We start from the raw sequence: 115,343 nt of genomic DNA on the forward strand, positions 1-115,343 counted from the left end.
CGGAAGGCGGCCTCGTGCTCCTCGTGGCTGGTCTTCTCGTGGAAGACGTACTCGCGCAGGGTCGGCCCGCCCGGGCGGGCCGACGGCAGGCCCACCAACACGTACGGACCTCGACGCGGGTCGGACGTCGAGCGACACCTGCGCGCAGCCGTCCGGCACTCCACAGACCCGACTCTCGGCTCCGAGCCGCCCGGATGGGCGTACGTGGAGCCAAAGACTTTTGTACGGTTCCTACAAACGGCGCCGCTTCCGGTTCGGCGGTTACAACATGGCGCCGCGGGCCGGGGGGCGGAAGGGTGATCACTGCCGGGGGTTTTCGTCCCGCGGCACGTAAACGTGGGGTCTGCCGGGGGGTCATCGGGTGTTCAGCCGTGTTGCCATCGTCAACCGGGGTGAGGCTGCTATGCGGCTCATCCACGCGGTCCGTGAGCTGGCCGCGGAGACCGGGACCCGGATCGAGACGGTGGCCTTGTTCACCGATGTCGACCGCACCGCCACCTTCGTCCGCGAGGCGGACATCGCCTACGACCTCGGTCCGGCATCCGCGCGCCCGTACCTCGACCTGAAGGTGCTGGAGCGCGCGTTGGTCGAGACCGGGGCCGACGCCGCCTGGGTGGGCTGGGGCTTCGTCGCCGAGGACCCGGCGTTCGCGGAGTTGTGCGAGAAGGTCGGGGTCACCTTCGTCGGCCCGAGCCCGGACGCGATGCGCAAGCTCGGTGACAAAATCGGCGCGAAGCTGATCGCCGAGGAGGTCGGGGTGCCGGTCGCCCCGTGGAGCCGCGGCGCGGTCGAGACCCTGGACGCGGCCGTCGCGGCCGCGGACGAGATCGGCTACCCGCTGATGCTGAAGGCGACCGCGGGCGGCGGGGGCCGCGGGATCCGGGTGATCACCAGTGCGGCGGAGCTCGCCGACGCGTACGAGCGCACCAGCCAGGAGGCGGCGCGGGCGTTCGGCAGCGGCATCGTCTTCCTGGAGCGCCTGGTCACCGGTGCCCGCCACGTCGAGGTCCAGGTGATCGCCGACGGTCAGGGCACGGCGTGGGCGCTCGGTGTCCGCGACTGCTCGGTGCAGCGGCGCAACCAGAAGGTCATCGAGGAGTCGGCGTCGCCGGTGCTCAGCCCGGCGCAGGCGGCCGAACTCAAGGCGTCGGCCGAACGGCTCGCGGTCGCGGTCGGCTACCGGGGCGCGGCCACCGTCGAGTTCCTCTACCACCCCGGCGACCAGCTGTTCGCGTTCCTCGAGGTCAACACCCGGCTGCAGGTCGAGCACCCGATCACCGAGTCCACGACCGGGTTCGACCTGGTCAAGGCGCAGCTGCACGTCGCGTCGGGCGGGCGGCTCGAGGGCGAACCACCGGTGGAGCGGGGGCACGCCATCGAGGCCCGGCTGAACGCCGAGGACCCGGACCGCGACTTCGCGCCCTCCCCCGGCCGCATCGTGCGGCTGGACCTGCCCGCCGGGCCGGGCATCCGGGTGGACACCGGCGTCAGCGAGGGCGACACCATCCCCGCCGACTTCGACTCGATGATCGCGAAGATCATCGCCTACGGTCGCGACCGCGACGAGGCGCTCGGCCGACTGCGCCGGGCGATGGCGAACACCACTGTCGTCATCGAGGGCGGCGCCACCAACAAGAGCTTCGTGCTGGACCTGCTCGACCAGCCCGAGGTGATCGACGCCAGCGCCGACACCGGCTGGATCGACCGGGTCCGCGGCGAGGGCAGGCTGGTCGCGCACCGGCACTCCGCCGTCGCGCTGGCGGCCGCGGCCATCGAGGCGTACGAGGAGGAGGAGCGCGTCGAGCGCCAGCGGCTGCTGTCGACGGCGGCCGGCGGACGCCCGCAGGTGCAGCACAAGAGCGGCCGGCCGCTCGACCTGAAGCTACGCGGCGTCGGCTACCGCACGCGGGTGGCGCGGATCGGGGCGCACCGGTTCCGCGTGGGCATCGAGACGGGCGGTGGCGTCCGCACCGCCGACGTCGAGCTCGACCGCTTCGACGGACACACCGGGCAGATCGCCGTCAACGGCACCCGGTACCGCCTGCTCACCGGGACGCACGGGCCGATCCACCTCGTCGAGGTGGACGGCGTGACGCACCGGGTCAGCCGCGACGAGGGCGGCGTCGTCCGCTCGCCGATGCCGGCGCTGGTCGTCGCCACGCCGGTGGAGATCGGCGCTGAGGTCGAGGCGGGCGCTCCGGTGCTGGTGCTGGAGGCCATGAAGATGGAGACGGTGCTGCGGGCGCCGTTCAAGGCGCGGTTGAAGGAGTGCGCCGTCTCCGTCGGCAGCCAGGTGGAGGCCGGCGCGCCGCTGCTGCGGCTGGAGCCGCTCACCGACGAGGCCGGGGAGGACACGGACGGCCCGGCCGGCGCGGCCGTCGAGCTGGACCTGCCCACCGCGCCGCAGGAGATCCCGGCTCGGGAGCGCGCCGCCCGCGGCCAGGAGGACCTGCGTGGGCTGCTGCTCGGCTTCGACGTCGACCCCCACGACGACCGCCGGGCCCTCGACGACTACCTGACCGCGCGGCAGGCCGCCACCGAGGACGGCCACCGGCCACTCGCCGAAGAGCTCGACCTCGTCAACCTCTTCGCCGACCTCGCCGAGCTGACCCGCAACCGGCCGACGGGCGAGGACAGCGTCGGCGGCCACATCCACAGCGCTCGCGAGCACTTCTACACCTACCTGCAGAGCCTCGACGTCGAGCGGGCCGGCCTGCCGAACGCGTTCCAGGTCAAGCTCGCCAAGGCGCTCGGACACTACGGTGTCACCGACCTGGAGCGCTCCCCCGAGCTCGAAGCCGCGGTGTTCCGGATCTTCCTCGCCCAGCAGCGAGCATCCGCCGACGCCACGGTCGTCGCGACGCTGCTGCGTGCGTGGCTGCGGGAGCTGCCGCCGGACGAGACGTTGCGTGAGCCCGCCGGCCTCGCCCTGGAGCGGCTGGTGGCCGCGACACAGGTCCGTTTCCCGGTGGTCGCCGACCTCGCGCGCGGCGTGGTGTTCGCCTGGTTCGCCCAGCCGCTGCTGCGCCGCAACCGTGCGCGCGTCTACGCCCAGGTCCGCAAGCACCTGCGCCACCTGGACGCGCACCCGGACGCGCCGGATCGCGGCGAGCGCATCGCCGAGATGGTACGCAGCACCGAACCGCTGGTCCGGCTGCTCGGCCAGCGGCTCGTCCACGACCACCTCGACAACGCGGTGATGCTGGAGGTGCTGACCCGGCGCTACTACGGCAACAAGGCGCTCACCAGCGTCACCACCCACCAGGTCGGCGGCTGCACCCTCGTGGTCGCCGAACGCGCGAGTTCGAGCGTGGTCTCCGCCGCGGTGCGCTTCGACGCGCTGGGCGGCGCGCTGCGCGGGCTCGCCGAGCTGGCCGGCGGCGGGGACGCCATCGACGCCGACATCTACCTCGCCTGGGAGAACCAGCCGGAGGACTTCGACGCGATGGCGGCCGCGCTGCTCGAAGCCATCAACGCGCAGCCACTGCCGCAGCAGGTCAGCCGGCTCACCGCCACCGTCGCGGGTCGCGGCGGTGCCGTCATGCACCACCACTTCACCTTCCGCCCGTCGGGCAGCGGGATGGCCGAGGAGCGGCTGATCCGCGGTCTGCACCCGTACATCGCGCAGCGGATGCAGCTGGAGCGGTTGCACAAGTTCGACCTCACCCGGCTGCCGTCCTCGGACGAGGAGGTCTACCTCTTCCAGTCCGTGGCCCGGGAGAATCCGTCCGACCAGCGCCTCGTCGCGTTCGCGCAGGTGCGCGACCTGACCGAGCTGCGTGAGCAGGACGGCCGGTTGGTCGCGCTGCCGACCACGGAGGACGCGGTCGCCGCCTGCCTCGACTCGATCCGCCGCGCGCAGTCGCGCCGCCCCTCGAACGTGCGCTTCAACACCAACCGGATCGTGATCTACGTCTGGCCGCCGAGCGAGCTGACCCGCGAGGAGATGGAGACGATCGCCAACCGGGTCCGGCCGACGACGGCGGGCGCCGGACTGGAGGAGATCCTGTTCATCGCGCGCCAGCGCGACCGTACGACCGGCGAGTTGACCAAGATCGGGGTGCGGATCACCTTCGACGCCACGGGCGGCGCCGAGCTGACCGTGGGTGAGCCGCCGGTCGAGCCGGTGGAGCCGCTCGACGACTACCGGCTGAAGGTGCTGCGCGCGAGCAGCCGCAACACCGTGTACCCGTACGAGCTGACCCGGCTGCTCGGCGACTTCGTCGAGCACGACCTGGACGACGAGCACGCGCTCGCGCCGGTCGAGCGGCCCAAGGGACGCAACACCGCCGCGATCGTCGCCGGCGTGGTCACCACGCCGACCCCGCGCCACCCGCAGGGCATCACCCGGGTCGTGCTGCTCGGTGACCCGACGAAGTCGCTCGGCGCGTTGTCGGAGCCGGAGTGCCGCCGCGTGATCGCCGCGCTGGACCTGGCCGAGCAGATGCGGGTGCCGCTGGAGTGGTACTCGTTGTCCGCCGGCGCCCGGATCTCCATGACGTCGGGCACGGAGAACATGGACTGGGTGGCCGCGGCACTCAAGCGGATCGTCGAGTTCACCCAGGCCGGCGGCGAGATCAACATCGTCGTGGCGGGCATCAACGTCGGCGCCCAGCCGTACTGGAACGCCGAGGCGACGATGCTCATGCACACCAAGGGTGTCCTGGTGATGACGCCGGATTCGGCGATGGTGCTCACCGGCAAGCAGTCGCTCGACTTCTCCGGTGGGGTGTCCGCCGAGGACAACTTCGGCATCGGCGGCTACGACCGGGTGATGGGGCCCAACGGTCAGGCGCAGTACTGGGCGCCGAACATCCCGGCCGCGCGTGACGTGCTGATGGCGCACTACGAGCACACGTACGTGGCGCCGGGCGAGCAGACGCCGCGGCGGGCGAGCACCACCGACCCGGTCGACCGGGACATCTCCGACTTCCCGCACACCGTGGCCGGCAGCGACTTCACCACGGTCGGCGAGATCTTCTCCGCGGCCGCCAACCCCGACCGCAAGAAGCCGTTCGACATCCGGACCGTGATGCGGGCGCTCGCCGACCAGGACCACGCGGTGCTGGAGCGCTGGGCGGGCATGGCCGACGCGGAGACGGCGGTGGTGCAGGACGTACACCTCGGCGGCATCCCGGTGTGCCTGCTCGGCATCGAGTCGCGTTCGGTGCCGCGGCGCGGCTTCCCGCCCACCGACGGACCGGACACCTACACCGCGGGCACGCTGTTCCCCCGGTCGTCGAAGAAGGCCGCGCGGGCGATCAACGCGGCCAGCGGCAACCGGCCGCTGGTGGTGCTGGCGAACCTGTCGGGCTTCGACGGCTCGCCCGAGTCGATGCGGAAGCTGCAACTGGAGTACGGCGCCGAGATCGGCCGCGCGATCGTGAACTTCCGTGGGCCCATCGTGTTCTGCGTGATCTCGCGATACCACGGCGGGGCGTTCGTGGTGTTCTCGAAGGCGCTGAACCCCGACATGACCGTGCTGGCGCTGGAAGGGTCGTTCGCCTCGGTGCTCGGCGGTGCTCCCGCCGCCGCTGTGGTGTTCTCCGGCGACGTCGACCGTCGTACCGCTGCCGATCCGCGCGTGCAGGAGCTGGAGGCCCGAGTCGCCGTCGCCTCCGGCACCGAGCGCGCCGCGCTGACCGCCGAACTCGGCGAGCTGCGCTCGTCGGTGCGCGCGGAGAAGCTCGGCGAGGTGGCCACGGAGTTCGACCGGGTGCACAGCATCCAGCGTGCGGTCGAGGTGGGCTCGGTCGACGCGGTGATCCGCGCCGCCGACCTGCGCCCGCGGGTCATCGAGGCCATCGAGTCGTACCTGCGTCGATCGGTCCCGCAGTCACCGCGCCAGGCGCCGTCCGGCCACATCGCGATGACCTGACGGATTCGAATCCGGCTGGCCGGGACCGCGCCGCATCGCGGCAGAGGCGCGGCCAGCCGGGTGGTCCGTTCGTCGGACCGTCAACCTTGGCGTGGGACCACCAGGCCGGATTCGTAGGCGAGGACCACGAGTTGGGCGCGGTCACGGGCGTGGAGCTTCATCATGGCCCGGTTGACATGGGTCTTGGCGGTCAGTGGGCTGATCACCATGCGTTCGGCGATCTGGTCGTTGGACAGGCCCTGCGCGAGGAGGGCAACTGTCTCACGTTCGCGGTTGGTCAGCTCTTTCAACCTCGTGCCGACGCCGGTGTGGAGCGGCTCGGTGACGTACCGGTCGATCAGCTTGCGGGTGATCGATGGTGCGAGCAGGGCGTCGCCGCGCGCGGCGACACGGATGGCGTGCAGAAAGTCTTCCGGCTGGATGTCCTTGACGAGGAATCCGGCGGCGCCGGCGCGCAGCGCATGGAAGACGTGTTCGTCGAGGCCGTAGTTGGTCAGGATGACGACGTGCACCCCCGCCAGGGTCGGATCCGCGGCGATGCGCCGGGTCGCCTCGATGCCGTCCATGACCGGCATCTGGATGTCGATGAGCGCGATGTCGGGCAGGTGTTCCTTCGCCAGCGCCAGGCCCTCCTCGCCGTCGGCGGCCTCGGCCACCACCTCGATGTCGTCCTCGACGTCGAGGAGCGCACGGAAACCGCTGCGCAGGAGCGGCTGGTCGTCGACGAGCAGGACCCGGATCATGATGCCGGGCCGAAGGGCAGTTCGGCGTGGACGGTGAAGCCGCCCTCGTTGCGTGGCTCCGCGCGTAGGCGACCGCCGAGAGCGGTGACTCGTTCGCGCATCCCGAGCAGCCCGACGCCGGGCATCGGGGCGGTGTCCGGCATGGCCTTCCCGTCGTCGTCGACGCGGATCGCGAGGGCGTCCGGACGGTAGTCGATCCGGACCGACGCGGTAGCGGCGGCGGCGTGACGCGCGATGTTGGTGAGGGACTCCTGGACGATCCGGTAGGCGGTGCGGTCCACCGCTGCCGGTACGTCGTGTCGTCGTCCTTCGATCGTCAACGTCGCCTCCAGGCCGGTGGTACGGGCGCGCTCCACCAGTTCCGGGAGATGGTCGAGCCCATGCGACGGCGTCTCGCCGTCGTCGCGCAGCGCCTCCAGCGTCGCTCGCAGCTCCCGGGTCGCCTCGCGACCGGCGTCCCGGATCGCCAGGAGGGCCTCCGGCACCGGTTCACCCCGCTTGCGGGCGAGGTGGACGGCCACTTCGGCCTGCACCTTGATGATCGAGATCTGGTGGGTGAGCGAATCGTGCAACTCCCGCGCGATGTGCAGCCGTTCCTCGTCGGCGCGGCGCCGCGCGGTCTCCTCCCTCGTACGCTCGGCTTCGTCCGCCCGCCGCTCGGCCTGCCGCAACGCCTCACCCGCCGCACCGGCGGCGACCAACCAGGCCAGTTCGAGGACGCCCCGGGCCCGGGCGAGCGCCTCGCCGACCGGCATGTCCGGTGGCAGGGCGAGCGCCGCGAGCGGGAGTGCGGCCAGCATCATCACAGCCGCCACGACCGTGACGACACGATGGCCCGCACGCACGGCGGCGTACACGGCGAACAGGAACGCGACGGCGGGCACCTCGAAGCCGACCGCCTGGTAGCCGACCGCGCACACGCCGGTGGCGGCCAGGACGGGAACCGGAGCGCGGCGGCGCGCGGCCAGCGCCAGGCCGCCGGCCACCAGCAGCACGTAGCCCAGTGGATCGGCATCGGTGGCGGAACGGTTCTCGGACAGCCCGGCGACCAACAGCACCGCCGCCACGCAGACGGCGATCGCCCAATCTCTGACACCGGCCCGAACCTCGGGCCGTCCTGTGCTCATGCGCGCACCTTAGCCGGATGGGGCGACGGGCGACTCCTGCTGGCGGATGAGCGGCCGGCTACCGCGAACGCAGTACCGGCGCGGCAGCTACGGCATCCGCAGCAGCCGGATGTGCCACCGGCGGCAGCGCGAACTGCATCCGCCTGCCGGACGACCGGGGGCCCCGGCCGGCGACACGATCAGGCAACACCCGCACCTCGAGATCGAGACGACGAAAGAGGAGAAGGAGTCATGAGCTCATCAGGAATCCTGAGGTCGGTTCGACTGGTGCCCACCGCCGTCGCGGCCGCGCTGCTCGGCGGCTTCGGGCTCGCCGCACCGGCAGCCGCGCACGTCGCGGGGCAACCCGCCGCCGCCAGCGTCTACACCATGAGCGCTGGGCGACTCGGCGCAAGTGTCGCCGCCCTGCTGGGGCTGACCGGGGTGATCGTCGGCGGGCTGGCTCTGGTCCGTCCCACCAGCCGTATCGGCACCGACAGCGGCCGGCTCGGAGCATCCGTGGCCCTGGCGGCGGGGCTGGTCGGCGTGACCCTCGGCGGTCTGGTCGTCGCCACCTCCGACAGCGGCATCGGCACCGGGAACGGGCGAGGTGGCGCCTACGTGGCCCTGGTGGTGGGGCTGTTCGCCATGGTTGTCGGTGGGCTGGCGCTGGCCCGTTCCCGCCGTTACCGGATGGGCAACTGACCGGCCTGGCGCGGTCAGTGCCCGTGTTGCGGCTCGTGCCGGCCTCGGGTGGACCGACGCGCGGTGCGGCGAGCCCGGCGAACGCCGCCCGCGTGACCCGGAGGGAGTGGGCGACGCAGGGCCGGATGCTGCCCGTGGCGAATTGCCACGGGCAGCAACACCGCCGCGACGGCCGGCCGCGCCGGCAGGGCTGGGCCATGTTGCCGGCCATGGCTGGCGGTAGGCGACGTGGTCGGTCGGCGTCCACATCGGCCGCCGGGCAGGATGCCCGAGCCCGGCGGGTACGGAAGCGGAGGAGATGGCCGCTCTGCGCACTCTTGTTGGCGGTCCCGTGCTCGGCCGGGCCGACGATGGTGTTCATCGGCGCCACGGGTACGCCACGAGCCGACGTGATGGTGCCGCTGGTGGCCGGCACGGTGCTGGTCGCGTGGGGCATCTTCTACCTGACCCGCGTGCTGCCGATCTCGAAGCAGGAGCTGATCGACGCCAGACGACGCTGGTGGATAGTCCGCAACGACTAGCCGCCCGCGACCGGGTCGGGAACGCCGCGGGGGACCCCGGACCAGCGTCCCCGGTCAGCTCACGGTCACGCCCGCTTCAGCAGGGTGAGGATCTCGGCTCCGTCGTCGGTGATGGCGATGGTGTGCTCACTGTGTGCCGTCCGGCAGCCCGTCGCGCTTCGGAGTGTCCAGCCGTCGGCATCGGTGACGAGCTCGGCGGTGTCCGCCATGATCCAGGGCTCCAGTGCCAGCAGCAGCCCGGGACGCAGCTTGTATCCGCGGCCGGGCCGCCCCTTGTTCGGGACGTGCGGGTCCTGGTGCATCGTCGATCCGACGCCGTGACCGCCGAACTCGGTGTTGATCAGATATCCCGCCTCGCTGAGGACCGAGCCGATGGCGTGGGAGATGTCACCGAGGTGAGCTCCGGGGCCCGCCGCGGCTATCCCCGCGCTCAGTGCGCGCTCGGTAGCGTCGATCAGCGCGACGCTCTCCGGGGACGTCACGTCGCCCACGACGAAGCTGATCGCGGAGTCAGCGACCACTCCCCCGAGGGAGACAGCGAGGTCGAGCGTCAACAGGTCGCCGTCGGCGAGTGGGTAGTCGTACGGCCGCCCGTGGAGCACGGCGTCGTTGACTGACGTGCAGATGTAGTGACCGAACGGTCCGCGGCCGAAGGGCGGCTCGTAGTCGACGTAGCAGGACTGCGCGCCGGCCTCGATGATCATGGCTTGGGCCCAGCGGTCGATGTCCAAGAGGTTGGTGCCGACCGTGCTGCGGCTCTTCAGGTTCTGCAGGATGCCGGCGACCAGGGCGCCGGTGTCCCGCGCGCGCGCCAGGTCTGTGGGGTCAAAGATCTCGATCATGCGGCACCCTTACTCGTACAGCCAATAAGTATCCCGGTCATATTATCCCGGTACTAGAATCGGAACCATGGTCAGGTTGCCGCTCAGTCCTGAAGAGGTCGAGCGCGGACAGCGCCTCGGCGCTCTCCTGCGTCGAGCCAGGGGCGAGCGTTCGATGCTCGTCACCGCGCTGGAGGCAGGTGTCTCGCCGGAGACGCTTCGGAAGATCGAGTCCGGTCGCGTAGCCACCCCTGCCTTCCCGACCATCGCCGCCATCGCCGACGTCCTCGGTCTCTCCCTCGACGCGGTCTGGTCGGAGATCAACCGACCGGACGGCGGGGTCGTGATCGCGAGATCAGGTCGCACCGCGGGCGCGCGGTTGGCCTCGTAGGTCTCGGCCCCGCGGCTGCCTTCAGAGCCAGCCGTTCGCCCTGGCGCTGAGCGCCGCCTCGATCCGGTTACGGGTACCGGTCTTGCCGATCGCCGCCGAGAGGTAGTTGCGTACGGTGCTCTCGGACAGGTGCAGGCGGGCGGCGATGTCCGCGATCGTGGCGCCGTCCGCGGCCGCCGCCAGAACGTGCCGCTCCCGGTCGGTGAGCGGGTTCGGGCCGGCTGACAGCGCCGCCGCCGCGAGCGCCGGGTCGATCACCCGCTCGCCGGCCAGCACTCGCCGGACGGCCACCGCGAGGTCCTCGACCGGACCGTCCTTGACCAGGAAACCGGCCGCGCCGGCCTCCATCGCCCGGCGGAGATAGCCCGGCCGGCCGAACGTGGTGAGGATCAGCACCCGGCACCGGGGCAGCTTCTCCCGCAGCGTCGCCGCGGTGTCCAGGCCACTGCCGTCGGGCATCTCGATGTCCAACAACGCCACGTCGGGTCGGAGTCTCAGGGCGGCCGCCACCGCCTCGGCGGTGGTTCCGACCTCGGCCACCACCTCGATGTCCGGTTCGAGGTTCAACAGCAGGGCCAACGCGCCACGCATCATGCCCTGGTCCTCGGCGAGCAACAGGCGGATCATCCGGCCACCCCCTCGGCCTGTCGCGCGGGGACCCGGGCGGTGAGCAGCAGGCCGCCGTCGCGTGCCGGTCCGACGTGCAGGGTCCCGCCCGCCTGCTCGAGCCGCTCGGTGAGGCCACGCAGGCCGTTGCCCGGCTCCGGCCGACCGCCCACCCCGTCGTCGCGGACGGTCAGCACCGACCCGTGGGCGTCGCTGCTGACCTCGATGTCGCACCGCGAAGCCCGGCTGTGCCGCAGCACGTTCGTGACCCCCTCGCGAAGCACCCAGCGGAACGCGTCGTCGGCCTCGACGTCGAGCGGGTGCCCGGTCGCTCGTACCGTGACCGCGATGCCGACGTCGGACAGGGCGTTGCGGGCGTTGTCCAGTTCCCGGTCGAAGCCGTGCTCGCGGTAGCCGGTGACCGCCTCGCGGACCTCGGCGAGCGCGGTGCGTCCGATCCGCTCGATGTCGGCCGCCTCGGCCGCGGCCCGGGCGGGGTCGGCAGGGGCGAGCCGGCGCACCACCTCCGCCTTCACCACCACCAGCGACAGCGTGTGGCCGAGCAGGTCGTGCAGGTCCTTGGCGAACCGGAGCCGTTCCCGCTCCACCACCGTGCGGGCCAGCTCCCGCTGGGTACGGCGAAGCTCGTCCACGAGACGGGCCACCCGGGCGAAGGCCAGTGTCATGGCACCCGCGAGCAGCGTGATCAGCGCTATCTGCGCGATGTCGTCCGTCGCCAGCCGGCGCGCCGCCCCGATCACCAGCACCGCCGCGACGCTGCCGCCGACCCAACCGAACCCCCAGCTCGTCCGGATCAGCCCCACCGCGCCTGCGGAACACACGTACATCAGCAGGGCCAGCCAGCCCGCCGGGTCACCGGCGTACGCGGCGGCGAGCCCGATCCCCAGCAGCGCGAGCAGGACCAACCCGGTGTGGTGCAGGGCCGGCCGGACGGGCAGGTCCGCCACGGGCACCGCCACCAGCGCGAGATAGAGCAGCGCGAAGGCGGCCAACCCGACAGCTGCCACGGGCGCGTGGTGGATCTGTCCACGGGTGATCGCGGAGGCCGGTGGCAGGAGCAGCCACAGCCACAACGTGTGGGCTGCCACGAGCACGAGCCCGCGACGCCGCCGGCTGCGGTCGACGGAGCTCGTGGCATGCGTGGCACGGCGCATCACGGCCACCCTAGCGACAGTCAACGATGTGCGGTCGAGCGCCGGTAGGCCCACGCCGCGAGGGTGGCGAAGAGGACGGTCCACACCGTGAGCACGCCGAGTCCGGACGGGGTGGGCGCGAGGCCGGCGACCGACCGCCAGCCGAGTTCGGCGTACCGGTAGGTCGGCAGGGCGTGCCCCAGGTGCCGCAGCGCGTCCGGGAAGTACGTCACCGGCACCAGCAGTCCACCGAGCACCGACAGGCCGAGGAAGGCCAGGAAGTTGACCGGTTGGGCGAGCTGCGGGGCGAGGCCGTACCCGATGGCGAGGCCGAGCAGGGCGAACGGCACCGTGCCGGCCCACATCAGCAGCAGCAGCGCGATCCACCGGCCGGCGCTGAGCTCGACGTGGTGCTGGATCCGCCCGGTGATGCCTACCGCGATCACGGAAGGCACTCCGCTGAGCGTACTGACCAGGGCCTTCGCGGCGACCGCCTGCCACGGTGGCAGCGGGGTGACGCGGAGTTGGGACAGCCAACCCACCGCGCGTTCCTGGGAGACCAGGGAGCCCACCGAGAGCACGCCGGCCACGGCGCCGTACCCGGCCAGCCCGACCATGAGGGCGACCGTGGCGTCCACGCCCTCCAGCTGGTCGCTGCCACCGGCCAGCTCGGAGAAGATCAGGTACGTGACCACCGGGCCCAGGACACTGAACAACGTGAGGCGGGGGTCGCGGGCCAGCCGGCGCAGCTCGAACCACAGGTAGGCGCGCATCTCAATGCTCCGATCCGATGGCCGTGAGGGTGAGGAAGGCGGCCTCCAGCGCGGCGGAGACCTCGAGGTTGCGGAAGCCGCGACCGGCGGCCAGCGCGAGGACTGTGGCGTCGGCGTCGTCGGTGGTGAGCACCACCCGGTCGCCGCGGACCTGCACCGATCGGACACCGGGCAACAGCTCCAGTCCCTCCGGTGCCGCACCGGCGGCGTCGAAGGCGACGGTACGGCCACCGGCCAGGGCACGGATCTGCGCGGGCGGCCCGTCGGCGACCACCCGACCTGCGGCGAGCACCACGACCCGGTCGGCGAACTCGTCCGCCTCATGCAGCTGATGGGTGGTGAACACGACGGTGCGACCCTCGGCCGCGTACCGGTGGATGGCGGACCAGAACGCCTGCCGGGCGGCGACGTCCATGGCTGCCGTCGGTTCGTCGAGGACCAGCAGGTCCGGGGCACCGGCCAGCGCGAACGCGAACCGGGCGCGTTGTGCCTCGCCGCCGGAGAGCTTGTCCAGCCGGCGGCCGGCCCGGTCGGCCAACCCGGCCATGGCGAGGATCCGGTCGGTGGCCAACGGGCGCGGGTATAGCGCCCGGGCCAGCTCGACGACCTCCCGGACGGTGGCGGTGGGCACGACCCCGGAGTCCTGGAGCATCGCGCCGACCCGGCCGGCCCGGACCGCCTCGGTGGGGGTCCGGCCGAACAGGGCCACGGTGCCCGCGTCGGGCTGGGTGAGGCCGAGCATCATCGAGATCGCGGTCGTCTTGCCCGCGCCGTTGGGCCCGAGCAGGGCGAGGGTGGTGCCCCGCGCGACGGCCAGGTCGAGGCCGTCGACGGCTCGCACGGGTCCGAACCGGCGGGTGAGTCCGGTGAGACGTACGACGATGTCATCCATGCCCGCCACGCTACGAACGCACGGCGGACGCCGGCAGAGCCGCCGGTACGCGGCTGGCCGGGACAAATGTCCTGGGCCGCCTCGTCAGACCGCCGACGTGGCACCCGGTCGTTGTATCCCTTGGCGTTAGCCGGAGTTCTGCAACTGCTGGGCTCGTCGATGATCGGGGCTTCGGAATGCGGGTCCGCTGCCCGATGATCGGTGCATGAACGCGGCAACGTGGCGGTTGGCGGGTCGAGCGTTTCCCGGTCCGGTGGTTCTGGCGGTGTGGGTGCTGGTGACGGTGCCGGCCCCGCTGATCTTCTTCGAGGGGACTCACCGGTGGGAAGAGGACCAGAAGGTTTCGACGGCTCTGTGGTGGACCGTGGTCGCAGTGCCAGGGCTCGCTGCGGTGGTGGCAGCGAAGTGGACCTGGTGCACCGGTCGGCGTCGCACCGCCTCGGCCATGCTGGCGTCTGTGGTCGCGGCCACGCTGATCAGCGCGGTGTTCGTGGGCGCAACGATGGCTGTCTACCGGTGGGTTATTCCGCTCGATGGTGCGGCTCAGTGGCGGAGCGTTCTGTTCGGCAGCGTTCCGTCGGCGATCTGCGGTGCTGCGGTAGGCCACATGTTCGGACTAGGCCGCGTGCGCCGCAGCCAAGTGCCGACTCGACGGGGCTACGTCATTGGCGGAGTCGCCGCCATGGTGGGTGCCCTGCTCGCGCAGACGACGGTGCAGCTTGGCGCGGAGGGCAGCAGCGTGTGGTCCGGCTTCCCGCAGTACGGCACGGTGGCGCCGCATGCGGCCACGGTCGGTGAGCTGGGAGAGTTGAGGCTGCCGGAGGCAGGCCAGTATGCGATCTTCGCGGTCGGCTTCTCACCAAGCAACCCTGACTGCCAGGTCACCGGCGCCGACCGGGCCGTCGTGCCGGCGAAGTTGGTCACCATCGCACCTGGCGACTACGGCGGCGACGCGGCCAGCTATACCTGGGTCGCTTCCTTCGACGTTCCCGTGCCCGGTACCTATTCGCTGTCGTGTCAGACCTCTGACCAGGAGGCGACGTACACCGTCGGAGAGGTCCCGCAGATCCGCGGGGCGGTGGGTTCGCTGATCCACTGGCCGCTGGTCGCGATCTGGTTCTTCGGCGCCATTCCTGGTCTGCTGATCATCGCGGAAACCGTCCGAAGACGTATCAGGCGCCACTCACCGCCGGTTGCGTGGCTGGAGCGATGACCGTTCGTGATCGGCGAACGATCTGGCCGCGTAGCCGATCGCGGCTGGGGCCTGGGCGGGGCGCCGAGGACCGATGCCCGGTGCGGGAGAGCCACCCGCCGGGATCGCTCCGGTGTCTCCCGAGCCTGCCCCGGGCGGCCTCCGGTCGAGGGCCTCAGCGGCAAGGAGCGTCGCCTTCGTTCCGGCCGCACGTCGCCAGGCTGCACCACCGGCGCATTCCGCTCTCGTCGAGGAACAGCCACCCGCACCTCTCGTCGGGACAGACCCGGATGGTCGAGCGGCGGGGGTCACTGAGCAGCTCGGCGGCGCTCCAGGCGACGGCGTGCACCGGCAGCCGGAGACCGGCGGCCAGGTCGGCCCTCCAGCGTCCCCGGCCGTCGGCGTCGCGCCGAAACACCAGTGTTCTCGCGGCGGCCTCCGCGTGGCGGGCCACCGCGTCGAACGCTGATCGGTCGTCGGGATTGGTGAGGCAGGCGTAGAGCCGGGTGCGCAGAGCGCGGGCGTTCTCGAGCTCCGCGGCGGCGGTGCCGGGCTCGCGCAGAGCGAGTTCGGTCAGCCGGCTGACCGTGGCGTGATCGGCCAGCCCCAGGTGCCCCGTCCAGACCGCCAGTGTGCGGTACGCGCGGAGCCACTCCGAGCCGGGCAGCGGCGGATGGTGTCCCCAGCCGGCGAAGGTGTTGCAGAACTCCAGCGCCGGGTGGCCACCGACGCTCCACGGGAGGCTCTCCTCATGGACTCGGACCTCGTACACCGGTCGGTTCGGCCGGTCGAGGCGATGGTCGTCGCGCAGGATCCGCCGGTGTACCTCCCGCAGACGCATGCCGGGCTCGACGCCCAACTCCTCGATCAGCTTCTGCCGGGTCACCCGGTACAGCCCCAACGCCTCCGCCTGCCGCCCGCCCCGGTACAGCGCGGTCATCAAGGTGCCGACCAGTTCTTCGCGGGTCGGGTGTCGGGCGACGAGTGGCGTCAACTCGTTGATCACCTCACGGTGGCGATCGAGAACCAGTTGTGCCTCGGCCCGCAGTTCGAGGCTGGTGAGCCGGAGCTCCTCGATCGGGCCGTACAGCCGGTCGCGCAGCTCCCCGTCGGCCGTGTCGGCGAGCAGGGGACCCCGCCAGAGCGCCAACGCCCGGTCGAGCAGGCCCACCCGCTCCGCCGGATCGGCGCTGCCGCTCGCCTTGTGTGCGAGCAGGCTGAACTCCTCGACGTCGACGTGGTGCCCACGCTCGATCAGGTAGCCGTCCCCACCGGTGCGGATCTGGACCCCATACGGCGCCAGCGACGCGCGGAGCCGTCCGATGTAGGTGTGGACTGCGCCGCGTGCCGACGCGGGCGGGCGCCCGTGCCACAGCAGGTCGATGAGGCGGTCGGTGGTGACCAGATGCCCCAGGTCGAGCAGGAGGACGGCGAGAATGCAACGCTCCTGCCGCCGGCTGCCGAGCTCGACACGCTGACCGTCCTGGCACGCCTCGAACGGTCCGAGTAGTCGGAACTCCATGGTGGCCGCACCTCCTCCGCGCTCACGTCGGGCGGTCGAGCCCGGTAAGCCGTTGGTGAGTGATCGTACGGAGACAGCCGCGAGCGGACGGCTCGGCCGGCAGGGCACGGTCAGGATGTGGTCAGCGAAGCCGATGACGCTGATCAGGCCCAATCGCCGAACAGCGTGGAGTAAGCATGATCAGGAAGTTGATCCTCGGATTGGTCTCGGCCACGGCCGTGGTCGGCGTGAGCCTGTCCGCCTCCGTCCCCGCCGTCGCCGGCGGCGCCGGACACGGAGGCTGGGTGCCGGCGCCGCAAGAGGCGTTCGAGCAGCCGGCCGGAGCGCGATGCGACTTCGCCGTCCGCGTCCAGCCCGTCGAGGACGAGGTCCGCAAGCTGGTGCTGGCGGAGTACCCGGACGGTTCACCTCGGCGGGAGTTGTACACCGGCACGCTCGTGGACGAGGTGACCAACCTCGACACCGGGGCCGTCACGAGGGTGGACGCGAGCGGCACGTCGCTCGTCGAATACGCCCCGGACGGCTCGATGACCTGGTACGTGACCGGGCCCGTACTGCTCGGCTTCCGCGAGAACGCCGGCTCCCTGCCGCGTGGCATCTGGATCGTCGACGGCGTGTACGTCGTCGAATTCGACCCGACCTACGTTTACAAGACCATCACGCTGGTGCACGGCAGCACCCACAACGTCTGCACCGACGTGGACTAGAAGTCCCGGTCGCGGCGAGCCGAGAGCCAGGAGATCAGCCACCCGGTGGCAGGCCTGGTCGGGCCAGCGCATACCGCACCGGATGCGCTGGCCCGACCAGGCCAGGACGCCTATCGCGAGAGCAGCAGCGGGGCCAGGGTGCGCAGCTGCGGCAGCAGCTCCTCCGGCCCGTCCACGAGGGGCTGGACGCAGACGTGGTCCGCGCCGGCGGCGTGGTGCGCCCGGACCCGCTCCGCCACCGTCTCCGGGTCGCCCCACGGCACGAGCGCGTCGACCAGGGCATCGCTGCCGGCACCGGCCAGGTCCTCCTCGGCCCAGCCGAGCTCCCTCAGGTTGTTCACATAGTTAGGCAGGGTCAGATACCACGACGTGTACCGCCGAGCCTTCTCCCGGGCCGATTCGGGATCGGTGTCCAGCACGACGGCCTGCTCAGGGGCCAGCACCGGCTCCGGCCCGAGGATCTCTCGGGCGCGCGCGGTGTGCTCCGGCGTCACGAAGTAGGGGTGCGCGCCCGCGCTACGCCGTGCCGCCAGCTCCAGCATCCCGGGGCGCAGTGCGGCCAGCACCCGCGGGGCCCGCTGCGGCAGCGGCGCCGCGTACTCGGTCTCGTCCATCGCGTCGAGGTAGGAGCGCATGGCCGCGAGCGGCCGCCCGTAGTCGTGGCCACGCGACGAAACCAGCGGCGCGTGACTCACCCCGAGGCCGAGCAGGAACCGTCCGTCGTACGCCTCGGCCAGCGCGTTGGCGCCGTTCGCGGCGGCGGTGGCATCACGGACCCAGATGTTGGCGATGCCGGTGGCCACCACGAGGCGCCGGGTGGCACCGAGCAGGATCGCCGAGTGGACGAGCGCCTCCTTGTACCTCGCCGTCTCCCCCACCCAGAGCGCGCCGTAGCCCAACTCCTCCACCTCGGCCGCCACGGTGCGGCCGAACTCGGCTGACTGCCCGCCGAGGACCCCCGTCCACACCCCGATCGGACCGATCCGCCGCTTCACCTCGGCCGGGTCGACGTCGCCGGACCGCTGTACCTGAGCCATGGCATCTCCTCGCGCAACACAGATGATCGCCACCCCGACGCTATCTCCCCGGACGGCTGCATCGAGGCGTGATCGTCAGCACGACGTCACCGGATCACGGGTCACGCCCAGGGCAACCGACCCTGCGGCGGGGGTCACCGGCACGCTCAGGCGGTCGAAGGTGCCAGCCCGGGGCGGACGACAAAAACAAAAGGCAAGGAGATCTGACTCCCTGCCACTTCTAACGTATACCGCACAGGGGGGCTTGCGGCAAGACCCTGGTGTTGCCGCAGAATCGGCGGCCGGACCAGCGCCGACGAGGAAATGCGGGGGCACGACGTGGGTGTGTTGTCGACGTACGGGAGACGCGACGACCTCGAACCGTTGACGAGTTCGGCGCTGCGGTTGCGGGCGCTCGACGCGGAGGTGCCGCAATGAGCGTGCGGTACGTGTTGGATCTTCAAGAGGTCGACGAGACACAGATTTCGGCGGTCGGCGGCAAGGCCGCGCACCTGGGCGGGCTGTCGCGGATCGAAGGCATCCGCGTGCCGGCTGGCTTCTGCGTGACGACGGCCGCCTTCCAGCGGATCATGGCGGCAGTACCGTCGATCGACGATCGGCTCGATCAGCTGTCGCGCCTGGACCCGGACGACCGGGACGCGATCCGTACGTTCAGCGCGGAGATCCGCCGGACCATCGAAGAGGTGGCCATACCGGACGGTCTGGCGGCGGCGATCACCCGCGCGCTCGCCCAGCTCGGCGAGGAAGCCGGCTACGCCGTGCGGTCCAGCGCGACGGCAGAGGACCTGCCGGCGGCCTCCTTCGCCGGCCAGCAGGACACGTACCTGAACGTTGTGGGCCCGGCGGCGGTCCTCCGGCACGTCAGCCGGTGCTGGGCGTCGCTGTTCACCGAGCGGGCCGTGACCTACCGGCTGCGCAACGGCATCGACCACCGGACGGTCGACATGGCCGTGGTCGTGCAGCAGATGGTCTTCCCGGCCGCGGCCGGCATCCTGTTCACCGCCGACCCCGTCACCGGCAACCGGAAGGTCGCCACCGTGGACGCCAGCTTCGGCCTCGGCGAAGCCCTGGTCTCCGGCCTGGTGAACCCGGACGTCATCCGGGTGCGCGACGGCGAGATCGTCGCCAGGACCGTCGCCGCCAAACAACGTGCCGTCCACGCCCTGCCCGGCGGCGGGACGCGCGAAGTGACGATCGACCTCGAGCGGCGGGAACAACCGGCGTTGACGGATGCGCAGGCCATTCGGCTCGTGCAGCTCGGGCGGCGGATCGAGGCGCATTTCGGCCGCCCGCAGGACATCGAATGGTGCCTGGTCGACGACGACTTCCAGATCGTGCAGAGCCGGCCGATCACCACACTGTTCCCCGTCCCCGCGGTCGATGACCGGGAGAACCACGTCTATCTCTCCGTCGGTCATCAGCAGATGATGACCGACGCCATGAAACCACTGGGCGTCTCCGTGTGGCAGCTGACGGCCATGGCGCCGATGCTCGAGGCCGGCGGGAGGCTGTTCGTCGACGCCACCCGGCACCTGGCCTCGCCCGCGAGCCGCGCCGCTTTCCTGGAGATGGTGGGCAGGGGCGATCCGCTGACCGGGAACGCGCTGGAGACCGTCCTCGACCGGCACGACTTCGTCCCGACGCTCCCGGCAACCGCTCCGGGCCGACCGCCGGTTGGCGCGACGGCCGCTCCGATCGAGACCGATCCGGCCATCGTCACCGACCTGATCGAGCGCAGTCAGGCCTCCATCGCCGCGCTGCGGCGCGACATCCGGACGAAGACCGGACCGGCGCTGTTCGACTTCCTGCTGGAGGCCTTCCAGGAGCACAAGCGGGTCCTCAGCGATCCGTTGAGCATGCAGGCGATCATGGCGGGGATGGAGGCCACCTGGTGGCTCAACGACCGGCTGCAGGAATGCCTGGGCGAGCGGAACGCCGCCGACACCCTCACGCTGTCCGCCCCCGGTAACGTCACGTCGGAGATGGGACTGGCGCTGCTCGACGTCGCGGACGTGATCCGCCCCCACCCAGAGGTGGTGGCATTCCTGCGGGACGTGGCGGACGAGGGGTTCCTGGACGAGTTGCCGAAGCTCGCGGGCGGGACCGAGGCGCGCGACGCCATCGAGGCCTACCTCGACCGGTACGGCATGCGCTGCGTCGGCGAGATCGACATCACGAGGCCGCGCTGGAGCGAGCGACCCAGCACGCTCGTCCCCCTGATCCTCGACAACATCAAGCTCTTCGAGCCGGGTGCAGCCGCGCGGCGCTTCGAGCAAGGACGGCGGCAGGCGCAGGAGAAGGAACAGGACGTACTCGCACGCTTGCGGGTGCTGCCGGACGGGCAGCAGAAGGCCGACGAGACCAAGCGGATGATCGACCGGGTCCGGACCTTCATCGGCTACCGCGAGTACCCGAAGTACGGCATCGTCAGCCGCTACTTCGTCTACAAGCAGGCCCTGCTGGAAGAGGCCGAGCGCCTGGTGCGGACCGGCGTGCTCGCTGAGAAGGAGGACATCTTCTACCTCACGTTCCAGGAGCTCCACGACGTCGTGCGCTCGAACAGGGCGGACGACAGGCTCATCCAGCAGCGCAAGGACGCGTTCCGGACGTACCAGGCGCTCACGCCGCCGCGGGTGCTGACATCGGAGGGCGAGGCCATCACCGGGGCGTACCGGCGCGACGACGTGCCGACCGGCGCCCTGATCGGCATACCGGTCTCCGCCGGGACCGTCGAAGGACGCGCCCGCGTCATCCTGGACATGGCTCAGGCCGACCTCGAACCGGGCGACATCCTCGTCACGGCCCACACGGACCCGAGCTGGACGCCCCTCTTCGTCGGCATCGCAGGCCTGGTGACCGAGGTCGGCGGATCGATGACCCACGGCGCGGTGATCGCCCGGGAGTACGGCCTGCCGGCTGTCGTCGGCGTGCTGGATGCCACCCGGCTGATTCCCGATGGGCAGCGGATCCGCGTACACGGAAGCGACGGGTACGTCGAGCTCCTGCCTTGACCGTCCACTCTCCGAGGAGGCCGGCCGACTCGACGGCAGGCCGCCGCGTGCCGGTGATCCTCGGTGAGGAGGAGGGCCACCACGGCGAGAAGTGGCCCGGCGGACCGGCGGGATCGACGTGCTCCCGGTAGCGTCGGTCGCATCTGGGTGGTGATCGGCGAGCAGCGTGGCCTGTCGCGGATGCCGTAGAGCGGCCGGCCCAGTTCGAGCACATGGCGGAGGTGACCCGCCAGAGCCCGGGCTTCGTCCGGGGCTGGTGGGGAGCGGACGACGCCGGGGCTGATCCACACACGGGCCGAGCCTCGCGCGCCCGGTCTCGGCCCGTTACCGCTCGCGTTCGATCCGCCGGCTCGGCCCCCGGCCCACGACGGCAGCGTCGGTCAGCGTGATCTCCCGCCCCGGCCACCGGGACCGCAGCCGCCGATCGTGGCTGGCGAGGACGATCGCGCCCGGCCCCGAACCCAGCGCGTCCTCCAACTCGTCGCAAAGCCGCGGCGAGAGGTGGTTCGTCGGCTCGTCCAGCAGCAGCAGCTCCGGCGGGTCGGCGACGAGCATCGCCAGCGCGAGCCGGCGACGCTGACCGACGGAGAGCGCCGCCACCGGCCGGTCGAGGTCAGCGGACGCCAGCAGGCCGAGCGAGGAGAGCGGCACCGCCTCGGCGCGTTCCGGCCCGACTGTTGCTGCGAACATCTCGCGCGCGGACCGGTGGGAGTCCTCGAAGAGGGTGTCCTGAGTCAGCAGGCCGACGCGAAGCCCCGGCCGCCGTCGGACGGCCCCGTCGACGACCAGACCCCCGGCCAGGACCGCGAGGAGGGTGGACTTGCCCGCGCCGTTCGGCCCGCTGACCAGTAGGCGGTCGGTCGCCGTGACGTCGAGCCGGTCGAGCCGGAGCCGGCCGGGCACGACTACCCGCCGTACCGCGACCACGATCTCGTCGTCACCGTCACCGTCACCGTCACCGCCACCGGCGGCCAGGACGGGCGCGTGGAAACGCAGCGGTTCAGGTGGCGCCGTGACCTGGTGGCGTTCGAGCGTCTCGAGCCGGCGAGTGGCATCCCGGACCCGGCGGGAGATCTGGTTCTGCACGCGGCCCGCGGTGTGCCCGTACCCCATCTTCTCGTTGTCGCGAGGAGCGCGGCCGTGGGCGACCTCGTGCCCGGTCACCGCGGCGGCCAGGCGAAGCTCGGTGAGTTGCTGCTGTTCCTCGTCGTAGCGGCGGCGCCAGCGTTCGGCCTCGGCGTGCTTCGTCGCCAGGTACGCCGTGTAGTTGCCGCCGAAGCGGACCGGCCCCTCCACCGCCGGATCCAGGTCGAGCAGGTCGGTACAGACCGCGTCGAGGAACGCCCGGTCGTGCGTGGCCACCACCAGCACACCGGGCATCGCGCGCAGATGTTCCTCGCAGAAGGCCGCCGCCGCGTCGTCGAGGTGATTGGTGGGCTCGTCGAGCAGCAGCGCCGCCGGACGGCGGATCAGCAGCGCGGCCAGCGCCAGCCGGCCCCGTTGACCGCCGGAGAGGGTGGCCAGTGTCCGGTCGTGCGGGATCCCGTCGACTCCGAGCCCGGCGAGCACCGTGAGGGCACGCCGGTCGGCGTCCCAGGCGTCGCGGTCCTGCGCCCGCTCCAGCGTCTCGCCGTACCGCGCCAGCAGCTGGGCGTGTTCCTCGGTGTCCTCGGGCGCGGACGCCAACGCGTCGCCGAGCCGGTCCAGGGCGGCGAGGTCCTCGCGGGCTTCACGCGTCGCGTCCGCGAGGACCGTGGCGACGGTCGCGGTAGGCGTGAAGGGTAGTTCCTGGTGCAGGAAGCCGAGATCCGGCGGGCGGGTGACGGTGCCGCCGTCCGGCTCGTCCAGGCCGGCCAGGATCCGCAGCAGGGTGGTCTTGCCGGTGCCGTTCTCGCCGATGAGCCCGATCCGATGCCCGGGCGCGGCGGTCAGGGAGATCCCGTCGAGCACGCGGCGGGTGCCCCGGATGCGGATGAGGTCATGGGCGATCAGCGCGGGTCGCTGCCCGTGAGACATGGAGATCCTCGGAGAAGGTGAGATCCGGGCGCGCGTACGCACCCGTTCGGAGCAGGGCATGACGACGGTGGCCGCGTCGACGGCGCGATCACGCGCGCGTCGGCGGCCGATCCGGGCTCTCACCCGGAGATGTCGTCGTCACCTGCCACGTCTGCTCCCATCTCCGGCGACTGGCGAAAGGATAGCCCAGCGGCCGGCACCTGGCTCCCGCGAAGCGGATCAGGTACGACATCCGGGCCGGTCACGCGCACGAGGTGTACGTGGTCGATCACCTTCGCCGATTCCGCGAAACCTGGCCCACGCGACCGGCTACCCCGCCAGGATCACACCGTGGGCGCGCGCTGAGATCACCGGCGTGGGCGGCTGGATCGACCGCGGCTTCCTCACCGCACCCCTCGACGCTCGACGGCTCCCACCGCAGACGGCGGACCGCAACGCGGGCATCGAGGTCAGAGAGGCCACGCAATGACGTACGTGATCGGCCGGAACGAGATCACCCAGCTCGCCGCGGAGGTCTCGGGTCCGGTGCTGACCCCCGCCGACAAGGGTTACGCCGCGGCGACCGCCACCTGGAACACGGCGCTGGTCCAACGCCCGGCCGTCGTGGTCGGTGCCACGTCCGTCGCCGACGTGCAGGCCGCCGTCCGCTTCGCCGGTGCGAACGATCTGCCGGTCGCCACCGTCGCCACCGGGCACGGTGCGGTCGTCGCCGCGGACGGCGCGGTCCTCATCAACCTGCGCCGGATCAACGGCATCAGCATCGACGCGCGCTCGCGTACGGCGACGATCGGCGCGGCCGTCCCGGCCCAGCAACTGATCGAGGCGGGCACCGGGGTCGGCCTGGTGCCAATGGCCGGCTCGTCACCGAACGTCGGCGTGGTCGGCTACGCCCTCGGCGGCGGGATCAGTCCGACCCTCGGCCGCAAGCACGGCTTCGCCGCCGATCATGTGCAGGCCGCCGAGATCGTTCCCTCGGACGGCGTGCTTCGACAGGTCGACGCGGACCACGAACCAGACCTGTTCTGGGCGATCCGGGGCGGCATGGGCAACTTCGGGGTGGTCACCTCGCTCACCATCGGCCTGGTGCCGGTGACGCATCTGTACGGCGGTGGGCTGTACTTCGCCAGCGAGCACGTCGAGCAGGTGGTCGACGCGTATCGCCGGCTGGCCGAGGTCGCGTCGGAGGAACTCTCCGTCTCGCTCGCGTTCCTGCGGATGAAGTCGGAACCGTCCGTGCCGGAACCGTTGCGCGACCGGTTCACCGTTCACGTGCGGATCGCCTACCTGGGGACGGCCGCCGACGGCGAACAGCTCATCGCGGACCTGCGCGCCACCGCGCCGGCGCTGATGGACACGGTGGCCGAGATGCCGTACACGGCGATGGCCTCGATCCACGCGGACCCGCTCGAGCCGACGCCGACGTACGAGATGTCGGCTCTGCTCCACGATTTTCCCGCGGAGGCCGCCGAGGCGCTGATCGTCGCCGCCGGCCCCGGCGTCGACACCCCCGCCGGGGTGATCGAGATCCGCCAGCTCGGCGGCGCGCTCGCCCGTGCACCGCGGGTGCCGAACGCCGTCGGCAACCGGGACGCCGGCTTCCAGCTCTCCGGCGCGGCGTTCGGCGCACCGGGCCGGGCGGAGGAGTTCCGTACGCCGTTGGCCGAGCTGGCCGAGGCGATGGCCCGCTGGACGACCGGCGGTAAGCAGGCCAACTTCCTGACCGGCTACGACACCACGGCCGAGGCGGTGGCCCGGGCCTACGGACCGGACACGTACCGCCGTCTCGGGGACGTGAAGGCCGCCTTCGACCCGCGCAACATGTTCCGCGTCAACCACAACATCCCTCCGGCACCGTCGAACGCGGTGTAAGCGTGGTGACGCTCCGGGTGGTCACCCGTGCTCGGTGACCACCCGGAGCCTGCCGGCGTCCTACCCTCAGCGCTTGAGGAGCGCGCCGTCGGGGCTGAACTGCGGCCGCAGTTGCTGGACCGCGGTCGCGTCCACCTCGGCGGCCGGGCCGTGGTAGATCGCGTTGTAGAGCAGGTTGTACTGCGAGCGGGGCAGCGTACGGAAGGTGATCTCGCTGCCGTACGTCACGACCTGCCCCTTGCCGACGTCGAAGGACGCGACGTTGGTGGCGCCCCGGATGTGGTCGGCGCCACGCAGGTAGCCGCTTGCCAGGACCTCACCCTCGGTGGGGTACTTCGAAACCACCTCGCCGGAGTCGTCGGTGAGATCCCAGGCCTGGGTGTCGTAGAGCCAGACCGGCCAGGACTCGGGCATGCCCCAGGCGACCGGGTTGTTCGGGTCGAACTCCTGGTTGAGCAGGCTGCCGCCGGTGACGAACTCGTCGTCGTCCTCGGGCAGCGCCGGCTTCATCGGCAGGTCGAGCAACTGCTGGGCGGTCTGCACCGAGTCGCCGATCGCCAGCAGTGTGCCGCCCTTGCGGACGAACTGCTGGAGCATGCGCCAGCCCTTCTCCCCCACCCCGTAGGCCCAGGAGTACGACTCGTCGTACTGCGCCGGGTCCAGGCCCTCGACGATGTCGTCCCGGGACACCCCGGACGAGACGACGATCGTGTCGTACAGCTCGTTCAACGACTTGCGCTGGAAGTCCTGAGCGGAGACCACGTCGTAGTTGATGCCGTACTGGTCGAACTGCCACATGTCCCAGCCGCCGGGCATGTTCCCGACGCCGCGCAGCAAACCGACCCTGGTCTTCGGCTTGAGCTGCACCCCGGCGACCTTGGGGGTCCGGTCCACGGCGGTGACCTGGAGGCCAACCTTGGCCGACGCGGTCGCCAGCACGTTACGGGCCTGCGGGGTGGCCGGGACGATGTAGGTGCCGGCGGGGTAGTCGGCACCCTTCGCGCTGAACCCCTTCGCGCCACGGAAGGTCGGGATGTTGGCGTCCTGCAGGGCCGAGACGATCTGGATGGTTCCGTACGACTCGGGGCGGACCAGGTAGGCCCCCTTGGCACTCGGCGCGGGCGGCATCGTCACCTGCGGCGGTTGCACCGAGGTCACCCGCTCCAGCTGCGCGTCGAACGGGGCGCTGACCTCGGCGACGTCGACGCCGAGCTGCAGCGGCAGGCTGGTCGTCGCCTCCGCGTACGGCAGCAGCACCGGGCAGGACCCGCAGTCGCGGACCTCGGGGTACCGGTCGGTGCCGAGGACCTGGTGTGCCCAGTTGCCGCGCGGCTGATGCATCTTGATGACGTACGAGCCGGCGTCGTAACGCTTTCCGTCGGCGACGAACGGCGAGGTCGCCCGGTCGATCTCGACCTCCGTCCACTCGAGACGCTGGAGCATCTCGAAGGTCGCGTACGGGTCACGCTGCTCGGCGTCGACGACGAACGCGAAGGTGCCCGACGGTACGCCCTTGGTCAGGTACTCCTGCGGCACGGCGTACAGGTTGTCGTAGAGCAGCTTCTCGCCGTTGTTCGCGGTGTACTCCATGCCGGCGTAGGTGGCGATCTTCGCGTAGTCGACGATGTCGGCCAGGGTCCAGGTGTCGGAGCGGTACGGCTCGATCAGGTTCATCCGGGCCTGCTGCGGGCCGAGCGGACGGCCGTCCTGCGACTTCTGCGGGTACGCGTAGTCGGTCACCGAAGCGATCTCGGTGAGGTAGACCCCGGCGCCGGTGAACGGGAAGTACCCGACGGGCTGCTCCAGGGTCCAGAAGATGTGGTAGTCGAGGCTGCCCACTCCGGTCTTGCCGGCGGCGGCGAACGCCCGGGCGGCGTGCTGCCCGATCGCGGAGACCGAGGCGCTCATGTTCGCCGGGACGTTCTCGCTGGTGATGCCGCCGTAGGGTGGGACGAAGATGCGGCTGCCCGAATTGCCCTTCTGGTGCATGATGTGCACGATCGCCGGGCGGTACTTCTTCATCAACCCGAGCCGGTACTGCGCCTCGACCTGGGTGAACATCGTCCAGTCCCGGTTGTCGTCGTGGCCGGTGTACTTGTGGTAGAGGTCCGGGTAGGTCCGCCGGTAGTCCGTGCCGGCGGTCCGGTTGAAGTGGTCGATGGTGAGCCGCTGCCCGTCGGGGTTCTGCGACGGCACCAGGACGACGACCGAGTTGTTCAGGACGTTGCGGGTGAAGTCCGAGTCCTCGGTGGCGAGGCGGTACACGATGTCGTTGATCGCCTGTCCGTTACCCACCTCGCTGGAGTGGACGGTCGCCTCCAGGTGGTAGAACGGCACCCCCTCCGCGGCCAGCCGGCGGGCTTCCTCCGGGGTGGTGCCGCGCGGATCAGCGAGTTTCTGGTTGATTTCCACCAGGCGATCCAGGCGGCGCAGATTCTTCGGCGCACTGATGATGACGGTCCCGTATTCGTTGCCCATCGTCGTGGGTCCGACGGTCTCGTAGTCGACGCGGTCGGACCGTTCTGCAATCAGTTTCATGTACTTGAGCACATCGGGGTATGTGGCGAGTTTGCCCTCCGCGCCCATCTTGAAGCCGAAGTGCTCTTCAGGTGTCGGGACCGCGGCGCGGGCGGCCGCCGCGGCGCGCGTCAGGTCGGGGCCGGCGCTGGCAACCGGGGCGGTCACGGTGGCTCCGACCAGCGCCAACAGAGCCACACAGGCGCCATACAACAGGGGTGGACGGGTTTTGAGCATCAGCGAACCCTCCGCGTCGACATTAGCGACAGTCGATCGACTTTGGCTGAACCGTAGCGGGGCACGGGAGCATCCACAGCGGCTCAGGTGTTCGCGTTTGTTCGCATTCTCAACGGGCGGAAAGCTCAAGAATGCCTCAACACACTTGCCCCCGGTTCGGCGCACGCGGTATCAAAAGCCATGATCACCGAGGTGTCGAAACTGAGGTTGTCCGACACGCTCGACAGAGTCACCGGGGAGGTTCCCACGCGGCGACCACAACGTCTGCACGCCAGCACACTCGCATTGATGTTCACCGACAGATCCGCCCGCGGGATCGCCGACCGCCTCGGCGACCTCATCCACTCCGGGGAGATCGCCCAGGGTCTGCGCCTGCCCACCGTGCGCGCGCTGGCCGCCGCCCTGCACGTCGGCCCCACGACGATCGCCTCCGCCTGGGCCCAGCTGCGTCAGCGCGGGCTGATCCACTCCGACCGGCGGCGCGGCAGCTTCGTACGCGGGCCGGGGACGCTGGCGGGGCGACGTTTCGCCAGCCTGCCGCCCTCACCACCGGTCCGGCTCGACCTCTCGACGGCCTATCCCGACCCGGTCCTGCTGCCCGATCTGTCCGGCCCGATGGCCGTGGCCGTCGCCGGTGCGCACTGGCGGACGTACCCGGACGACACGGTGGACGTCCACCTGGCGGCCGTGCTGCACGGGACGTGGCCCTTCGAGGCCGAGGACTTCACCGTCACCAGCGGCGCCCAGGACGCCGTCCACCGGGTCGCCGGCGTCGTCCTGCGACCGCACGACCGGGTGCTCGTCGAGGAGTTCGCCGCCGCCTCCCTGCTTGACATCGTCGAGGACCACCGGGCCCAGGCGGTACCGGTGCGCTGCGACGACGAGGGGCCGCTGCCGGAGGCGCTCAAAGCGGCCCTGGCCACCCGCCCCGGGATGCTGCTGTTGCAGACCCGGATGGCCAGCCCGTACGGCCACGCGCTGTCGCGCCGCCGAGCCCGCGCCCTGACGCCGATGCTCGCCGGTCAGGACATCGTCATCCTGGAACAGGACACCGCGCACGAGCTCGCCCTGACACCCGACGTGTCGCTCGGCGAGTTCCTGCCCGAGCAGACCCTTCTCGTCCGTAGCTGGAACAAGTCGCACGGCCCCCACCTCCGAGTCGGGGCGCTGGCCGGGATCGGGCGGGTCGTCTCGCGGGTACGGGCACGGCAGAAGGCCACCGGAGGTTGGCCGTCAGTGCTGACCCAGCGTGCTCTGGCACAGATGCTCACCGACCCGCGGACCCGGGAGACGATCCGCCGGGCGGGAGCCACCTACCGCCACCGCCGCCAGCAGATGGTCCAGGCCCTGCGGGAGCAGGGTCTGACGCCCACCGGCGTCGCCGGGCTCTCGGTATGGGTGCCTGTGCGCAACGCGGCGAGCGCGATCCGGTCGCTGGCCGCCGACGGCATCGGCATCGCTCCGGGCGCCCCGTTCAGCGTTCACGGCGAAGGCCGGTCGCACGTCCGGATCGCCACCACGCTGCGGCACGACGAGCACCGGCGGATCGCCCGCATCCTCGGCGAGGCCCACCACCGGTGAGTTCCTCGCCGATTCGCGGCCTCTGGTTCTCCGGAATTGGTCCGACGTCTGCACAGCTCAGCGCAGCGGAGTAGCCGACAATCAGTCACTAACGCGGCCAATCGGACGCCCCAACTGTAGCCACCGCTCGGATTGGTCTACCGAGTCCACTCTTTGGTCCATGCCGATGCTACCGTTTCGACGAATTGTCCCAGTTGACTCGCCGTGACAGCTGACCTTCGGCCAGCCTCCTCCGGGCAGCTTTTCTGGACTTTTCAGTCCATGGAAGACTGGAGTTGCGGGAAGACAACCGGCCCGCGGGGGCCGGGTACTGAACCCCGGCACCACCTGACCACACACGTGTTCCGGCCGGCACCGCCCACCGCGGTGCGGGTGACGCACGTCCTCAACCATTGATGAAGAGAGAAACCGATGAGTACGCAGAAGGTTGCCGTGGTCACTGGGGCGTCCCAGGGCATCGGCGCGGCGCTGGTGACCGCCTACCGCAAGCTCGGCTACGCCGTCGTCGCGACCTCGCGTTCGATCGCCCCGTCCGATGACCCCCTGGTCCTTGCGGTTGCCGGCGACATCGCCGACCCGGCCGTCGGCGCCCGTGTCATCGACCAGGCCCTCGGGACGTTCGGGCGCGTCGACACGCTGATCAACAACGCCGGCGTCTTCGTGGCCAAGCCGTTCACCGACTACACCGACACGGACTACGACCTGGTGACCGGGATCAACCTGCGCGGGTTCTTCGAGGTGTCGAAGCGGGCCATCGCCGCGATGCTGGCACAGGGCGGCGGCGGGCACGTCGTCAACATCACCGCCAGCGTGGTCGACCACGCCAACTCCACCCTGCCGTCGGCGCTGGCGTCGCTGACCAAGGGCGGCCTCAACGCGGTCACCAAATCGCTGGCGATCGAGTACGCCACTCGCGGCATCAGGGTCAACGCGGTTTCGCCGGGCACCATCCGCACCCCGATGCACTCCGCCGAGATCCACGACTTCCTCGCCGGTCTGCAGCCGGTCGGCCGGATGGGCGAGATCAGCGACATCGTCGACGCCGTCACCTACCTCGAGACCGCCGGGTTCGTCACCGGTGAGATCCTGCACGTGGACGGCGGCCAGAGCGCCGGGCACTGAGACCGTTCGGAGCCGCGGCGGGCAGCGGTTCTCGGCGCTGCCCGCCGCCTCCAACAGCAGAGGAGACCATCATGACCAGCACCAATGCCGAGATCCTTCGAAGCGTCATGGACCAGTGGCGATCCGCCGTCGACGCCCACGACCCCGAGCGCGTCGCGTCGAACTTCACCGACGATGCGATCTTCCAGGGCGTGCGCCCGTACAGCGTCGGCCGCGAAGGCATCGCCGCGTACTACGAGGCCGCGACGGTCGGCATGACCGCCGCGTACGAGATCCGCGAGACCCGGCGGCTCGCCGACGACGTCGTCCTCGGTTACCTGGGTGTGGACTTCGCCTTCCCCGAGCGGCCGACGCTCTCGGTCAGCCTCGGCGTGATCGTGCGCCGGGTCGGCGATCGCTGGCTCATCGCCCACTACCAGGTATCGCAGCTCGGGTGATCGGGACGACCGCCTGACTGCCGCAGGCGCACAGGTCGTCGCACCTTCGTCGTCGTGCTCACCGACGGGCACAGGCCCTGGCTGGCGACGCCACCGGAGTCGGCGCGCCTGATCGCCCGACCAGGCGGTATCGCCGGGTAGACACCGCATCCCGGCCCGAACATGTGAACGCAAACATGGCGTCGTGTCAATACCTTGGGCGCTCTTTACCCTCCATGGATGTCACCGCAGGCAGCAATGTTGACATGATCGAAACATGTGAGTACGTTGACGCTCACCCACGAGCATGTTAACGCTCGCCGCGCGGGCCGAAGGCCCACTCCGTCGGAGCGCGACGCTCCGGGCACCAACCCGGCTGCGTCACCGTCTTGACGCCCGGACCCGGTCGAGTCACCAGGAGGAAGCCCGGCAATGTTCCCGTCGCCACTCCCGCTTCGCCCGGCACGCCACCCCGCCCGTCGTCGAAGTCGCCGACTGCTCGCCGGCCTCACCACGCTGGTCACCGGCCTGGTCGGCATCGTGGCCCTGGCGCCGTCCAGCACGGCGGACACCATCGATGACGGCCTGGTCCTGCGCTACGACCTCACGCAGAGCAGTGGCACGACCGTGCCGGACAGCTCCGGCCACGGCCGCCACGGCGCGCTCAGTGGCGACGCGACCTGGCAGGGCCGGGACGGCCTGCGCCTCGGCGGTGTCGACGGCCACGTGCGGCTGCCCGACGACGTACTGCGTGGACTCACCGGAGTCACCGTGTCGGTGCAGGTCAACGTGGCCACCGACCAGGCCACACCTTACTTCGTGTGGGGGCTCGGTAACACCGGCGCCGACGGCGTCGGCAACGGCTACCTCTTCGCCACCGGCAACGCCTTCCGCGCCTCGATCGCGAGCGGCAACTGGACGACCGAGCAGACCGTCACCACGGGACGCAATCTCACCCGCGGCAGCTGGCGCACCATCACCTACACCCTCGGCGGTGGCACGGCGGTGCTGTACGAGGACGGCGTCGAGGTGGCCCGTACGTCCGGCGTCACCCTGACGCCCGCGACGATCGGTGGCGGCAGCACCACGGCCAACTACCTCGGCCGCTCCGTCTACGCGGCCGACCGGTACCTCAAGGGTCAGGTCCGCGACTTCCGCATCTACGACCGGGCGGTGACCGCCGAAGAGGCCCACGCCCTCGGCGAGCAGACCGCCACCGGGCGTGCCGCCGACGACGCGGCGGCCCTCGACCTGGGCGACACCACCGCGGTCACCGAGAACCTCAGCCTTCCCACCCAGGGAGCCGGCGGTTCCACTGTCACCTGGGTGTCCAGCGATCCGGCGGTGGTGTCGAACGCCGGCGTGGTGACCAGGCCCGCGCCCGGCTCCGGAGCTGCCACCGTCACGCTGACCGCCACCGTCACCTACGCCGGTCACCGCGTCACCCGTGACTTCGCCGTCACCGTCGTGGCGGACCTCAGCGACCGCAAGAAGGTCGACGACGCCCTCGCGGCCATCGTCATCCACGACCAGGACGCCGTCCGGGGCAACATCACCCTGCCCACCAAGGGGGAGCGGGACGTCACCTTCTCCTGGACCGCGAAGGACCCCCGCGTGGTCACGAAGACCGGCGAGGTCACCCGCCCCAAGCACGGATCGAAGGCGGCCAAGGCCCGCCTGACCGTACGCGCGACGAAGGGCCGGGCGAGCGCCCTACGCCACTTCACGCTGACCGTCCTCCCGCTGCCGAAGAAGGAGCAGCTCGACGGGTATGCGTTCGCCTACTTCACCGGTGAGGGGACCGCCGACGGGGAGCAGATCTACTTCGCGGCCAGCCGAGGCAACGACCCGCTCAAGTACGACGAGCTCAACGGCGGCCGTCCCGTCCTCACCTCCAACGAGGGCGACGGGGGTGTACGCGACCCGTTCATCATCCGCAGCCCGGAGGGCGACAAGTTCTACCTCATCGCCACCGACCTGAAGATCTACGGCAACGGAGACTGGGACGCCGCCCAGCGCACCGGCAGCAAGTACATCGAGGTGTGGGAGTCGACCGACCTGGTGAACTGGTCGCAGCAGCGGCACGTACGCGTCTCCCCCGACACCGCCGGGAACACCTGGGCCCCCGAGGCCTACTACGACGACACCATCGGCGCGTACGTCGTCTTCTGGGCCTCCAAGCTGTACGCACCGGAGGACACCGCCCACACCGGCGACACCTACAACCGCATGATGTACGCGACCACCCGCGACTTCCGTACCTTCAGCGAGCCGCAGGTGTGGGTCGACCCGGGGTACTCGGTCATCGACTCGACAGTGGTCGAGCACGACGGCACCTACTACCGCTTCACCAAGGACGAGCGGAACAACACCTCCAGCACCCCGTGCAGCAAGTTCATCCTGGAGGAGAAGTCGACCCAGCTGCGCGACCCGAGCTGGGACTTCGTCCAGGACTGCATCGGCAAGGCGACGGAGGACAGCGAGGGGATCTCCCGTGGTGAGGGCCCCACGATCTTCAAGAGCAACACCGAGGACAAGTGGTACCTCTTCGTCGACGAGTTCGGCGGGCGCGGCTACGTGCCGTTCGAGACCACCGACCTCGACGGCGGCCGGTTCACCCTGTCGGCCGGCTACGACCTGCCGGCGCACCCCCGGCACGGCACCGTCCTGCCGGTCACCCGGGCCGAGCTCGAGCGCCTCCGGGAAGGCCCCCCACCGGCACCGGCCACGAAGCAGGGCGTCATCGTGGACTACCGCCTCGCGGGAGGCGACGGCACGACCGTGGCCGACATCTCCGGCAACGGCCGCGACGCCGTCATCCGCGGCGGAGTCACCCGGGGCAGCGAGGCATTCACGTTCGACGGCGACGACGGGTATGTCGACCTGCCCGACAACCTGCTGACCGGTCTGTCCGACGTCAGCGTCTCCGCCCAGGTCTGGGTCGACCCCGGGCAGGCCACCCCGTACTTCATCTGGGGGCTGGGCAACACCACGAACGGCGCCGGCAACGGCTACCTGTTCACCACGGGCAACGCGTACCGCACTGCCATCGCGGACGGCACCTATTCGACCGAGCAGAACACCGGCGCCGGCCGCGACCTCGGTCGCGGCGGTTGGCACACGATCACCTACACGCTGGCCGGCGGGGTGGCCCGCCTCTACGACAACGGGGTCGAGGTGGCCCGGAACAGCGGGGTCACCACGAGGCCCGGCGACCTCGGTGGCGGCATCACCACCGCCAACTACCTGGGCCGCTCCCTCTTCGCGGCCGACCGCTACTTCCAGGGCCGGATGCGCAGCTTCACGCTGTGGAACCGCGGCCTGTCGGCCGAACAGGTGCTCGCCCTTCCCGGGAACGAAACCGCCATCGGTTCGGTCGAGCTGGACGCCCTCAAGGTGCCGGCCATCATCGACGGCGACACGAGCACCATCACCCTGCCCGTCGAGCCGGGCACCGACGTGACCGCGTTGGCGCCCGAGTTCGGGATCGCCGAACGTGCCCACCTCACCCCGCGCAACGGCGTGAAGCGGGACTTCACCGAGCCGGTCACCTACACCGTCAAGGGCCAGCACGGCAGCCGCCGTACCTGGACCGTCAAGGCGGTCACCATGAACAGCCCGGTCCTGCCCGGCTACAACGCCGACCCCAACATCGTGCGCTTCGGTGACACCTACTACATCTACGCCACCACCGACGGCTACCCGGGATGGTCCGGCACCACCTTCAAGACCTGGTCCAGCAAGGACCTCGTCCACTGGGCCGAGCACCCGACCATCCTCGACCTCGGCCCGTACGTGTCCTGGGCCGACGGGCGGGCCTGGGCACCGGCGGCCATCGAGAAGAACGGCAAGTACTACCTGTACTTCTGCGCGGATGCCAAGATCGGTGTGGCGGTCGCCGACTCCCCCACCGGCCCGTTCGTCGACGCGATCGGCGAACCGCTCGTCGCCGCCAACCCCGACGGGGGCCAGGCCATCGATCCCGCGGTCTTCACCGACGACGACGGCCGCAGCTACCTCTACTGGGGCAACGGCAACGCCTACGTGGTCCCGCTCAATCCCGACATGACCTCGTACGACGCCACGAAGGTCAAGCGGATCACCGGCCTGACCGGCTTCCGGGAGGGCCTGTTCATGGCCAGGCGTGGCGACACCTATCACCTCAGCTGGTCGATCGACGACACCCGCAGCGAGAACTACCGCGTCGGTTACGCCACCGCGACCAGCCCGATGGCCGACGGCCTGGTCAACCACGGCGAGATCCTCAGCAAGGACCCCGGCCTCGGCATCCTCGGCACCGGCCACCACAGCATCGTCCAGGTACCCGGCACCGACGACTGGTACATCGCCTACCATCGCTTCGCCATCCCCGGCGGCGACGGCACCCACCGGGAGGTGACCATCGACCGCCTGCGCTTCAACGCCGACGGCACCATCGCGCGAGTCGTCCCGACACTCGAGAGCGTCCCTCCGCTGGCGCCCTGACCCCGCGGGCGGGCGTCGGCATCCTCTGACGCCCGCCTCCGCCCATCCGCCGTCGCACCCCACCGCTCACCTGGAGGCCGATCACCCATGCGTATGCACCGGATCGTCGCGGGCGTGGTAACCGGAATCGTGGTAGTCGCGCTGAGCGCGAACGCCCCCGCCCTCGGCGCCGACGAGGCCGCCGCCCTCGACTACATGATCAACGTCGACGCCGAGGGCACCGGCCCGGCCATCGACCCGGACATGTACGGCGTCTTCTTCGAGGACATCAACCGGGCCGCCGACGGCGGTCTCTACGCCGAGCTCGTGCAGAACCGGTCCTTCGAATACCTCCCGGTCGACAACGGCTCCTACACCGGCCTCACCGCCTGGAGCGCCGTCTCCTCCGCCGGGGGCAGCGGCGCCGCCGCCACGGTCGACGACGACGCCCGGCTCAACGAGCGCAACCGCACCTACCTGAAGCTGACACTCACCAACAACGGCGCCGGCACCTACGGCGTGCAGAACGCCGGCTACAACACCGGCATCGCGCTCGAGAAGGGCAAGAGGTACGACTTCTCGGTCTGGGCCCGCACCGACGCCGCCGGCGGCACCCCGTTGACGGTGAGCCTGCGCGACCAGGCCGGGACGACGACGTACGCCACGGCGGCGCGGGTGAGCGTGCGCGGCGACAGCTGGCGCCGGTACACCGGCACCTTCACGGCCACCGGCACCACCGACGCGGCTCGCCTCGCGGTGCAGGCCGCGGGCACCGGCACGCTGCGCCTCGACATGGTGTCGCTCTTCCCCCGCGACACCTTCAAGGGCCGCCCGAACGGCCTGCGCAAGGACCTCGCCGAGAAGATCGCCGCGCTGCGCCCGGGCTTCGTGCGCTTCCCCGGCGGCTGCATCGTGAACACCGGGAGCATGTACGGCTACGACGCCGCCAGCGGATACCAACGGGCCCGCGCCTACCAGTGGAAGGACACGGTCGGGCCGGTCGAGGAGCGGGCCACCAACGCGAACTTCTGGGGTTACAACCAGTCCTACGGCCTCGGCTACTACGAGTACTTCCAGTTCGCCGAGGACATCGGCGCGAAGGCGGTGCCGGTGGTGCCGGCGCTCGTCACCGGCTGCGGCCAGAACCGGGCCGTCGACGACGAGGCGCTGCTGCAACGACACATCCAGGACACCCTCGACCTCATCGAGTTCGCCACCGGCCCGGCCAGCTCGACGTGGGGCGCGAAGCGCGCGGCGATGGGCCATCCCGAACCGTTCGGCCTCGACCGCCTCGAGGTCGGCAACGAGGAGAACCTGCCCGACGCCTTCATGGCCCGCTTCGTGAAGTTCCGCGACGCGATCAAGGCGCGGTACCCGAACATCACGGTCATCAGCAACTCCGGGCCCGACGACATGGGCGCCACCTTCGACCGGGCGTGGGAACTCAACCGTGCCAACGGGGTGGAGATGGTCGACGAGCACTACTACAACAGCCCCGACTGGTTCCTGCAGAACAACAAGCGCTACGACAGCTACGATCGCTCGGGCGCCAAGGTGTGGCTGGGCGAGTACGCGTCCCAGGACAACAAGCTCTACAACGCGCTGGCCGAGGGCGCGTACCTGACCGGCCTGGAGCGCAACGCCGACGTGGTGACGATGGCCTCCTACGCTCCCCTGCTGGCCAACATCGACTACGTCCAGTGGCGGCCGGACATGATCTGGTTCGACAACGACCAGTCGTGGGGCTCGGCCAGTTACGAGGTCCAGAAGCTGTTCATGAACAACGTCGGTGACCGGGTGGTGCCGAGCACCTCCACCGGCTCGGTGCGGACACCAGAGCCGGTCACCGGGGCGGTCGGGCTCTCCACCTGGCGGACCGCAGCGCGGTACGACGACGTGGCGGTCACCGCGGCCGACGGCACTGAACTGTTCCACGACGACTTCTCCGCCGGTGCCGGGCAGTGGACCCCGATCGCGGGCCGCGGCACCTGGTCGGTCGTCGACGGCGGCTACGTCCAGTCCGACACGGCCGCCGAGAACACCATGGTCGAGGCGGGCGACGAGAACTGGCGCGACTACGACCTCGACGTCAAGGCGACCAAGCTCTCCGGTGCCGAAGGGTTCCTCGTCGGGTTCGGGGTGAAGGACACCGGCAACTACTACTGGTGGAACCTGGGCGGCTGGAACAACACCCAGGGCGCGGTGGAGAAGGCAGTGAACGGCGGCAAAACCACGCTGATCGCCAAGCCCAACACCATCGAGACCGGCCGCACCTACGACATCACCGTCCAGATCCGCGGCACGAAGGTCACCCTGCTGCTCGACGGGCAGGTGTGGGGCAGCTTCGACGACAACGCCGTGACCGAGCCGTTCGCCCAGGTCGTCACCCGCGACGTCGCCGCCCGCCAACTCATCGTCAAGGTCGTCAACGCGCAGGCCGCCCCGGCCCGCACCACGATCAACCTGGGTTCCGGTGTGCACGTCGCCGGCAAGGCGCAGATGACCGTCATCAGCGGTGACCCGGAGGAGCTCAACACCCGTACGGCCCAGCTCATCAAGCCGGTGACCAGCACCATCAAGGGCGTCGCGCCCACCTTCACCCGAACCTTCGAGCCGTACTCGGTGACCTTCATCCGCGTTCAGACGAAGTAGGTGCAGCAGCGATGAATCCCCCTCTCAACCGACGTACCCTCCTGCGCGGTGGCCTCGGCGTGGCCGCGACCGGGCTGGTCCTCCCCACCGGAGGCAGAAACGCCTGGGCGGCGCCGCCCACCGACGCCGAGGTCTACGGCGCTCCGACCACCAATCCCCTCGTGTGGCAGCGGGCCGACCCGTTCGTGACACCCCGCACCGACGGCCGCTACTACTTCACCGCGTCCGTGCCGGAGTACGACCGGCTCATAGTGCGGGCCGCACCGACCATCGAGGGGCTGGGCGACGCCGCCGAGGCGGTGGTGTGGCGCCGTCCCGCCAGCGGGAAGATGGGCGGCCACATCTGGGCCCCCGAGCTGCACCGGATCGACGAGCGTTGGTACCTCTACTTCGCCGCCGGCGACTCCGACAACGTCTTCCGGATCCGCATGTACGTCATGGAGTCCACCGCCGCCGACCCCCGCGAGGTCAGCGGCTGGTCGGCGCCGCGGCAGATCGTCACGCCCTGGGACAGCTTCGCGCTCGACGCCACCACCTTCGAGCACCGTGGGGAGCGCTACCTGATCTGGGCGCAGAGCGAGCCGGAGATCAGCAGCAACAGCAACCTCTACATCGCCCGGATGACCTCGCCGTTCACCATCACCGGGAATCCGGCGCGCATCGCCACGCCCACCAAGTCGTGGGAGGTGCAGGGCTTCCGGGTCAACGAGGGCCCGGCCGTCATCAAACGCAATGGCCGGATCTTCGTCAGCTTCTCGGCCAGCGCCACCGACGCCCGCTACTGCATGGGGCTGCTCACCGCGGACGCCCGCGCCAACCTGCTCGACCCGGCCACCTGGAGCAAGAACCCCGACCCCGTGTTCACCACCACCGAGCAGACGCGGCAGTACGGCCCGGGGCACAACAGCTTCACCGTCGCCGAGGACGGTGAGACCGACGTGCTCGTCTACCACGCGCGGGATTACCGGGACATCGTCGGTGATCCGCTCTACGACCCGAACCGGCACGCCCGTGCGCAGCGCCTCTACTGGCACGCGGACGGCACTCCCCTGTTCGGGGTGCCGGTGGGCAGAGGCGGCCCGATCGTACGGCTGTCGCCCGCTAACGCCACGTCGTCGTTCGTACGTCACTACGCGTACGAGCTGCGGGTCGATCCGCACGTACGGGAGCTCGCCGACTCCCAGTTCCGGTTCGTACCCGGGTTCGCCGGTGACGGCACCGTCTCGATCCAGTCGGTGAACTTCCCGGACCGCTACTGGCGGGTCGACGGGACGAGCCTGCGCATCGAGCCGGTGCAGGACGGCGACGCGTTCGGCGCGCAGGCCAGCTTCCGCAGAGTGCCTGGCCTGGCGAACAGCAATGCCGTCTCGCTGGAGCTGTCGGGCAGTCCGGGCAGCTACGTCAACCACGACAAGGGTGCCCTGACGGTGGGGAGAGCGTCCCGCGCGAAGTCGACCTTCTGGCTCAGCTGAGACGCGAGAAGCCAGACATTGCGGTCGTGGCCCGCGCGGATACGCTCGTTGCCATGTCTCCGAATGTTCGCCGAGGTCTATACGACCTCGCGCTGTTCGCCGGAATCCTCGCGCTCTGCTACCTGGCACTTCACCTGCTCGGGGCTCGGCCGAGCGGGTGGTGGATCGTCGCGCCCGCGTCGGTAGCGATCGGGATGGGGCTGCGGACCGTGCACCGCGAACGCCGGTACCGCGGAAACAGTTAGTGGCCTCGCGGGTGGCTCCGCGTCAGCATGACGATCCCGGTCACGGTGGTGGCCAGCACCGCCACCCCCTCGAACGGCACCGCCAGCAGGAACGGCATCCGCCAGGTGAGCCCCCGCGTCAAGAGCATCCCGGACGCAGCCCCGAAACCCAATGCCAGCACCGCCATGCCACCGATGAGAGGCGCCAGCCAGACGCGACGTGCCCCCATCTGCGCGACCAACGCTGCCGTGACGCCCCAGGCGAGACCGGCCCCGATCCCGGTCAGCACGCGGGCGAACAGCAGGGAGCCGCTGCCCGGGGCCAGTGTCGTCAGGAGCGTTCCGAGGATCAGCAGGACGGCCGCGGGCAGCGCCATCGTGGTCGGCCATCGCCGGCCGAGCAGGTAACCGACCGGAACCGCGAGGAGCGCCGGGAGCAGGTAGGCGACGAAGCTCCAGGGGATCACCGAGGCCGGCAGATCCATGTCCATCCGCATCGCGGTCCCGCCTGACCCGAAGGTGATGGCGAGCAGGTAGACACCCAGCAGTGCGGTGAGCGCCGGCCCGATCAGCAACCAGGCCGGGCGGCCAGGGGACGGTCCTTCACCACCGATCACGACGATCATGCTGGAGCGTGGGCCGTTCGGGGAAGCCTGGTTGGCGGTGCCGGGGGATGGCGCGGTCACCCCCGAGAGCATACGGATGTGAGGCTTCGCGGCAAGTAACGGACGTCGATCGCGCGACCTGCGCCGGGATGACGAGGAATTGACTGTCGCTCCGATGCCGCGTGCCGGTCAGCGGTCGCCGAGCCGCTGCTCGGCTTCGATCACGTCGGCGAGCGCGGATCGCTCGGCCTGATGCCGGCCGAGAATCTCGGCGCTGTAGGCGCTCCACGCCGCCTCTTGGGCCGCCGTCATCTGCGCTCCGTCGACTTCGGACTCGACATCCGGGTGAGCGTCGAGGAATGTCGAGAAGAGCCGCCCCATCTCCCGGCTGTGCCGCCGGTTGAGCTCTATGCGCCGCGGATCCATCGTCCTCACCCCTCCTGGGCATCATCATGGAGCGCCAGCTGATCGAAGACCACCAACGCTACGCGGGTGGGATCGCCGGGCGGGTGCACCCGCAGAGAGTGATGCGGGTTGGGCTCGTCGTCGAGGATGACGACCGTCTCGATCCCGGCCGGCAGGTCCGCCGGCCAGTCGATCTCGTCGGTCGGCTCCGCGACGAGGACTCGGGCGAGCCGTCCGCGCAGACCCGTCTGGTCGTAGCGCAGCGGTGTCGGCTCCGGGTTGTTGTCCCCCACCTGCCGGCCTCCCCTCGCCGCCAAACCTGGCAGTCGCCGACCCCCATGGCATCGACGTGGGTGACCTTACGCCGGCGCCTGGGTTGGGACGTGGTCCGGCCGACGCCACTGGCGGGCAGGGCGGCCTCCCGCCCGGCCGGATCGAACGATCCTGCCGGGCGGGAACCGCACGCCGCTCAGTTCGACCAGTTGGCGAACGCACCGGGCTCGTAGGAGCCGCCCTGCTGGTGCACGATCACGGCGAGCCGGTTCGCCGCGTTGATCAGGGCGACCAGGCACACCAGCGCGGCGACCTGGTCGTCGTCGTAGTGCTTGCGTACCTGGGCCCAGGTCTCGTCGGACACGCCTTGGTGGGCGTCGGCGAGCCGGGTGCCCTCTTCGGCGAGCGCCAGCGCGGCCTGTTCGGCCTCGGTGAACACGGTCGACTCGCGCCACGCAGCGACCAGGTTGAGCCGGACAGCGGTCTCACCGGCGGCGGCGGCCTCCTTGGTGTGCATGTCGATGCACCAACCGCAGCCGTTGATCTGGCTGGCGCGCAGCGAGACCAGCTCCTGAGTGGACTTCGGCAGCGGCGACTGGTGGATGGCGGTGCCTGCGTTGGCGAACCGCTTGGCGAACCTGATGCCGATCTCGTTGTCGAACATGTTGAATCGGGTGTTCATCGCGTCGTCCTTACTCGTGGTGTTGGGCTGGACGAACACGAGATGCCGACGAACGGATCCCTGTGACAGCAGGTGACGCGCGCCACAGCCGGACGGTTGGCTACCGTCCGGGTGTCACAGAACGACGGGTCTCGGCATCTGGTGGGTGACCCCGTCGAGAGCGAACAGGAGCCACCCATGGCCGGCACGTCGCAGACCGCATCCGACGATCGTGGCAGCAGCGCCGACGACCGCCCGGACGCCGCCACCGAGGCGTTCCTCGCCCACCGCAACCTGCTGTTCACCGTGGCCTACGAGATGCTCGGCTCGGCCGCCGACGCGGAGGACGTACTGCAGGAGACCTGGCTGCGGTGGGTGGAGGTGGACCTCGACGCCGTACGGGACCAGCGCGCGTACCTGGTCCGGATCACCACCCGCCAGGCACTCGTTCGGCTGCGTACGCTCCGTCGCCGGAGGGAGTCCTACGTCGGCTCCTGGTTGCCCGAGCCGCTGCTGACCGCGCCCGACGTGGCGGAGGACATCGAGTTGGCCGAGAGCGTGTCGATGGCGATGTTGCTGGTGTTGGAGACGCTCACGCCGACCGAGCGCGCGGTGTTCGTGCTGCGTGAGGTCTTCGATCTGGAGTACGACGAGATCGCGGGAGCCGTCGACAAGAGCCCGGCGGCGGTCCGCCAGATCGCGCACCGGGCGCGGGCACACGTCGCGGCCCGTCGGCCGCGCGGCGTGGTCTCCGTGGCCGAGACCCGGGACGCGCTCGATGCGTTCCAACGGGCGGTCGAAACGGGCGATCTGCAGAGCCTGGTCGACATCCTCGCGCCGGACGTCGTTCTCCTGGGCGACGGTGGCGGCATCAAGCAGGCCGTACTGCGGCCGATCCTGGGGGCCGACAAGGTGGCTCGCGTGCTGACCGCCGGGCTGGGCAGGATCGCCGGGCTCGCGGAGCTGCGGCCGGCACAGGTCAACGGCCACCCTGCGCTGATCCTCCGCCTCGATGGCGAGATCGACACCGTCGTGGCGCTACGCGTGGACGACGGCCTGATCACCGGGCTCTACGCCGTACGCAACCCCGAGAAGCTGTCGCACATGGATCGGGAGGCGCCGCTTCGCCGCTGAGGCCGACCGGCCGACACCGATGGCAGGATGTCTAGGCATGGACAGCGCTCTGCCGCGTGAGGCCGGTGAGCTCCTCGGCGACGCCCGCCGCGTGGTCGTCTTCACTGGCGCCGGGATCTCCGCCGAGAGCGGCGTGCCCACCTTCCGCGACGATCTCACTGGCCTGTGGGCGCGGTTCGATCCTCAGCGGCTCGCCACCGCCGAGGCGTTCCACGCCGACCCGGATCTGGTCTGGGGTTGGTACGAGTGGCGGCGGGCGCGGGTGTCCCGGGCCGAGCCGAATGCCGGGCATCGGGCGATCAGCATCATCCAGAACCGGGCCCCCGAGTGCAGCGTCGTCACGCAGAACGTCGACGATCTGCACGAACGGGCCGGCAGCCACGGGGTGATCCACCTGCACGGCAGCCTCTTCGCGCCCCGGTGCGTCGCGGCCGCTCACCCGGCCACCTTCGCACCGGTGAGCGAGATCGCGACGCCGGACGAAGGCCGCCGGGTCCCGCCGCCGCGGTGCCCCAGCTGCGCGGCGCTCGTTCGCCCGGGCGTGGTGTGGTTCGGTGAGGCGCTACCCGAGGCGGCGTTGACCGCGGCGGTCGAAGCCGCGGCGGCGTGCGACGTGCTGCTGACGGTCGGCACCTCCGGTGTCGTGTACCCGGCCGCCGAGATCCCCGGGGTCGCCGCACGCGTCGGTGCCACCGTGATCCAGGTCAATCCGGAGCCGACCCCACTCGATCGGGTCGCCACCATCAACCTTCGCGGCACCGCGGCACACGTCCTCCCTGCTCTGGTCGCGAGCGCGTGGCAGGAGACCGTCGAGACCTGACGGGAGCGGAGCACTGACGAGGTGTGCGGGTGCGGCCGGCGGGTGCTCGGGCGAGGTCCGGCGCGCCGACCTCGGCCCGCACGCTGGGGGACGCGCTCGCGAGTCTGCTGCGTCACTGCGGACGGCCGGTCGACCGGGTCGCGGGTACGGAGCAAACGCGACCTCTCGTGCTGATCGGGCACGGAACTCCCCGCCTCGGTCAATGACGATCGGGATTAACTCCGCGTTCCGCCCTCATCCGGGCACCGGATCGCGCCGGGCAGTGGCTGCCACGGCGCCTGTCCGACAGCACGCCAACTCAGCCGTGGTTGCCCGCCGACGCGGCGGTGTAGCCTTTCATCGGACACCCTGTCTCGACACTATGTCCGACGATGCTGGCCCGGATCGGTGAGCGGTTGCCCACCAGCTCGCCGGGCTCGACGATCAACGAGGAGCAGACGATGAAATACCGCCTACTTGGGCGTACCGGAGTGTGGGTCTCCGAGATTTCACTGGGCACGATGACGTTCGGAGGCGCGACGCATCCGGTCTGGGGCAGTCTGGGCGCCCTGGGGCAGGAGGATGTCGATCGCCTGGTCGGCACGGCACTCGACGCGGGCATCAACTTCATCGACACTGCCGACTTCTACAGCGACGGGGAATCCGAGGATCTGCTCGGCCAGTCCCTCAAGCAACGCCGGCAGGATGTCGTACTGGCGACGAAGCTGTACTCGCCGACCGGGGCGGGGCCCAACCACAACGGGCTGTCCCGGCTGCACGTGATGCGGGCTCTGGAGAACAGCCTGCGCCGACTGCGTACGGACCACATCGATCTCTACCAGATCCACCAGTTCGACCACCTGACCCCGATCGAGGAGACGCTGAGCGCGCTCGACGACGCGGTCCGTCAGGGCAAGGTCCGCTACATCGGCTGCGCCAACCTCGCCGCCTGGCAGATCAGCCAGGCCCTGGGCATCTCCGCGCAGCACAACCAGGCCGGGTTCGTCTCGGCGCAGGTCTACTACTCCCTGCTCGGGCGGGACATCGAGCGGGAGCTGGTGCCGATGGCCGAGGCGCAGGGCGTCGGCCTGACCGTGTGGAGCCCGCTGGCCGGCGGTTTCCTCTCCGGCAAGGTCACCCGTGACGGCGTCACCGACGCCGGCTCGCGCCACGCCGCGGGCTACGAGTTCCCGCCGATCGACCGGGAGCGTGGTCACGACGTGCTCGACGTCGTCCGGGCGGTCGCCGCCCGGCACGGGGTGAGCCCGGCCCGGGTGTCGCTCGCCTGGCTGCTGGCCCAGCGGGCCGTCACCAGTGTCATCGTCGGTGCCCGCAAGGCGGAGCAGCTCGTGGACAACGTGGCCGCCACCGAGCTGACCCTGACCGAGCAGGATCTGGCCGAGCTCGACGCCGTCAGCGCGTTGCCCACGGCGTACCCGAACTGGATCCAGGAGATGTTCGCCCCGACCCGGGTTCCGCAGCAGGGCGGCCTCGCCACGCCGAACGTGGCGTAGCACCGCGCGCGGCGACACCTGTCGTCAGGACCTGCGCCGGCCCCGGTCAGCCGCACCGGGGCCGGCCAACTCCGCCACCGCCACCCGGGCACATCGTCGGCAGCCCGGCTCAGCACGGCTGCCAGTCACGCCACGCGGACGAGTTCGTGCCCGCTGCTGTCGATTTATCAATTTTTAACGTACTACGGGGGATTATCCGTGTCTGCAGAAGTCGCAGCTAATCCAAAACGCTGGACAGCGCTGCTCTTCATCTCGCTCGCCCAACTCATGGTGGTGCTCGACTCCACCATCGTGAACATCGCGCTGCCCGCCGCACAGCATGATCTCGGCTTCACCGACGGCACCCGGCAGTGGGTGATCACCGCCTACACACTGGCCTTCGGGGGCCTGCTGTTGTTCGGCGGCCGGATCGCCGACATCGCCGGCCGCAAGCGCACCTTCCTGGTCGGCCTGGTCGGTTTCGCTGTCGCCTCCGCGATCGGTGGCTTCTCGGTCAACACCGGCATGCTGCTCGGCGCCCGGGCACTTCAGGGCTTCTTCGCCGCCCTGCTCGCCCCGGCCGCGCTCTCCCTGGTGACCGTGACCTTCACCGAGGTACGTGAGCGCGCCAAGGCGTTCGGCGTCTTCAGCGCCGTCGCCGGTGGTGGCGGCGCGCTCGGCCTCATCCTCGGCGGGGTGCTCACCCAGTACCTGGACTGGCGCTGGTGCCTGTACGTGAACGTGCCGATCACGCTGGTCGCCGGAGTGGGCGCCGTACTGGTGATCCGGGACGCCGCGCACTCGCGCAACACCAACCGGCTCGACATCCCGGGCGCGCTGCTGGCCAGCCTGGGCCTGGTCAGCCTGGTCTACGGGTTCACCCGGGCCGAGTCCGACGGCTGGACGGCCGCCTGGACGCTGGGCTCGTTCGCCGCCGCGGTGGTGCTGCTGGCCGCGTTCGCGGTCGTGGAGTCCGTCGTCAAGGCGCCACTGCTGCCCTTGCGCGTACTTACCGAGCGCAACCGGGGCGGGGCCTTCCTCGGGCTGGGTATCGCCGTGATCGGCATGTTCGGTCTGCTCCTGTTCATCACCTACTACCTGCAGGTGGTCAAGGGCTGGTCGCCGGTTCTCACCGGAGTGGCGTTCCTGCCCATGGTGATCGGCCTGGTCATCGGTTCCGCACAGATCGGACCGCGCCTGCTGCACCGGGTCGCGCCGCGCGTGCTGATGGCACCGGGTTTCCTGGCCGGGGCGCTCGGCATGCTGCTGCTGACCCAGCTCAAGATCGACAGCTCGTACCCGCTGCTGATCCTGCCCGGCATGGCCCTGCTCGGCCTGGGACTGGGCGTAGGCTTCATCACCGCCATGCACCTGGCCGCACACGGGGTGCAGCCGCGCGACGCGGGTATCGCATCCGCGATGGTCAACACCTCGCAACAGATCGGTGGCTCCATCGGTACCGCGCTGCTGAACACCGTCGCCGCCAGCTCGACCGCCGCCTGGCTGGCCACGCACCTCAACGGCCAACCGACGGCGCAACTGGCGAACCAGGCGGCGGTGCACGGCTACGTCACCGCGATGTGGTGGACCGTCGGCGTGATGCTGGCCGCGGCCGCGATCGTCGTCGTGTTCGTCAACGCCAGGCGTGAGGGCGGTTCGACGGCCCCGGCCGGCGACGAAGGCGGGGACCACGAGGTCCCGGCGGCAGCACTCGCACACTGACGCCATCAGCCGGATCGGCCGGAGGTCCTGCTCGTACCCGGGTGCGAGCAGGACCTCCGGCCATTCCCCTGGTCCAGTGGCCGCAGGCTTCGATACGGATCGGCCGGTTACCGTTTCCCGTGTGCGGGCGGAGTCGGACGAGACGATCGGCTTCTCGGTGCTCGGCTCGATCAGAGTCGTCCGCGCCGACACCGAACTGCGTCTGGGTGCCCGCCAGCAGCGCCTCGTGCTCGCGTTGCTGCTGGCCAGAGCCGGTTCACCGGTCTCCCTGACGGAGCTGGTCGACCTGCTCTGGGACGACGACGCACCGGCCAGCGCCGCGAACGTCGTACACCGGCACGTCGGGGTGCTCCGTCGCCTGCTCGAGCCGGACCTGCCCACCCGGTCGGCGGGACGGTACATCCCCCGGGAACTCTCCGGCTATCGGTTACGCGTCGACGAGGAGTCCCTGGACCTGCTCAAATTCCGATCGCTGAGCAGGCTCGCCAGCCGGCGTCTGCAGGACGGCGATCCGGAGTCGGCGCTGCGGCACTCCCTCGACGGGCTGCAGTTGTGGCGCGGCCGGTGCGCCGCGGGCCTGGAGCCGGCCTCCCGCCTGCATCCCGCGTTCCTCGCCTTGGAAGCCGAACGCGCCCAGGCCGTGCGCGAGGCCGCGGACGCCGCCGAGCGCTGCGGCCGGATGAGCGCCGTACTGGGGCCGTTGCGGCAGGCCGCGGAACTGCACCCGCTCGACGAGTCGCTACAGAGCCGGTTGCTGCTGGCCCTGGCCGCCGACGGCCGCCAGGCGGAGGCCGTCGAGACGTACCGGGTGGTGCGCCGCCGGCTCGCCGACGAGCTGGGCATCGATCCGGGCGAGGAACTGCGGGAGGCGTACGACCGGCTGCTGCACCAACGCACCCCGTCGGCGCGTCCCGTGTCGCCGGCGCCGCTCCCCCGGCCCGCGCAGCTGCCGCCGGACCTGCCCTTCTTCACCGGCCGCGACGACCTCGTCGCCGAGGCACGCGCGTTGGTGACCCGTCCGGGCGGACCGACGGTGCTCGCGATCGACGGGATGCCCGGGATCGGCAAGACCGCCCTCGCCGTTCACCTCGCGCACGAGTTCGCCGCCGCCTATCCGGACGGGCAGCTCTACGTCGACCTGCGCGGATACGACGGGCGAGAGCCGGCGATGAGCCCGACCGAGGCGCTGCGCGGCTTCCTCGGCTCGCTCGGAGTACCGCAGGACGGGATTCCCGCCGAGCTGCACGCGCAGGCCGGGCTGTACCGCAGCAGCCTTGTCGGCCGGCGCCTGCTCATCGTGCTCGACAACTGCCGGGACGCCGAACAGATCCGGCACCTGCTGCCGGGCAGCCCCGGCTGTCTGGTGATCGTCACGAGCCGCAGCCGGCTCAGCACGCTGCTGACCACGGCCGGCGCGCATCCGCTGCCGGTCGGTCTGCCGAGCCTCGACGAGGCCCGCGAGGCGCTCCTGCGCCCGCTCGGCGACGTCCACGTCGCCGCTGACCCGGCCGCGATCGACGCCATCATCGCCCGCTGCGGGCGGCTACCGCTCGCGCTGGCCGTGGTGGCCGCCCGCGCAGCGGCCCGGCCGCGAACAGCACCGGCGCAGATCGCCGCCGAGCTGGCCGAAGCGCCTGCAAGTCTGGACGGTTTCGACGGCGACGACCCGCAGACCGGGCTGCGGGCCGTCTTCTCGTGGTCCTACCAGGCACTCTCCATTCCGGCCGCGCGCCTGTTCCGGCTACTGCCGATCCATCCCGGGCCCGACATCTCGGTCGCCGGGGCGGCGGGTCTGGCCGGCGTCTCGCTGCGCACCGGTCGGGCGCTGGTCGGCGAGCTGAGTCGCGCGCACCTGATCAGCGAGGAACGGCCGGGCCGCTACCGCACGCACGACCTGCTGCTGGCCTACGCCACGGAACTCGGCGAGGAGCACGACAGTCCGGCCGAGCGCGCCGCCGCGGAGCTGCGCTGCCTGCAGTTCTATCGCGCCACCAGCTACCAGGCACACCGGCGGCTGCTGACCTCCGAGTACCACCCGATGATCGAGCCGGGGCCGGGCGAGACCCCGCTGCGCTTCGCCGACCAGAGCGACGCCATGCGCTGGTTCGCCGCCGAGCGGCAGGTCCTGACCGCGCTGGTCGGCCGGGCCGCCCGGCAGGGCCGGCACACCGAGGCGTGGCAGCTCGCCCTGGGCATGCAGCAGTTCTTCGACCTCAGCGGCCGCTGGGTCGACTGGACGACGACCGGAGAGGTGGCCCTCGATGCCGCCCGGGCCGGCGGCGACCTGGTCGGGCAGGCCCGGATGCACCGAAGCCTGGCCGGGGCGGCCTACTTCCGGCACGAACACGACATTGCGCTCGGGCATCTCGACCAGGCGGTCGAACTGCTCAGCCGGCTCGGTCTGCTCGGCGAGCTGATCCGGGCCAACATCAACCGGGCGATGATCCTGGGCGCGCAGGGACGGCACGAAGAGGTCGTCCGGGCGGTCTCCGCGGCGCTGGGACCGGCCCGGACGGTCGGAGACGACAGGCTGCTCGCCGACTCACTGGCGGTCATGGGCGCGAGCAACGCCGAGCTGGGCCGGGCGGAAGAGGCCATGCGTTGCGCGGAGCAGGCGATGGCGCTGTCGCGCGGAGCGCAGTACAGGCTGGGCATCGCCGAGGCGTGGGAGGTGCTCGGCCGGGCGCACCACGCCCGGCACGAGCTCGACACCGCGGTCGACTGCTGGCGCGAGGCGGCGCTCGCCTACCAGGAGGCCTCGGCGCCGGCGCCGGCCGCCGAGGTGCTGGCGCTGCTCGGCGACGCCCTCGCCGCCGCCGGTCGGCAGGACGCCGCGGTACGGGCGTGGCGGGAGGCGCTGGCCCTGATCCCGTACGCCCAGACCCGCACCGGTCGACGGTTGACCGGCCTGCTCGCGGCGGTCACGTCACGTCCGTGACCGACTGCGATCGGCGACGGCACTCGATTCGCACTCACACGTCAGTCCAACCTCATCCCACGTCCCTAGGCTCGGGCCTCGACTCGCCGTTGTTCCTGCCTGTGGGGGTAGACCGTGCTCCGGGCATCCGATGAACCGCCGGCCGGCCGGGCCGAGCGCATGACCGCACTGCACGCGGAGCATGCCCGTGCCGTGCTGCGTCTCCTGCTCCTGTTGACGCACGGTCAACAACAGGCCGCCGAGGATCTGCTCCAGGAGACGATGCTGCGGGCCTGGCGGCACCTCGACTCCGTACCGGCCGAGCCCGAGGCCGCCCGCCGGTGGCTGCTCACCGTCGCCCGGCGACTCGTCATCGACGGCGTCCGGCTGCGGCGGGGCCGCCCGGCCGAGGTCCACCTCGTCGACATGAGCTGGATTCCCGCTGGTGACGACACAACCGGCAGCGCGCTGGCGTCGTACGCCATGCGGCACGCGCTCGGGCGACTGAGCCCGGCGCAGCGCAGCCTGCTCTCCGAGGTCTACCTGGTGGGTCGGTCGCCGGAGGAGGTGGCGGGCCGGTTGGGGTTGCCTATCGGCACGGTGAAGTCCCGGACCCACTATGCGCTGCGCGCGCTGCGCAGCGGTCTCAACGCGGCCTGAACAGGGATGACTCTGCCGGTCGGCAGAGTCCCAGCTCACATCGCCGCGACGCGGACCCCATCCGGGGTGCGGGTCCTGCCACGCTGTGGCGATCCTGGCAACCGGCCCCACCTGGATCGCATCACGATGACCAGCCCGCTGTCCTTCACAGTTCTCGGCCCGATCCGGGCCTGGCGTGGCCGGTCCGAGATCGACCTGGGCACCCGGCAGCAGCGGCTGATCCTGGCGTTGCTGCTCGTCCGGGGCGGCGGGACGGTCAGCGTCGCCGAACTCGTCGACCTGCTCTGGGAGTCCGATCCCCCGCCCAGCGCGGTCAACGTGGTGCACCGGCACGTCGGGGTGCTGCGGCGGCGCTTCGAGCCGGACCTGCCGACGAGGGCGGCAGGCTCGGTGCTGATCCGCGACGGCGCCGGGTACCGGCTGCGGATCGACGGGGAGTCGTCCGACCTGAGACGTTTCCGGCGGTTGGTGGCCGAGGCGGCGGACAGCTCCGGTGAGCCGGCCGTCGAGCTCTACCGGGAGGCGCTGGCACTGTGGCGTGACCGGTGCGCCTCGGGCCTGCAGTCCGGTGGCCGGACTCATCCGGAGTTCGTCGCGGTCGACGGCGAGCGGTCGGCGGCCGCCCGGGCGGCGACCGATGCCGCCCTGCGGGCCGGGTACGTCCATTCGGTGCTGCCCGCGATCCGGTCGGCCGCCGAGTGCGAGCCACTGGACGAGGCGCTGCAGGCACGGCTGCTGCTCGCGCTCGCCGCGGACGGCCGGCGGGCCGAGGCCCTGGCGGCGTATGCCGACATCGAGCACCGGCTCGCCGACGAACTCGGCATCCAGCCGGGCGCCGATCTGCGCGCGGCGCGGGACAGCCTGCTCCGCCACCACACTCCGGCCGCCGGCCCCGGGTCACCGCACGCCGCCGCACCCACCCTCGTACGGCCCGGTGCGCCACCTGCCCGCGCGCAGGCCGCCATCACCCGCCCGACCCGGCGCGGCGCGCCGCCGGGCCGCGTGGAGGCCGAATCATGGGCACCCGCCGAACTGGCGTTTTCGCGGCCGGCCAGGGCCGAGCGGCTGGCCCAGTTGCCCGCCGATCATCCCTACTTCACCGGCCGCCGGGCCGCGCTGGCCGCCGCCGAGGAGCTACTGGTTGCGGACCCGCCGACCAGCGCGTTGGTCATCGACGGGATGCCCGGCGTCGGGAAGACCACGTTCGCGGTGCACTTGGCTCACCGGTCGGCCGCCCGCTACCCCGACGGGCAGTTGCACGCGGACCTGCGCGGTTTCGATTCCGGTGACTCGGTGATGACGCCGGCGGAGGCGCTGCGCGGCTTCCTGTGGTCGCTCGGCGTCGCACCGAGCGCCATCCCGGCCGAGCTGCACGCCCAGGCCGGTCTCTACCGCAGCATTTTGGCCGAGCGCCGGATGCTGATCCTGCTCGACAACTGCCGCGACTGGGAACAGATCCGCCACCTGCTGCCCGGTACCGGCGGCAGCCTCGTCATCGCCACCAGCCGTCGCTGGATGACCGGCGTGCCCGGCCCGGGCGGCGCTCACTCGTTGCATCTCGATCTGCCGAGCGGCGCCGAGGCCCACGAGCTGCTCGTCCGCCGCCTGGGCGACGCGGCGACCGCCGACCCGGCCACCGTCGACGAGATCGTCACACGGTGCGGGCGGCTGCCGCTGGCCCTGGCGCTGGTCGCCACCCGCGGTGTCGGCCGGCGCGGGCTCAGCCTGCCCGCGGTCGCCGCTGAACTGGCCGAGGCCGATGGTCGGCTGACCGGCTTCGGGGATGCGCACGCCGATCTGGCGGCGGTCTTCTCCTGGTCGTACCGGGCCCTGTCTCCCGAGGCAGCTCGACTCTTCCGGCTGTTGCCCCTGCACCCGAGCGGTGAGCTCGGCGTGGAAGCGGCGGCCGCGCTGGGCGGCCTGTCCCTGCGTTCCGCCCGTACCCTGCTCGCCGAACTCGGCGCGCAGCTGCTGGTCGAGCCCGACGACGGCCGGTGGCGGATGCATGACCTGCTGCGCGCCTACGCCGTGGAGCTCGGGGAGGAGCACGACGACGCCGCCGAGCGCGATGCCGCGGTCGAGCGGGTCCGCGACCGGCCGCGCCGGAACCGGTGACCCGGACGCGACGCCGATGGGCGCCGCGTCCGGGGCCCATCGTCAGTACCGGTAGGCGCGGATGATGGTCTGCTTGACCGTGTTACCGCTGGTGTCCGTCGCGGCGCCGCGCAGGGAGACGAAGCCGTGGTCGGTCGGGTTCTGCACCAGGGCGACCGCCTTCTCGCCGCGGCGCTGCACGGTCAGCTTCCGCCAGGTCTTGCCGTCGTCGAAGGACGCGTCGACGGTCAAGGTCTTGGTCCGGCCCGGCGCCGCCCCGACCTGACGGTCGAGCGAGATCGGGATCGCGAAGAGCTGCCCGGCCGGGGCGCGGTTGTCCAGGTCGAGCTCCGGGGTGTAGCGGATCGCCGTCATCGGCAGCTTCACCAGGTCGCCGTCGCTCACGTGCCCGGACTTGAAGGTCCACTCGGCGTCGACGACCGTCGACAGGGTGAACGCCGGGTCGCTCTGGAACTTCGCGGTCAGCCGGTAGTCGCCCTCCTCGGCGGGCACGTCCCACGTCCAGGGCGCCTGGTTCGCGTCACCGATCTTGACTCCGTTGCGGTAGACGTCCACCTGCACGCTGCCACCGACGACGTGCCGGAAGCCCATGTGCCCGGCGCCGTCGCCGTGCAGCGGCCCCGGCCCGCCGATCGTGTCGCCCCAGTAGCGGGTGGCGTACTGCTGGCCGAAGTTCGGCTCCGGGAACACCGGCCCGACCACCCCGTTGGCCCACTTCACCGTGTACGTACGCCCGGGCTTGAAGCTGGTCCACGGCGACTCGTAGTACGTGTACCCCTGCTGTCCCGCGACCGACTGCCACACCGCCTTCTTGTCCTGGTTGTAGTACTCGGTGATGGTGCTCGGCACGTCGTACGTGAAGCTCAGCGGGCCCTGGCGCCCGTCGGCCGACCGGTGGATCGCCGAGTTCCCGGGTGCGTGCGCGAACGCGAGCCGCGACACCGGTACGCCGGCGACGTCCGCACTGACCTGAGAGCGGACCGTGGCGAAGTCACCCGCGCGCAGCTTGCGGGTCAGCCCGGTCATCATCTTCTCCGGCTCGTAGAGGTAGACCCGGTAGACGTACGGGCTGTTGTGCAGGCTGCCGTCCTGGGCCACCTGGCCCCACATGCCGTTGACGTAGGAGACGAAGCCGGGCGTCTTGCCGGCCCCGATCTGCGCGGTCCGCAGGTGGTCGAAGGGGAGGTTCATCAGCACGCCGAACGGGTCGTTGCTGCCCCAGATCTGCGGCTGCTCGGTCCGGATCGTCCAGCCGGCCTCGGGGAAGACCATGGTGGCCTTCGGGTTCGGCACCGACACCGCGATCGGCTTCGCCAGGCGGGTGTCCATGGTCAGCGACTGGTCCCGGGTCAGGTCCAGGCTCGGACGCACCAGGGAGGTGATCTGCGGGAAGCGTGCGTCGCTGGTCTGCAGGTAGGTCTGGACCAGGTAGCGGCCCGCCCGGATCCGGTACGTGGTGATCTCGGGGTCGGTGAGCTGCAGCGTGGTCTGCCGGTCCAGGTCGGTCAGGAGGGTCACCCAGCCCTGCTCGGCCGTGGGCGCTCCCCCGTCCGGCCCCACCAGCTTGAGGGTCAGCTGGCTGCGGGCGATGTCGAGCGCGACCGGGGTCTGCACCTGTACGCCGCCACCGCTGGCGGTCACCTCGCCGCCGAAGTAGCGATCGGGCAGGTCGGCGCCGGGCTGAACGGTGACGGTGACGGTGGCCGTGCCGCCGGCCGGGACCGTCACCGAGGAGGCGCTGAGCTCGAACAGACCGGCCGGCGCTGGGGCGCCGTCGGCGTCCTTGGCGTCGACGGAGACGGCCAGGGTGAGGGCGGCGGAGCCGCTGTTCGCGTACGTGATCGTGCGCTGCTGTGCGGTGCTGGTCCGCTCGAAGGCGACGCTGACCGGGCTCGCCGTGACGGTCTGCCGGGTCGCCCGCGCCACGTCGAGGAAGCCCGCGCCCTGCTCGTAGACACCGATGGCGGGGTTCGGCTTCGCGGCCGCCATCAGCGTGGACTTGATCCGTTCGGGCGTCCAGTCCGGGTGCTGCTGGGCCAGCAGCGCCGCCGCGCCGGCCACGTGCGGCGTCGCCATCGAGGTGCCGTTCATGCTGGTGTACTGCGGGTTCTCCTCGTACGGCCACAGGTCGGACGTCGCGCTGCGGGCGGCGACGATGCCGACGCCGGGCGCGGTGATGTCCGGCTTGATACCGGCGTCGCCCGCGCGCGGACCGCGGCTGGAGAACTCGGCCAGTTCGCCCGTCTTGGTCACGGCTCCCACCGTCAGCGCCTCAGCAGCGCTGCCGGGCGAATCCACCGTGGACTCACCGTCCATGCCGTCGTTGCCGGCGGCGACGACGAAGAGCACGCCGTAGCGGTCGGTGAGGTCGGCCAGGGCCGCCTCGATCGGGTCCGTCTCCGGGCTGTCCGGGCCACCGAGGCTCATGTTGACGACCTTGACGCCCTGCTGCGCCACCCAGGTCATGCCGGCCAACATCGCCGACTCCGGGCAACCCTCCTCGACGCAGACCTTGGCGCTGTAGAGCGTCGCGCCGGGTGCCATGCCCTTGAAGCGGCCCTGCGACGCCTCGCCGCCGCCGGCGATGGTGGAGGCGACGTGGGTGCCGTGGCCGACCCGGTCCAGGGCATCCGGGTCGGAGGTGAAGTTCTCCGCGGCGGCGACGCGGCCGGCCAGGTCGGGGTGGGTCTGGTCGACGCCGGTGTCGACCACGCCGACCTTCACCCCGGCTCCCGTGAAGCCCGCCTGCCAGGCCTCCGGCGCCCCGGTCAGCGGGACGCTGACGTCGAGGGTGGGCTGGCGCAGCCCGTCGAGCCAGATCTTGTCGAACCCGGCCCGCAGGCGCCGCTCGGTGCCCGTGGTGGACGTGATGCCGTTCCAGAAGGAGACCGCCTCCGTGCGGCTCTCCGCGACGGCGCTCAGCCCGGCGAGTTCCCGGGTGGTCCGGGCGCCGGCCAGGCCGGTCGGGGCGGCGCTGCCGTGCTGGACGATGAGCGGCAGGGTGGCCCGGGTGTCGTCGTAGCCGAATTCGACGAGCGTCGAGATGTCGAAGAGGCGCTCGTCGAGCTTGCCCCGGTTGAGCAGGCTGACGGCGTCGGCGGGGATGACCCTGACGTCCTCGCCCGCGCTGTGGGTGATGAACGGGATCCGTTCCCGTCCCTTGCCCGGCACGACGTCGACGGCCGTCTGGCCGTTCACGGCGCTGACGTGGACCGTGTCGCCGGTGACCAACGTGATCGTCCGGGGCTTGGCAGCGACCGCGGGTACGGTCGCCGGCTTCGCCACCGCCGGGGTGGCCGTCGGCTTCGCGGCCCGGGGCTGTGCGGACGCAGGTGTGCCGCCCGGCACCACCGCCGAGACGCCCAGCACCACCAGTGCCAGCGCCGATATGTTGCGAACTGATCGCATCGTTCTCCTAGAGGAATGCGGGGGTATCCGGAGGCTCCAGACGTGAACGGCGGGTGAAAGTTCAAGCCAAGTGACGCGGGTCACAACCGCCGGACCGTCGGGCGCGACCGGGACGGGCGACAAAGGCCGAGGAAGCCGCTCGTCACAGGTCCACCGCGGGCTGGGTGAGGCGATCGATCGCCGCGGCGTAGGTTGGGGACGTGCCGCTGATCGACATCACCACCGTCGTCCCGGCGCCGCTGGAACAGGTCTTCGACCTGTCGCTGGACGTCGATGCACATACCGCCTCGATGTCGTCGGGCGGAGAGCGAGCGGTGGCCGGCGGCGTCACGTCCGGTCGGATGTCGCTGGGTGACTCGGTCACCTGGGTCGCCCGGCACTTCGGCGTCCGCTGGCGGATGACGTCCCGGATCAGCGCGTACGACCGCCCGCACCGCTTCGTCGACGAGCAGGTCGCCGGCCCCTTCCGCCGCTGGCGCCACGAGCACACCTTCGTCCCGGGTGCGGCGAGCGGAACCACGATCATGCGTGACGTCATCGACTTCGCCGCCCCGTACGGCGTGCTCGGGTGGCTGATCACCGAGGCGCTGCTGCACCGGTACCTGCATCGGCTGATCGAGTCGCGCAACGCCTACCTGGTGAGCGCCCTCGCCGGCGGATCAGACCCACACTGACACCGGCAGCACGGACACTCGCCCAGCTTCTGACCAGTCGCGGTACAGAGCCAGCGCACCGTCAGCCTCGCCGAGCCCGCCGGCAACCAGTGGGCGACGGCCTCCACGGCGACCAGCAGCCGCAGGTCAGGGGCGGAGAGCGGCGAGAATGAGGCTCGCGTAGCGGCGCCAGACGGCCGGATCGCGTTCGTCCAGCACGATGAGTTGGCGGACCACGCCACACAGCACGACGCGAACGTCGACGACGCCGGCGTCCGCGCGGACCGCACCCGATGTCTTCGCCGCCTCGACCAGCTGGCCGATCATCTCGACGAGTTTCGCGGCGGGCAGCAGCCGGCCTTCGAAGAACACCGCCGCGAGGCCGCGGTCGCGGGCGAGCTGTTCGAGCAGGTCCGGCACGTAGTCGGACAACGCGCGGTAGGCGTCGTCGGCGGCAAGGGCGGCCTGCGTACGCGCCTGAAGTGAGCGGAAGCCGTCCCGCGCGACTGCCAGCACCAGTTCTTCCTTGGTCGGGTAGCTGCGGTAGACCGTGGCCCGCCCGACTCCGGCACGCGCTGCCACCTCGGGCACCGTGACGTCCAGGCCGCGCTCGGCGAACAGTTCACGGGCCGCCGCGACAACCCGCTCGTGGTTACGCAGCGCGTCCGCACGCCTGAGCACGTTGCCTGTCGGGCCGGGTTCGGGGAGAGGCGGCTCGGATCCCCGTTCAGTCAACGTCGAAGCCGGTTTCGTGGACGTGCTGGAAACGACCGTCCTCGGCCAGTGTCGCGAAGTAGTACATCTCCCGGTGGACCACCGTTCCATCGGTCAAGGTCATCCGTTGACATCCTCTCCGCCCTATGGGACGGAGATTCCCTCCACGCTGCGCGTGGACTGCGCGGCGTGCGGGTGGGTTACCGCTTCTCTGCGCGCTGCCGGCACGGATGCCGGTCTTACGTGCGCTCCACGGTCGTTTGAGTTGTCCGCCTGTCCGGCGGCCAACACGTTGATGGCGGCGTTGACGTCCCGGTCGTGGGCTGCTCCGCACCGGCAGTCCCACGCTCGGACGTTGAGCGTCATCTTCCCGCTGATGCGGCCACATGCCGAGCACATCCGGGTGGACGGGAAGAACCGGTCCACCCGGCCGAACCTACGCCCGTAACGTGCCGCCTTGTACTCCAGCATCGCGGTGAAGCTGGCCCATCCGGCGTCGTGCACCGATTTGGCGAGTCGGGTCCGGCTGAGACCGGCAACGCACAGGTCCTCGACGTAGATCGTCTGGTTCTCGCGAACGATCGTCGTGGACAGCTTGTGCTGCCAGTCCCGCCGGGTGTCGGCCACCCGGGCGTGGGCGCGGGCGACCTTGACGACGGCCTTCTTGCGTCTGTTCGAGCCTTTCTGCTTGCGGGAGAGGGCCTGCTGCAACCGATTGAGCTTGCGGGCCGCGCGGCGCAGGAACTTCGGCGCCGTGATCTTCGTGCCGTCCGAGAGCACCGCGAAGTGCGTCAGCCCCAGATCGATGCCGACCTGCGAGTCCGACTCGGGCAGCGCCTGGTCGGTGGTCTGGACGACGAACGAGGCGAAGTACCTGCCGGCCGCGTCCTTGATGATCGCCACGGATGACGGGTCCGAGGGCAACTGGCGCGGCCATCGCACGTCCAGGTCGCCGACCTTCGGCAGGCGCAGACGGCCGTTGTCGAGGACCGTGAACCGGGAGTTCTTGGTGAAGCGGATGGCCTGCCGGTTGTCCTTGCGCGACCGGAACCGGGGCGGGGCGATCTTTCGGCCCTTGCGCTTGCCGGTGACCGAGGCGAAGAAGTTGCGGTACGCGGTGTTCAGATCCGCGAGGGCCTGCTGCAACACGACTGAGGACACCTCGCCCAGCCACGCCCGTTCCGGGGTCGTCTTGGCCAGGGTGATGACCCGCTTGGACAGCTCGGCGTCCGAGACGTACTTCTCACCCGCTTCGCGTGCCTGCTGGCGCAGGCGCAGTCCGTCGTTGAACACCACCCGCGCGCACCCGAACGCCTGCGCCAGCGCGGTGCGCTGGGCGGCGTCCGGGTAGACCCGGTAGTTGTAACGGAGCTGCACGACCGCCACGTTATCATGTTGGTCTATGGCTGAACTTCAAAGGATACGCACGGGCAGACACTGCGTTTTCGCGATGCACGTCCACTTGGTCTTCGTCACGAAGTTCCGGCACAACGTGTTCGCCGACCGGCACCTGACCCGAATGGAGGCGATCATGCGGGACGTGTGCGCCGACTTCGAAGCCGAGCTGGTCGAGTTCAACGGCGAGGCCAACCACGTGCACCTGTTGGTCAACTTCCCGCCCAAAGTCGCCGTGGCCCGGCTGGTCAACAGCCTCAAAGGCGTCTCCTCGCGCCGCCTACGGCAGGAGTTCCCCGACCTCGCACACCATTACTACCAGACCAACAAACTGTGGTCAGGCTCGTACTACGCAGGCTCCGTCGGCGGTCCACCGCTGAACGCCGTAAAGCAGTACATCGAGCAACAGAACCATCCCGGTTAAAGCACTGCCCGGGCCTCACGGCCCTCCCAGCGCGGGCCTTCACCCCCGGCCTGAAGGCCGGAGCACCGGCCCGCATTCCGGTAGCGGTGCCGCTCGGCGTAGTTCGAACCGTCGTACAGCTCGTCGAGCACGGTCACCGTGCCCTCGGCGACCCGGCTACGGATGCCGGCGACCATCTCCGCGAACCCGGCGCGGTCGAGCGTCCGACCGTCGCTGTTGTGGGTGAAGCCTGAGTCCGGATAGCGACGGTACCGGACAGGCGAGTCCGGTACCAGGTGCCGGCCATGACACCAACGACCACGCTCGGCGACCTGGCCGACACTCCCGCGCATGTCACAGGCGGGATTCTGTCCGACCTCGGCCCTAATCTCACCTTCATGACTACGAGGCAGACCCACACGCTCGCCGCGCCCGGTGTCGATCTGGTCTACGACGTGCGCGGACCGCTCCCGTCGGCCGGTGGCCAACCGGCGTTGCTCGTGATCGGCCAGCCGATGACGGCGGAGGGCTTCGACGCGCTCGCCGCGAACTTCCCGGACCGCACCGTCGTCACCTACGACCCGCGTGGCCTGGGCCGCAGCAAGCGCACGGACGGCCGGTCCGACCACACGCCGCAACAACAGGCGGCCGACCTGCACCTGCTGATCGAGGCGCTCGGCGCCGGTCCGGTCGACCTGTTCGCGAGCAGCGGCGGCGCCGTGACCGCGCTCGAACTGGTCGCGACCCATCCCGGCGACGTCGTCACGCTGGTCGCGCACGAGCCGCCGATCAACGCCGTGCTTCCCGACGCCGCCAACGCCGAGCGTGCCCGCGCCGCCTTTTACGAGGCGTACCAGTCCAAGGGATTCGGCGCCGGCATGGCCGCGTTCATGGCCATGACCTCCTGGCAGGGCGAGTTCACCGACGCCTACTTCGCCCAGCCCGCGCCCGACCCGGCGATGCTCGGCATGCCGGCGCACGACGACGGCACTCGCGACGACCCGCTGTTGTCGAAGAACTCGTGGGCGATCACGGACTACCGCCCCGATCCGGGCCTGCTCACCGCGGCATCGGCGCGAATAGTGATCGCTGTCGGCGAGGAGTCGGCGCAGACGTACACGGCGCGTACGGCCTTCGGCACCGCGGCCCTGCTCGGCCAGGAGGTCACGGTCTTCCCGAGCCATCACGGCGGTTTCCTCGGTGGTGAGTTCGGTTACGCGGGCAAGCCCGAGGAGTTCGCGAAGCGACTCCGCGAGGTCCTCACCCGCGGCTGACGAACACCGCCGCCGCGGCCGGGCTGGTGGCCGGCCGCAACGGCTTTCGATCCCGAACCTGTGCGGCGCGCAGCGGACGCTCATGGCTGCCGCGCGCGGAGTACCGTGTCGACGGTTGGGCAACAGGCCCCGGCCGCCCGCTGGAGGTGTACCACCGTGCAGTACGTAAGGCTAGGTTCGACCGGCCTGGAGATCTCGAGGATCTGCCTGGGAGCGATGAGCTACGGCGATCCGGGACGCGGCAACCATGCGTGGTCGCTACCCGAGGATCAGTCCCGTCCGTTCATCCGGCAGGCCCTCGACGCCGGCATCAACTTCTTCGACACCGCGAACGTGTACTCGGACGGCAGCAGCGAGGAGATCCTCGGCCGAGCGCTGAAGGACTTCGCCCGCCGCGAGGATGTCGTCATCGCCACCAAGGTGCACGGTCGGATGCGTCCCGGCCCGAACGGTGCCGGCCTGTCCCGCAAGGCGATCAACACCGAGATCGACAACAGCCTGCGGCGGCTGGGCACCGACTATGTCGACCTCTACCAGATCCACCGCTTCGACTACGCGACGCCGCTCGAGGAGACGCTCGAGGCCTTGCACGATCTGGTCAAGGCGGGCAAGGTGCGCTACATCGGCGCGTCCTCGATGCACGCGTGGCAGTTCGCCAAGGCCCTGTACCTGGCTGATCTGAACGGCTGGACGAGGTTCGTGTCGATGCAGAACCACTACAACCTGCTCTACCGCGAGGAAGAGCGGGAGATGCTGCCATTCTGTGCCGACCAGGGGATTGCGACGATCCCGTGGAGTCCCCTCGCCCGCGGCAAACTGACCCGCGACTGGGATGCGACCACCGCCCGCACCGAGTCGGACGAGTTCGGCCGCACGTTGTACAGCGGCTACGAGGACGCCGACCGCGCGATCGTGGAGGCCGTCGCGGCGATCGCCACGAACCGGGGTGTTTCCCGGGCTCAGATCGCGCTGGCCTGGGTGGCCGGTAACGTCACCGCGCCGATCGTCGGCGCGACCAAGCCGCACCACCTCGACGACGCCATCGCCGCACTCGACATCGCGCTGACCGACGAGGAGATCAAGGCACTCGAAGCCCCCTACCGGCCGCGCCCGGTGGCGGGCTTCAACTGAGCGCCCGACGCTGGTGGCCCCGCCATCAACCGCTACCTGATCGGCGGGGCACGCCCTAACCCGCGGCGCTCACGTCCCCGATGCGGGCATTGAATTCGGGACACTCGATGAGCGGCCTGTGGGTACAGGTAGAGGCGTGCCTGAGGCTGTCGCGCATGCGTGTCAGACGGGCAATGTCAAGCGCTCGGGCCTTGTCCGCCATCCGGTCGCTCGGCGTCGACCCGGCGCGGCTCGCCGTTACGGGCGACAGCACCGGCGGCAACCTCGCTGCGGTGGTCACGCTGAAGGCACGTGCCGCGAGGCAGCCGCAGATCGGATTCCAGTTGCTCGTGTATCCAGACCTCGACTTCCGGCGCACGAACTACTCGATCACCGAGTTCGCCGGAAAGTACGGCAACCTCACCCGTGAGGCGCAGGAGTGGTTCATGGACCACTACATCACCACCGAGGACGACAAGCTCGACCCGCTGGTGTCTCCGCTCGTGGAGCCGGACCTGAGCGGACTCCCACCGGCCTTCATCATCACCGCCGAGTACGACACCCTGCGAGACGAGAGGGAGGAATACGGTCAGCGCCTAGCCGCCGCGGGCGTTCCCGTCACCGTGCGGCGCTACGACGGGACGATTAACGAGATCCTTCGCCATCCCTTCGGCGACGCCAAGGTCGCCACCGGCGACGCAACCCCCGGATCTCAAAAGCTTCTTCGACTCTGGTGCCGCCGACGACTGAAAAAGTGTCGTGTGGGTTGGGCTATCTGAGGTCGCGCCGAGTCGTGTGCGTTCTCAAAGACGATCGGCGTCGGCCGCGAGATCGGCGTGCAGGGTGACGCCGGCTGGACCGATGGTTGATCACCTGCGGTCTGGTTGCCGCAGGATGTGACAGACCTGGCGCGCCATGCTGGACCGGCTGACCTTGGTGCGGAGCCCGAAGGTGAAGAACATCGCCGAGCACTCAGCGGGACGTGGTTCGTCAACACCGGCGGGTCCTTCCGGTGCTGCTGCCGTGCACGGGGAACGCCTGACCCCTTGTGGCGGTCAGGCGTTCCGCTGTCGTGAGGCCACGGGCTCACTTGTCGCGGTCGTGGCCCTTGTCCTTGTCGTCCTTGTCGTCGTGGCCCTTGTCCTTGTCGTCCTTGTCGTCGTGGCCCTTGTCCTTGTCGTCCTTGTCGTCGTGGCCCTTGTCCTCGTGGCTCTTGTCCTCGTGGCCCTTGTCCTCGTGGCCCTTGTCCTCGTGGCCCTTGTCCCGGTCCCGGTCCTCGTGGTCGTCCCACGCCTTCTTGAACTCGTTCCAGTCCCGGTCCTCGTCGCCGCTCCACGAGGTGCGCCCGTGGTCGTCGTCCTTGTCGCGGGCCCGGTCCTCGTCGTCCTTGTTCTTGTCGTCGGTCTTGATCTGGCCGCGGATCTCGCCGTCCGGGAACTGCTTGGTGTGCACGTTGACATACGTGACACCCGCTTCGATCGCGTCGACGAGCTCGTCAAACTCGCCGGGCTGGATGCCCTGGTCGGCGGGGCCCACCACGTCGTCGGGCTTGATGGTGCCCTCGATCTTGGCCGGGGCCTGTGGGCAGGACTGGACATCCGCCGAATGGCCGCCCTTCGCGTCCTTCAGGTTCGAACACAGGAAGACAGCGATGCCGCCGCTCTGGTGTCTTCCTCCGAAGTGGATGTGCGCCTGCTGGACATCCTTCAGGTCCTCGTAGCTCAGCTTGAACCTGATCTCCTTGTCCCGTTCGTCGATCTTGGCCTCGAACCGGCCGGAGCCGGGCGTCGAGATCGGTTTCGGGTCCTCCTCGAAGCCGCTGAGCTTGGCGCGGACGTTCACCTCCTTGTCGTCCCGCGAGTCACCCCAGTCCCGCGAGTCGTGCGAGTCGCGTTTGTCGCCCGAGTCGTCCCGGCCGTCAGCCAGGGCGGTGGTGCCGATGGCGCTTGCCGCCACCGCCGCGCTGGCCGCCATCGCCACCGTCCAGAGTCTGGTCCGTCCCATAAGTACTGGTCCCTTCCTTGGTGGGGGCTGAGTCCGGAATCAGTGGCGGACGAACCACCCATGGTCGGACTCAGGCAACGCAAAGGTGCCGCGCGCCGGTGGACAGGATCGTCGCGACCGTCCAGCACTCGGTTCGATTGGCACCCTTTGTGAAATTGTTCCACCTTCGCGGCAAAGGTGGGTTCCGTTCACTGATCTGCCTGTCAGGGATCTTCGAGCGCGGTGCACCGCACTGGGCGCTCTGCGGCGACCCGCGCGGTTCGGCGAGGCCGCCTCCCATCAGACCGCGCGGCCCCTTCACCGGGTTACCAATCGGTACCCTCACCGCCTGCTCGGAAGGACTGGGAAGTCTTCGTCGTAGACGAGCGCACAACGCCCTCGAGTAGCGAGACCCCGTCTCGCGTCGAACCGTTCTCGGCCACCGCCCCCAGCACTGGGCGTACCTCAGCGGCCGGCACGCATCATTGCCCGGTGCATGGATGCTCGCCTGTTCGAGCTGCCCTACGCCGCCGCCGAGGACAGAGACCGTTATCGGGCGACACTGCAGCACTTGGCGGCTGATCCTGAGCCGGCGGTTCGGGCCGGAGCGCTGGACCTGTTGGAACGACTTGGCCGAGCACTACCGGACTGATGGCGGGCTGTGGGATCACGTGTGGTCGAGAGCCTCGGCCGTGTCTACCCCGTCGAGCTGCGCGAGCACCATGGCCTGGAAGTGCAGGCACGACTGGTAATCCGGGTGTCGGCAGTGCAGCGCGTGCTCCAGCAGCGTCTGCGACGGCGTGAGCCGGGCGATGCGCTCCCGCACCTGGGCCAACTGGCCGTGCAAGAGGTCGCGACGCTGTTTCCGGTCCGGAGCCACGAACAGCTCGCGCAGCTGCTCCAGGCTGAAACCCGCCTCCTTGCCCAGCAGGATCTCCGCCACCCGGGTCACCTGCGCCGCGCCGTACATCCGCCGGCCGCTCACCCGCCGCGCCGGCGACAGCAATCCCACGTCCTCCCAGTGCCGCAACACGTGCGTGGCCAGACCGAAGCGGGCCGCCAGTTCCCCGATCGAGTACTCCATCGACCAACTCACCGACTTCAGGTTCGCCTGGACTGGACCAGTGTTGACTTCAGGTCCACCTGCAGTCGCACCGTGGGGCACATGCCCGACACGCACACCGCCCGCACGGACGCCGAAAGGCTCATCCAGGTACTCGACGCCGCCGAGACCACGCCCGACGCCGCCACGCTACGTGCACGCAGCTACCAACTGCTACGGCTGCAGCGCGGCGCGACGGTGGTCGACGCCGGCTTCCACGATGTCGAGATCGAGGTTCACGCCGCGATATTCGCCGACGCCGCATCGCAGCCGCTGCTCGCCAGACACGCTGACGCCGTCGTCGCAGTGGCCCCATCGGCGTGGAGCAGGCCGAGGCGTGGTTGAGCGAGCAGAGCCGGCGTGCCGCCACCGACCGGCTGATGCTCGCCGTCCCTATGTTCTCCTGGCCGCCGCTACCCGCTGACCTCGCATCGACCGGCACAACGCCAGCGACCGGGTTCGTCGACCGGCCTGGCTCTGTGCGATCACGGCTTCACCGGCGGCCGATCGCCACGTACGGGCCGACCGCTGCACGGCGTGTTCACGCTCTGCTCATCCGGTGGGGTTGTCTCCCGCGCCCGAGCGCTCGTCGACCACGGGACCGCGGTCCTCGAACTCGTACGTGGTGGTGAGCGCCTCCGGCAGGTCGGGCACCAGAGCGTTCGTGCCGTCGACCACCTGGACGTACCGGCGCCCCTGGAAGATCGAGTAGCTGCCGTCGGCCAACTGCTCGATCTTGAACAGCTGGGTCTGCGCACTCGGATCGCACACCCGGTCCCGGACACTGCCCGGTGCGGCGTCGTGCACGACCGTCATGCAGACCTGGCCGGCGCCCCCCGGACCGGCCAGCATGATCCGGAATCGGTCGCCCTCGGGCCGCAGGACCCACAGCGCCCGATCGTCGATGCCGTGCTCGGCGCTGGCCCGCACCTGGTCGCCGTCCCGGTCGACCGCCAACACCGCCCCGTTCATACCGGGGACCACGATCGCGACCTGCCGCCGGCCGGCGAGGACCTCCTGCGGGCCCGCCGGCGCGGTCGCGGACGGGGCGACCGACGGCGGCACCTCGCCCGCCGGGGCCACGACACCACGGTCCGGCAGCCCGAGGTGGCTCCGCGCCTGCAGCACCGTTGCCCCGGCGAGCAGGGCCAACACGGCGAGCCCGGCGCCGGTGACTGCCGTCCGACGACGGCGGCGCTGGTCACTGCGGCGGCGCACCGTCTGCGCCGAGGGCAGCGTCGTGACCCGACGGATCCCGTCGGCGATGGCCGTGAGGTCGTCGCGCGGGTCAGCCATGGGACGCCCCCTCCTGGTGCTCCTCGGTCAGCATCCCGGCCATCGCTCTCCGGCCGCGAGCAAGGTACGACTTGACGGTGCCGGTGGGCCGCTGCATCTCGGCTGCCACCTCGGCGACACTGAGATCGTTCAGGTGGTACAGCACGACGGCTCGGCGTTCGTCGGCGCTCAGCCGCCGCAGCGCCTGCAACAGGGCGACGTGATCCTCGCTGAGGCCGGGGACGCTCTGTTCGACGACGGCCCGGTGGTGTGCGCGCATCCGGTTGAGCGCCTTGCGCCAGCTGCTCACCGCGATTCGGGAGGCGACCCGGCGCACCCACGCCTCCGGGCTGTCCGCCTCCCGCACCGTCTGCCAGCGCTGCCAGGCCCGCATGAAGGCCTCGGCGGCAGCGTCCTCCGCCTCGTTGAGGTTGCCGGTCAGCAGGTAGACGTGGCCCACGATCCGACCCGCACAGGCCGCGTAGAGGGCGTCGAACTCCTCGGCGTCGCGCATCCGACCGTTGCCCCCTCGAAGCCTCGTCCGCTGGTCACCGCCGCATGCAACTCGCATGGAACGACCGGTCCCACCGGCGCGGTCCGATATTGTGGCGCCCGTCACATCCCGCATGATCAACCCGGCGAGCGGATCAGGCGTCATCGTGCCGACCCCGGGAGAGGCCCGTGGCGGAGAGGACGATGTGCGACGACGGCAACGACGCGCTCTGACAGCCGCAGTGCTCGCGACCGTGCTGGCCGCGGCCGGCCTGTCGGCTTCCCCAGCGAGCGCGCAGGAGGAGCCGGCGACGCCGGTCTCCGGACCAGGCGGCACCTTCACGTTGATCACGGGAGACCGCGTGTCGCTGGACGCGGACGGCAACCCGGAGATCCAGCGTGGACCAGGGCGGACCGGAATGCGGTTCGTGAGCAGCCGGGAGGGGGGCCACCAGTACGTCATCCCGGTCGACGCGGTACCTCTGCTGCACGACGGGCGGCTCGACCCGCGACTGTTCGACCTCACCGTGCTCGGGCAGTTCGGCTACGACGACCGCACGCCCGAACTGCCGTTGCTGGTCGCGTACCCGGAGAACCTGGCCGCGCAGGCGCGGTCCGCGGCCGTCGGCGGTTCGGCACGGGTGCGGGCCGACCTGCCCGCCGCCCGGGCGCTGGCCGTGCGGGCGGGCCTGGCCGACCGGGTGGAGCTCTGGTCGTCACTCACCCGCGGTACGCCGTCCGCACGTACGCTCGCCGCCGGGGTCAGCCATGTCTGGCTCGACGGCAAGCGCAAGGTCACGCTGGACCGCAGCGTGCCGCAGATCGGCGCCCCGGCGGCCTGGCAGGCCGGCTTCGACGGCAGCGGCGTCACCGTCGGTGTGCTGGACACCGGGATCGATGCCGACCACCCCGACTTCGCCGGGCGCCTCGCCGCTGTCCGGGACTTCACCGGTGGCGACGACCCCGCGGACGCGGTCGGTCACGGCACCCACGTGGCGTCGACCATCGTCGGCAGCGGCGCCGCCTCCGACGGCCGGTACCGCGGTGTGGCGCCGGGCGCGAAGCTGCTCGTCGGCAAGGTCTGCGCCACCAACGAGTGCCAGGACTCGGACATCATCGCCGGCATGCAGTGGGCCGCACCGCAGGCCCGGGTGATCAGCCTGAGCCTCGGCGACACCGACACCCCGGCGCTCGACCCACTCGAGACCGCGGTCCAGGAGCTGAGCCACCGGTACGGCACGCTCTTCGTGGTCGCCGCCGGCAACGAAGGCAAGCCGAAGTCGGTCTCGACGCCGGCCTCCGCCGACGACGCCCTCGCCGTCGCCGCGGTCGACGCCGACGACCAGCGGGCCTACTTCTCCGCCAAGGGTCCCCGCGTCGGCGACAACCACATCAAGCCGGAGATCAGCGCACCCGGTGTCGACATCGTGGCGGCGGCTCCCGGTGGCGGCTACGTCCCGATGTCGGGCACCTCGATGGCCACCCCCCACGTGGCCGGCGCGGCGGCGATCCTCGCCGGGCAGCACCCGGACTGGTCCGGGCAGCAGCTGAAGGCCGCGCTGATGGACTCGGCCAAGCCCGCCGGTGAGAACAGCCTCTACGAACAGGGCGCGGGCCGGGTGGACATCGGCCGCGCCGTCGCCCAGCCGATCGCCGCCGACCTCGGCGCGATCGACTTCCCGGTCCAGCGCTGGCCGCACGCCGACGACACGCTGATCACCCAGGTCGTCGGTTACCGCAACACGAGCACCGCGCCGATCACCCTGTCGCTGACCGTCGGCCCGACCCCGACCGGCATGGTCACGGTCAGCCCGACCACCCTCGTGGTTCCGGCCGGCGGCCGGGCAGAGGCGACGATCACCGTGGACACCCGGGTGGAGGCCGCCGACGGCGTCTACCAGGGTGCGCTGACCGCGACCGGCGCCGGGGACCTGCGGGTACGCACGCCCTTCGCGCTCAACCGGGAGGTCGAGAGCTACGACGTGCGGCTCGACCACACCGGCCGCGACGGCCGACCGGCCACCGAGTACCGGACCGTGGCGGCGAGCCTGACGACCGGCGAGTTCACCACCCTCGACGGGCAACCGGGCGGGGGCACCATGCGGCTGCCCAAGGGCCGCTACGCGCTCTACAGCACCATCCACGAGGGGGACGTGTCGACCCTGCTCGTTCAGCCGGTCCTGGACGTACGCGGCCCGATCACCGAGGCCGTCGACGCCCGCACGGCACGGCCGGTCTCGCTGACCGTGCCCCAGCGGGACGCCGCGCCGCTCGCCATCCACGTGAGCGCCAACTGGAACGACGGCTTGCGCTACCCGGGCGTCCAACTCGACGGTGCGTCGTTCGCGGAGGTGTTCTTCGGCCGGATCGGACCGGCCGCCGCGGCCCCCGAGTTCGCCGTGACGTTGGGCGTCGGGCTCGCCCGGCCCGGCGAGGACGGCACCTTCCGGAACAGCCCCTACACGTACGACCTCGCGTACGTGCTCAAGGGAGACATGTTCACCGGGCTGACCCGGAAGCTGTCGCCGAAGAACCTGGCCACCGTCAAGGCGACCTACCGCAGCCAGTCCGCCACGGCGACCGCGGTACGTCAGCGCCGCGCGGCGTCCCCCGGCGGCCCCGGCCCGGTCGGTTCGAGCACGTCGATCGACCTGCCGTTCCACGGCACCGAGTACTACAACACCGACGGTGGGATCGTGTGGACGTCCACCCTCGTGGAGGGCGACAACCTCACCACGCAGGAGTCCACCTTCCAGGCGGGCCGGACGTACACCCAGACCTGGAACGCCGCACCGTTCGGCCCCACGGTGGCCGGGGCCCCGACCTGGTCACCACTGGGGTACGCGGGCCGCGACGGCGACACCATCTCGGTGGCCGCGCCGCCGCTCTTCGGTGACGCGGACGGCCGTCCGGCCAGCCGCGACGACCTGCCGGTCCACCTGCGGTTGCTGCGCAACGGTAAGGAGATCGCCACCGCCGAGGGTCCGTGGGCGGACTTCGCGGTACCCGCCGAGAAGGCCACCTACCGGCTGGAGGCCACTGTCACGCGCGGCGCACCGGACAGGCTGTCGACGTCGGTCTCGGTGGCGTGGACCTTCGCCTCGGCCCACACGTCGAAGCCCGAGCGACTGCCCCTGACGACGGCACGGCCGACGCCCAAGCTCGACGACACCAACACGGCACGGGCGGGCAGGGCGATGAGCATTCCGGTGGCGTTGGACCGGCAGACCGATTCGGCCGCCGCGCCGAACCGGTCGCTCGGCGTCTCCGCCTCGTTCGACGACGGGAAGACGTGGGTCCCGTTGCCGGTCGTCCGGGACGTCGCCCTCATCGTCCACCCGCGGCGGCCCGGCTTCGTGTCGCTGCGCCTGACGGCCACCGACACCGCCGGCAACACGGTGACGCAGACGATCCAGCGGGCCTACCGGATCGCCTGAACCACGACCCGGTCCGGGGCGGCAGCGACCCGCTGCCGCCCCGGCTCGGGGCCGCCACTCACGCGTACCCGCGCGTTCAGGGCAACGGTCAGAGCGTTGCCGTGTCGCCGGGCTCGCTCAGGTTGTGCCAGGTGATCCCGAGCTGCTCGACGTACGGGCGATAGGTGTCGTAGCGCTGGGTGATGAAGAAGTCCCTGGCGTAGCCGTCGTGCAGCGGTAGGACGCCTTTGGGCTGGAGCTGGGCGATGAAACCGGCGACGAGCCGTTCGGTGAGGTACGGGCCCATGACGGGCACGGCGAGCAGGTCGACGCCCCGGTGGTTGAACAGGACCGGGTGCAGGGAGTCGCCGCAGTGCAGGAGAATCCCGTCAACGAGGTACGCCGTGTTGGCGGGCGTCTCGTCGGCCAGCACGGGCTCGTGGTCGGCGGAGATCACCTCGATGCTCATGGCACCGATCCGGTGCTGCCCCGGTTCGAGCACGGTGACGGTGAGACCGTGCTCCCGAAGGTGGTCGGCGCTCTGCTGGTTGCCGAGCAGCGGTGCGCCGGTGCGTCGCGTGAGCGCGGTCAGGGCTTCGGGGTCGGCGTGGTCGGGATGGTGGTGGGTCACCGCGATGGCGTCCAGGTCACCGAAGTCGTCGGGCGTGACGCGACCTTCGACGAAGGTGAAGCGACCCGGATCGACGAGAAGCCTGGTGGTGCCGGTGTCGACGAGCAGACACGAGTGCAGGTACTTGGCGACGCGCATGCCCGGGGGCTACCCGACCGGCTCGCGCTCATGCCATCGCGGCCGGCGCACCGCCCGCCCGGCCTCCACGATCCGGAGCAAGACCTGTTGCCCGAGGCACACCCAGGCGCCTGACCGCCGCCTGCTCTGTTTAGATCGCTCTGACGAACGAGGAAGGGAGCCGTACACCGTGATGCGAGAGCTTCAGGAGCAGGAGGAACGCCTCCAGTTCGACCGTTTCGACAACGACGACGCGTGGGCCCTGGGGACGCGCCTGGTCGAGATGGCCAGGGAACGGGGTCACGGCGTCACGGTCGACATCCGCCTCGGCGACCACCAGCTCTTCCATTGTGCGCTGCCCGGCACCTCCGCCGACAACGATGACTGGATCGAGCGCAAGATCCGCGTGGTGCGCCGGTTCGGCCACAGCTCCTACTTCGTGGGCCAGAGCTACCGTGACCGCGGCACCACCTTCGAGGAGCAGGCCCACCTCGAGCCGGCCCGCTACGCCGCGCACGGCGGCTGCTTCCCGATCATCCTGCGGGGCACTGGCCCGGTCGGCACCGTCACCGTCTCGGGCCTACCTCAACTCGACGACCACCGCCTGGTCGTGGAGGCCCTCGAACTGTTCCTCGACGCCGAGCGCGCCGGGAAGGAGACCGCCGTCTGAACGCTTTCCGTGCGGCCGCCGTCGCAGCGGTGGCGTCACCTGCTAGCCACGCTCGGCCGATGGTTGCTCTTTCGTCAGGTGGAGCAGCCATCCCTCGCCGGTGCGGATGAGCGCGTATCGCCGGGGGCCGGTGCGGCCGTGCAGGGTGAACAGCATCCGACGCTCGGTACGGTCGTGCTCCTCCCACGTGCCGATGTCGGCTATCGACTTGTCGGCGTCCTCGTAGGTGAGGTGATCAAGGTGGTGGTCGGGCACGGCGATCGCGAGCCGGTTGTCGCTGGGATCGTCCGGCAGCCCCCGAGGTACCGCCCAGGAGCGCAGCACACCATTCTCCTCGAGCCGCAGGTCGAAGTGCGGTCGTGGTTTGCGGTGGTGGTGCAGGACGAAGGCGAGCGTCACTCTCGCCATTATCGACGCCCGTCCGCTCTACCGCCCGTCGATGCGCACGCCGGGTGACGGGCCGCTAAGCGCGGCACCGCCGCAGGTAGTCGCCCTGATCCCGGCTCCGTGGCGGTGTCACTCGCAGAACACCTGCACCTTGGCGCCGGGGTCGTCGAGGTCGACGGTGAGGTCGTCGAGATGTTCGATGAGGTCCTCGATGTGCTCCGGCTTGAGCTGGGTGAGGTCGATCGGCACTCCCGACTCGTGCAGCTTCACGTTCACCCGGGCGAGTGCATGCGGAGGGACGAGGCTGGTGAGCCGGACCCCGGCGCGCAGCAGTTGCAGTGGCACCCGGACGTTGACCCGGCTCGGCCCGTCGCCGCCGGTGTGGTCCTCCGCGTTCATCACCACGCGCAGGTACCTGGGGCGGGGTTTCGGGCGGGGCGTGGTTCCCGGCGGCGACGCGGGCTGTTCCCGTTCGAGGGCGTCGATCAGCCGCTCGGCCTCGCCTGCGGTGATCTTGCCCTCGGCCAGCATCTCCAGGACCTGGCGGCGCTGCTCATTCATCGTCGCTTCTCCCCTCCGACTCACGCTCACCAGCACGGCCGTCCGGCCGTCCTCGATCTCGAACCGGGCGCCGGGTAGCGCCCACAACAGATGCCCGGCGCCACGCAGCGCGCCCACCAGGCTGACCCGGAAGACCAGGCAGGCGACCAGTCCGCCCAGCACGACGAGCAGCAGCAGCGGCGAGAGCACCAGCACTACCGGCAGGACGGGGACGTACAGCCGCCGCCAGCGGCCGTCGGGACGGCGATGGCGTACCGTCACCAACTGCGGGATCACCGGGACTTCTCCAGCTCGGCCAGCGCATCCTCGACGCTGATCTCCCCCCGTCGCAGGCGGTCGACGACGTCGGCGCCGGTGGGTGCCGGATCGGTGTCGACGAAATCGAGGTGCTCGGCGATGCGGTTCAACCGGGACTTGATCGTCGGGTAGCTCACCCCGAAGATCCGTTCCATCTCCTTGATCGAACCGTGCGACCGTACGAACGCGGCAACGAACACCTGGTCGTCGACGCCGAGCTGGGCCAGCTGCGGCGGCTCGAACTGACCCTCGACCACGACGCCGCTGCCGGCGAGGCGGACCCGCTCGACCACGAACCGCTGCCCGCGCGTCAGGTCCGTCAGCTCCTGCCAGTCCACTCTCGGCTCCCTCAACCTCGGTGACGCCTACGCGTCAGTTGTACTTTGACTTTCTTAAGGAGTCAACGTCGGCATCTTGATTTTCTTAATTTGATCTTGGAATATCCGAAGATCCGGCCAGCGCTGGTCGCTACCGGACGTGGCGGTGACGGCCCCGGCCCATGCGCGATCCCAGCGCTGGGCGGTACGCCGACAAGCGCCCCCGCGGGAAACGCCGACCGAGGCCGCATCCCGGCCGTCACGGCCGGTTCCGCGACCGCCATCGGGGTACTGGTCCCGGTTCCGCCGACCTGTCGATGATGTCGGTGTAACGATGGAGGGCGTGGTACCTGCGAAAACCGCCATGCCTGCGATGTCGCCGCTTGCCGGGGAACCGATCAAACGCGCCGATGCCGAACGCCTCGCCGGAGTGCTCAAGGCATTCGCCGATCCGGCCCGACTGCGGCTGCTCAGCCTCATCCAGTCCAATCCGGAGGGTGAAGCCTCGGTGAGTGACCTCACCGCGCCGCTCGGACTCTCCCAGCCGACGGTGAGTCACCACCTCCGGATCCTCACCGAGGCCGGCCTGCTCGAGCGCGAGAAGCGTGGCGTCTGGGCGTACTACCGCCTGGTTCCGTCCGCGATCGCGCAGATTGCCGACCTGCTGACGCCGCCCCGCAAACGGGCGACGAAGCGGGCCCGCTGAGCGGCACCGCCGAAATCGCCCCGCCGCGGCGGCGGGAGCCGCGAACGGCACGCCGACGATCGACCCGCACCTGATGCGCGTCCGGGTTAGTACATCGCGCAATGTACTATCAGGCGGTGGAGACGTTGACGCACGGGCAGGTGCTCGCCCGGTTCGGCCATGCCCTGTCCGACCCGATCCGCGCACGCCTGCTCCTCGCCCTCAGGGAAGCGCCCGGCTATCCGGCGGAACTCGCCGACCTGCTCGGCACCACACGACAGAACCTGTCCAACCATCTCGCCTGCCTACGCGGCTGCGGACTCGTCGTGGCCGCCCCGGAAGGCCGGCGCACCCGATACGAGCTCGCCGATCCTCGCCTCACCCACGCCCTGGGCGACCTTCTGGGTCTCGTGCTGGCCGTCGATCCGGCAGCTTGCCCCGACACCGGCAGCAAGGGCTGCTGCTGATGGCCTCCCCGTCACGCCAGCTACCCGTGCTCGGCTCGCCCCCCGCCCGGCAGGCCGTGCTGGCACGGCGAATCCGACTGCTCGTGGCCGCAACCATCACCTACAACGTGATCGAGGCCGCCGTCGCGATCACCGCCGGTACCCTCGCCTCCTCCACGGCGCTCGTCGGGTTCGGGCTCGACTCCGTGATCGAGGTGTCGTCGGCCGCCGCGGTGGCATGGCAGTTCGCCAGCCGCGACCCGGAGGCACGCGAGAAGACCGCGCTACGCGTCATCGCGGTGTCGTTCTTCGCCCTCGCCGCCTACGTGAGCGTCGAATCGGTACGGGCACTGGTCGGAGACGCCGACCCGCGACACTCCAGCGTCGGCCTCGTCCTCGCGGCGCTCTCGCTGCTGATCATGCCCGCACTGTCCTACGCCCAACGGCGGGCCGGCCGCGAGCTCGGCTCCCGCTCCGCGGTCGCCGACTCGAAACAGACGCTGCTGTGCACCTACCTGTCCGCGGTGCTGCTCGTGGGTCTGGGCTTGAACAGCCTGTTCGGCTGGTCCTGGGCCGACCCGGTGGCGGCGCTGGTGATCGCGGCCGCAGCCGTCAAGGAAGGCCGGGAAGCCTGGCGCGGCGACGCCTGCTGCGCCCCGGCCCGCACCGGCAGCACCACCGGGACCGACTCCTGCGGATGTCAGGCCGGCTGCTCCTGCCGCAGCGCCGGCTAGCGCAGCGAAGGGCGGCTCGGCGGATACCCAGGATCGGTCGGCGGACGGGCCCTCCCCGGTCGAGCCCGCTCGCCGGCGTGCTCATGGATCCACTCGGTCAGTGATCTGGCTCACCGATGTCACAAACAGCGGTACGCCCGGTGTCTTAAGGCCACACCTTGAAAAAGGAGAGGCCATGGTCGAGAACACGAATGTCATCGTGGTCGGCGGCGGGTACGCGGGCGTGATGGCGGCCAACCGCCTGACCCGGCGCGACGACGTGGCGGTGACCCTGATCAACCCGCGCCCGGCCTTCGTCGAGCGGATCCGCCTGCACCAATTCGTCGGCGGGTCGGACGACGCGGTCGTGGACTACCAGGAGATTCTGGCCTCCGGCGTCGGGCTGGTGGTCGACACCGCGACGCGGATCGACGCGACCGGGCGTCGCGTCACCCTGGCGAGCGGCGGCACCCTCGACTACGACTACCTGATCTACGCAGTGGGCAGCGGCAGCGCCGACCCGAGCGTGCCCGGCGCGGCGGAGCACGCCTACCCGATCGCCACCCTGGAGGACGCGGCGCGGCTGCGGCCGGTCGTCGGCGCCGCGCCGGCATCGGCCGCGGTGACGGTGGTGGGAGCCGGGCCGACCGGCCTGGAAACCGCTTCCGAGCTGGCGGAGCTGGGCCGGAAGGTGACCCTCGTGTGCGGGGAGGTGCTCGGGCCGTACCTGCATCCGCGTGCCCGGCGCTCGGTGGCCGGGCGGCTCGCCAAGCTCGGCGTGACCGTGATCGAGGGGTCAGGCGCGGTGGTGACCGGCGTGACAGGTGATGCGGTCCAGCTCGCCGACGGCCGCGAGTTGCCCAGCAACGTGACCATCTGGACCGCCGGATTCGGCGTGCCGGACCTGGCCGCCCGCAGCGGACTGAGCACCGATGCCTTGGGGCGTCTGCTCACCGACGAGACGCTCATGAGCGTGGACGACCACCGTGTCGTCGCGGCCGGGGACTCGGCGGCACCGTCGAACCTGCCGGTGCGGATGAGCTGCCAGTCCGCGGTGCAGCTGGGCCCGCAGGCCGCCGAGACGGTGCTGAGCCAGCTCGCCGGCGAGCCGCCCGCCGCCTTCGACGTCGGCTTCTTCGGCGAGTGCATAAGCCTGGGGCGGCACGCCGGGATCATCCAGTACGCCAGGAAGAACGACACCGCGACCGGGGTGTACTTCCAGGGCGGCCGGCCCATCGCGATGATGAAGGAGGCCGTGTGCAAGAGCACCGTCTGGCAGCTGAGGCAGGAGGCGCGTAGACCCGGCTCGTTCAATCTGTGGTTCAAGGACCGCCAGCGCCAGGAGTTGCGGCGCGCCAAGGCCGGCGAGGCGCCGACGGCCACCAGCCGGCCGGCCTGAAGAGAGGTCCCGAGATGAGCGACCACGCCGGTGACCCGGCGACGGAAACCTTCGTAGCCCACCGAAACCTGCTCTTCACCGTCGCCTACGAGATCCTCGGATCGGCGGCCGACACGGAGGACGTGCTCCAGGAGACCTGGCTGCGGTGGGTGAAGGTCGATCCGGATCAGGTACGCGATCCACGTGCCTACCTGATCCGGATCACCACCCGCCAGTCGCTCAACCGCCTGCGCGCGATGCAGCGGCGCAAGGAGGCGTACGTCGGCCCGTGGCTGCCCGAGCCACTGCTCACGGCACCGGACACGGCCGAGAATGTCGAACTGGCCGAGAGCCTGTCGATGGCCATGATGCTCGTCCTCGAGACGCTCTCGCCGACCGAGCGCGCCGTCTTCGTGCTGCGCGAGGCGTTCGAGGTCAGCTACGACGAGATCGCGGCGGCCGTCGACAAGAGCCCGGCGGCCGTACGCCAGATTGCGCACCGCGCCCGGCGGCACGTCGAGGCCCGCCGCCCCGCAAGGTGGTCTCCCCGAGCGAGAGCCGGGCGGCACTGCAGGCGTTCCAGCACGCGGTCGAGACCAGCGACCTGCGGGGCCTGCTCGACGTGCTCGCGCCCGACGTGGTCGTGCTCAGCGACGGCGGCGGCGTCAAACAGGCCGCGCTGCTGCCGGTCGTCGGTCCCGAGAAGGCGATCCGCTTGTTCCTCGGTAGCATGCGGAAGGTCGGCGGCACGCTCACCACCGAACCGATCGTGATCAACGGCAGCCCGGCACTACTGTTCCGTGTCGACGGGGAGATCGACGGCGTCGCGGCACTGCGGATCGAGGACGCCCTGGTCACCGGCGTCTACTACGTCCGTAACCCGGAGAAGCTGTCCCGCCTCGAGTCCGAGACCCCGCTCACCCTGCAATGAGCGCCGCAACGACCGGGTCATGGTCCGTCGGGAGGGTTCGCCGGCTGTTGTCCCGGCCAGAACGGCCACTCCTCGAACGATCGGCAACGTCCATCCTCGGCGAATCGCATGATCCACAGGTCCCGGTACTCCTGGTCGACCGGGTCGCCGTAGCGGACCTCGAGGCGTGCCACCGCGGTGTCGCCCTCGACCGCGACGATCTCGCTGGTCATCTGGAACACCTCGTCGGGGCCTTTTCGCTGCTCTTCCCACATCCGGGCGATGGCCGGCAGGCCGACGACGGGCGTCCAGTACGGCCCTTGCCGGTAGCTCGCATCTTCGGTGAAGAGGGTGACCAGCGGGTCGGTGCCCGGCGTTCGCCACGCCTGCTCGTAGGCGGCGATCCAACCGTCGACGCGCTTCCTGTCCACGGATCCACCCTGCCATCCGGCCGGCGGCACGCGGCGGGAATCCGAGATCCGCGTCAGGCGACGCCGCGGGACACAAGGGAGGCCGGACGCACTAGCATTGCCGCGGTCCGGCATGGTTCTGCTGAAACGAGGCGAAATGCGTTGGCTCCGGCGGTTGCTGGGCGGCGGGCGGGTCCAACTCGATCCGGAGCGGCAGCAGGCGCTGCTACGCGACGTCCAGTACCGGTACGGTGCCCGCGCGCAGGTCCGGTTTCCGGAGCAGGTCGAGGCGGTCACCGGAATGCTGGACGGCGACGACGGGTTGGTGGTGGCCGTCCGGATCGTCAGCCAGGTCGCCGATGAAGCCCACGCGGATCTACAGGCCCAGGCCCACGAGATTCACCGACGGACGGGCCGCCGGCTCCTGGTGCACCGCCGGAACTACCGGCCGCTGTGGAAGGAGGCCGGCCAGGCACTCCGGTGGCCGCTGTTCGCGCTGCCGTCTGGCTTCCACCCGTACGCCCAGGTCGCGGCCGCCGTCACGGTGGTCGGCGGCCGGGCGTCCCGGCTCGACCGGCTGACCGACCCGAACCCGCTCGTCACCCGCGTGTTCGAGGTGCTCGACCTGACCACCGCCGGCTGGGAGTACGGCCGGGTGCGGGTGGACACCGACGCGACCACCCTGGTCGATCGGCTGATCACGAGCGCCGGCCAGGTTCTCGCGGCGATGGACGACCCACCCCGGCTGCCGCCCGCGGTTCGTGAGCTCATGCGCCGCAACAACACCCTCGACGTGCACGATCCGACCGGCCCGCGGACGGTGGGCCGGTTCAACCTGGGCGCGACGTTGCGGGAGCGTCTGCTCGTCTGAGGACACCACGACGGACGAGGCGTTGGGGCGGCGCCGGCCGCGACGACTGCGGCCCGATCGGCCCTAGACCCGGGTGTTCGCCTGCAGGAAGGTGAGCAGCAGGGACGTCACCTCGTCGGGGTACTGGGCGTGCGGGTAGTGACCCGCGCCCTCGATCATTTCCAGCCGGCCCAGTCCGGCCGGCAGCGCCGCCACGATCGCCTCACCCTCGGCTCGCGGGTCGGCCCAGTCCGGGTCGAGCGAGCCCTCGACGATCAGCACCGGGCAGCGTACGTTGCCCAGTTGCGCCCCGGCGTCGGCGGGCGTCGACTGGCCCATCTTCTGCATCGCCTTCATCCGACCGGGCTCCCGCATCATGGCGTCGATCCGCGCCGTCCGGTCGGTCCAGTCGACCGGCTTCTTCCCGGGGTAGGCGATGTCGAGGTAGCTGCGCCAGAGCGACGCGCTGCCCAGTAGGCCGGCGCCGAGCAGCCGGAGCATGCCGTTGCGGTAGCGGCCGACCCGCAGGTCACTCAGCTTGATCGACTGCTTGCGGGTGAACGGACCCAGTTCGACGATGCCGGTGATCAGGTCGGGTGCCTGGGCGGCCGCGATGGTGGCGGCTCCGCCGGAGATGGAGTGGCCGACCAGCACGGCCGGGCCACCGAGGTGCCGGATCACCGCGAGCAGGTCGCCGGCGATGTCGGTGCGGCTGTACGAGGGCCACTGGGCGCTCGACTCGCCGCAGCCGCGCAGGTCGACTGCGACGACCCGGTAGCCGGCGGCCACCAGGCGTGGCGTGACGAACCGGTACGCCTCGCGGCTGTCGCCCATGCCGTGGGCGAGTACGACGAGCGGCCCGGAGGCGCCGGTCACCTCGTAGGCGAGGGTGCCGGAGTCGACGGTCAGGTACTCGGTCATGGGACCCTCCAGAGGGCTGGCTAACTCGGTTAGCTAAAAGCTAATACGATTAGCCAGCCTTGTCAACGTGAATCCGGTCGGGTCAGCCGTCCCCGGATCGGTGGCCGGAGCGTCACGGGCGGTACGCCTCCGCCTGAGCAGCGCGTCCGTAGCCCCGATTCTTAACTCCGATGTCACCGACCGATCTCATGAGTGACGCGTCGGTGTTTGTACACGCGAGTTGGCTGCAACGCGTCGCACTTGTCTCGACCAGGAGTTGATCTACGTGCCTTCCTCCCGTCGTAGTTTCCTCGCCGGCGGCGCGGCCGCCGGCGTAGGCATCGCCGTCGCCGGCGCCTTCCCCTCCCTGGCCCAGGCCCACCCGGGCGGGACCCGCCCGCCGGTCGGATCCGGCCGGGTGCCCTTCCCGCCGCTCGTGGACGACCCCGAGGGCATCCTGGCCCTGCCGGAGGGCTTCAGCTACACGATCGTGACCCGGACCGGTGTCACCCGCCTCGACCACGGCCAGGGCCCGACCCCGTCCTCCCACGACGGCATGGCCGTCTACGACGCCGGCCACGGCCGCTACACCCTGATCCAGAACCACGAGATCGACCCGGGCGCCGAGTTCGGCGTACCGCACGTCAAGGGCACCGTCTACGACGCGGGCGCCGTCGACGCCGGTGGCTGCACCGTGATCAAGACCGACCGCGCCGGCCGGAACCTCGGTGAGTTCGTCGCCCTCTCCGGCACCGTCGCCAACTGCGCCGGCGGACCGACCCCCTGGGGCACCTGGCTGACCTGCGAGGAGACCGAGGACCGGGCCGGCGACAAGTGGGCGGAGGGCGGCCGGTCCGGCGTCTTCCAGAAGGACCACGGCTACGTCTTCGAGGTCCGGGCCGACGGCGGCGCCGACCCGCGGCCGATCAAGTGCCTGGGCCGCTACTCCCACGAGGCCCTGGCGGTCGACAAGGACCGCACCAAGATCTACCTCTCCGAGGACGCCGACGGGCCCAACGGCCTCTTCTACCGCTGGACCGCGCCGCACGGGGTCAAGGTCGGTCCCGGCGTGCTCACCGAGCTCGCGCCGAACGCCGGCGTCCTCGCCGCGATGCAGATCATCATGGACGACGGATCGGTGCTGCCCGACGTCGCCTACCTGACCTCCGCCCAGCTGGGCCGCCCGTTCCCGGTGCGGTGGATCGAGGTGCCGGACCGCGACGCGCGGACCAAGTCGGTACGCGAGCAGTTCACCGACGGCCAGGTCACTCGCGGCCGCAAGTTCGAGGGCGTGTGGGGCACCGACGAGGGCGTCTACGTGGTCAACTCCTACGCCTGGGACGAGGGTGACCTCCCGGCGGACGCCGCCCCGCACGACGGCATGGTTTGGTTCTACGACTACAAGGCCCAGACCATCCAGCTGGTGACGTACTTCCCGCACCAGACCCAGTCCGAGGAGGGTACGCCGGTCAAGTACAACGACCTCACCTTCGACGGCCCGGACAACGTGACCGTCACCCCGTGGGGAAGCCTCGTACTCGCCGAGGACGGCTCGGGCGCCTCCCACGTGCTCAGCGCGATCCCCGGCGGCCCGACGTACGCGATCGCCCGCAACCAGCTCAACGACTCGGAGTTCTGCGGGCCGGCCTTCAGCGCCGACGGCAAGGTGCTCTTCGTCAACATGCAGGACCCCGGCCTCACCCTGGCCATCACCGGCCCGTGGGAGAAGTACCTGGGCTGACCGAGCCGCACCGACCGGTGGGGGTCAGGCGATCCGCCCGACCCCCACCGCATCGCGTAGGCCGTCACAAACAGCGCGCCCATCCGGTCCCTGTTCATGAACAGTCGCCCGATGGAGGAATACATGAGCGCTGAGCACGCACACCTGCCCCCAGGCGTCGAGGTGATCGCGACCCTGCCGGAGGCGGCGGCGAGGATCCCGGCCGGCGTCGAGGCCAGAACCATCCGGGTCACCCTGCCGCCCGGCGATCCCGGCGCGCCGCCGCACCGGCACCCCGGGCCGCTCTTCGGTTACGTCACGCAGGGCGAGATCCTCTTCGAGCTGGAGGGGCAGCCGCCCCGGGTACTCAAGGCCGGTGACGCCCTCTTCGAGCCCGGCGGCGACGTGATCCACTACCAGGGCGCCAACAACCTTCCGGACGCGCAGTCGCAGCTGGTGGTGACCATGTTCGCGCCGCCCGGCACCCCGGTACTCACCGTGGTCAGCGCGGAGGAACTGGCCGAACGACGACACCTACGGGTCACCTAGGCACGAGGGCCCGATCCGATCAGGAATCGAGAAGCACCAGGGAGTCGTCGGGTCCTAGCCTTTCTTCCAGACGGCCGGCAGGTCGCCTAGCCCCGAGGATCGAAAGGCAGCCCGAATGCCCGCGACGACTTCCACGACCGAGTCCGGTTTCAGCGCCGACGAGCGTGCCGCCATGAAGGAGCGTGCCGCCGAGCTGCGCGCCCAGGGCAAGAAGGGCGCCAAGAAGGCCGACGAGCTACAGGCCGCTCTCGACAGCATCGCGAAGATGGCGCCGGAGGATCGCGCGCTCGCCGAGCGGGTGCACTCGACGGTGACCACGACCGCTCCGCAGCTGTCGCCGAAGACCTGGTACGGGATGCCCGCGTACGCGAACGCCGACGGCAAGATCATCGTCGCGTTCAAGAACTCGGGGAAGTTCAACACCCGCTACTCGACGCTGGAGTTCCAGGACGCCGCCAAGCTCGACGACGGGGACCTGTGGCCGGTGTCGTACGCGCTCCAGAGGTGGAGCCCGGCAGTCGAGAAGAAGATCGCGGAGCTGGTGGTGGCCGCAGTCGCCCCGTGACGGTCAACGGTGAGACGGCGGGGAGATCGTCGCAGACGATCTCCCCGCCGGCGGAAAGGAAATCCGTCGGACCTCGGACGCCGTGGCAGAAGCGCAGCAAGCTGGCCGACGGCCCAGGACCCCGGCAAAGTCATCAGGTGATGCCATGGCTGTCCGCTCACGTGTCGGCCATGGTGCTCGTCGACGACGCCGGCATGCAAGCGTCCGGGACGGCCACGAGGTCTCCGATGGTCCAGCTTTCCTGGCCGGTGAGCTCTCTACCGGAGACCTCGCGCACATTCGCCAATCCGAGTCAGCTCAGCCGATGGGTTCGGCGACGACTAGCTGGAACTTCTCGAAGGTCAGCTTGACCGTGTTGTGCCTGGCGTCGACCGTGCCGAGGGAGACGCCGTTGAACGGGTCGGTCAGGCGGTAGCGGCCCCGGCCCAGACCACGCAACTCCACCGCGCCGTCCCACTGGTCGGCGTAGAAGGCGTAGTGCAGGGTCTTCTCCTTGGCCACGACGTGCGCCTCGGGCTTGTCGAAACCGATGTCGTACAGCTCGCCCCGGTACTCGCCGGTGGGCAGCATGTTCTCGCTGTACAGGCTCACCCACTTGCGCCAGAGCGCGTCCTTCTCCGGGGTGAGCACGTTCTCGTCGTCGGGGCCGGCCGGGTAGGTGAACTTGGTCGACAGGACGGCGCCGACGCCGTAGCTGGACGCGAAGTCGTTGCCGTTGTCGCTCAGCTCGACGTGGTCGCCGGCGTAGCTGGCACCCTGCCCCATCAGCGCCTTCATCGTCTTGCCCTTCGTCCGGACCTGGTAGGACGAGGTCGGGTCCGAGCCCGGGTACTGGTCGATGTAGGGCAGGTTGTGGAAGGCGAAGGCGGTGCCGCAGGGGCACAGCTCGATGACCGCGTTGCGGTTCGTCTCGTGCGCGGCCTCGTACACCGCCCGCCAGAACTGCGCCAGGCCCTCGGTCGACTCCTCGGGGCGAGCGTGCCCGTGCGCCGGGTTGTAACAGGGCGTGACCCCGTTCAGGTGCTGGCCGTCGATCTTGAGCCCCTCGTAACCCCAGTCACCGATGAACTTCTTCACCTGGCCGACGAAGTAGTCCACAGTGGGCTGGTACGCCGGACACAGGGTGTAGGCGTCCCACCAGGTCACCTCCTGCTTGTTGCCGTCGCGGTCGAGCAGCAGCATGTCGGGGCGGGATTTGAACAGGTTGCTCTCGGGGTCGGCCGCGAGCGGGGCCCACCACAGACGCGGCCGCAGGCCGGCGTCCCGGATCTGCTTGGTGAACGCGCGCATGTCGGCTTCGCCCCGGGGGAACTTCTGCGGGTTGAGGTCCCAGTCGCCCTCGTTGGTCTGCCAGCCGTCGTCGAGCACCGCCCACTTGAGGCCGACCTCACGCACCTTGGGAAGCGTTCCGATGACCTGCTCGACAGTGAAGTCGCGCTCGTAACCCCAGGCGCACCAGATGGGCTCGAGGGCCGGCTTCGGCGTCCTGGGGGCGCGCAGGCCGATGTCGCTCATGTAGTCGCGGTAACGCTGGAGCGGCACGAAGTAGTCACCCGAGTGGGCGGTCAGGAACGTGGTCTCGGTGGTCAGCTGCTGGCCCGGCTTCAGGGTACGGACGGTGTCGCCCTCGACGGCGATGCTCGCCCCGACGGCCGTCTTGCGAACCGGCAGCCGCAGGATCTTCGCCACGGGTTCGACGTGCCCGACGGAGATTCCCCCGCCCGAACGCCAGACGGACGCCATCGGAGTGCCGCCGCCGTAGTCGGAGGAGTCCATCCCCAGCGAGTTCTTCTGCTCGAACCCGTCCGTCACCGGCTGCACCCAGTCGCGGCGGTCCTCGTGGGTGGTGCCGGAGAAGGTGTAGAAGCCGCCGGGCTTCGCCAGGAGCTCGTGGGCCCCACTGCGCCACCCGGTGACCTTCAGGTCGGCGCCGGAAGTGTTGGTGTAGGTCACCCGCATCACGATCATGCCGGTCAGGCGCTGGAAGGAGGTCAGCTCCACCGTCTTCCGTACGCCGGTCCTGGAGTCGCCCTGGATGGTCACCTGGACGCCCGCGCCGTGTCGGTGATGCTTGGTCTTACGGGTCTCGTGTCCGCGGTAGGTGAAGTCTTCGATCGCGGTGTCGCCCAGCAGCAGGGCCTCGCTCGCGTCGAAGCGCGTGACGTCGACGTCCTGCAATGCCACCCGGCTGTGCAGCTTGTCGTCGAACTCGACAGCGATGGAGGTGTCGCCGACGCCGACGACGTTCGGACCACGGTTCGGCGCGGCTGCTGCGGGGGCGGCGCCCACCCCCGTGGTCACGGCAGGGAGGGCGGTCAGGCCGGCACCCCCCAGTGCCACCTTCAACATGGTCCGTCGCTTCATGTTGCTCATGTCAGACTCCCTTCGGGCTCGTCACGCAGCTCTACGACCGGGTCGCGCCGGTCGCTCGTCGCTGTGGAACATCAAGATCGGGTCACCTGAACGTGCCGATCCGTACTGCCGGGTCGAGGACAGGGTCACGCAGGGCCGACGGCTGCCGAGGCGGGCGGCCGCGAGTGCTGGTCGACCTGGTTCGAGATCGCATCCATCGAGAGCGAGACGGCACCGGCCAAGGACTGCGACGAGCCCGCCTCGTTCACCACCGAAGTCACGGGGCAGACCAGAGGAATACCAAATGCGGGTCCGCGCCACCGGGGGCGACGAGGCCGAGCAGAAGCTCACGCATGTGGCGTTCCCCAATCAGCATCCAGTGGTCTGCCCGACGAACGTAAGTGGTATATTCTTGGCTTGTCAATGGCCGGTTCCCGGTAGTTCTTGGTTCGTTCACCGCGGTCCGGAGCGGGGCGGCGCACCGGACCTGGGTGTCCGGCTCAAGAGATCGATCGCACTGGTATGGTTGGCTGGTATGACTGTTGCGAGGACGCGGATGCCCCGTGGCCTGTTCGCCGACGACGCGCTTCCCCTCTACGAGCGAACCGCCAAGCAGCTGCTCGACGACCTGCGCGCCACCGCCGCCCACCCAGGTGACCGGCTACCCTCCGAGCGAGCGCTGGCGACTCGATACGCCGTCTCGCGCGTGACACTGCGAGCCGCCCTCGCTGATCTGGAGTCGCGCGGCATCGTGCGTCCGTCGTCGACGCGCGGATGGTTCGTCGCCGACCTCGATCAGCCCCCCGGTCCGGCGGTGGCCGCCGCTGAGGCAACCACCCAGGTGCAGGGTCTCGCCGATTTCGCCCGCGTCAACGGCCTCACGCCGAGCAGCCGCGTCCTCTCCGCCACGGTCCGCCCGGCGACGGTGTCCGAGGCCGAAGATCTCCGCATCGCTCCGGGCGCCGACCTCTTCGAACTCCACCGGCTCCGCTTCCTCGACGGCCTGCTGGTCGTACTCGAGCACAACCGGCTCCCGCTGGCGGCCTGCCCGGCCCTGGCCGAGACCGACTTCAACACTGCCTCGCTCTACGCCACCCTGCGCGCGGCGGACCCGCCGCAGACACCGCGCGTCGCCGACTACTCGTGCGAAGCCCGGCACCCGACGCCTCGGGAAATGGAGCTCTTCGAGATCGGCGACACCATGCCGATGCTCGTGGCGACCACGCTGACCTTCAACCAGGCGGGCCGTCCGATCGAGCTGACCGTCCAGGTCTACCGCGGCGACCGCTACCGCTTCCGGGCCTCCATCACCAATCCCGCCTGATCGACATCGCCCTCGGCACTACCCAGGACGGCACACACGACTTCCCTGACGTCGGCGTGTCCGGGCCGGCGTAGAGGACGTCGAGTCGATCCCGCGCCGTCGACGCCTGCGCCGCCAGCCTGGCGCAATGGGTCGCCCGCGCGCAGCGGGCGTACGCCGCGTCGGTGGTGAAGCCGCTCTCGCCCCGAGGCCCGGCAGGCGACCGGCGGCGACCGGCTCCTTCTCCGCACCACGACCAGGCCGTTGAGGTAGCGCCGCATCGGCGGCTCGAACCCTGCGGCGTCGGCATCGTGGCCGCCACCGCAGTGCTCCTGTAAACGCTGTCGAGCTGCCCCAGAAATGGGGCACGGGTGCGCCCGCGACGGACGGAGGGTGCCGAGGCGCAGGCGACCCAGGTGGCTCAGGGGTCCAGGCGCGCCCGGTCCGGGCCGGCCGCGCCGGTGCCGAGCATCTGGACCTCCATTGTCGAGCGGGGCTGCCGCCTGGCCTCTGACCCGACGCTGAGCAGACCAAATTACATACCAATTAGACAGTAGCCTGGCCAAGGGGAATACCAGTATGGTCCATTACCAGCTTCGCAACGGCGAGGAGGAGGAACCGCCCCGTGAGTAACCCGCTCGACACCGTCATCGCCCTACACAAACGGGGAAGATCGGTCGGCATCACGTCGATCTGCTCCGCCCATCCCCTGGTCCTGCAGGCCGCGATGGTCCAGGCCCGGGAAGACGGCGACCTGGTGTTGATCGAGGCGACCTCGAACCAGGTCGACCAGGATGGTGGCTACACCGGCATGCGACCGGCGGACTTCCGCGACCTGGTGCACGAGGCCGCCGACCGGGCCGGGCTCCCCCGCGAGCGGGTGGTGCTCGGTGGCGACCACCTGGGGCCGAACCGGTGGCGCTCGTTGCCGGCGGAGGAGGCCATGGCGCGCGTCGACGTGCTCGTGGCGGCGTACGTCGAGGCCGGCTTCACCAAGATCCACCTTGACTGCAGCTACCCCTGCGCGGACGACCAGACCCCGTTGACCGACGAGGTGATGGCAGCCCGCGCCGCTCGCATGCTCGCCGTCGCCGAGCGGACCGCCGCCGCGATGGGGCGGGCGGGGCAGCTGCGGTACGTCATCGGTACCGAGGTCCCGGTCCCCGGCGGCGCCGAGGAGACGATCGAGGAGCTCCGACCCACCACCGCCGACTCGGCCCGCAGCACTTTGGACCGGCACCGCAGGGCCTTCGCCGAACAGGGCCTCGATCACGTGTGGCCGCAGGTGATGGCCCTGGTCGTCCAGCCGGGTGTCGAGTTCGACCACCTCCGCGTCGTCGACTACGACCGGGAGCGCAGCAAGGAACTCCAGCAGATCCTGGACGACGAGCCGACGATGGTCTTCGAGGCCCATTCCACGGACTACCAGACCGTCCCGCGACTCGTCGCCCTGGTCGAGGATCACTGGGCCGTACTCAAGGTGGGGCCCGGCCTGACCTTCGCGCTGCGGGAGGCCCTGTTCGCGCTGGCCGCGATCGAGACCGAGCTCGTCCCCGAGCCCGACCGCTCGCGCCTGCCGGAGCTGGTCGAGCAGCGGATGCTCGCCGAGCCCGGGCACTGGGCGAAGTACTACACCGGCACGGCCGCCGAGCAGCGCCTGGCTCGGCGGTACAGCTACAGCGACCGGATGCGCTACTACTGGCCGGACCCGGAGATCCAGGCCGCCGAGCGGCGGCTGCTGGGCAACCTGACCGAGCGGGACATCCCGCTGCCGCTGCTCAGCCAGTACCTGCCCGACCAGTACCAGCGGGTCCGCTACGGCACCCTCGAGAACCATCCCGTCGAGCTCGTCCTCGACCGCATCCGGGACGTCCTGCGCGGGTACCGCCGCGCGGCCGTTCCCGCCGAACCGGGGCGGGCAGCATGAGCACTCTTCTCGGCCACGACGTCGACCACCTGCGCCGGCGCGGCGCTCTCGACACCAGCCGCGAGATCGCCCAACAGCCGGCCGTCTGGCGCCAGATCGGACGGCTGACGGCGGAGTCGGAGGCGTCGAACGCGGCCTTCCTGAAGCCGCTGTTCGAACGACCCGACCTGCGCATCGTCCTCACCGGGGCGGGCACCTCCGCGTACGTCGGCGAGGTGCTGGCACCGTCGCTGCGCCGATCGCTGGGACGGCGGGTGGACGCCGTCGCCACCACCGACATCGTGGCCGACCCGCTGGCCTGCTTCGCCGAGGACGTCCCGACACTGCTGGTGTCGTTCGCCCGCTCGGGCGACAGCCCGGAGAGCGTCACCGCCACCGAACTGGCCAGCCAGGTGCTGACCGAGTGCTGGCACCTGGTGGTGACCTGCAACGCGCATGGTCGGCTCGCCGCCCGGCACGCGGAAACGCCCACTGGTCAGGTGCTGCTGCTACCCGAGGCGGCCAACGACCGGGGCTTCGCGATGACGTCCAGCTTCACGGGCATGGTGCTGGCCGGCCTGCTGGCCCTCGGCGGACCCGACGACGGTCTGGTGGAGCGGCTCGCCACCGCGGCCGAGCAGATCCTCGCCACCCGGCCGGCCGCGGCGGCCGACCTCGCCGCACGCGGCTACTCCCGGATCGTCTATCTCGGCAGCGGCACCCTGCACGGCGTGGCCCGGGAGTCCGCCCTGAAGGTCCTGGAGCTGACCGCCGGCCGGGTGGTGGCCCTGGCCGAGTCCGCGCTCGCCTTCCGGCACGGACCGAAATCCGTGCTCAACGACGAGACCCTGGTTGTCAGCTACGAGTCCAACGACCCGTACACCAGCCGGTACGACCGCGACATGGTGGCCGAGCTGCGGCGGGTCGTCCCGGAGCGGAACCTGGTCACCGTCAGCAGCGGGCCGGGGCAGCCGGCCTCGGACAGCGCCTGGACCCTGCCCGACGTCGAGGACGTGGACGATGCCGTGCTGGTGCTGCCGGCCGTGATCTGCGCGCAGCTGATCGGTCTGCACTTCTCGTTGGCGCTCGGGCTCACCCCCGACAACCCCTTCCCCGGCGGGGAGGTCAACCGGGTCGTCCAGGGCGCGATCATGCACTCCCTGCCCGTTAGCCCGTGGCGAGGCCGAGAACAGGTCCAGCTCAGGGCCATTCCGGCGCGGACGGGCGAGAGAGCTGACGTCAGCAGTGGCGCCGGCCGGAGGTGAGACGAATGTTTCTCGGCGTCGACGGCGGCGGCACCAAGACCGCCTTCTGCCTACTGCGGGCTGACGGGGCGGTGGTGGCCCAGGCCACGACCGCGAGCAGCTACTACTTCAGCGAAGGCATCGACCTGGTGACCCGGGTCCTCAAGGAGGGCGTCGGCGCCGTCTGCGCGGGGGCCGGCATCACCCCGGCCGAGATCGATTTCGCCTTCTTCGGGCTTCCGACGTACGGCGAGGTGAGCGATGACGTCGCGGCCCTCGACGCGGCGCCCCGGGAGGTGCTCGGCCACGACCGGTACCGGGTCGACAACGACATGCTCTGTGGCTGGTCCGGCTCGCTGGGCGCCGCGGACGGCATCAACGTGATCAGCGGTACCGGATCGATGACCTACGGCGAACGCGCCGGCCACGGTCTCCGCGTCGGCGGGTGGAGTGAACTCTTCGGCGACGAGGGCTCCGCGTACTGGATCGCCATCCGCGGCTTGCAGGCGTTCTCTCGGATGAGCGACGGTCGGCAGCCCACCGGCCCGCTGCTGGATGTTCTCCGCGACCACCTGGGGCTCGCCGCGGACCTGGATCTGATCGACGTCGTGCTGAACCGGTGGCACGGCGACCGTGGCGAGATCGCGGCGCTGAGTCCCCTGGTCACCCGCGCCGCCGACCAGGGCGACGAGGCGGCCGCCGCGATCCTCGCCGAGGCCGGCCGGGAACTCGCCCTGCTGGTGGAGACCACCCGCAGCCGACTCGGCTTCCCCGTCGAAGAGCGGGTGCTGGTCTCCTACTCCGGCGGCACCTTCAACGCGCCACAGGTGCGCGAGGCGTTCCGAGCCCACCTGCACACGCTGCACGGCGGGTACGACCTTCGTCAGCCCGTCTACTCACCGGTCGTCGGCGCGGCGCTCTACGCCGCGAAACAGGCCGGCAGCCCGCTGAACACCGACGCGCTCGAGCATCTCCGGACCACCCCCACCCCCACCGCCCCCTGAGGAGGCGCAGATGCCAGCATCCATCTCCCGCATCAGTCGCAGTTGGATCCCGTACGCCGGGCTGCTCGTGCTCTTCTGGGGCGTGTGGGGAGCCTTCTCCTCCGTCCCGACCAGCGACTACGGCTACCCCGACGGCATGGTCTACGTCGTCTGGTCCCTCACCATGATCATCCCGGCCGTCGCCGCGCTGCGTGGCAACCGACTGGACCGCCGCCCGATCGCAGCCGTGTACGGCCTGCTGGTCGGCCTGACCGGCGCCGGCGGCCAGCTGCTGCTGTTCAAGGCGCTCACCATCGGCCCCGCCTACCTGATCTTCCCACTGATCGCGCTCTCCCCCGCGATCACCGTGCTGATGGCCACGGCGCTGCTACGTGAGCGCATCCCGCGGCTCGCCGTGCTCGGCGTGATCGCCGCGCTGATCGCGGTCGTGCTGTTCAGCGTCAGCGACGGCGACGGCTCCGCCACCGGCGGACTGTGGCTGCTCCTGGCCATCCTGATCTGCGTCGCCTGGGGCGTGCAGGCCTACTTCATGCGGAAGGCGGCCACCGTCGGCGTCAACGACGCCACCACCTTCACCTGGATGACGATCAGTGGCCTGCTGCTGGTGCCGGTCGCCATCTGGATGGCCGGCGGCCTGGCACTGGACGCGCCATGGCAGGCGCCGACCCTCGCCGGAGTCACCCAGTTGCTCAACGCCGTTGGCGCCCTGTTCCTGGTGATGGCGTTCAGCCGGGGCAAAGCCTCGATCGTGGCCCCCACGACCAACGCCTTGGCACCCGTGCTGACCGTCATCCTCTCGCTGGCCGTCTACCAGAAGGTGCCGTCGGTGTACGCCACGATCGGCATCGTGCTCGCCATCGTCGGGTCAACCCTGATGGTCTACGCCGACGAGAAGCGCGGCGAGGCTGCGGCGAACCCGCCCAGCCCGCGCACCCTCGACCGGGACAGCGCGCCTGACCTCACCGTACGGTAACTGCCGAACTCACCCCGGCGGCCGCCGGCCCGGGCTCGGGCCGGCGGCCGAAGCGTCGACCGGGAACGCGTTCTGCCCCGGCGACGCCGCACGCATGCCTGCCGCCTCCCCCTCGCAGCGCCCCGCGGAATGCATCACGAGCAAGGATTTCCAGATCAACAAACGGGCATAGGCCCCCGAAGCGCCCTCTCGACGCACGTGGCGGTCCGCAGGAGGTAGCGATAGACGGCGATGAACCTGTAGTACCGACGAAAGCGCGCACCGGAGAATGCGCATCCCAGCTTTCGCGGAGGTCCACTTGCCCAGCCTGCAAGGTCGTCTGACCATCTCTCCCCGCCGCCTCGGCGCCATCCTGACACCGATGATCACCGCAGCGGTCGCTGCCGTCGTCGTCCTGGCCGTGACGGCGGAACCTCGGCCGCCGACGGACGCTCCGCGCGAACACGCGCTCGGGGTGACCGGCCCGGAGGGCATCCGCAGCGTGGCGTACACCCAGGCCGTCGCCGCCGTGAAGACCAAGAAGCCCAAGGTCACCGTGATCGGGACCGGCGGCACGATCTCGGGCGTCGCCACCTCGCGGAGCAGCTTCACCAACTACCAGTCCGGGCGGATCGCGATCAAGGACATGGTCGCCCAACTGCAGCCCGAGATCGGCGAGGTCGCCGACGTGACAACGGTGCAGTTCGGCAACAAGGGCTCGGGCGGATACAGCATGGCCGAGTTCCACGCGCTCACCCTCGCCGTGGAATCGGCACTGCGCAGCTCGGACGGCGTCGTGGTCACCAGCGGTACGGACACCATGGAGGAGTTCGCGTACTGGCTCGACCTGACCGTGCAGAGCCGAAAGCCGGTCGTACTCACCGGGGCGATGCGTCCGTGGGCCGCGGTGACCCCGGACGGTCCGCAGGTCATCGGGGCCGACGGCCCGGCGAACCTCTACAACTCGATAGTCCTGGCGGCGAGTCAGTCCACCTACTGCTACGGCACGGTGCTCATGCTCGGCGACGAGTTCCACGCCGCCCGGGACGTCACCAAGACGAGCACCTACCGGATGGACACGTTCCAGACCCGCGAACTCGGCGTGCTCGGCTGGATCGACGGGCCGAACATCAAGGTCGGTCGGGCGCCGTCGCGAGTGGACGACTGCGACGACAAGAACCGCTGGATGACACCGTTCGACATGTCGCAGATCGAGCCGACCGCGCTGCCCCGCGTCGAGGTGGTCTACGGCTACCAGCAGGCCGGCGGCGAGGCGATCACCGCCTTCGCGGCGGCCGGGGTCAAGGGCATCGTCACGGCGGGCACCGGGTCCGGCGGTCTCTCCTCCGCGCAGAGCAGCGCCCGGACGGCCGCCGCGCGGTCGGGCGTGGTGTTCGTAACCGCGTCGCGCACCGGCTCCGGCTCCACCTACGGCGGGAACAGCAGTCTTCCCATCATCGCCGGGGACGACCTGCTGCCGCAGAAGGCCCGGCTGCTGCTCCTGCTCGGTCTCGCGTTCTCCCCGACCGACACCGGCAAGGTCCGGGAATGGATGACCACCCTCGGCAGCCCCGAGTGGGACACCGCACCGAAGGGCAGGAACGACAACTGATCACCTCCGGTGGCCGGGCCACGCCGCCTGCCCGGCCACCGGAGCCTCCGACGTCCGGCGCTCGTCACGGCGATTCCGGGAGCCCGGTCGGCCCACGCCGCAACCCGTGGCTCGTTCTCTCCCTGGGCACGGGAGCCGGCCGCCTCGGCCGGGCTGGGTCCGCAGCGGCACTCGGGGCCCCAGCCCTTCGCGCGGCCCACGGGAAGCCGGCGGGCACGGCCGACGCAACCCCGTCGCCGCCGGTTCGTTGGCCCCACCGGGCGGACGGGGGGCCGGACGATGGTGGCGGGACGCGGTACCGACCTGCTGCGCCCTGCGACGAGTTCGGGACGCGCCACCTTCCTGGAGCTCTTCTTCGACCTGGCCTTCGTCGCCGCCCTCACCCGGGTATCGCAACGGTTCGCCGACGTCGGCGACGACACCGGCTGGACGCTCGTCGCCGGGCTCGGTCGCACCCTGCTGCTGTTCCTGGCGCTCTGGCTGATCTGGTCGCACACCATCTGGATCACCAGTCGCTACGAGCCGGAGCGGCCGGCCATTCAGGCGGTCGTGGTCGGCACCATGTTCGCCGCCCTGGTGATGGCGGTGACGCTGCCGCACGCTCTGGAGGAGCGCGCGCTGCCGTTCGCGGTCGCGTACCTGATGGTGATGGTGGTGCGGCCGCTGGTGGTCGCTGCCGCGCTGCATGGCCATCCACGACAGCGGGTGCCGTTTCGGCTCGCCGCATGGTCGGCGGCTTCCGGGCCACTCTGGCTGGTAGGCGCGTTGGGCCCGGACCGGCTTCGTCTGCCGCTATGGGCCGCCGCGCTTGCCGTGGACTACCTCGCCTGGTTTCTGGGCTGGCCGTTGCCCCGGCTGGGGAGCGCGGGGGTCGGTCGTTGGCGGATCGCTGGGGAGCACCTGGCCGAACGCCACCAGCAGATGTTCCTCATCGCGCTCGGTGAGTCGATTCTGGTCATCGGCGCCGTCTTCAGTGGCGTGGACTACTCGGCGGGGCGCATCGCCGCCTTCACGATCGCGTTCACCACCAGTGTGTTGCTGTGGCGGATCTACTTCCACCGCGCCCGCCGGTTGCTGAACGAGGCACTGGGCCGGGCGGGCATGCCCGGCCGGTTGGGTACGGCGTCGGAACGGACCCACGGGTTGCTCGTGCTCAGCGTGCTCGTCACGGCGGTCGGCTACCATCTGGTGATCGATCATCCGTTCGGGCCGCCCCGGCCGACTTGGCTTTTGTTCGTGGTGGGTGGCCCGGCACTCTTCCTCATCGCGCGGGTGCGGTTGGACTACGAGATCCTGGGCCGGGTCTCCCGGTCGCGGATGATCGGCTTGGTGGTGCTGCTGCTGGTCGCGGCGGCGTTGGCCCGCTGGCCGCCGATGGTCGGACTGAGCGTGGTGGCCGGAGTGCTGGCCCTTGTGGCACTGTCCGACGCGCTAAGCAGCCGGGGGCGGCCGATGGAGGATTCCGTTGCGCGGGTTGGGCCGGCGGCGGCCGGCGATGCGGGGGCCGAAGAGTGACCGAGCGGGCAACCTGAAGCGCCCCGTCGCGCCACAGCTGCCCCCTGCGGGCGTCATATCGGCGGTCGACCTCGGGCAGGTCAACCCCTGCGTGCTTGGGCGACGCCCAGCCACTCGCCGAGTCGACGGCGGAGCCCGATGCGGCGATATCCGCCGTGCACCGCCCCGGTTGGTGGTGAATCGAACAGCGATCCCATTCCGGGTGGGGCGGCGACGGACCTGATCAGGAACGTCGCGCTCCACCGGGCGACCAACGTCTCGGTGGCACGCGGTGCCAGCCGATGAGCGATCAGCGCCAGGTGGGAGAGCAGCCCGGTGGTCATCTGCCTGCGCGGGCGGCGGGCGCCCGCGAGGATCACGGCCGCGAGACGCTCAGGCGCGTACGCGGGCGGGATGGCTCGTAGTTGGCGGCCCGAGTGGTTGGCGGCGCGCTCGAAGAACGGCGTGTCGACCGGCCCGGGCAGGACGAGACAGACCCGTATCCGGGGATGACGGGCGACCTCTTGCTGAAGGTTCAGGGCCAGCCCTCTGACGGCGAACTTGCTCATCGAGTAGAGCGGCACCAGCGGATTCGGGAACACCGACAGCAACGACCCGAGGAGCACGAGGACCCCGTCGCCCTGCGCTTGGAACGTAGCCAGGGCGGTGCGGGCGCACAGCGTGGTGCCGAAGATGTTGGTGTCGACCAGCCGGCGAATCTCGTCCACAGATTCGGAGCCCAGCGGTCCGGCGATGCCGACGGCGGCCGCTTCGACCCAGACGTCTATCTGTCCGAATCGTTGCACCGCCTGCCGGGCCAGCCGCTCGACGGCTGCCGGATCCGCGATGTCGGTCGGCACGATCAGGACCTGTCCGCCTCGTGCTCGGCAGTCGTGTTCCACCTCGGCGAGCGCTTCCTCGCTGCGTGCGGCGAGTACCAATCTCGCTCCTTCGGCAGCGAACGCCAACGCGGTCGCGCGGCCGATCCCACTCGACGCTCCCGTGATCAACACCACCGCGTCACGGAACGTTCGACGCCTGACCATCACACCTCCCGCAACGCAGCAGAGCGAGATCAGACATCTACCCGCGCGCGTGACAATCACTCCCCGGCCGTCTAACACTGCGTTGCGAGGCGCGTCGACACGACGCCACCACCCCTCGTGCCCGGCTATCGAGTCGCAGGACGGCTACCGGGCGGGTTGTCGGATCACCCGAGGGTCAGAGCCTGTTGGGGGCGGCCTCCGCGAGAAAGGCGTCGATGGCCCAGGGTGAGTGCGAGGCCGGGCCGGAGCTGGAGCAATGCGGTGGTGGGGGTACTCGCCATGATGTGATCTCTCCAGGATGTGGCTGCGGTCAGGTCAGCGCACCACGTTGGCCAGCACCTCGTTGAATGCCTCGGTGGAGCTGGGGTGGGTCCAGATCGCGTCCCGCAGGGTGCCGGCGGTCACCCCGCTGCGGATCGCCAGCGCCACCGTGTTCACCAGTTCCTGCGCGTCCACGCTGAGCAGCGCGGCGCCGAGGATGGCGTCGGTCTCGGCGTCGATCACGAACTTCATGAGCCCGCGGACGTCGTCCAGGATGCGGGCGCGGGGCATCGCCGCGATGGCCGCGATCGGCTTGGCGGCTACGCGCACGGGCCGCCCGGTCGCGCGCGCCTCGGTCTCGGTCATGCCGACGCGGGCCAGCGGTGGTGTCATGAAGACGGTGTACGGCACGGCCACCCGGTCGGCCGTGGAACGCTTCCCCTCGCCCGCCATCTGGTCGGCGACGATCCGGTAGTCGTCGAGGGAGATGTAGGTGAACTGGGGCCCGCCGTTGACGTCGCCAACCGCGAAGATGTGCGGTCGGCTCGTGCGGAGATACTGGTCCACCTCGACCGCGCCGGTGGCGGTGGTCCGCACACCCGCAGCATCGAGCCGTAGCTCTGCCGTACGTGGTGCCCGCCCGGCCGCGGCCAGCACCGCGTCCACCTCGAGAGACCCCGCCGTACCGTTCGCCTCGTAGTGGACGACCGCCACGTCACCGGAGTCGGTGACCCGGGTGACGACGGCTCCGGTGACGAAGGTGACGCCCTGGTCCCGCAGGATCTTCTCGGCGGCCTCGGCGACGTCCTCGTCCTCGCGACGCAGGATCCGGCCGGCGCGTTCCAGGACGGTGGCCTCGGCACCGTAGTGGCTCAGCATCGCGGCGAACTCGATCCCCTGATAGCCGCCGCCGACGACGGCCACCCGGCGCGGCAGGTCGGACGATCCGATCAGCTCGGTATTGGTGACCAGATGAGCGCTGTCGCGCAGGCCGGGGATGTTCGGAACCACCGGTTGGGCGCCGGTGTTGATGACGATGGTGTCCGCGGTGATCTCCAACCGGTCGTCACCCGCGGTGACCTCGACCCGCTTCTCGTCGATGAAGGCCGCGGTGCCGGTCACGACCGTCACGGAGTCGAGAGAGTCCAGCATGTCGAAGTTCTTCTTGCGCAGCGACGAGGTCAGCGAACCCGTCCACGCCACCGAGTCGGCGAACCATGACCTGGGATCCGCCTCCGGCGGCCGGACGGAGGCGCGATGGATCAGCGCCTTGGTGGGCACGCAGCCGATGTTGATGCACGTTCCCCCGTACATCAGCTCGGACTGCTCCACCATGATCACCCGTCGGCCCTGCCGGCCCATGGCCGCGGCGAGCGTCTTCCCGCCCTTGCCGAAGCCGATCACAAGCAGATCCGTGTGCAGCGCAGTCATGTGATCAAGCGTTCACCGGACCGGGCGAGCCGACAAGACGGCAGAGGCTCAAGTATCGTCGTGATCGGCTCATGGACCCAATCAGCAAACTCATCCGCTCGGCCCGCCCGGAGGGTGCCGTCGACGTACGGTGCCTGCTGGCCGGCGCCCACGTCCTGGACAACCCGCCCAGCGCGACCCGACAGGTGCCTTTCCACCTGCTGCTCGACGGCCGCTGCGTGGCCGAGGTCGGCGATCGTGCGATCGACCTGCGGGCGGGAGATGTGCTCATCCTGCCCCGCGCCGGGCGACACCGCGTACGGGTCGTCGCCGACGGGCCACCGCTGCCCGCCGGGCGGCATTCGGGCGGCTCGGTGACCACGCTTCGCAGCGACGACACGTCCGCCATCGATCTCTTCTGCGGCCACTACACCTACCAGCCGGGCGCGGGAGAACTTTTGTTCGCCGGACTGCCCGACATCGTGCACGCCTCCTTCGGCCTCGGTCCCGGCTCGCCGTTGCACCTGCTCGGCGAACTCATGCGCAACGAGGCCGCACTCGACGCCCCGGGCACCGGTGCCCTGCTCGCATCGCTCTGCGAGGCGCTGCTCGTGCTCGCCCTGCGTGGTGACGGACGCGGTGGTCCGTCGGCCGCGAACCTGCTCATGCCGTGGACCGCTGTGACGGACGCGGGCCTGCGGGCGGTCGTCGACGCCGTGGTGAACGAGCCGCAGCGACGCTGGACGATCGCGAGCCTCGCGCGCATCGCCGGGGTCTCACGGGCGACCCTGGTACGCCGTTTCTCCGCGGCGACGGGAACGGGGGTCGCCGAATTCCTGACGCGGACCCGGATGATGATCGCAGCCGACCTGCTGACCGCCACCAGCCGCAGCCTCGACGACATCGCCGCCGGCGTCGGCTACCGCTCCCCCTCCGCCTTCGGCAAGGCCTTCCGAGCCGCGACCGGCACAACGCCGGCCCGCCTGCGCCGGTACGCCGCCGAAAGCGGCCGCTGACCACCTCGCTGTGTCAGCGCGATCGACCTCGGCACCCCGGCCGAGCCACCGCCAAGGTCCGATCCTCCTCGCGGGCGGCTCCGGTCCGGGACGGGGTAACGTCCGGGTCGGCCGCACCCGATGCTGAACCGACATGTCGCTACCTGGGGAGTTCCGCCGATGACCAGCCCCACCGCCCGTACCGTCCGCGTCGCCGGTATCGCCGACGTCGACGTCATCGTCGACCTGGTCGAATCGGCGTACCGGGGGGAGAGCAGCCGGGCCGGCTGGACACACGAGGCGGACCTGCTCGACGGGCAGCGCACCGACCGCGACATGGTGACCACCGCGGTCACGAACGCGGACGGCTCGGTGCTCGTCGTCGAGGAGGGGAGCCGACTCGTCGCCTGCTGCCAGGTGGAACGCCGCGACGACCACGCCTACTTCGGCATGTTCGCCGTCGCACCGTTACGGCAGGGCGGCGGGCTGGGGCGCGAACTGCTCGGCCGGGCCGAGCACCACGCCGAGCAGGAGTGGGGCGCCGGGGAGATGCGGATGACCGTCATCACCCAACGCGACGACCTGATCGCCTGGTACGAGCGTCGCGGCTACGTCCGCACCGGGGAACTCACGCCGTTCCCCTACGGTGACGAGCGGTTCGGCCTGCCCCGCCGCCGCGACCTGGCGTTCGAGACGCTGATCAAGAAGCTCGGTTGAGGGGCCGCCCTCCGGCCGATGGCCGAGGCTGGTCAGCCGCCGGACGGGCGACGGACAGCAGGCCCGCGAAGATCGGCGCGCCGTACAGGTGAGGAACCGCCTTGCGTCGGCGCCACGGTGTGGCCCATATTCGTTCCATGATCTCCTACCGGAAGGGCGGCGACGCCCTGGCGCTGTGAGCGCCCCCGCGCGGCGCAACGACGCCGCGAAACCCCCACAGGCCGTTCGCAGCGGCAGCCCTCACGACCTGTGGCAGCAGGCCATCCGAATCCGCCAGGAATGGCTCGACCACGCCCTGTCCACACAGCCGGCGGACAAGTCGACCGCCGAGCGGTGCCTGACCGCCATCTACGCCCGGGCATCGCGGCCCCGACCTCGGTTCGAATGGGTCGACTCGCCGGACAAGGCACGCCCCCTGTTCACCGGCTGGCCCACCCTCGACCAACTCTACGAGCTCGTCCGGGACCCTCGGCCGCGTGGGACACCACCGCTGGCAAGCGACATCGCCATGATCGCCTCCCAGCTGCGCGGCGCGCTGAGTGCGGGCGTCACTCACACCGATCCCGAACTGTCACCCGTGCGCACGAGCAAGAGCAAGGAACCCTGGCCCGAACTGGCACCGCTACCCGCGCTCGACAGCGGCGTTCCGCTCGCTGTCGTGCTACACCAAGGCGTACGCACGGCATTGCACCGGAGCCTCGCGCACGGGTACTACCTACCCGTACGTGCGGTGCTCGCGGGCGACGCTCCGGTACCCGTGTGCTGGTACGGGCAGCAGGACGCGTCATGGATCGCCTACTACGACGCGCTGCGTCGACTCGGCCTAGCCAGATACGGGCCTGCCGAGGCCGAACACCTCGACGCCTGGGCCGGCTTGGCTCGCTCCTGCGGCTGGTGGTGGCCCGGCGAGGACGTCTGTGTCGTGGTGGACCGACCCGAAGCGGTACGAACCGAGCCGGTTTCCGGAACAGCCCACGACCAGATCCGGCTCCAACCTCACGGGCTGCGCTACCGCGACGGCTGGCAACCGCTCCTGACCAGGTGACCTGAGTCGATTGCCGGCCGGGACGGGCACCTGCCAGTTCCGGTCGGCCCCACTGTCCACGGTGACGGGACATGAAGGCCGGCTCCGTGGCGCGCAGAACGAGCTGTCCTACAGGTCCATTGCGTAGACCCGGAGCTGGCGACCGGTGTCCGGCTGCACCGTCTCGCGCTCCAGCGACATGCCCAGCTTGACCATCACCCGCGCGGAAGCCTCGTTGCCGACGACGTGGATGCTGACCAGCCGCCGCAGACCGAGCTGCGCACGGGTGTGGGCGACCACGGCCTTGGCCGCTTCGGTGGCCAGACTTCGGCCCCAGAAGGCGCGGCCTAGCCGCCAGCCGATCTCCACGGCCGGCATGATTTCGGGCAGGAAGGTTGGCACCGCCAGTCCGGTGAAGCCCGCCAGCTCGCCGGTCTCTTTGAGTTCCACCGCGTAGAGGCCGAAGCGGTGCTCTTCCCAGTGCCGCTGGGAATTGGCCAGGCGCTCCGCCGTCGCGGCCCGGTCCAGGGTGCGGCCGTCATGTATGTAGCGCATCACCTCGGGCTGCGCGTTGATCGCGGCGAACCCGTCCAAATCCCCACTTTTCCAGCGGCGCAGCAGCAGCCGCGGAGTCTCCAGGGATGTGGCGTCAACGTGGCTTGTCAGGTCAGGCACGTCCTGTTCGTAGCATCTCGGCGACCAAGATGCGATGGATTACCCGGCCGATGAGCTGCCACTCAGCCAACCCGGAAGGGTGCCGATCCATTCGGCCAGGTGGTGCATCTCGTACCCGGCACCGTGCGCAACCACCTGTCGGCGGCGATGGCCATGCTCGCGGCGCCGACCCGGTACGCCGCCGCGCGTATCGGGTCGGGAGCAGGATTGGATCTGACTCACTCCGCGGTGTAAGCGCCCGCCCGGATGTCGGCGAGCAGCGTCGGGCCGGTCGGCGTCCAGTCGAAGGCAGCGCGGGTCGCACCGCTCGACGCCCGCACGTCCATGCCCCAGAACGCACCGATGAACCCGCCGAAGTGCTCGACGGCCTGCTCGGGCGCTACCGAGGCGGTCGGGAGGCCGAGCACCTCGCCGATGGCCTCGGCGATCGCACGGGTCGGCACGCCCTCCTCGGCGACGGCGTGCAGGCGGGTGCCGGCCGGGGCCTGCTCGATGCCGAGCCGCAGGAGCCGGGCCGCGTCGCTGACGTGCACGGCGGACCATGCCTGTGTGCCGTCGCCTACATACGCCGCGACACCCGTACGCCGGGCGGCGGCCACGATCAGCGCGATGAAGCCGTGGTCCCGCGTGCCGTGGGTCGTCACCGAGAACCGGGCGGCGATGCTGCGGACGCCGCGGTCCACGTAGTCGAACGCGAGGTTCTCGGTGCCGCCGCGCGGAGAGTCGGGACCGACGTTCGGGTTCGCGTCGGTCTCCAGGGCCGGGCGGCCCTGCGCGAGCCCGGCCACGCCGGAGGCGACCACGAACGGCCGGTCGGTGCCGACCAGCGTCTCGGCGAGGGTCGCGACCGCGGCGCGCTCGGCCCGGTTGGTCTCGGCCTGGTTCGTCCAGTCGTGCTTGTTGGCGAGGTGGACGACGGCCTCGGCCTCCATGGCGCCCCGGCGCAGCGCGTCGAGGTCGTCCAGGTCGCCGCGCAGGACCAGCGCGTGCTTGGCCTTGAGGGCACCCTCGGCCCGGTCGGTACGGGCCAGGCCGACCACCTCGTGCCCGGCGGCGACCAGCTCGTCCACCGTGTGGGAACCGATCCACCCGCTTGCTCCCGTGACGAATACCCGCATGACGACCTCCGCAGACATGATGTCAGTGACTGAAATGACGCTAGTCGGCCATGTCAGCCACTGTCATCACGCATACCCGGTGATGTCAGTCACTGGCATCACCCCGGGGCGGGAGCCTAGGATCGGCGCATGGCTCGATGGCAGTCCGGCGCACGCGAGCGCCTCCAGGCGGCCGCGATCGACCTCTTCGTCGAACACGGCTTCGGCGGCGTCACGGTCGCCGAGATCGCGGCGGCGGCCGGCCTCACCGAGCGCACGTTCTTCCGCTACTTCGCCGACAAGCGCGAGGTCCTCTTCCCCGGCCACGACGAGTTCGCGCAGAACTTCCTCCACGGCCTAGAGAAGGCTCCGGACGACGACCCTGTCTCGCTGATCACCGCCGCCCTGGCCGGCGTGGCCGAGTTCTTTCCGGACGAACGCCGCGACTGGTCCCGCACGCGTAACACCATCCTGCAGGCCCACCCCGGCTTCCAGGAGCGTGAGCTGCTGAAGATGTCCTCGCTGACGGCGACCCTGATCCGCGCACTGCGGGAGCGCGGCATCGACCCGATCGCCGCGGCCCTGGTGGCCGAGACCGTGGGAACGGTCTTCCGGACCGCGTTCACCGCCTGGATCGCCGAGGACGAGACACGCTCGTTCGCCGAGATCCAGGACGACGTGCTCGCCAGGTGGCACGGGCTGCTCACCGCCCGGCGGTCATAGCCCTTCGGGCGCGTACGGAGGCTGCGGTCGGTCAGGCGAGCGTCAGCGCGCCGGCTCCGGCCCAGAGGATCAGCGGCGAGGGCGCGAGCCTGGTGCGTCCTCGCCCACTCCGTCGACCCCTACGAGCTGTCCGTCCACCAGGCCGGCGAAGCCACCTACACCGGTCTCTACTGGCGCATCGCTCGCATCGAAGACGCGCTGATTACCACCGACGGCTCTATCGGCGCCCGCGTTCTGAATACAGACGACCGGCGATCGCCACATCTGACCGGGTCGCCGATGGGCCTGGGTGGCGGTGCCGGAGTGGAATGGTACGGCGAGGCTGGATCTAATACGCGGAGGTAGCGTGCCGAGGCGGCGACTGTTGCTGGTGACCGCTCTCCTGACTGCCCTGCTGACGATCATCGTGAATCTCGCGGCAGTCGCCATCAACGCGGCCACCTCAGTAGACGGACGCTGGCCCGGCCCCTTGGAACAGCTGCACCGCCACCCGTTCTGGTGGTCAGCCGGGCTGACCGTCCTCGCGGTCACAGTCGGGGTGTTCCTCGTCTGGTGGCAGCACGGACCGCCCGGACCAGGCCCGGCCGACAGCCCCACGCGGTATCGCGAGATCCGTCAGTTCCAGCGCCGCACCGACAAGTTCGTTGGGCGTACCAACGTCATCGCCGAGATCGAGGTGATGCTGGCATCGCCTCACAAGCCGATCATCAACATCTACGGTATGCCAGGTACAGGCAAGTCGGCACTGGCCATGGAGCTGGGCCTGCGGTATGGCAAGGACAAGGACTGCCACCTTCTGGTCGACCTCACCGAGACCACCATCGACGTGGCCCTCGGCCGGGCGCTCACCGCCCTCGGGGTACAGCCGTCCGAGATCCCTGCCGAGACCCGCGAGCGCGCGCAGGAGTACCGGCGGCGGCTGTGGCGATACCGTCCGGTAGTCGTCATAGACAACGCCGTCGGGTCGCCCGACCTCGGTCACGTTCTTCCCGACCAGTGGCAAGACGCCATCGTCATCATCACCAGCTGGGTGCCCATGGTGGGGTTGCCCGGCGAGGTACGGGCCGTGCGGCTGGACCCGATGCCTCCGGAGGAGGCGATGGAACTGCTCTCGGCCACGTCCGGCCGGACCGGCTTGTCCCGCGATCCGTCCGTGGCGACCGTGCTCGCGCAGACCGAGTCGCTACCGCTCGCGCTGGCGATCTGCGGCGGCCTAATGCGGGTCCTCCCCGGCTGGACCTGGGCAGACCTCGTAGGCAGGCTCACTGATGAAGAGACCGGCGCGGTCCGGGCCGTTACGCTGGAACTCCCGTCGGGAGCGCTATCGGTGCAGCGGGCGTTTCAGGCGGCCTACGCCACCCTCAGCCCCGCGACCGCTCAGGCGTTCTGTCTGCTGGGACTGGCACCGTTCCCGGTCATGAGCACCGAACTGCCGCTAGCCGCCTTCGACGGCAAGCGGCAGCGGGCGGTGGACCTCCTTCACGATCTCCAGGTCAGGCAACTCGTACAGGTTGATGGGGCAGTCAGCCGCATGCATAACCTGCTGTGGTCGTGGGCCCGCGAACGCCTCAAGAGCGTCGCTACGGAGATTCGCGCAGATGCCGTAACCCGGGTCATGAGCTGGGCGATGGAGGTCATCGACACCGATTATGCGCGCTGGCTGCGGGAGTCCGGGAACAGGGTCGCAATGCTCGGTATCGTCGCCGAGCATGACTTCACGCTTGGCGACCTCTACATCGAGACCCCGTTGCGGATGGACGGCGAGATCCTGACGCTGTCGCAGCTCTTCCCCGGCCGACGGAGCGCGATCATTCTGGTGGGGGCCGGCGGCAGTGGCAAGACCACTCTGGTCAACCACTTCTCCGCCGCGTGCGCGAGCGGCCCGGTGCCTACGCGTGCGCTGCCGGTGATTCTGTTCGCTCGTGACGTCCGCCCCGGCGACGAAGAAATGAGGCTGACGGACCTCCTGACGCGGAGCCTGTCCGAACGGGCGGGCATCCATATTCCGCCGGACGCGTTCGAGCTGGCCGTTGCGGGTGGCAGGCTCATGGTGATCATCGACGGTCTCGATGAGGTCGCCGAGTCTCTGCGCGGCGCGTTCGTCGCCAGAATCGAGGCGTTCCGCATCGGCCACCCGTCCGTTGCGGTCCTCGTCACCACACGTCCGTACGCGAAGCTGGCCGGAGATCTGCCTGGCTTCACCACCGCCGAGGTACTGGCCTGGAGCCCGGCGCTACGGCGGCTCTACCTGGAACGGCTGAGTGTGTCGCTGCGAAGCACTCCCTGGACCGCCGACGAGATAATGAACCTGCTGGACAGCTATGACCTCCAGGGGATGATGGGCGACCCCTTGGTCCTCCAGCTCCTCGCCACCGTCTGGTGGCGCGAAGGCCGTCGGCCGGCGTCCTTCATCGACGTGGTCGAGTCTTACGTCGAGCAGATCATCCTCGATCGTGAGCACAGTCGGGTCCGTAACCTCGTTCCACCGCGGATATTACGCCGGCTGTGGGAGGAACTCGCCTATCAGATGCAAACCAGCACGGACGAGCGGACGTCGATCGGCGAAGACTCCGTTGTGCAGATAGCCGCCCAGGTAGGGATTGGTAGACGGCACGTAACCGGCAATATTCTCCAGGTCTTTGCGGAGCGCCGTGCGGGGCTGATCAACGAGGTGGGACCCGGTCGATATGCGTTTCGCCAGACCGCTCTCCGCGAGTACTTCGTCGCGTCCCGCCTCGCCGGAGGGAAGCCCGAGGAGGCCGCCCTGGTCCTGTCGGCTAACCGAACCGATCCGGCATGGGCGTCGATCCTGACCGCCGTGGCCGATCTAGCTGCCCGCAACCGAGAACCCGAGTTCCTCCGAGACCTCCTGGCCGCCGCTGCCCCGCAGGTGAGGCACATGATCCGGGACCATCTGGCACGCCGAGAGCTCCGGTGAGGCAGCCGCACCGAGCCCGAGGGCCGACCGATCCGGACGAGCTAGTGCTCTGACCGTGAACGTTCATGGTGTTGGGGTCAGGCCGCTCGGGTGGCGGGTTGGCCCCATCGTTGTTGTCGTTCGCTGCGGATGCGGGCACGTTCGCAGCGTTGGGCGGCCAGGACGTCGGGGTGGCGGGGGTTGGCGTTGCACCGGCGTAGGTAGGACTGCAGTCTGCGGGTCAGGGCGGGGTGTTGGGGTGGTTCGAGCCGGCGATGACGAAGGTGCGGAGCGGCCCGTCGCCACGACCGACACCAGGGCCTGCTCCGCCCGCCGACGGTGGGTCAGCAGCCAATCCGGGAAGTAGCTGCCCTGGCGCAGCTTCGGGATCGCCAGATCGATCGTCCCGGCCCGCGTGTCCCACTCGCGAGGCCGGTAGCCGTTGCGGGAGTTGACCCGCTCGTCGCTGCGCTGCCCGTACCCGGCGCCGCAGATCGCGTGCCCAACGTGCCGGAGTACTGCCGACCCACGCACGGCGATCCGCTGCCGTCTTTCGGGAACCCGGTGTCGTCGACGACCCACGCATCCGGCCCGATGACCTCGACCGCCCGGCGGGTAAGCCGCTGCCGCACCGCTGCGGTGTCCCACGTCGAGGTCGTCACAATCTGCTGCAACCCCTGATGGTCCACACCCAGCGGGGCGGCCATCGGTCGCATCGACTGCGCCGCCCGTCCAACAACAGCCCGCGAACATACAACTGCCCTTTAGGACGCTGGTCAGAACGGGCCAACGGAGCGAACACCTCCGCGGCGAACGTCTCCAACCGTTGCCGCACAACCGAAAGTTCGTCAGAGGTCACCGCGACATGACACTGCTGCCAGCCCTCACCGCCCCCTCGACACGCCGACCTACCAACGCACTACTAAGCGTCCCGTCCAGGCCCAGCAGCCGGGGTCGTATCGCTGACCGTGCTCGCAGCTCTTCACTTGTGACCATCCGAACCAGACACTCAGATGATCATTGATGAGCTGCGAGCCGTTCACGCCCGGGTCGGCTCAACCGCGAACCCCGCTCAACTTCGAAGAGCCGGTAGAACGTGTCACACAGGTAGGTCGGCCAGAACAGCGGGCCACTCAGGAAATGGGTGCCATCGATCAACGGATGACCCTCATACCAACGAAACCCGACTGTCGCGCGTAGGGGCTTTACGACGTCTTGCTCGCCAGCAGGTCTCGCATCCAGTTGATCTGCGCCTGCTGCGTTACGTACATGTCGTTCGCCCACAGGCCGAGGGTCTCGTCACTGCCGTTGGCGAGGATGTCTGCGCACATGTCGAGCGCGCCCTGGTGGTGCCGGATCATCAACTGGAGGAACATCACCTCAAAGTCAGCGCCGGTCGCCGCGCTCAGGGCAGTCATCTGCTCCGGGGTGGCCATCCCCATCATTTCGAGCATCATCGGGTCCTGCAGGTGTTCCTGGTATGCCTCCTCGGCATTCGTGACCTCGAGGCCATTCCAGGACTGCCAGGCCTGCAACATCGTGATCTCGAGGCCCTGCTCGGCATCGATATTGCCGGCGATCGAGAGCACGGCCTGGTCGTTGGCCCTGGTGGGCGCCATCCGGCTCATCAGGAGCGCCTGGTAGTGGTGCGGGATCATCATGCTGGCAAATTCCGAGTCAGCAGGACTCACCGGGACCGGCGTTGCCGTCGGCGTCGGCGTCGGCGTCGGCGTCGGCGTCGGCGTTGCCGTCGGTTTTGGCGGCTTTCCGCTCTTGGCTGCCAGCGGCGGCGCGGCCGACCCGACCGTCACCAGTGTAGTTGTCGCGAGCAGCGAACAAGCGGCTACCAGTACCGCACCTATGGCTAGACGAAATCTCATTGTGCGCCCGTCCTTTCTGAATTGCTTTCAGTCTCGCCACCCTACGAGACCGGATGAGCGTGGATGATGCTTGAGAATATGGGCGGCAGGGCCCCGGCAGCACGCTGCCGGGGCCCGTTCGCGTACGTCAGCTGCGGTTGCCAGTGTCTTTGTAGTCTTCCTGGGTCTGCGGGTTCAGGTAGGGCAACTTATTGAAGTTGGCGCTGCTCACGCCCTCGAGGCCCTTGATCTTGAGTACGTCCAGCCCCTTGGTGATGTCGCTGGAGTAGATGTACCCGTTGTACCAGTACGCCGACCAGCTGCCGCCGAGGACCAGGGACGTCTGGCTCAGGGGACCGCGCTCGAAGAAGGCGATCTCCTGCGGGTTCGAGCGATCGGTGAAGTCGAACACCGAGACGCCGCCCTGGTACCAGGACTGCACGTACACGTCGCGGCCCTTGACCGGAAGCAGCATGCCGTTGTGTGCGACACAGTTCTCGGTGTCCTGCTGGGCGCGCGGGATCTTGAAGTAACTGCGGAATTCCAACCGACGGTCGTCGCCTTCACCGACGATGTCGTAGATCGCGTCGGCTCCCCTGTTCGGTCCGATCGCCTCGTTGCACGTGGGCGCGTTTCCACCGCCGAGCTCGTCGGTGAAGATGACACCCTTTCCGCCATTGGTCAACGTCGCCGAGTGCCAGAAGGCGAAGTTGGTGTCGCGGACACCGCCGAGCTTGCGCGGGTTCACGGGATCCGAGATGTCAATCAGGACGCCGTCGCCCATGCAGGCGCCCGCGGCGAGCTTCCCCTCAGGGAAGACCGTGATGTCGTGGCAGCCGGAGGTGTTGTTCGCCCCCGTGATGTCGGGGAAGAGTAGCGGCTCGTTGACGACCGACGCGGTCGTCGGGTTGTCCAGCGGGACCTCGACGATGGAGATCGAGTCGTGCGGCGGCTGGCAGTTGGGGAATCTGATGTTCGGGCTGTAGGAGGAGACGTAGAGGTAGGCCGTGTCCGCGTCCCCCGGAACGTACGTGTGCGTGTGGGATCCGCAGTCGGTCCGCACCGCCTTGACGTACACCGGGTTTGCCTTGTCGGTGATGTCGAAGATGCGGATGCCTTCCCAGGCCGTCGGCTCGGCCGCGTTCGACGAACTGCTCGTGCAGCTGTCGTCCGACCGCGGCGCGTCTACCGACATGAACAGCAGGTTGCCGTCGGGGCTGACGGTGACGTCGCCCTGCGAGCCGGGACAGTTGATCTGGGTCACGGTCTGAGGCCGCTGCGGGTGTGAGATGTCGTAGATCGTGATCCCGCCATAGCTGCCCTGGAACAGGTAGTCGCCCCAGAACGCCATGTCACTGTGGGTCTGGCCCTCAAGCGGACCCTGCCGCGGGATGTTCGCCACCAGCTCGATGTTCTTGCTGTGCGAGATTTCGTCCACCGCGAGCTGGTCACCCTCCGCGGCCGCTGGGCCGACTAGTGCCAGCGACGCGGCGACCATGACGCTGCTGAGCGCCGCCGCGCGCAGTCCCCAGCGCGATCGGCGCGCCGGACCAGGGATTAACATGAAAGCCAGCCTCCTCGTGTCAGGACGTCGCACCGTTCGTGTAGCGCTGCGGATCGCGATGCCCGGGTTTGTGCTCATGGCGTGGCCATGGAACCGCTTCTCGTGCTGGTTAAGTTGGTTGCCACAGGCACGCACTGGTTTCAACGCCACGCTACGGAAGGCCCGATTGGTCGTCATTAGACATGTGCAGGAAGCCCGTGATCCATTCATGGACATATGTCGAGACGGAGGAACGATCCACGGGCTGATGTCGAGCTGATGCTGAAGGACGGCGGCTGGGTGTGGAAGCTGACGATCCCGGGCAAGAAGGACTGCTCGACGCCGACGCCGACCACGTCGACGACACCGGTCGCCGGCACTCTGCCACTGAGCGGCCCGGCGGCGGTACCAACATCGGTCTGATCGGCGGACTGCTCGGCACCGCGCTGCTCGCGTTCGGCGCGGCGCTCGCCGTGTTCGCATGTCGTCGACACAACGCGATCAAGTTCACTGCCTGAGTAAGGCCCGCCCATCGTCTAGCTGGCAGGACACCGGACCTACGTGCCGGAGACCCGAGGTTCGAATCCTCGGTGGGCGACGTCCCCTGTAAAAGCGACTAGAGATGGAGATCTCTCTACATGCGCATGTCCCGACGGAATCTGCTGCGTGCAGCGGCGGCCACTGGAGCCACAGCCGCAGTACCGCTGATCGTGTCCGGTTCACAGGCTTCAGCGGATGTGGTTCCCTTCGACCCACAGCAGCGGTTCATCTTCGTGGTGGGCGGCGGCAACGGCGTCATCTACGGCGTACGGTCCGACGGTTCGTTGATCTGGTACCGTCACGAGGGCTGGGCGACCGCGACCACCGGCTGGGCTACCGGCTCGGGTCGAGTCATCGGCGCCGGCTTCAATCAGTTCGTCAACGTGTTCGGCGGACTGGACGGTTCGCTCTACGGCCTACGCGCAGACGGCACCATCCGGCGTTACCGCTACGTCTGCTCGAACTTGGAGACGGGCGAGGGCTCGTGGATCGGCGGTAGCGGGATCCAGATCGGCAGCGGGTTCGCGAAGTACCCGCGTATGGCCGGCTTCAATGGTTACTTCTACGGCATCACCGCGAACGGCGATGTGTACGCATACCGGTTCAACCCGGCAATCGGCACGTGGATCAACGGCAGCGGTACGCTACTCAGCGGATTCAACTCGAAGACGTACCAGATGTTCGCAGACGACGCGGGCGTCGTGTACACCGTCAAGTACGGCACCATCACCTGGCGTAAGAACAACGGCAGTGCCTGGACAACCGGCTCTGATTATCAGATCGGCACCGGCTTCACCGAGCTGATGTACGTCGGTCTCATCGCTGCCGGACAGGGCGCGCTCTACGCGGTCAAGCCGGGCGTGTCCACCGAAGCGTGGACCGGTCGTCTGATGGAGTTCCGCCTGAACAACTGGCTCACCGCTGGTGCCGACGGATCGCGCTCCTGGGCGAACGGCGGCGTGGGCGTGCAGGTCGATTCCGGGTGGACCATCCAGAAGATGGCAGCGCTCCAGGGATACGCACGTACACCCAGCGTCACCGCGGGCGAGACGGCTCACATCGCAACGTCGAGTTCGTTCGAGACGTTCACCGCCACACTCGTGCGTGTCGCCCCGAGCGCTGCGACTCCCATCGCAGTCGGCGACCCGATCACGGTGAATGGCGGCATTCAGTCGATTCCCACCGGGTTCGTGCACACGGGCTGCGACTGGGACGACACCATCGACGTGGCGATTCCAGAGACCACCGAATCCGGCCTCTACGCGATGCGTCTGGAGGGTCCGCACGGTATGCATCGGTACGTGCCGTTCGTCGTCAAGCCGGCTGCGACCGCTAAGAAGAAGCAGTTCGCGGTCATCCTGTCGACGAACACCTACCTCGCATACAACACCTACGGGCAGCACAGCCAGTACTGCTCGGATCTGACTGGTGTGCGATCGCTGTCCCTGCGAGTGCCGTCGACCGAGATGAACATCGAGGTCACGGGCAACATGGAGCACACCCTCTACTCGGACATCCTGCTGACTCGCTGGATGACCGAGCACGGGTTCGACTTCGACGTCTACAACGACACGGACCTCCACCTCATCGACGACTGGACCGACTACAACGCGATGATCCTTGGCAGTCACCCCGAGTACTGGTCGGAGGACATGCGCCAGCACGCGCTGGACTACATCGCTGGCGGTGGCCGCTTCATCTACACGGGTGGCAACGGCATCTACGAGCGGGTGACGTTCAGCGCCGACCTGAGTGTGGTCAACTTCCGTAAGACCACGGGTGGTCGTGACACCTTCGTCGAGCTGGGTCTACCGCCGTCGCAGCTGACCGGTGTCAACTACAACAGCGTGAGCTGGTTCACGTTCGCGCCGTACAAGGTGACGAACGTGAACGCGATCCTCGACGGCACCGGCCTGAACATCGGCGACGAGTTCGGTCACAACGGGTACAACCAAGCGGGTAGTGGCTGGGAGATCGACACGATCCTCGGACTGCCGCCTGCTGCTGGCGAGGCTCTGCCGACTGACGTCATCGCACAGGGTACGAACCCTGGTGCTGGCGCATCCATGGTGTTCATGCGTACGCCCGGCGGCGATGGATTCGTATTCAGCACGTCGTCCATCACCTTCAACGGAACGCTCGCTGTCGACCCTGTGTCGTCCAGAATCATGGAGAACGTGCTCACGCGCGCACTCACACCGATCACTGTCACCCGGAAGACCGCGCCGAAGACGACCATCACTCCGATGAAGCCCGAGGTGGAGCCGAGCATCCTCGAGTAATCGAGTCACCACACAAGTTGACATCTGAAAGGCGCCTCGAGACTTTGGTCTCGGGCGCTTTTCTTGTCGCTCAAACTGTCCACATATGGGATGAAGTATTCTCATAAGTGAAAGGGATGACAACGACCGCCGCACGGACAACTCGATCCATGAGAACGGATGACCACCCCTGAACCCAAACTCTTCGCCTTCTACGGCCGCGTGTCGACGGAGGATAATCAGGACCTCGAATCTTCCCGCACGGGCCCATCCTGCGTGGTCACCAGCGAATTGTCCAGGTCCCCGGGCGTCCAGCGGGCAGGCGAGTTACCCGGACGCGGGCTCCGGGGCGGCGCACGGCACCGGTCCGGAGCCCGCCGCGGCAGCTCACAGGTCGACGACGATCTTCCCGAAGACCGCGCCGTCGCGCAGGATGGTGTACGCCGCGGGCAGCCGGTCGAAGGCGATGTGCTCGGAGATCAGCGGGTGGACGTCGTGGGTGGCCATGAACTCGGCCAGCTCGCGGTGCATGGCGACGCTGCCGACGGCGACGCCGCGCACGCTCAGCTGGTTGGCGGTCAGCAACATGGTGTCCGGTGCCTGCGGCACCGGGTCATAGAGACCGACGACGGCCTGCTCGCCGCCGGGCTCGAGCACGGCCAAGCATTCGTTCAGGATGCCCCAGCCCACGGTGTTGACGACCTTGGTGATACCTCCGGAGAGGGCCTTCGCCCGTTCACCCCAGCCCGGCTCGGTGGTGTCGACGATCCCGGAAACGTTGAGTCCCGTCCATCGCGGGTCGTCGTGGCGGCTGCGCAGGGCCACGTAGACCTCAGCGCCGACGGCTTGGGCGAGTTGCAGCACGTACAGGGACACGCCGCCACTGCCGATGACCAGCACCCGATCGCCCGCGGTGACCGGGTTGGTGCCGAAGACGGCGTTCCAGGCGGTGACGCCGGCCACCTGCAGGGTCGACGCCTCGGCGTCGTGGAGGTGGGCCGGCGCGGCAATGAGGGTGCCGGCGTACGCTCCCAGCGACCCTGAGGGGACGACTTCACCTCGGTGCTTGAGGGATAAAGCACGCTTCCGTTTCTGTAGGGCCGGTGCCACAATCGCCGCCAGTCGAACGTTTGCGTGGGTGGCAGGGGGACCGGTCGTGCTGGAGTTACTCGGGCTTAGCGCCGAGGCCGAGGCGGTCTATCGGGTCCTGCTGGCACACCCGTACTGGGACGGCAACCAGATCACCGCCCATCTCAAGCTCTCCAGGCAGCAGTTGAAGGCGGCCCAGCAGCAACTGGCCGAGCTCGCCTTGGTGACCGAGCGGGAGTCCCGGTGGGTGCCGGTGTCGCCGGCGGTCGGCCTGTCCGCGCTACTGGCTAGCGCCGAGGCGGAGGTCGTCGCCCGCCGGCAGCAGATCGAGGCGACGCGAGCCGCAGTGATGGCCATGACCGCTCATGGAGGCCTGGCGGCGGTCGAGCCCGCCCGTCGGCTCGACGGTCTTGACGCGATCGATGCTCGGATGGCTGAGCTTGGTCTGCTCGCCCGCCGGGAGATTCTGCACATGACGCCGGATCGCGGCCATGACGTCGAGGTGCCGGAGGGCGTCGTTGTGCGGCATCTGGTGCAGGCAAGCATCCGGTACGACGGCGACCTGCTTGCCCGCGCGCGGCACCTGGTGGCGGCCGGCCACGAGGTGCGCACCGTGCCGGCAGCCCCGATGCCGATGGCTGTGTTCGATCGCGCCACCGCCCTGCTGCCCGTCGATCCCGGCGCGGCCGAGGTCGGAATGCTGGAGGTCACCAACTCGGGCGTGGTTGCGGTGGCCTGCGCGCTCTTCGACGAGTTGTGGTTCGACTCGGTGCCGCTCGACCACCCGATCGGCGGAACGAAGGACGATCTGGATCCGGTGCAACGGCAGATGCTTCGGATGCTCGCCGAGGGCCACACCGACGGGTTGGTCGCGCGCCGACTGGGTGTCTCCCTGAGCACGGTTCGCCGCAGGGTCGCCCTACTGATGGACCGGTTGGATGCCCGCAGCCGCTTCCAGGCGGGCATCCGTACGGTTGAGCGCGGGTGGCTCGGGGCTCCCCAGCCAGGGCAGGAGTCCGTCCCGCTCGGCTGAGCGGAAGCGTTCAGCCACCTTCCTCTCATCCCGCGGCCGGTGACGGGGCAGCTGCGAATTGACACTCTTCATCTGCCGACGTCGCTGAGCGCGGGAACGGGGACAGCCGTTGCTCGAACTGCATGCACTACCTTTGCGCTCCAGCGGGGTCGAAACATTCCCTTTGCTCGCTCTATGGAGGTAGTCAATGCACCGCCGTCCGCATCGCGGTGGCCGCGTGCCCAAGGGCTGGTTGACCCGGCACCTACGCCGGCTCGGCTACCTGGCGGCCGTCATGCTGCTGGCGACCGGCTCGCTGGCCGTCGCGCCGGTCAGTCCGGTCGCCGCGGGACCGATGCCGGTCAAGCCCGGTGACCTGGAGTCGATCCACGGTCGCAAGATCATTAGCCCGACCCGTCCCGCCGATCTGTCGCAGGGCGCAGGCCGCGAACGCGTGCCCGCTCCGGTGTGGCCGGCTCCGGAGCGCGCGATCGCTCGACTGGGTGATGCCGGGGCGGCCATCCGCGCCGGCCGCACTCCGGTCACCGTTCGGGCCGCTGACGCCCCGGCCCGGGCGGCCCAGGCCAGCCTCGGCGTCGACCTGCTCGACCGGGCCAAGGCACCGGCCGGTCTACAGGACAAGGTGCTGGTGCGAGTGGCGCGGGCGGATGCCGGCGCCACGCCGATCAAGACTGCGGTCAGCATCGACTACGCGGGCTTCGCGACCGCGTACGGTGGAGACTGGGCCAACCGGCTGCGCCTGGTCAAGTTGCCCGAGTGCGCGTTGACCACACCGGAGGCCCCGGGTTGCCAGGGCGTCGCGCTGGCATCGCGCAACGACACCGCGAGTCGGCGGGTGACCGCCGAGATCACGATCCCGACGGCGTCGGCCGACAAGTTCACCTCGACAGCACGGACGACGACGTTGCTGGCGGTGGCGGCCGGCCCCAGCGGTAACTCCGGCGACTACAGCGCGACACCGCTGCAGGCGTCGTCCACCTGGTCGGCCGGCGGCAACTCGGGCGCGTTCTCCTGGACGTACCCGTTGCGCAGCCCGCCGGCGCTGGGCGGACCGGCCCCGCAGATGTCGTTGGCCTACTCCTCGGCGTCCATGGACGGACGCGGCGAGACCACGAATAACCAGCCGTCCTGGATCGGCGAGGGCTTCGAGTACTGGCCGGGCTTCATCGAGCGCCGGTACGCGCCGTGCTCGGACGACCGGGAGAACTCCGGCGCGAACAACACCGAGGACAGCGGCGACCTCTGCTGGGGCACCGACAACGCGACGCTGTCGCTCAACGGCGCCGGCGGTGAGATGATCAAGGATGCGAGCACCGGAGCCTGGCGGCTCAAGGGTGACGACAACTCCAAGATCGAGCGCCTGACGAACACCACCAACGGCGACAACAACAACGAGTACTGGCGGGTGACCACCGCCGAGGGCAACCAGTTCTACTTCGGGCTGAACCGGCTGCCGGGCTACACCGGCACCGCCCCGGCGAACAAGACCACCAACTCGGTCTGGACCGCTCCGGTGGCCGGCAACCACTCCGGCGAGGCCTGCCACGCCACCGCCTTCATCGACTCGTTCTGCGACCAGGCCTGGCGCTGGAACCTCGACTACGTCGTCGACCGGCACGGCAACACGATGTCGCTCTACTACAAGTCGGAGACGAACAACTACGGGCGCAACAGCAAGAAGACCGACGTGGAGACTTACACCCGGGGCGGCACGCTCGAACGCATCGACTACGGCACGGACAACCGCTCCGGCACGGACACGGCGAACACCGCCACGCCGGCACCGATGAGCGTGGTCTTCACCTCCGCCGATCGCTGCCTGTCGAGCTGCGGCACGCACGACCAGGCGCACTGGCCCGACGTGCCCTGGGACCAGTCCTGCACCTCGTCGACGAGCTGCACCGACGACCAGCTCAGCCCGACCTTCTGGAGCACCAAGCGGCTCTCCCAGATCACCACCAGGGTGTGGAGCGCTGCCGACGGCAAGTACCGCGACGTGGAGAGTTGGACGCTCACCCACACCTGGCCGGACCCGGGCGACGGCACCCGGGCGGGCATGTGGCTGGAAGCCATCTCGCACTCCGGTAAGAACGCCGGCACGGTGACCATGCCGGACGTCAACTTCGACTGGGTCCAGCTCACGAACCGGGTCGACACCGCGACCGACGGCAAGCCGGCGATGAACTGGATGCGGATCAGCACCATCTGGACCGACGCCGGCCTGAAGCTCAGCGTGCGGTACACCAGCCCGGAGTGCACGCCGAGCAATCTGCCCTCGTCGCCGCAGAACAACACCAAGCGCTGCTACCCGGTGAAGGAGCAGCAGTGGGACAAGACGATCAGGACGGAGTACTTCCACCGGTACCTCGTATCGACCGTGACCCAGGCGGACTGCGTCACCGCCACCGGCCCCGACTGCGCCAACGCGGTCGGCGCGCCGGACGTCACCACCAGCTACGAGTACGTCGGCACGCCGGCCTGGCATCACACCGACGACGACGGCATCACCAGGGACAAGCTACGCACCTGGTCCGACTTCCGG

General features: G+C 70.0%; 92 protein-coding genes, 1 tRNA gene and 4 pseudogenes (1 of these 97 only partly in view). 57 read left to right on the forward strand and 40 right to left on the reverse strand.

All coding sequences use genetic code 11. The features are described from left to right. Window positions 1-361: 361 nt before the first annotated feature. Complete coding sequence (locus AB0F98_RS12570) at window positions 362-5,878, forward strand: carboxyl transferase domain-containing protein (RefSeq protein ID WP_357733147.1); 5,517 nt, start codon at window positions 362-364, stop codon at window positions 5,876-5,878. An 80-nt stretch (window positions 5,879-5,958) separates the two neighbouring features. Here AB0F98_RS12570 and AB0F98_RS12575 read toward each other — a convergent pair whose 3' ends face one another. After that, entirely contained in the window at window positions 5,959-6,621 is a 663-nt protein-coding gene (locus AB0F98_RS12575) for a response regulator transcription factor (RefSeq protein ID WP_357733150.1), read from the reverse strand. Further along, window positions 6,618-7,748 (reverse strand): histidine kinase, encoded by a 1,131-nt coding sequence (locus AB0F98_RS12580; RefSeq protein WP_357733153.1) that lies wholly within the window; start codon window positions 7,746-7,748, stop codon window positions 6,618-6,620. Before AB0F98_RS12580 ends, AB0F98_RS12575 begins: the two co-directional genes overlap by 4 nt. Before the next feature lie 231 nt (window positions 7,749-7,979). Here AB0F98_RS12580 and AB0F98_RS12585 point away from each other — a divergent pair, with 231 nt between their 5' ends. Together AB0F98_RS12585 and AB0F98_RS12590 are read left to right on the forward strand one after the other, a co-directional pair. Beyond that, entirely contained in the window at window positions 7,980-8,432 is a 453-nt protein-coding gene (locus AB0F98_RS12585; RefSeq protein WP_357733156.1) for a DUF6223 family protein, read from the forward strand. A 350-nt stretch (window positions 8,433-8,782) separates the two neighbouring features. After that, window positions 8,783-8,953 (forward strand): hypothetical protein, encoded by a 171-nt coding sequence (locus AB0F98_RS12590; RefSeq protein ID WP_357733158.1) that lies wholly within the window; start codon window positions 8,783-8,785, stop codon window positions 8,951-8,953. A 65-nt stretch (window positions 8,954-9,018) separates the two neighbouring features. Here AB0F98_RS12590 and map read toward each other — a convergent pair whose 3' ends face one another. Continuing rightward, the gene (map, locus tag AB0F98_RS12595; RefSeq protein ID WP_357733161.1) at window positions 9,019-9,795 is read right to left on the reverse strand and encodes a type I methionyl aminopeptidase; all 777 of its coding nucleotides are present in this window, start codon (window positions 9,793-9,795) and stop codon (window positions 9,019-9,021) included. A gap of 67 nt (window positions 9,796-9,862) precedes the next feature. Between map and AB0F98_RS12600 the strand changes: the two genes are divergently transcribed. Further along, on the forward strand, window positions 9,863-10,165 hold the full coding sequence (locus AB0F98_RS12600) for a helix-turn-helix transcriptional regulator (RefSeq protein WP_357733164.1): 303 nt from the start codon (window positions 9,863-9,865) through the stop codon (window positions 10,163-10,165). A gap of 21 nt (window positions 10,166-10,186) precedes the next feature. On the opposite strand, the gene AB0F98_RS12605 is transcribed toward AB0F98_RS12600, so the two are convergent. Genes AB0F98_RS12605 through AB0F98_RS12620 form a run of 4 tightly spaced genes read right to left on the reverse strand, consistent with a single transcriptional unit; the run spans window position 10,187 to window position 13,590 of the window. Then, window positions 10,187-10,792 carry a response regulator transcription factor gene (locus AB0F98_RS12605; RefSeq protein ID WP_357733167.1) on the reverse strand — a complete coding sequence of 202 codons (606 nt, stop codon included), beginning with the start codon at window positions 10,790-10,792 and terminating at the stop codon, window positions 10,187-10,189. Then, a complete protein-coding gene (locus AB0F98_RS12610) occupies window positions 10,789-11,946 on the reverse strand; it encodes a histidine kinase (RefSeq protein ID WP_357733169.1) in 1,158 nt (385 codons plus the stop codon). Before AB0F98_RS12610 ends, AB0F98_RS12605 begins: the two co-directional genes overlap by 4 nt. Window positions 11,947-11,966: 20 nt before the next feature. Continuing rightward, a complete protein-coding gene (locus AB0F98_RS12615; RefSeq protein WP_357733172.1) occupies window positions 11,967-12,698 on the reverse strand; it encodes an ABC transporter permease in 732 nt (243 codons plus the stop codon). Between the two features lies 1 nt (window position 12,699). Continuing rightward, the gene (locus AB0F98_RS12620; protein ID WP_357733175.1) at window positions 12,700-13,590 is read right to left on the reverse strand and encodes an ABC transporter ATP-binding protein; all 891 of its coding nucleotides are present in this window, start codon (window positions 13,588-13,590) and stop codon (window positions 12,700-12,702) included. Between the two features lie 205 nt (window positions 13,591-13,795). Here AB0F98_RS12620 and AB0F98_RS12625 point away from each other — a divergent pair, with 205 nt between their 5' ends. Further along, window positions 13,796-14,803, forward strand: a complete 1,008-nt coding sequence (locus AB0F98_RS12625) for a hypothetical protein (RefSeq protein ID WP_357733178.1) — start codon at window positions 13,796-13,798, stop codon at window positions 14,801-14,803. Between the two features lie 154 nt (window positions 14,804-14,957). Here the strand turns inward: AB0F98_RS12625 and AB0F98_RS12630 are convergent, their stop codons facing one another. Next, window positions 14,958-16,304 (reverse strand): BTAD domain-containing putative transcriptional regulator, encoded by a 1,347-nt coding sequence (locus AB0F98_RS12630; RefSeq protein WP_357733181.1) that lies wholly within the window; start codon window positions 16,302-16,304, stop codon window positions 14,958-14,960. Window positions 16,305-16,480: 176 nt separating this feature from the next. Here AB0F98_RS12630 and AB0F98_RS12635 point away from each other — a divergent pair, with 176 nt between their 5' ends. Then, window positions 16,481-17,011 carry a hypothetical protein gene (locus AB0F98_RS12635; RefSeq protein ID WP_357733184.1) on the forward strand — a complete coding sequence of 177 codons (531 nt, stop codon included), beginning with the start codon at window positions 16,481-16,483 and terminating at the stop codon, window positions 17,009-17,011. Window positions 17,012-17,121: 110 nt separating this feature from the next. Here the strand turns inward: AB0F98_RS12635 and AB0F98_RS12640 are convergent, their stop codons facing one another. Further along, window positions 17,122-18,048 carry an LLM class F420-dependent oxidoreductase gene (locus AB0F98_RS12640; protein WP_357733187.1) on the reverse strand — a complete coding sequence of 309 codons (927 nt, stop codon included), beginning with the start codon at window positions 18,046-18,048 and terminating at the stop codon, window positions 17,122-17,124. Between the two features lie 413 nt (window positions 18,049-18,461). Between AB0F98_RS12640 and rph the strand changes: the two genes are divergently transcribed. Further along, entirely contained in the window at window positions 18,462-21,059 is a 2,598-nt protein-coding gene (gene rph / locus AB0F98_RS12645; protein ID WP_357733190.1) for a rifamycin-inactivating phosphotransferase, read from the forward strand. Window positions 21,060-21,383: 324 nt separating this feature from the next. Here the strand turns inward: rph and AB0F98_RS12650 are convergent, their stop codons facing one another. Then, window positions 21,384-23,075 carry an ABC-F family ATP-binding cassette domain-containing protein gene (locus AB0F98_RS12650; RefSeq protein ID WP_357733193.1) on the reverse strand — a complete coding sequence of 564 codons (1,692 nt, stop codon included), beginning with the start codon at window positions 23,073-23,075 and terminating at the stop codon, window positions 21,384-21,386. 465 nt (window positions 23,076-23,540) lie between these two features. On the opposite strand from AB0F98_RS12650, the gene AB0F98_RS12655 reads away from it, so the two are divergent. Continuing rightward, the gene (locus tag AB0F98_RS12655; protein WP_357733196.1) at window positions 23,541-24,944 is read left to right on the forward strand and encodes an FAD-binding oxidoreductase; all 1,404 of its coding nucleotides are present in this window, start codon (window positions 23,541-23,543) and stop codon (window positions 24,942-24,944) included. A gap of 66 nt (window positions 24,945-25,010) precedes the next feature. Here the strand turns inward: AB0F98_RS12655 and AB0F98_RS12660 are convergent, their stop codons facing one another. Beyond that, a complete protein-coding gene (locus AB0F98_RS12660; RefSeq protein WP_357733199.1) occupies window positions 25,011-27,629 on the reverse strand; it encodes a M14 family zinc carboxypeptidase in 2,619 nt (872 codons plus the stop codon). A 357-nt stretch (window positions 27,630-27,986) separates the two neighbouring features. Here AB0F98_RS12660 and AB0F98_RS12665 point away from each other — a divergent pair, with 357 nt between their 5' ends. The 7 genes from AB0F98_RS12665 (at window position 27,987) to AB0F98_RS12695 (ending at window position 39,650) form a co-directional block, all read left to right on the forward strand. Continuing rightward, a complete protein-coding gene (locus tag AB0F98_RS12665; protein ID WP_357733202.1) occupies window positions 27,987-29,279 on the forward strand; it encodes an aminotransferase class I/II-fold pyridoxal phosphate-dependent enzyme in 1,293 nt (430 codons plus the stop codon). A gap of 411 nt (window positions 29,280-29,690) precedes the next feature. Then, on the forward strand, window positions 29,691-30,401 hold the full coding sequence (locus tag AB0F98_RS12670; RefSeq protein WP_357733204.1) for an SDR family oxidoreductase: 711 nt from the start codon (window positions 29,691-29,693) through the stop codon (window positions 30,399-30,401). Between the two features lie 71 nt (window positions 30,402-30,472). Further along, window positions 30,473-30,838 (forward strand): SgcJ/EcaC family oxidoreductase, encoded by a 366-nt coding sequence (locus AB0F98_RS12675; RefSeq protein ID WP_357733207.1) that lies wholly within the window; start codon window positions 30,473-30,475, stop codon window positions 30,836-30,838. Window positions 30,839-31,249: 411 nt separating this feature from the next. After that, window positions 31,250-35,302: a family 43 glycosylhydrolase gene (locus AB0F98_RS12680; RefSeq protein ID WP_357733210.1), complete on the forward strand. Its 4,053-nt coding sequence runs from the start codon at window positions 31,250-31,252 to the stop codon at window positions 35,300-35,302. Between the two features lie 87 nt (window positions 35,303-35,389). After that, on the forward strand, window positions 35,390-37,933 hold the full coding sequence (locus AB0F98_RS12685) for an alpha-L-arabinofuranosidase C-terminal domain-containing protein (protein WP_357733213.1): 2,544 nt from the start codon (window positions 35,390-35,392) through the stop codon (window positions 37,931-37,933). An 11-nt stretch (window positions 37,934-37,944) separates the two neighbouring features. Further along, on the forward strand, window positions 37,945-39,405 hold the full coding sequence (locus tag AB0F98_RS12690) for a family 43 glycosylhydrolase (RefSeq protein WP_357733216.1): 1,461 nt from the start codon (window positions 37,945-37,947) through the stop codon (window positions 39,403-39,405). A gap of 53 nt (window positions 39,406-39,458) precedes the next feature. Continuing rightward, on the forward strand, window positions 39,459-39,650 hold the full coding sequence (locus AB0F98_RS12695; RefSeq protein WP_357733219.1) for a hypothetical protein: 192 nt from the start codon (window positions 39,459-39,461) through the stop codon (window positions 39,648-39,650). On the opposite strand, the gene AB0F98_RS12700 is transcribed toward AB0F98_RS12695, so the two are convergent. From AB0F98_RS12700 to AB0F98_RS12715, 4 genes are all read right to left on the reverse strand, one after another. Further along, complete coding sequence (locus AB0F98_RS12700; protein WP_357733222.1) at window positions 39,647-40,315, reverse strand: hypothetical protein; 669 nt, start codon at window positions 40,313-40,315, stop codon at window positions 39,647-39,649. The two genes, AB0F98_RS12695 and AB0F98_RS12700, sit on opposite strands and share 4 nt — an antisense overlap. Before the next feature lie 108 nt (window positions 40,316-40,423). Beyond that, the gene (locus AB0F98_RS12705) at window positions 40,424-40,660 is read right to left on the reverse strand and encodes a hypothetical protein (protein WP_357733225.1); all 237 of its coding nucleotides are present in this window, start codon (window positions 40,658-40,660) and stop codon (window positions 40,424-40,426) included. Window positions 40,661-40,665: 5 nt separating this feature from the next. Further along, window positions 40,666-40,932, reverse strand: a complete 267-nt coding sequence (locus AB0F98_RS12710; protein ID WP_357733228.1) for a hypothetical protein — start codon at window positions 40,930-40,932, stop codon at window positions 40,666-40,668. A gap of 176 nt (window positions 40,933-41,108) precedes the next feature. Continuing rightward, on the reverse strand, window positions 41,109-41,594 hold the full coding sequence (locus AB0F98_RS12715) for a carboxymuconolactone decarboxylase family protein (protein ID WP_357733230.1): 486 nt from the start codon (window positions 41,592-41,594) through the stop codon (window positions 41,109-41,111). 177 nt (window positions 41,595-41,771) lie between these two features. On the opposite strand from AB0F98_RS12715, the gene AB0F98_RS12720 reads away from it, so the two are divergent. From AB0F98_RS12720 to AB0F98_RS12750, 7 genes are all read left to right on the forward strand, one after another. Then, a complete protein-coding gene (locus AB0F98_RS12720; RefSeq protein ID WP_357733233.1) occupies window positions 41,772-42,707 on the forward strand; it encodes an RNA polymerase sigma-70 factor in 936 nt (311 codons plus the stop codon). Window positions 42,708-42,744: 37 nt separating this feature from the next. Beyond that, window positions 42,745-43,527, forward strand: a complete 783-nt coding sequence (locus AB0F98_RS12725) for an NAD-dependent deacylase (protein ID WP_357733235.1) — start codon at window positions 42,745-42,747, stop codon at window positions 43,525-43,527. Window positions 43,528-43,898: 371 nt separating this feature from the next. After that, the gene (locus tag AB0F98_RS12730; RefSeq protein ID WP_357733238.1) at window positions 43,899-45,020 is read left to right on the forward strand and encodes an aldo/keto reductase; all 1,122 of its coding nucleotides are present in this window, start codon (window positions 43,899-43,901) and stop codon (window positions 45,018-45,020) included. 198 nt (window positions 45,021-45,218) lie between these two features. Further along, window positions 45,219-46,721: an MFS transporter gene (locus AB0F98_RS12735; protein WP_357733241.1), complete on the forward strand. Its 1,503-nt coding sequence runs from the start codon at window positions 45,219-45,221 to the stop codon at window positions 46,719-46,721. 121 nt (window positions 46,722-46,842) lie between these two features. Then, window positions 46,843-49,659 (forward strand): BTAD domain-containing putative transcriptional regulator, encoded by a 2,817-nt coding sequence (locus tag AB0F98_RS12740; RefSeq protein ID WP_357733244.1) that lies wholly within the window; start codon window positions 46,843-46,845, stop codon window positions 49,657-49,659. Between the two features lie 159 nt (window positions 49,660-49,818). After that, on the forward strand, window positions 49,819-50,298 hold the full coding sequence (locus AB0F98_RS12745; RefSeq protein ID WP_357733247.1) for a sigma-70 family RNA polymerase sigma factor: 480 nt from the start codon (window positions 49,819-49,821) through the stop codon (window positions 50,296-50,298). A 126-nt stretch (window positions 50,299-50,424) separates the two neighbouring features. Then, entirely contained in the window at window positions 50,425-52,413 is a 1,989-nt protein-coding gene (locus AB0F98_RS12750) for a BTAD domain-containing putative transcriptional regulator (RefSeq protein WP_357733250.1), read from the forward strand. A gap of 42 nt (window positions 52,414-52,455) precedes the next feature. On the opposite strand, the gene AB0F98_RS12755 is transcribed toward AB0F98_RS12750, so the two are convergent. Further along, complete coding sequence (locus AB0F98_RS12755) at window positions 52,456-55,821, reverse strand: S8 family serine peptidase (RefSeq protein ID WP_357733253.1); 3,366 nt, start codon at window positions 55,819-55,821, stop codon at window positions 52,456-52,458. A gap of 200 nt (window positions 55,822-56,021) precedes the next feature. Between AB0F98_RS12755 and AB0F98_RS12760 the strand changes: the two genes are divergently transcribed. Next, window positions 56,022-56,495 carry an SRPBCC family protein gene (locus tag AB0F98_RS12760; RefSeq protein ID WP_357733256.1) on the forward strand — a complete coding sequence of 158 codons (474 nt, stop codon included), beginning with the start codon at window positions 56,022-56,024 and terminating at the stop codon, window positions 56,493-56,495. Between the two features lie 126 nt (window positions 56,496-56,621). Here the strand turns inward: AB0F98_RS12760 and AB0F98_RS12765 are convergent, their stop codons facing one another. Together AB0F98_RS12765 and AB0F98_RS12770 are read right to left on the reverse strand one after the other, a co-directional pair. Beyond that, entirely contained in the window at window positions 56,622-57,155 is a 534-nt protein-coding gene (locus AB0F98_RS12765) for a helix-turn-helix domain-containing protein (protein ID WP_357733259.1), read from the reverse strand. Between the two features lie 177 nt (window positions 57,156-57,332). Further along, complete coding sequence (locus AB0F98_RS12770; RefSeq protein WP_357733262.1) at window positions 57,333-58,574, reverse strand: transposase; 1,242 nt, start codon at window positions 58,572-58,574, stop codon at window positions 57,333-57,335. A 16-nt stretch (window positions 58,575-58,590) separates the two neighbouring features. Here AB0F98_RS12770 and tnpA point away from each other — a divergent pair, with 16 nt between their 5' ends. Beyond that, window positions 58,591-59,007, forward strand: a complete 417-nt coding sequence (gene tnpA, locus AB0F98_RS12775) for an IS200/IS605 family transposase (RefSeq protein ID WP_357733265.1) — start codon at window positions 58,591-58,593, stop codon at window positions 59,005-59,007. On the opposite strand, the gene AB0F98_RS12780 is transcribed toward tnpA, so the two are convergent. Next, a complete protein-coding gene (locus tag AB0F98_RS12780; protein ID WP_357733268.1) occupies window positions 59,004-59,339 on the reverse strand; it encodes a hypothetical protein in 336 nt (111 codons plus the stop codon). The genes tnpA and AB0F98_RS12780 overlap by 4 nt on opposite strands. Before the next feature lie 45 nt (window positions 59,340-59,384). Between AB0F98_RS12780 and AB0F98_RS12785 the strand changes: the two genes are divergently transcribed. From AB0F98_RS12785 to AB0F98_RS12795, 3 genes are all read left to right on the forward strand, one after another. Further along, window positions 59,385-60,260, forward strand: coding sequence for an alpha/beta hydrolase (locus AB0F98_RS12785; protein ID WP_357733270.1), 876 nt, complete (start codon window positions 59,385-59,387; stop codon window positions 60,258-60,260). A gap of 156 nt (window positions 60,261-60,416) precedes the next feature. Beyond that, complete coding sequence (locus tag AB0F98_RS12790; protein WP_357733567.1) at window positions 60,417-61,391, forward strand: aldo/keto reductase; 975 nt, start codon at window positions 60,417-60,419, stop codon at window positions 61,389-61,391. Between the two features lie 107 nt (window positions 61,392-61,498). Next, on the forward strand, window positions 61,499-62,149 hold the full coding sequence (locus AB0F98_RS12795; protein WP_357733273.1) for an alpha/beta hydrolase: 651 nt from the start codon (window positions 61,499-61,501) through the stop codon (window positions 62,147-62,149). A 307-nt stretch (window positions 62,150-62,456) separates the two neighbouring features. Here the strand turns inward: AB0F98_RS12795 and AB0F98_RS12800 are convergent, their stop codons facing one another. Both AB0F98_RS12800 and AB0F98_RS12805 read right to left on the reverse strand, forming a co-directional pair. Next, window positions 62,457-63,374, reverse strand: a complete 918-nt coding sequence (locus tag AB0F98_RS12800; protein ID WP_357733276.1) for a CHRD domain-containing protein — start codon at window positions 63,372-63,374, stop codon at window positions 62,457-62,459. Between the two features lie 646 nt (window positions 63,375-64,020). Next, window positions 64,021-64,449, reverse strand: coding sequence for a MerR family transcriptional regulator (locus AB0F98_RS12805; RefSeq protein WP_357733279.1), 429 nt, complete (start codon window positions 64,447-64,449; stop codon window positions 64,021-64,023). Window positions 64,450-64,518: 69 nt separating this feature from the next. Here AB0F98_RS12805 and AB0F98_RS12810 point away from each other — a divergent pair, with 69 nt between their 5' ends. After that, entirely contained in the window at window positions 64,519-64,800 is a 282-nt protein-coding gene (locus AB0F98_RS12810) for a hypothetical protein (protein ID WP_357733282.1), read from the forward strand. Window positions 64,801-65,007: 207 nt separating this feature from the next. Here AB0F98_RS12810 and AB0F98_RS12815 read toward each other — a convergent pair whose 3' ends face one another. Next, window positions 65,008-65,751, reverse strand: coding sequence for a hypothetical protein (locus AB0F98_RS12815; protein ID WP_357733285.1), 744 nt, complete (start codon window positions 65,749-65,751; stop codon window positions 65,008-65,010). Further along, a complete protein-coding gene (locus tag AB0F98_RS12820; protein WP_357733288.1) occupies window positions 65,744-66,244 on the reverse strand; it encodes a sigma-70 family RNA polymerase sigma factor in 501 nt (166 codons plus the stop codon). The genes AB0F98_RS12815 and AB0F98_RS12820 overlap by 8 nt, the downstream gene beginning before the upstream one ends. Before the next feature lie 220 nt (window positions 66,245-66,464). Between AB0F98_RS12820 and AB0F98_RS12825 the strand changes: the two genes are divergently transcribed. After that, window positions 66,465-69,659, forward strand: coding sequence for a S8 family serine peptidase (locus AB0F98_RS12825; protein ID WP_357733291.1), 3,195 nt, complete (start codon window positions 66,465-66,467; stop codon window positions 69,657-69,659). 88 nt (window positions 69,660-69,747) lie between these two features. Here AB0F98_RS12825 and AB0F98_RS12830 read toward each other — a convergent pair whose 3' ends face one another. Further along, a complete protein-coding gene (locus AB0F98_RS12830; protein ID WP_357733294.1) occupies window positions 69,748-70,407 on the reverse strand; it encodes an MBL fold metallo-hydrolase in 660 nt (219 codons plus the stop codon). Window positions 70,408-70,579: 172 nt separating this feature from the next. Between AB0F98_RS12830 and AB0F98_RS12835 the strand changes: the two genes are divergently transcribed. Beyond that, window positions 70,580-71,056, forward strand: a complete 477-nt coding sequence (locus AB0F98_RS12835; RefSeq protein WP_357733297.1) for a heme-degrading domain-containing protein — start codon at window positions 70,580-70,582, stop codon at window positions 71,054-71,056. Window positions 71,057-71,098: 42 nt separating this feature from the next. On the opposite strand, the gene AB0F98_RS12840 is transcribed toward AB0F98_RS12835, so the two are convergent. From AB0F98_RS12840 to AB0F98_RS12850, 3 genes are all read right to left on the reverse strand, one after another. Beyond that, a complete protein-coding gene (locus AB0F98_RS12840) occupies window positions 71,099-71,464 on the reverse strand; it encodes a DNA polymerase ligase N-terminal domain-containing protein (protein ID WP_357733300.1) in 366 nt (121 codons plus the stop codon). 108 nt (window positions 71,465-71,572) lie between these two features. Further along, window positions 71,573-72,280 (reverse strand): hypothetical protein, encoded by a 708-nt coding sequence (locus tag AB0F98_RS12845; RefSeq protein ID WP_357733302.1) that lies wholly within the window; start codon window positions 72,278-72,280, stop codon window positions 71,573-71,575. After that, entirely contained in the window at window positions 72,277-72,639 is a 363-nt protein-coding gene (locus tag AB0F98_RS12850; RefSeq protein WP_357733305.1) for a DUF2089 domain-containing protein, read from the reverse strand. Before AB0F98_RS12850 ends, AB0F98_RS12845 begins: the two co-directional genes overlap by 4 nt. Window positions 72,640-72,982: 343 nt before the next feature. Between AB0F98_RS12850 and AB0F98_RS12855 the strand changes: the two genes are divergently transcribed. From AB0F98_RS12855 to AB0F98_RS12880, 6 genes and pseudogenes are all read left to right on the forward strand, one after another. After that, the gene (locus tag AB0F98_RS12855) at window positions 72,983-73,324 is read left to right on the forward strand and encodes a metalloregulator ArsR/SmtB family transcription factor (protein ID WP_139337945.1); all 342 of its coding nucleotides are present in this window, start codon (window positions 72,983-72,985) and stop codon (window positions 73,322-73,324) included. Between the two features lie 101 nt (window positions 73,325-73,425). Continuing rightward, window positions 73,426-73,770 carry a metalloregulator ArsR/SmtB family transcription factor gene (locus AB0F98_RS12860; protein WP_357733308.1) on the forward strand — a complete coding sequence of 115 codons (345 nt, stop codon included), beginning with the start codon at window positions 73,426-73,428 and terminating at the stop codon, window positions 73,768-73,770. Then, window positions 73,770-74,483: a cation transporter gene (locus AB0F98_RS12865; RefSeq protein ID WP_357733311.1), complete on the forward strand. Its 714-nt coding sequence runs from the start codon at window positions 73,770-73,772 to the stop codon at window positions 74,481-74,483. The genes AB0F98_RS12860 and AB0F98_RS12865 overlap by 1 nt, the downstream gene beginning before the upstream one ends. A gap of 175 nt (window positions 74,484-74,658) precedes the next feature. Continuing rightward, the gene (locus AB0F98_RS12870) at window positions 74,659-75,861 is read left to right on the forward strand and encodes an FAD-dependent oxidoreductase (protein ID WP_357733314.1); all 1,203 of its coding nucleotides are present in this window, start codon (window positions 74,659-74,661) and stop codon (window positions 75,859-75,861) included. Between the two features lie 14 nt (window positions 75,862-75,875). Then, window positions 75,876-76,298, forward strand: a pseudogene (locus tag AB0F98_RS12875) (sigma-70 family RNA polymerase sigma factor); the annotation flags it as partial. 80 nt (window positions 76,299-76,378) lie between these two features. Further along, a complete protein-coding gene (locus tag AB0F98_RS12880; protein WP_357733584.1) occupies window positions 76,379-76,771 on the forward strand; it encodes a hypothetical protein in 393 nt (130 codons plus the stop codon). A 17-nt stretch (window positions 76,772-76,788) separates the two neighbouring features. Here AB0F98_RS12880 and AB0F98_RS12885 read toward each other — a convergent pair whose 3' ends face one another. Further along, entirely contained in the window at window positions 76,789-77,181 is a 393-nt protein-coding gene (locus tag AB0F98_RS12885) for a nuclear transport factor 2 family protein (RefSeq protein WP_357733317.1), read from the reverse strand. Window positions 77,182-77,317: 136 nt separating this feature from the next. Here AB0F98_RS12885 and AB0F98_RS12890 point away from each other — a divergent pair, with 136 nt between their 5' ends. Then, window positions 77,318-78,031: a hypothetical protein gene (locus AB0F98_RS12890; protein WP_357733320.1), complete on the forward strand. Its 714-nt coding sequence runs from the start codon at window positions 77,318-77,320 to the stop codon at window positions 78,029-78,031. A gap of 63 nt (window positions 78,032-78,094) precedes the next feature. On the opposite strand, the gene AB0F98_RS12895 is transcribed toward AB0F98_RS12890, so the two are convergent. Further along, on the reverse strand, window positions 78,095-78,931 hold the full coding sequence (locus AB0F98_RS12895; RefSeq protein WP_357733323.1) for an alpha/beta hydrolase: 837 nt from the start codon (window positions 78,929-78,931) through the stop codon (window positions 78,095-78,097). Window positions 78,932-79,196: 265 nt separating this feature from the next. On the opposite strand from AB0F98_RS12895, the gene AB0F98_RS12900 reads away from it, so the two are divergent. From AB0F98_RS12900 to AB0F98_RS12910, 3 genes are all read left to right on the forward strand, one after another. Beyond that, window positions 79,197-80,651, forward strand: coding sequence for an alkaline phosphatase PhoX (locus AB0F98_RS12900; RefSeq protein WP_357733326.1), 1,455 nt, complete (start codon window positions 79,197-79,199; stop codon window positions 80,649-80,651). A gap of 123 nt (window positions 80,652-80,774) precedes the next feature. Next, on the forward strand, window positions 80,775-81,179 hold the full coding sequence (locus AB0F98_RS12905) for a cupin domain-containing protein (protein ID WP_357733328.1): 405 nt from the start codon (window positions 80,775-80,777) through the stop codon (window positions 81,177-81,179). Window positions 81,180-81,294: 115 nt separating this feature from the next. Next, window positions 81,295-81,744 carry a hypothetical protein gene (locus AB0F98_RS12910; RefSeq protein WP_357733331.1) on the forward strand — a complete coding sequence of 150 codons (450 nt, stop codon included), beginning with the start codon at window positions 81,295-81,297 and terminating at the stop codon, window positions 81,742-81,744. Window positions 81,745-82,041: 297 nt separating this feature from the next. On the opposite strand, the gene AB0F98_RS12915 is transcribed toward AB0F98_RS12910, so the two are convergent. Continuing rightward, window positions 82,042-84,117, reverse strand: a complete 2,076-nt coding sequence (locus tag AB0F98_RS12915; protein WP_357733334.1) for a glycoside hydrolase family 36 protein — start codon at window positions 84,115-84,117, stop codon at window positions 82,042-82,044. Window positions 84,118-84,631: 514 nt separating this feature from the next. Between AB0F98_RS12915 and AB0F98_RS12920 the strand changes: the two genes are divergently transcribed. The 7 genes from AB0F98_RS12920 (at window position 84,632) to AB0F98_RS12950 (ending at window position 93,632) form a co-directional block, all read left to right on the forward strand. After that, the gene (locus AB0F98_RS12920) at window positions 84,632-85,420 is read left to right on the forward strand and encodes a GntR family transcriptional regulator (RefSeq protein WP_357733337.1); all 789 of its coding nucleotides are present in this window, start codon (window positions 84,632-84,634) and stop codon (window positions 85,418-85,420) included. 604 nt (window positions 85,421-86,024) lie between these two features. Further along, window positions 86,025-87,326, forward strand: coding sequence for a D-tagatose-bisphosphate aldolase, class II, non-catalytic subunit (locus tag AB0F98_RS12925; RefSeq protein WP_357733340.1), 1,302 nt, complete (start codon window positions 86,025-86,027; stop codon window positions 87,324-87,326). Continuing rightward, a complete protein-coding gene (locus tag AB0F98_RS12930; RefSeq protein WP_357733343.1) occupies window positions 87,323-88,570 on the forward strand; it encodes an SIS domain-containing protein in 1,248 nt (415 codons plus the stop codon). Before AB0F98_RS12925 ends, AB0F98_RS12930 begins: the two co-directional genes overlap by 4 nt. A gap of 5 nt (window positions 88,571-88,575) precedes the next feature. Further along, window positions 88,576-89,553, forward strand: a complete 978-nt coding sequence (locus AB0F98_RS12935) for a BadF/BadG/BcrA/BcrD ATPase family protein (protein WP_357733346.1) — start codon at window positions 88,576-88,578, stop codon at window positions 89,551-89,553. 10 nt (window positions 89,554-89,563) lie between these two features. Beyond that, the gene (locus AB0F98_RS12940; RefSeq protein WP_357733349.1) at window positions 89,564-90,526 is read left to right on the forward strand and encodes a DMT family transporter; all 963 of its coding nucleotides are present in this window, start codon (window positions 89,564-89,566) and stop codon (window positions 90,524-90,526) included. A gap of 361 nt (window positions 90,527-90,887) precedes the next feature. Next, window positions 90,888-92,117: an asparaginase gene (locus tag AB0F98_RS12945; RefSeq protein WP_357733352.1), complete on the forward strand. Its 1,230-nt coding sequence runs from the start codon at window positions 90,888-90,890 to the stop codon at window positions 92,115-92,117. A 279-nt stretch (window positions 92,118-92,396) separates the two neighbouring features. Further along, entirely contained in the window at window positions 92,397-93,632 is a 1,236-nt protein-coding gene (locus AB0F98_RS12950) for a low temperature requirement protein A (protein ID WP_357733355.1), read from the forward strand. Between the two features lie 80 nt (window positions 93,633-93,712). Here AB0F98_RS12950 and AB0F98_RS12955 read toward each other — a convergent pair whose 3' ends face one another. Both AB0F98_RS12955 and AB0F98_RS12960 read right to left on the reverse strand, forming a co-directional pair. Beyond that, window positions 93,713-94,657 carry an SDR family NAD(P)-dependent oxidoreductase gene (locus tag AB0F98_RS12955; RefSeq protein WP_357733358.1) on the reverse strand — a complete coding sequence of 315 codons (945 nt, stop codon included), beginning with the start codon at window positions 94,655-94,657 and terminating at the stop codon, window positions 93,713-93,715. 315 nt (window positions 94,658-94,972) lie between these two features. Then, window positions 94,973-96,349: an FAD-dependent oxidoreductase gene (locus AB0F98_RS12960; protein ID WP_357733362.1), complete on the reverse strand. Its 1,377-nt coding sequence runs from the start codon at window positions 96,347-96,349 to the stop codon at window positions 94,973-94,975. Window positions 96,350-96,420: 71 nt separating this feature from the next. On the opposite strand from AB0F98_RS12960, the gene AB0F98_RS12965 reads away from it, so the two are divergent. The 3 genes from AB0F98_RS12965 (at window position 96,421) to AB0F98_RS12975 (ending at window position 99,085) form a co-directional block, all read left to right on the forward strand. Continuing rightward, window positions 96,421-97,344, forward strand: coding sequence for an AraC family transcriptional regulator (locus tag AB0F98_RS12965; protein WP_357733365.1), 924 nt, complete (start codon window positions 96,421-96,423; stop codon window positions 97,342-97,344). A gap of 159 nt (window positions 97,345-97,503) precedes the next feature. After that, window positions 97,504-98,040: a GNAT family N-acetyltransferase gene (locus AB0F98_RS12970; RefSeq protein ID WP_357733368.1), complete on the forward strand. Its 537-nt coding sequence runs from the start codon at window positions 97,504-97,506 to the stop codon at window positions 98,038-98,040. A 175-nt stretch (window positions 98,041-98,215) separates the two neighbouring features. After that, the gene (locus tag AB0F98_RS12975; RefSeq protein ID WP_357733371.1) at window positions 98,216-99,085 is read left to right on the forward strand and encodes a DUF6745 domain-containing protein; all 870 of its coding nucleotides are present in this window, start codon (window positions 98,216-98,218) and stop codon (window positions 99,083-99,085) included. A 108-nt stretch (window positions 99,086-99,193) separates the two neighbouring features. Here AB0F98_RS12975 and AB0F98_RS12980 read toward each other — a convergent pair whose 3' ends face one another. Beyond that, complete coding sequence (locus tag AB0F98_RS12980; RefSeq protein ID WP_357733374.1) at window positions 99,194-99,739, reverse strand: GNAT family N-acetyltransferase; 546 nt, start codon at window positions 99,737-99,739, stop codon at window positions 99,194-99,196. 218 nt (window positions 99,740-99,957) lie between these two features. After that, window positions 99,958-100,857 carry an SDR family oxidoreductase gene (locus AB0F98_RS12985; protein WP_357733377.1) on the reverse strand — a complete coding sequence of 300 codons (900 nt, stop codon included), beginning with the start codon at window positions 100,855-100,857 and terminating at the stop codon, window positions 99,958-99,960. Window positions 100,858-100,986: 129 nt separating this feature from the next. Between AB0F98_RS12985 and AB0F98_RS12990 the strand changes: the two genes are divergently transcribed. Together AB0F98_RS12990 and AB0F98_RS12995 are read left to right on the forward strand one after the other, a co-directional pair. Next, window positions 100,987-101,559, forward strand: a complete 573-nt coding sequence (locus AB0F98_RS12990; RefSeq protein WP_357733380.1) for a TetR family transcriptional regulator — start codon at window positions 100,987-100,989, stop codon at window positions 101,557-101,559. Between the two features lie 370 nt (window positions 101,560-101,929). After that, entirely contained in the window at window positions 101,930-104,497 is a 2,568-nt protein-coding gene (locus AB0F98_RS12995; protein ID WP_357733383.1) for an NACHT domain-containing protein, read from the forward strand. A gap of 77 nt (window positions 104,498-104,574) precedes the next feature. Here the strand turns inward: AB0F98_RS12995 and AB0F98_RS13000 are convergent. The 5 genes and pseudogenes from AB0F98_RS13000 to AB0F98_RS13020 form a co-directional block, all read right to left on the reverse strand. Continuing rightward, window positions 104,575-104,774, reverse strand: a pseudogene (locus tag AB0F98_RS13000) (hypothetical protein); the annotation flags it as partial. Beyond that, window positions 104,774-104,974: pseudogene (locus AB0F98_RS13005) on the reverse strand (transposase); the annotation flags it as partial. The pseudogenes AB0F98_RS13000 and AB0F98_RS13005, both read right to left, overlap by 1 nt. Before the next feature lie 2 nt (window positions 104,975-104,976). Beyond that, a pseudogene (locus AB0F98_RS13010) lies at window positions 104,977-105,335 on the reverse strand (transposase); the annotation flags it as partial. A 346-nt stretch (window positions 105,336-105,681) separates the two neighbouring features. Further along, on the reverse strand, window positions 105,682-106,287 hold the full coding sequence (locus AB0F98_RS13015; RefSeq protein WP_357733386.1) for a DUF305 domain-containing protein: 606 nt from the start codon (window positions 106,285-106,287) through the stop codon (window positions 105,682-105,684). A gap of 196 nt (window positions 106,288-106,483) precedes the next feature. Beyond that, window positions 106,484-107,833 carry a hypothetical protein gene (locus tag AB0F98_RS13020; RefSeq protein ID WP_357733570.1) on the reverse strand — a complete coding sequence of 450 codons (1,350 nt, stop codon included), beginning with the start codon at window positions 107,831-107,833 and terminating at the stop codon, window positions 106,484-106,486. A 347-nt stretch (window positions 107,834-108,180) separates the two neighbouring features. Here AB0F98_RS13020 and AB0F98_RS13025 point away from each other — a divergent pair, with 347 nt between their 5' ends. The 3 genes from AB0F98_RS13025 (at window position 108,181) to AB0F98_RS13035 (ending at window position 110,700) form a co-directional block, all read left to right on the forward strand. Then, window positions 108,181-108,396: a hypothetical protein gene (locus AB0F98_RS13025; protein WP_357733389.1), complete on the forward strand. Its 216-nt coding sequence runs from the start codon at window positions 108,181-108,183 to the stop codon at window positions 108,394-108,396. A 7-nt stretch (window positions 108,397-108,403) separates the two neighbouring features. Then, window positions 108,404-108,477 (forward strand) — tRNA-Val (locus AB0F98_RS13030). A gap of 138 nt (window positions 108,478-108,615) precedes the next feature. Further along, window positions 108,616-110,700 (forward strand): N,N-dimethylformamidase beta subunit family domain-containing protein, encoded by a 2,085-nt coding sequence (locus AB0F98_RS13035; protein ID WP_357733391.1) that lies wholly within the window; start codon window positions 108,616-108,618, stop codon window positions 110,698-110,700. A 366-nt stretch (window positions 110,701-111,066) separates the two neighbouring features. Here the strand turns inward: AB0F98_RS13035 and AB0F98_RS13040 are convergent, their stop codons facing one another. Further along, window positions 111,067-111,642, reverse strand: a complete 576-nt coding sequence (locus AB0F98_RS13040) for a zinc-binding dehydrogenase (RefSeq protein ID WP_357733394.1) — start codon at window positions 111,640-111,642, stop codon at window positions 111,067-111,069. Between the two features lie 193 nt (window positions 111,643-111,835). Between AB0F98_RS13040 and AB0F98_RS13045 the strand changes: the two genes are divergently transcribed. Together AB0F98_RS13045 and AB0F98_RS13050 are read left to right on the forward strand one after the other, a co-directional pair. After that, window positions 111,836-112,801, forward strand: coding sequence for a helix-turn-helix transcriptional regulator (locus AB0F98_RS13045; protein WP_357733397.1), 966 nt, complete (start codon window positions 111,836-111,838; stop codon window positions 112,799-112,801). A 217-nt stretch (window positions 112,802-113,018) separates the two neighbouring features. Next, a protein-coding gene (locus AB0F98_RS13050; protein ID WP_357733400.1) for an RHS repeat-associated core domain-containing protein crosses the window boundary here: on the forward strand, window positions 113,019-115,343 show its 5' end (the start). The gene runs 4,083 nt beyond the window's last position; 2,325 of the gene's 6,408 nt are visible here — the first part of the coding sequence; it begins with the start codon at window positions 113,019-113,021; its stop codon lies off the right edge, out of view.

Source organism: Micromonospora sp. NPDC023737, from assembly GCF_040639715.1.
GTDB lineage: Bacteria > Actinomycetota > Actinomycetes > Mycobacteriales > Micromonosporaceae > Micromonospora.

Bases quoted from the DNA above. Each gene is read 5' to 3' on its own strand.
- AB0F98_RS12575 (WP_357733150.1), bottom strand. From the start codon at position 6,621: ATGATCCGGGTCCTGCTCGTCGACGACCAGCCGCTCCTGCGCAGCGGT.
- AB0F98_RS12580 (WP_357733153.1), bottom strand. From the start codon at position 7,748: ATGAGCACAGGACGGCCCGAGGTTCGGGCCGGTGTCAGAGATTGGGCG.
- AB0F98_RS12585 (WP_357733156.1), top strand. From the start codon at position 7,980: ATGAGCTCATCAGGAATCCTGAGGTCGGTTCGACTGGTGCCCACCGCC.
- AB0F98_RS12590 (WP_357733158.1), top strand. From the start codon at position 8,783: ATGGTGTTCATCGGCGCCACGGGTACGCCACGAGCCGACGTGATGGTG.
- map (WP_357733161.1), bottom strand. From the start codon at position 9,795: ATGATCGAGATCTTTGACCCCACAGACCTGGCGCGCGCGCGGGACACC.
- AB0F98_RS12600 (WP_357733164.1), top strand. From the start codon at position 9,863: ATGGTCAGGTTGCCGCTCAGTCCTGAAGAGGTCGAGCGCGGACAGCGC.
- AB0F98_RS12605 (WP_357733167.1), bottom strand. From the start codon at position 10,792: ATGATCCGCCTGTTGCTCGCCGAGGACCAGGGCATGATGCGTGGCGCG.
- AB0F98_RS12610 (WP_357733169.1), bottom strand. From the start codon at position 11,946: ATGCGCCGTGCCACGCATGCCACGAGCTCCGTCGACCGCAGCCGGCGG.
- AB0F98_RS12615 (WP_357733172.1), bottom strand. From the start codon at position 12,698: ATGCGCGCCTACCTGTGGTTCGAGCTGCGCCGGCTGGCCCGCGACCCC.
- AB0F98_RS12620 (WP_357733175.1), bottom strand. From the start codon at position 13,590: ATGGATGACATCGTCGTACGTCTCACCGGACTCACCCGCCGGTTCGGA.
- AB0F98_RS12625 (WP_357733178.1), top strand. From the start codon at position 13,796: ATGAACGCGGCAACGTGGCGGTTGGCGGGTCGAGCGTTTCCCGGTCCG.
- AB0F98_RS12630 (WP_357733181.1), bottom strand. From the start codon at position 16,304: ATGGAGTTCCGACTACTCGGACCGTTCGAGGCGTGCCAGGACGGTCAG.
- AB0F98_RS12635 (WP_357733184.1), top strand. From the start codon at position 16,481: ATGATCAGGAAGTTGATCCTCGGATTGGTCTCGGCCACGGCCGTGGTC.
- AB0F98_RS12640 (WP_357733187.1), bottom strand. From the start codon at position 18,048: ATGGCTCAGGTACAGCGGTCCGGCGACGTCGACCCGGCCGAGGTGAAG.
- rph (WP_357733190.1), top strand. From the start codon at position 18,462: ATGAGCGTGCGGTACGTGTTGGATCTTCAAGAGGTCGACGAGACACAG.
- AB0F98_RS12650 (WP_357733193.1), bottom strand. From the start codon at position 23,075: ATGTCTCACGGGCAGCGACCCGCGCTGATCGCCCATGACCTCATCCGC.
- AB0F98_RS12655 (WP_357733196.1), top strand. From the start codon at position 23,541: ATGACGTACGTGATCGGCCGGAACGAGATCACCCAGCTCGCCGCGGAG.
- AB0F98_RS12665 (WP_357733202.1), top strand. From the start codon at position 27,987: ATGTTCACCGACAGATCCGCCCGCGGGATCGCCGACCGCCTCGGCGAC.
- AB0F98_RS12670 (WP_357733204.1), top strand. From the start codon at position 29,691: ATGAGTACGCAGAAGGTTGCCGTGGTCACTGGGGCGTCCCAGGGCATC.
- AB0F98_RS12675 (WP_357733207.1), top strand. From the start codon at position 30,473: ATGACCAGCACCAATGCCGAGATCCTTCGAAGCGTCATGGACCAGTGG.
- AB0F98_RS12680 (WP_357733210.1), top strand. From the start codon at position 31,250: ATGTTCCCGTCGCCACTCCCGCTTCGCCCGGCACGCCACCCCGCCCGT.
- AB0F98_RS12685 (WP_357733213.1), top strand. From the start codon at position 35,390: ATGCGTATGCACCGGATCGTCGCGGGCGTGGTAACCGGAATCGTGGTA.
- AB0F98_RS12690 (WP_357733216.1), top strand. From the start codon at position 37,945: ATGAATCCCCCTCTCAACCGACGTACCCTCCTGCGCGGTGGCCTCGGC.
- AB0F98_RS12695 (WP_357733219.1), top strand. From the start codon at position 39,459: ATGTCTCCGAATGTTCGCCGAGGTCTATACGACCTCGCGCTGTTCGCC.
- AB0F98_RS12705 (WP_357733225.1), bottom strand. From the start codon at position 40,660: ATGGATCCGCGGCGCATAGAGCTCAACCGGCGGCACAGCCGGGAGATG.
- AB0F98_RS12715 (WP_357733230.1), bottom strand. From the start codon at position 41,594: ATGAACACCCGATTCAACATGTTCGACAACGAGATCGGCATCAGGTTC.
- AB0F98_RS12720 (WP_357733233.1), top strand. From the start codon at position 41,772: ATGGCCGGCACGTCGCAGACCGCATCCGACGATCGTGGCAGCAGCGCC.
- AB0F98_RS12725 (WP_357733235.1), top strand. From the start codon at position 42,745: ATGGACAGCGCTCTGCCGCGTGAGGCCGGTGAGCTCCTCGGCGACGCC.
- AB0F98_RS12730 (WP_357733238.1), top strand. From the start codon at position 43,899: ATGCTGGCCCGGATCGGTGAGCGGTTGCCCACCAGCTCGCCGGGCTCG.
- AB0F98_RS12745 (WP_357733247.1), top strand. From the start codon at position 49,819: ATGACCGCACTGCACGCGGAGCATGCCCGTGCCGTGCTGCGTCTCCTG.
- AB0F98_RS12750 (WP_357733250.1), top strand. From the start codon at position 50,425: ATGACCAGCCCGCTGTCCTTCACAGTTCTCGGCCCGATCCGGGCCTGG.
- AB0F98_RS12755 (WP_357733253.1), bottom strand. From the start codon at position 55,821: ATGCGATCAGTTCGCAACATATCGGCGCTGGCACTGGTGGTGCTGGGC.
- tnpA (WP_357733265.1), top strand. From the start codon at position 58,591: ATGGCTGAACTTCAAAGGATACGCACGGGCAGACACTGCGTTTTCGCG.
- AB0F98_RS12780 (WP_357733268.1), bottom strand. From the start codon at position 59,339: ATGCGCGGGAGTGTCGGCCAGGTCGCCGAGCGTGGTCGTTGGTGTCAT.
- AB0F98_RS12785 (WP_357733270.1), top strand. From the start codon at position 59,385: ATGACTACGAGGCAGACCCACACGCTCGCCGCGCCCGGTGTCGATCTG.
- AB0F98_RS12795 (WP_357733273.1), top strand. From the start codon at position 61,499: ATGAGCGGCCTGTGGGTACAGGTAGAGGCGTGCCTGAGGCTGTCGCGC.
- AB0F98_RS12800 (WP_357733276.1), bottom strand. From the start codon at position 63,374: ATGGGACGGACCAGACTCTGGACGGTGGCGATGGCGGCCAGCGCGGCG.
- AB0F98_RS12810 (WP_357733282.1), top strand. From the start codon at position 64,519: ATGCCCGACACGCACACCGCCCGCACGGACGCCGAAAGGCTCATCCAG.
- AB0F98_RS12815 (WP_357733285.1), bottom strand. From the start codon at position 65,751: ATGGCTGACCCGCGCGACGACCTCACGGCCATCGCCGACGGGATCCGT.
- AB0F98_RS12820 (WP_357733288.1), bottom strand. From the start codon at position 66,244: ATGCGCGACGCCGAGGAGTTCGACGCCCTCTACGCGGCCTGTGCGGGT.
- AB0F98_RS12830 (WP_357733294.1), bottom strand. From the start codon at position 70,407: ATGCGCGTCGCCAAGTACCTGCACTCGTGTCTGCTCGTCGACACCGGC.
- AB0F98_RS12835 (WP_357733297.1), top strand. From the start codon at position 70,580: ATGCGAGAGCTTCAGGAGCAGGAGGAACGCCTCCAGTTCGACCGTTTC.
- AB0F98_RS12840 (WP_357733300.1), bottom strand. From the start codon at position 71,464: ATGGCGAGAGTGACGCTCGCCTTCGTCCTGCACCACCACCGCAAACCA.
- AB0F98_RS12855 (WP_139337945.1), top strand. From the start codon at position 72,983: ATGCCTGCGATGTCGCCGCTTGCCGGGGAACCGATCAAACGCGCCGAT.
- AB0F98_RS12860 (WP_357733308.1), top strand. From the start codon at position 73,426: ATGTACTATCAGGCGGTGGAGACGTTGACGCACGGGCAGGTGCTCGCC.
- AB0F98_RS12865 (WP_357733311.1), top strand. From the start codon at position 73,770: ATGGCCTCCCCGTCACGCCAGCTACCCGTGCTCGGCTCGCCCCCCGCC.
- AB0F98_RS12870 (WP_357733314.1), top strand. From the start codon at position 74,659: ATGGTCGAGAACACGAATGTCATCGTGGTCGGCGGCGGGTACGCGGGC.
- AB0F98_RS12890 (WP_357733320.1), top strand. From the start codon at position 77,318: ATGCGTTGGCTCCGGCGGTTGCTGGGCGGCGGGCGGGTCCAACTCGAT.
- AB0F98_RS12895 (WP_357733323.1), bottom strand. From the start codon at position 78,931: ATGACCGAGTACCTGACCGTCGACTCCGGCACCCTCGCCTACGAGGTG.
- AB0F98_RS12905 (WP_357733328.1), top strand. From the start codon at position 80,775: ATGAGCGCTGAGCACGCACACCTGCCCCCAGGCGTCGAGGTGATCGCG.
- AB0F98_RS12910 (WP_357733331.1), top strand. From the start codon at position 81,295: ATGCCCGCGACGACTTCCACGACCGAGTCCGGTTTCAGCGCCGACGAG.
- AB0F98_RS12915 (WP_357733334.1), bottom strand. From the start codon at position 84,117: ATGAGCAACATGAAGCGACGGACCATGTTGAAGGTGGCACTGGGGGGT.
- AB0F98_RS12920 (WP_357733337.1), top strand. From the start codon at position 84,632: ATGACTGTTGCGAGGACGCGGATGCCCCGTGGCCTGTTCGCCGACGAC.
- AB0F98_RS12930 (WP_357733343.1), top strand. From the start codon at position 87,323: ATGAGCACTCTTCTCGGCCACGACGTCGACCACCTGCGCCGGCGCGGC.
- AB0F98_RS12935 (WP_357733346.1), top strand. From the start codon at position 88,576: ATGTTTCTCGGCGTCGACGGCGGCGGCACCAAGACCGCCTTCTGCCTA.
- AB0F98_RS12940 (WP_357733349.1), top strand. From the start codon at position 89,564: ATGCCAGCATCCATCTCCCGCATCAGTCGCAGTTGGATCCCGTACGCC.
- AB0F98_RS12945 (WP_357733352.1), top strand. From the start codon at position 90,888: ATGATCACCGCAGCGGTCGCTGCCGTCGTCGTCCTGGCCGTGACGGCG.
- AB0F98_RS12950 (WP_357733355.1), top strand. From the start codon at position 92,397: ATGGTGGCGGGACGCGGTACCGACCTGCTGCGCCCTGCGACGAGTTCG.
- AB0F98_RS12955 (WP_357733358.1), bottom strand. From the start codon at position 94,657: ATGGTCAGGCGTCGAACGTTCCGTGACGCGGTGGTGTTGATCACGGGA.
- AB0F98_RS12960 (WP_357733362.1), bottom strand. From the start codon at position 96,349: ATGACTGCGCTGCACACGGATCTGCTTGTGATCGGCTTCGGCAAGGGC.
- AB0F98_RS12965 (WP_357733365.1), top strand. From the start codon at position 96,421: ATGGACCCAATCAGCAAACTCATCCGCTCGGCCCGCCCGGAGGGTGCC.
- AB0F98_RS12970 (WP_357733368.1), top strand. From the start codon at position 97,504: ATGACCAGCCCCACCGCCCGTACCGTCCGCGTCGCCGGTATCGCCGAC.
- AB0F98_RS12985 (WP_357733377.1), bottom strand. From the start codon at position 100,857: ATGCGGGTATTCGTCACGGGAGCAAGCGGGTGGATCGGTTCCCACACG.
- AB0F98_RS12990 (WP_357733380.1), top strand. From the start codon at position 100,987: ATGGCTCGATGGCAGTCCGGCGCACGCGAGCGCCTCCAGGCGGCCGCG.
- AB0F98_RS13020 (WP_357733570.1), bottom strand. From the start codon at position 107,833: ATGGTCGCCGCGTCGCTGGCACTAGTCGGCCCAGCGGCCGCGGAGGGT.